The sequence below is a fragment of the Sphaerisporangium rubeum genome, from assembly GCF_014207705.1.
Classification (GTDB): domain Bacteria; phylum Actinomycetota; class Actinomycetes; order Streptosporangiales; family Streptosporangiaceae; genus Sphaerisporangium; species Sphaerisporangium rubeum.
In genome coordinates this window covers 2507247-2622589 of the sequence record NZ_JACHIU010000001.1, presented here as the reverse complement: position 1 = coordinate 2622589, position 115343 = coordinate 2507247, and the positions used below count along the sequence as shown (strand labels likewise).

Here is a 115343-nt window from a genome sequence, read left to right as displayed (position 1 = left end):
CGTACAGCACGGTGCAGACGACGAGGGAGCCGATGATGCCGATCGGCAGGTCGCGCTGCGGGTCGCGGGTCTCCTCGGCGGCGGTGGCCACGACGTCGAACCCGATGAACGCGAAGAAGACGATGGCGGCGCCGGCGAAGACGCCGAACACCCCGAAGGAGACGGGGGTGATGCCGAACAGGAGCTGGATCAGCGGCGCCTGGAGCCCGCCGACCTTGGGGGTGGCCTCGGCCGGGGGGACGAACGGCGTGTAGTTGGCCTTGCTCACGAAGAACAGCCCGGCGACGACGACCAGCAGGATCACCGCCACCTTGATCGTCACCACGATGAGGTTGACCCGCGCCGACAGCTTGATGCCGGCCACCAGCACCCAGGTGAGGATGAGCACGATGACGACCGCGGGGACGTTGAACACGGCGTTCTCCCCCGCGACGGCCTCGGGTAGCCGTATCCCCATGGTCGTGAGCAGCTCGGAGAAGTACCCCGACCAGCCCACGGCGACCACGGCCGCGCCGAGCGCCATCTCCAGCATGAGGTCCCACCCGACGATCCAGGCGGGGAACTCGCCGACCGTGGCGTAGGAGAACGTGTACGCCGACCCGGCGACCGGCACGGCGGAGGCGAACTCGGCGTAGCAGAGCGCCGCGAGCCCGCACACCACCCCGGCGACGATGAACGACAGCGCCACGGCGGGGCCAGCGGTCTCCTTGGCGACCTCGCCGGTCAGCACGAAGATGCCGGTCCCGACGATCACCCCCACCCCGAAAACGGTGAGGTCGAGCGCGCTGAGCCTGCGCCGCAGCCGATGCTCGGGAGCCTCGGTGTCCTCCAGCGAGTGCTCCACGGACTTGGTGCGGAAAATCGTCATCGTCACACCCCAATCACCACCGGCGACCCCTGGCGTCTGCCCGGGAAACCTCCCCTCATGCCGGTGAGGAGGGGAAGTGCTCTACAGGGAGATCTGGGGGGTCGACGGGTCCTTCAGGGCCTTGGTGAGGTCGGTGGCGAGGTGGTCGGGAGTGAGGCCGATCTCGGTGAGGATGGTGGGACGCTTGGCGTGGGAGAGGAACTGCTGGGGGATGCCGTAGGTGCGCACCGGGGTGAGCACGCCGGCGTCGCGCAGCAGGCGGGCCACGGCGTCACCGACGCCGCTCACCCGGCCGTTGTCCTCGGCGACGGCCACGAGGTCATGCTCGGCGGCGGCGGTCACCAGGGCCGCGTCGAGCGGCTTCACCCAGCGGGGGTCCACCACGGTCGCGGCGACGCCGTTGTCCGCGAGCAGCCGTGCCGCCTCGACGCAGATGTGGGCCATCGCGCCGGCGGCCACCAGCAGCACCCGGCCTCGCTCCTGCCGCTCCCCGGCCGCGGGCTGGTCGTCGGCGGCGGGGTGGAGCACGTCCATGCCGCCGAGCCGGCCGGCGGCCGGGATGTCGGCGGGGACGGCCCCCTTGGGGAAACGGACCACGGTCGGCGCGTCGGTGACCTGGACGGCCTCGCCGAGCAGCTCGCGCAGCCGGGTGGCGTCGCGCGGGGCCGCGATGGACAGGCCCGGCACGACCTGCAGGATGGACATGTCCCACATGCCGTTGTGGCTGGCGCCGTCGTCGCCGGTGACGCCGGCGCGGTCGAGGACCACCGTGACCGGCAGGCGGTGCAGCGCGACGTCCATCAGGAGCTGGTCGAAGGCGCGGTTGAGGAAGGTCGCGTACACGGCGACCACGGGGTGCAGGCCGCCGAGGGCCAGCCCGGCCGCGCTGGTCACCGCGTGCTGCTCGGCGATGCCGACGTCGTAGGTGCGGTCGGGGAACGCCTCGGCGAACGCGGCGAGCCCGGTGGGGTGCAGCATGGCGGCGGTGATCGCCACGATGTCGCGGCGCTCACCGCCGAGGCGCACCAGCTCGTCGCTGAAGACGTTGGTCCACCCGTGGGGCTTTGGCCGCTCCTCGCCGGTGGCGACGTCGAACGGCTGCGGCGAGTGGAAGCAGTCCTCGTCGTGGTCCTCGGCGGGCCGGTAGCCGCTGCCCTTGGTGGTGAGCACGTGCACGATGACCGGGCCGCGGAAGTCGCGCGCGCGGGTCAGCGCCGCCTCGACGGCCGGCTCGTCGTGGCCGTCGATGGGCCCGACGTACTTCAGGCCGAGGTCCTCGAACATCACCTGCGGCGCGAGGACGTCCTTGATGCCCTTCTTGACGCCGTGCAGCGTCTCGTAGAGCGGCGCGCCGACCACGGGGACGCGGCCGAGGTTGTGCTTGACGAACTCCAGCATGTGCTCGTAGTTCTGCGTCATGCGCAGCGAGGCCAGGTGGGAGGCGAGGCCGCCGATGGTCGGCGAGTAGGACCGGCCGTTGTCGTTGACCACGATCACCAGCGGCCGCTCGGGGTCCTTGGCGTGGCCGGCGATGTTGTTGAGCGCCTCCCAGGCCATGCCGCCGGTCAGCGCGCCGTCGCCGATCACGGCGACCACGGTGCGGTCGTGCTCGCCGCGCAGCTTGTACGCCTTGGCGAGCCCGTCGGCGTACGACAGGGCCGTGGAGGCGTGGGAGTTCTCGATGACGTCGTGGGGGGACTCGGCCTGGCTGGGGTAGCCGGACAGCCCGCCTTCCTGGCGCAGGGTCGCGAAGTCGTCGGCGCGGCCGGTGAGGATCTTGTGGACGTACGCCTGGTGGCCGGTGTCCCACAGGATGCGGTCGCGCGGCGAGTCGAAGACCCGGTGCATGGCGATGGTGAGCTCGACCACACCGAGGTTGGGCCCGAGGTGGCCGCCGGTGCGCGACGTGGTGGCGATCAGCAGCTCGCGGATCTCCTCGGCCAGCCGTGGCAGCTCGTCGGCCTCCAGGCGCTTGAGATCTCCCGGACCTTTCACCGTCTCCAGCAGACTGCCCGGATCGCCTGGTCGCCGGCTCCGCTCGCTCACGGAATCATCTCCTCCGCCGTTGGTCGAACCAGCCTGAGTCTATTTGCCTAAGCCTCGCACTCTCACAGGGCTCTTGCTGTGCTTTGCCGCACAGGTCTGTCCGGTTGTGGACCGATCCCGGCGCAAGCTGGGGTGACACGTGATGTTTTGTTGAGTTTTACGGCACTGGTCAGGTTCGCTACCCTCTCGGGACCATGGGCAAGTCCTCCGTGGTCCTCCTCCCCGCCGTCGTGGCGTCCCTCCTGGCAGGCGGCACCGCGCACGCCGCCGCGGCGCCGCCGGCCTCGTACCCCATCAAGAACGCGAGCGGCCTCACCAAGAACGCGCTGTACACCTCGGGCCGGCTCCCCGTGACGAACTGCCCCGAGCGTCCCGTGCGCGCCGGCTCGGCGGCGTCGGTGCGCACCTACCTGAACACGCTGGTCAAGTGCCTGGACGTGACCTGGAGCGCGCACTTCCTCCAGGCGCACATGCCGTTCTCCATGCCGAAGGTGCGCTACATCACCAAGCCGGAGAAGGTGTGCGGCGAGAAGTGGCGCAAGAACGTGCAGGGGCTCTACTGCACCTCCACCCGGCAGATCACCATCATCCTGGACCGCGACGTGGTGAACCACCCGCAGGACCTGTTCCTCATGGACGTCATCGCGCACGAGTACGGCCACCACATCCAGAACATCACCGGCATCTGGGGCGAGTACCTGCGCCTGCCGAGCCGCGGCAAGTCCGAGTACAACGAGCAGACCCGCAGGAACGAGCTCCAGGCCGAGTGCCTCGCCGGAGCGTTCATCGGCAGCGTCTACAAGTCCCTGGACCGCACCCCGGCGGACTGGCGTGACCTGCTGGACTCCACGCGCCGCAGCGGCGACGAGATCTACAAGATCCGCGACCACGGCAAGGGGAAGAACATCGCCAACTGGCTGAACCGCGGCTTCAAGGCCGCCGGCCCCTCCGCCTGCAACACCTGGATCGCGCGTCCGGAGATGGTGGCCTGACGGCGCCGTCAGCCCCCGCTCGCGGGTGACTCGCCGGCCCGCGACAGCGTGTCCAGCGGGTCGGCGAGCACCTGGTCGAAGGCCAGTTCGGCCGCGCCGACCAATGTGGTGTCGTCGCCGAGCAACGGGGTGCGCAGCCGCAGCGCCTCACGTGCGGCGCCGATCACGTCGGTGGTGATCCGGCTGCGCACCTGCGCCGCCGCGCCGAGGTAGATCTCACGAAGCGTGCCGCCGAAGATCACGATCTCGGGGTTGAAGATGTTGACGAGGTTGGCCACGCCGAGGCCGAGCCAGTCGCCGACCCGGTTGAGCGCCTCCTGCGCGAGCACGTCGCCGCGGTCGGCGGCGTCGACCACCGAGCGCACGGCGTCCCTGCCGGTCTGCGACCCGAACCGGCCCGCGGCCTCCAGCAGGGCCCGCTCCCCCACCTCCGACTCCAGGCAGCCGCGTGACCCGCAGCCACAGGAGCGTCCCCCGGCGTTGACCACCATGTGGCCGATCTCGCCGCCGTACCCGCCGTGGCCGCCGAGCAGCCGTCCCGACGCGATCACCCCGCCGCCGACGCCGACGTCGCCGTGCAGGTACACGAGGTCGCGGCAGTTCACCGCGACCCCCCTGGCCTGCTCGGCCAGCGCGCCGAGGTTGGCGTCGTTGCCGACCACCACCGGCACCCCGAGGGCCAGCCGCTCACCGAGCACCGCGCCGAGCGGCACGTCGGTGGCGCCGATGTTGGGGCTGTAGCGCACCATGCCGTCGGTGTTGCGCACACCGCCGGAGACCGCCACGCCGACGCCGACGCAGACCGCGCCGCGCCGCGCGCGGCCGAGCATCTGCCGCGAGTACGCCACGAGCGGCCCGACCAGGTCCTCAAGGACGAACGGCCCCCGCGGACGCACGGTCTCCCTGCGGTCCAGGACCACGCCGCCGAGTCCCACGCGGGCCGCGACCAGCCGGTCCACCCCGATGTCGAACGCCATGACGTACACCATCGAGGACTCGGGCCGCACCACCAGTGAGGGACGGCCCGCTCTGCGCTTCTCCCGCGGCAGTTCCTCGCGCACCAGGCCCGCCGCCGTCAGGTCGGCGGTGAGGGCCATGATGGTGCTGCGGTTGAGCCCCAGCAGGTTCGTGAGCTCGGCCCGTGAGGTCGGGCCGCCGAGGTGCACGTGCCGCAGGAGAGCACCGAGGTTCTGGCGCCGGATCTCGTCCTGCGAGGGGCCCGCGCGCATCATCTTCGTTGGTCCCGTCGGGTCGTGCGGTCGTCGTGAGGGGTCCGCCGATCACCGCAGGCCTGAGGCGGCGGCCCGCTTCCTGGACAGCGCGTCGACGCCGGCCGCCAGCAGCAGCACCAGCCCGGTGACGATGTACTTGACGCTCGCGCTGTACCCCATCAGGCCCATGCCGTTGTTGATCACGGCGACGACGGCGCCGCCGAGTATCGCGTCGAGCACGCGTCCCTTGCCGCCGAACAGGCTGGTGCCGCCGATGACGGCGGCTCCGACGGCGAACAGCAGCACGTCGCTGCCGCCGGTGTTGGGGTCGACCGAACTGGCCTGCGACGCCGCGATGACACCGCCGACGGCCGCCATGCCGGAACAGATCATGAAGGCGCTGATCCTGATGCGGTCCACGTTGATGCCGGCGCGGCGCGCCGCCTCGGCGTTGCCGCCGACGGCGTAGATGTGGCGGCCGAACGCGGTGCGGCGCAGGATGAACGTCCAGAAGATGAGCAGCGCCACGACGATCGGCACCACGATCGGCACACCCTTGAGCGACACGATCAGCGCGTTGCGGCTGCGCTCCAGGTTGAGGAAGTAGACCGCGAGCCCGCCGATCACCGCGAGCGCACCCACCCGTACCGCGATGAGCGTGATCGGGTCGGCCGCGAGCCCGCGACCGGCGCGGCGCCTGGCCCGCACGATCTGCACCAGCGCGTAGCCGAGCACGCAGACGGCGTACAGGGCCCAGCCGAGCGCCGGGGCCATGTTGTTGTTCTCGATCGCGATGATCACCGGGTCGCGGACCGCGACGTTGGTGCCCTCACGGACCAGGAGCAGCAGCAGGCCCTGGAAGCCGAGGAACGCGGCCAGCGTCACCACGAACGACGGGATGCCGACCTTGGCGACCAGCGTGCCGAGCAGCAGGCCGATCACCACGCCGGCGATCATCGCGGCGAGCACCGCCACGTACCACGGCAGGCCGTAGGTCGCGAGCGTGACCGCGAGCACCGCGGCGCAGACGCCGCTGGTGTAGCCGGCGGACAGGTCGATCTCGCCGAGGAGCAGGACGAAGACCAGGCCCATCGCGATGACGGCCACCGCCGCACCCTGGGTGAACAGGTTGGCGAAGTTGATCGCCGACAGGAACACCGGCCGCATGATGGCGAACGCCACGCACAGCACGATGAGACCGAAGATCGCCGGGAGGGCTCCCATGTCGCCGCCCCTGACGCGCTCAAGGTAACCGCGGACGTTGCCGCCGATGCTCGGTGTCTGCGCGACCGGCTTCTCGGGGATCGTCGTCGTACTCATGCCGTGGCTCCGTTGAGATTCTGCAGGCCGAGCTCTCCGCTGCGTCCCGAGGTGATGAGCTCGACCACCTGCGAGTGGGTCACGTCCGAGGTCTTGACCTGCGCGGCCATGCGACCCAGGTACAACGCGGCGATCCGGTCGGACACCGCGAAGACGTCGTTCAGGTTGTGGGAGATGAGCACCACCGCGAGGCCCTGGTCGGCCAGCCGGCGCACGAGCTCCAGCACCTGCGCGGTCTGCGCGACGCCGAGCGCGGCGGTGGGCTCGTCCAGGATGACGACCTTGCTGTTCCACAGCACGGCCTTGGCGATGGCCACGGTCTGCCGCTGGCCGCCGGACAGGCTGGAGACGAGCTGCCTGATGGACTTGACGGTGCGGACCGACAGGCTCTCCAGGGTCTTGGCCGCCATCTCCTCCATCGTGGCCTCGTCGAGGACCAGGCCGCTGCGGCGTTCCCTGCCGAGGAACATGTTCTGGACGATGTCCAGGTTGTCGCACAGCGCGAGGTCCTGGTAGACGATCTCGATGCCGAGCTCCGCCGCCTCGCGCGGGGAGTTCACATGGACCGGCTTGCCGGCGAAGAGGTACTCACCCGAGTCGATCGGATGGATGCCGCCGATGCACTTGACCAGGGTCGACTTGCCGGCGCCGTTGTCGCCGACCAGGGCGGTGACCTCTCCCGCGTTTGCGGAGAAGGCCACGTCGTGCAGCACCTGCACGGGGCCGAAGCTCTTGTCGAGCCCTCGGACCTCCAGAACGGGTTGGGTTGCCACGTTGCTCCTCAGACTGGGTGGAAACGGCCCGCGCGGTTCGCGCGCGGGCCGTACCACTCATCGCTACTGGACTCCGGCCTCGGTGCACTTGTCGGCGAAGTCGCCCTTGCACAGGTCTTCCTTGGCCACGTAGCCGTCCGCGACGACGTCCTTGACGCTGTCGAAGTAGATCGGCTGCGGGTCGAGCAGGACCGACGGGACGTCCCGGTTGCCCTCGGGGTCCTTCACCGAACCGCTGACGTTCGGCTTCTCACCCTTGGCCAGCGCGATGGCGAGCTCGGCGGTGGCGTCGGCTTCCTTCTTGATGGCCTTGTAGACCGTCATGCACTGGTCGCCGGCGAGGATGTTCTGCAGGCCTTCGACGGTGGCGTCCTGGCCGGTGACCGGGACCTTGCCGTTGAGCTTCTGCTTCTTGAGCACGGTGATGGCGGCGTTGCCGAGGCCGTCGTTCGCGGCGAGCACGCCGGCGATCTTGGGCTCGGAGGTCAGCATCTGCTCGAAGATCTGGCCACCCTTGGCGTTGTCCCAGTCCGGCACGGACTGGTCGGGGCCCTTGGTGTAGTCGCCGGAGTCGTACTTCGGCTGGAGCACACCGTCGTAGCCCTGCTTGAACAGGGTGGCGTTGTTGTCGGTCGGCGAGCCGTTCAGCTCGGCCACGATCGGCTTCTCGGCCTTCTTGTCGGTGAGGCACTTGACGAGGCCCTCACCCTGCAGGGTGCCGACCTTCACGTTGTCGAAGCTCACGTAGTAGGAGGCGCTGCCGCCGAGGGTGAGGCGGTCGTAGTCGATGGTGGCGACACCCTGCGACTTGGCCTTGTCGAGGACGGCCTTGCCGGTGCCGCTGTCCAGGTTCACGATCACCAGGACGGTCGCGCCGTTGGTGATCATCTGGTCGGCGATGGTCTGGAAGGCCGTCTTGTCGCCCTGCGCGTTCTGGATGTCGTACGCCACCCCGGCGGCCTCGAAGGCCTCCTGGAGGTACTTGCGGTCCGCGGTCTCCCAGCGGGCCGAGGACTTGCTGTCCGGCAGGATGACGCCGATCTTGCCCGGCTTGGCCTCGGCGGGGGCCGAGGCGCCACCGCTGGCAGAGGTGTCGCCGCCGGTGCCGCCGTCGCCCCCGCAGGCGGTGAGACCGAGAGAAAGCGCCGCCGCGGCGGCGGTCAGGCCGAGGATCCCCTTGCGCATAGGTGCACCGGGTCCTTTCTGCTTCGAAAGATGCCACGGCCGCGGTCGGCGGTGGCGTTGGGGGTCGGGATGGGGTGCCGGCCGAGCTCTGACCGGCGCGAACGGTCTCGGCCGGATCCCGGCTTAACCGTTTCTTTGTATGTTGTTTGCGGCAACGTATTCCTTGCCGGGGCGGCGCGCCAGACCTGCGAGGGTCAAAATTTGTTGTCGCCGGTAACAATCGGGAAACGCGCCATTTACCGGACGAGCTGCTGTGCGATCAGCACGAACGCCGACAAAGCGGCCACGACCAGGATCCCGGCGCGCACCCGTCCCCCGTCCAGGTACCTGCGCAGCGGCCCGGAGACGGCGAACCCGGCCACCATGAAGGGGATCAACAGCACCCCCGTGAGCACCGACCGGCCCGGCAGGTGATCCACCGCCGCGAGGATCACCAGCGACTGCCCCGCCGACAGGAAGAAGAACATCGCGAGTGTGGCCCGCACCTGCCGTCCCTTGGCGTGCTGGTACACCAGCGCCATCGGCGGCCCGCCGATCCCCGTGGCGGTCCCCGTCACCCCCGACACGAACCCCGCGGCCCCGAGCGTCGGCGCCGTACGCGGCACCGCCACCGCCGCCACCGTCACCCCCACCGCCACCAGCACCATCGTCCCCACGAACACCCCGAGCGCCTGCGTGCTGACCTGCGTGACGATCACCGCGCCGACCACGCTCCCCGGCAGCCTGCCGAGCAGCGCGAACCCGAGCCCCCGCCAGTCCACCCCCCGCCACTCGGCGGCCAGCGTGAACACCGGCAGGCTCATGTTGACGATCTGCACCGCCCCCGGCATCACCGACGGATCGAGCACCGTGATCACCGGCACCGCCATGAGCCCGAGCCCGAACCCCACCCCTCCCTGCACCACCGCACCCACAAAAACCGCAAAACCTGCTATAACCCACACAAACCACTCACCGGCCATGGACCACAACCGTAGGGCCCCGGCCCCCGCCACCCGCAACAGGTTTCCACGCCGGCACTCGGCGGAGGGCCGCGCCGGGTGAACCGGCGCGGCCCTCGCAGGTCAGGCGCGCGCCAGCAGCGAGCGCAGCACGTACTGCATGATGCCGCCGTGACGGTAGTAGTCGGCCTCACCCGGGGTGTCGATGCGGACGAGTGCCTGGAACTCGACGTCGCCGGCGCGGACGGTCACCGTGGCCGGGGTGGTGCCGGAGTTGAGCTCCTCGACACCGGTGATGTCGAAGACCTCCTCGCCGGTGAGGCCGAGCGACGCCGCCGACTCGCCGTCGGGGAACTGCAGCGGCAGGACCCCCATGCCGATCAGGTTGGAGCGGTGGATGCGCTCGTAGGACTCGGCGATGACGGCGCGCACCCCGAGCAGCGCCGTCCCCTTGGCGGCCCAGTCCCGGGAGGAACCCGAGCCGTACTCCTTGCCGGCGAGGACCACCAGCGGGGTGCCGGCGGCCTGGTAGCTCACCGAGGCGTCGTAGATGAACGACACCGGGCCGCCGTCCTTGGTGAAGTCGCGCGTGTAGCCGCCTTCGGTTCCCGGCGCGATCTGGTTGCGCAGGCGGATGTTGGCGAACGTGCCGCGGATCATGACCTCGTGGTTGCCGCGCCGCGAGCCGTAGGAGTTGAAGTCGCGCACCTCGACGCCGTTGGACCGCAGGTACTCGGCGGCCGGGGTGCCGGGCTTGATGGAGCCGGCCGGCGAGATGTGGTCGGTGGTCACCGAGTCCCCCACCTTGACCAGCACGCGGGCCCCGGCGATGTCGGTCACCGGCTCGGGCTTCTCCGGCATGCCGTCGAAGTACGGCGCCTTGCGCGCGTACGTCGAGGCCGGGTCCCACTCGAAGGTGTCGCCGGTCGGGATCGGCAGCGAACGCCACGTGTCGTCACCCTTGAACACGTCGGCGTAGTCGCGGGTGAACATCTCGCGGTCGATGGACGAGCCGACGAACTCGGCGACCTCGGCCGGCGCCGGCCAGATGTCGCGCAGGAACACCGGCTGACCGTCCGTCCCGGTGCCGAGCGGCTCGGTGTCAAGGTCGATGTCCATCGTGCCGGCCAGCGCGTAGGCGACCACCAGCGGCGGCGAGGCCAGGTAGTTCATCTTCACGTCGGGGTTGATGCGGCCCTCGAAGTTGCGGTTGCCGGACAGCACGGCGGTCACCGCGAGGTCGTTGGCCTGGACCGCCTCGGAGATCTCCTCCGGCAGCGGTCCTGAGTTGCCGATGCAGGTGGTGCAGCCGTACCCGACCAGGTTGAACCCGATCTTGTCGAGGTACGGCTGGAGACCCGACCGCTCGAAGTAACCGGTCACGACCTGCGAGCCGGGGGCCAGGGAGGTCTTCACCCACGGCTTGCGGGTGAGGCCCTTCTCCACGGCGTTCCTGGCGAGCAGCGCCGCGCCGAGCATGACGTACGGGTTGGAGGTGTTGGTGCACGAGGTGATGGCCGCGATCGTCACCACGCCGTGGTCCAGCTCGAACGACGTGCCGTCGGCCAGCGTGACCGGGACCTTCTTGTGCGGCCGTGTGCCGTTGGCGCGCGCGTTGGACGACGGCGGGTCGGAGGCGGGGAAGCTCTCGTCGATCTCCTCGTCGACGCCGTCGCCGGCGAAGTCGGGGACGTACTCGCGCACGTCGTGCCGCCAGGTCTCCTTGGCGGCCGACAGCGCGATGCGGTCCTGCGGTCGCTTCGGGCCCGCGATGGACGGCACCACGGTCGCGAGGTCCAGCTCCAGGTACTCGGAGAACACCGGCTCGGGGCCCGAGGGGTCCAGCCACAGGCCCTGCTCCTTGGCGTACGCCTCCACCAGAGCGATCTGCTCCTCGGGACGGCCGGTGAGCCGCAGGTAGTCGATGGTCTGGCCGTCGATCGGGAAGATGGCGCAGGTGGAGCCGAACTCGGGGCTCATGTTGCCGATGGTGGCCCGGTTGGCGAGCGGCACCGACGCGACGCCTTCGCCGTAGAACTCGACGAACTTGCCGACCACACCGTGCTTGCGCAGCATCTGGGTGACGGTCAGCACCAGGTCGGTGGCGGTGGCCCCGGCCGGCAGCTCGCCGGTCAGCTTGAAGCCGACGACGCGCGGGATCAGCATGGAGATCGGCTGGCCGAGCATCGCGGCCTCGGCCTCGATGCCGCCGACACCCCAGCCGAGCACGCCGATGCCGTTCTCCATCGTGGTGTGGGAGTCGGTGCCGACACACGTGTCGGGGTACGCGGCGAGCGTGCCGCCGGCCGCCGGCCGGGTCATCACGACGCGGGCCAGGTGCTCGATGTTGACCTGGTGCACGATGCCGGTTCCCGGCGGCACGACCTTGAACTCGTCGAAGGCGGTCTGGCCCCAGCGCAGGAACTGGTAGCGCTCGCGGTTGCGCTCGTACTCACGCTCGACGTTGCGCCGGAACGAGTCGGGGTGGCCGAAGTAGTCGACGATGACCGAGTGGTCGATGACCAGCTCGGCCGGGGCCAGCGGGTTGATCTTGGCCGGGTCTCCCCCGAGGTCGCGCACCGCCTCACGCATGGTGGCGAGGTCGACGACGCACGGCACGCCGGTGAAGTCCTGCATGATCACGCGGGCCGGGGTGAACTGGATCTCGACACTCGGCGCGGCCTGCGGGTCCCAGCCGCCGAGCGCGTTGATGTGCTCGGCCGTGATGTTGGCACCGTCCTCGGTGCGCAGCAGGTTCTCCAGCAGGATCTTCAAGCTGTACGGGAGGCGCGCCGACCCCTCGACGGCGTCCAGCCGGTAGATCTCGTAGGCCGCGTCACCGACGCGGAGTGTGTCACGGCTGCCGAAGCTGTTCGCGGACACGGAGACTCGCCTCCCTTGGATCACGCTCTCGTCCGTCTATGACGATCGGTCGCACTGTGCCGGTTTCTCGCCCCTAGATCCTGCCGCACCGGAGGGGTGCCGCAGCGAGTAAGGATGGCCTAACCCGCTTGTTCCTGTGGCAGGTCTCTCGATATCAAGATATCGGGTCGGATATCTCGACATCAAATCATCCGCCGGGCATGAGCGGGTTCCCGCGGCGATCCCACGCTCCTCAGGGTCGCGCGCGGTCCTTCCCCGCAGGTCGCGTCCCGTCCCTCGATCACATGACAGGAATCAGGCGCGCCGCGAGCAGTCCGACCACGACCACCGACAGCACCGGCCCGAGGATCTTCACCTCGAACCTGCGGCCCGTCTTCAGCCCCATGTTCCACGGCAGCAGCCACTTGTGCTTGAGCGGCCACAGCACCGGGCAGCCCCGCTCGGTCAGGCAGTCCCCGACGACATGCGCCAGGCACCCCACGGCGACCGCCAGCCCCAGCCACATGTAGCCGACACCACGGGAATGGAAGAAAAGGAACGTTCCCGCCGTGAGGCCGATGTTGACCATCGCCGACATGATGGTCCGCTGCGGCACCCCGATCCCGACGGCCCGCAACGCCAGCCCGATGAGCAGCACCACCATGATGTCGCGGCCGATCGGATAGTGGTCGGCCAGCAGATGCGCACCGACCCCCGCCGCGACCACGAAGAACAGCGAGTGCGTCATGTGCCGGTGACCACCGCTCAGCCAGTTGACGACCTTGCTGAGCACCCACGTGGCCGGGCCGAACGTCTGAGCGATCGTGGAATGCGGGTGGTCGAGATCAGGCAGCATGGCCGCCCCCGCGCAGACGACGGCCCCCGCCACCAGCTCCGCCGGCGACAACATGCCGTACACCACCGGCGCCAGCCCTGCCGCCGGTCCGCCGATCTCCGGCACGACCGCCAGCGCCGGCGCCGCCAGCAACCACAACCCGGCCCCGGTCAGAGCGTGCGAATGCCCCATCATTCGACCATCACGCTCGCGCACGTTACGGCAAAACCCCGGCAACGCACAGCAAGACCATGGGTAAACCCCCGGCGTGTCGCTCCCGCTCAGTGGCAGCGGACGCGGCACCCACCGGAAAGCGGAAGGGACCGTTCTACTCCAAGAGCACCCCCCAGCCCTCTCAGAGCAGAACGATCCCGTTCCAATGGAGACAACGGCCCGATCCCGGGATCTGTTCCCGTTCAGACGTGATGTGCGTCACGTATTTCCGCATGTCCCGGGCCCGAGGTGATCGATCAGAACACAGGGGTTGTTCTTCGTAGCATCGCGATATATCTTTGAAGCATCGAGAGTGGTCGACAGTCGATCGCCTCGCATATCCTTCAGGGGGATCCATGACACACGCGTTCGCGATGGGTGGCCCGCCGTGGGCCCACCACGCACTGCTCAAGAAGGCCGCCATGGCCGCGTTCGGCCCGATGGCCGGGTGGCACGAGGGTCATCAGCACGAGGCCCACGGGCATCACCACCACGACCACGGCGAGGAGGGACGCGAGCGGCGTCACCGGGGACGTGGGCCGCGTCCGCCGTTCCCGTGGGACTTCGGCCGTGAGTTCGGCCGGGGCTTCGGAGGGTTCGGGCCACGGGGGCCGTTCGGCCGCGGCGGGCCGCGCAAGGCCAAGCGGGGGGACGTCCGCGCGGCGATCCTGGCGCTGCTCGAAGAGGAGCCCCGAAACGGCTACCAGATCATCCAGGAGATCGCCGAGCGCAGCCAGGGGGGCTGGAAGCCGAGCCCCGGCGCGGTGTACCCGGCGCTCCAGCAGCTCACCGACGAGGGACTGGTCCGCGCCGACGAGACCGACGGCCGCAAGACGTTCCAGCTCACCGAGGCCGGTCGCGCCTACGTCACCGAGCACCCCGACGAGGTGCGCTCGCCGTGGGAGGACATGACGCCGAACGTCGACGAAGGCGTCTTCGAGCTGTTCGACCTGTCACGCCAGGCCGCCGCGGCGCTGTTCCAGATCGCGCAGACCGGAAGTGACGGCCAGATCAGGCAGGCCAAGCAGACACTCGCCGACACCCGCCGCAAGCTGTACCAGATCCTGGCGGACGGCGACGGCGACACCACCGAGGAGTGACGTCCATGACCTCGCGGGACGACGGGCTGCGCGTCGGCGACGCCGAGCGCGACGCGGTGATGACCGCTCTGCGCGAGCACTTCGCGCAGGGCCGTCTCACCCACGACGAACTCGACGAGCGGCTCGGCGCCACGCTGGCGGCACGCACGGCCGGTGAGCTGCGTCAGGTGCTGGCCGACCTGCCGGTGACGGCGCCGTCCCCGCAGGCACACGGGGGACGGCCCGCGCCGTCCCGCCATGGGCCGTTCGCGCCGCCGCCTCTCCCCCACGGGCCGTTCGCCGCACCGGCGCCGCCGGCCCCCGCGCACGCCGACCTCGCGACATGGGGGTACCACCTGGCGGGCCGGCCAGGCATGGACCACGAGTGGCGGCGCCGGCCCCGGCCGTACCGGCGGCACGGTCACCGTCCCCCGGTCGCCCTGTTCCTGATCGGCGCACTGCTGCTCACCGGGCTCGTCACCGGCTGGTCCTGGCCGCTGTTCGGACTCGTCAAAGTGCTGTTCCTCGCCTGGCTGGTGATCGCCTTTGTGAAGTTCGCGCACCGCCACCATCAGCACCCCGTCACGCACCGCCACCGCCACCCGCGGCACCGGCACGAGCGCTGACCTCGCAAGCGGCCCGCGGACGGCGCCGTCACCTGGCCGGGTGGTCCCGACGGACCACCCGGCCTCGTTCGTGCGCCGGCAAAACGGCCACATTGGGTCTTGACGCGCCTTGTCAGGCGTTTCATGATCGGCGTGTTCTGTATCGCCGCCATGCCCCGGCGCGACCTGGCGCGGGCATGGCGGCGTTCGTTGTGCCCCGGTCACGTGGCGTGATCGGACGGTAGCGCATCGGCGGACACCGCCGTCCCGACCCGAAGGAGGAGTCGCCGTGGTCTCACTGACCGGCCACCTCGATCATCACGTCTTCCAGCAGATACGGCAGGCGAGCGGCACATCGCTGCCGCGGGAGGCGTACAACAGGGAGTTCCAGGCCGCGTACGAAGGCGCGCGAGGCGTGGTGTGGAAGCTGGAACGCGCACAACACTTCCACGAGCCGTACGTGCCGAGCTGGGTGGCCATGGTGGAAGGCGAGTGGCAGCGTTCCCTGCGGCTGGTGGAGGAGATGCGCCGCGCGTTCCCGGCGGACTACGAGGGCTTCGCCGAGTTCCGGCGGATCCGGGTGGTCGATCCGCCGCTGACGCCGTACATGCAATGGGAGTTACACGTGCTCGCCGCACGGGCCGAGGCCGGGGAGCGGGCTCGTGTGGTGCCCGCCTTCGCCGTGCGCGACTACGAGCCCGACCGCCTGCTGCCCGAGCTGCTGATCCTCGGCGACGACCTCATGTACGAGGTGCTGTACGACCACGCCGGCCGCCACCTCGGCGGCCGGCGGCTGACCGACCCGCGAGTCATCGGCCCCTGCCGCGAGGCGCTGGCCGACCTGTACGACCAGGGCGAGGACCTGCTGGAGTACCACCGCCGCGAGGTCGTCCCGCTGCCGCCACCCGGCCGCGGGCACTGACCGTCCCCCGCGTCAGGCGCCGGCCCGTCCCCGGCCGTCCCTGACCGCTCCGGCGCCGGTGAACGGCCAGGCCGTCCCGGCACGATCCCGGCCGCACCCCGGGGTCCCCCCGCGCGTCCGTCACACGTGCGGCATGATCTCCGCGGCGATGAGCTCCAGGTGATCCAGGTCCGACAGGTCCAGCACCTGCAGGTACAGCCGCTCCGCACCGGCCTCCCCGAACGTGCCGATCTTGTCGAGTACCTCGGCCGGGGTCCCCGCCAGGCCGTTCTCGCGCAGCTCGTCCTTCTGCCGTCCGATCGCCGCGGCCCGCCGCTCGACCTCCGCCTCGTCCGCGCCGACGCACACGACCTGCGCCGCCGACATCAAGGTCGCCGAACGTCCCGCCGCCTCGCACGCGGCCCGCACCCGGCCGTACGCCGCCTCGGTGTCGGCCAGTGAGCTGAACGGCATGTTGAACTCGTCGGCGAACCGCGCCGCCAGCCGCGGGGTGCGCTTGGCGCCGCCGCCGCCGATGATGACCGGCGGACGCGGCTCCTGCGCGGGCTTCGGCAGCGCCGGGGAGTCGACCACGCGGTAGTAGGCCCCCTCGAAGGAGTAGTCGTCCCCCGGCTTGGTGGTCCACAGGCCCGTGATGATCTCCAGTTGCTCCTCGAACCGCGCGAAACGCTCACCGAGCGGCGGGAACGGGATGCCGTACGCCTTGTGCTCGGCGTCGAACCACCCGGTGCCGAACCCGAACTCGACCCGGCCGCCGCTCATCTGGTCGACCTGCGCGACGCTGATCGCGAGCGGCCCCGGCAGGCGGAACGTCGCCGCCGTCACCAGCGTGCCGAGCCGGATGGTCCTCGTCTCACGGGCCAGGGCCCCGAGCGTCACCCACGAGTCGGTGGGGCCCGGCCGGCCGTCGCCGCTCATGTGCAGATAGTGGTCGGAACGGAAGAACGCGTCGAACCCCAGGCGCTCGGCGGCCTGGGCCACGCGGAGCTGGTCCTCGTAGGAGGCACCCTGCTGGGGCTCGGTGAAGATCCTCAGTTTCATAAGGCCATTATCCCGGCAGTGCGGACATCCCCCCGGCGGGGACCTCGCCTGCGCCGACCTGCCGTGAGCCGGTCGCGTCCCTAGGGGACCCCTCACCACGAACCCTGCCGGAACCACCGACCATACGGATCTTCCGAGCGGGGTAGGAAGACCTTCATGGGGGGACTTCCCACGTACACCCCGATGCTGGCCCAGCTCGGCCCCGTGCCGCCGTCCGCGCAGGACGACGAATGGGGCCATGAGATGAAATGGGACGGCATCCGGGTCCTCGCCTACGTCGAAGGCGGCGCGCTGCGCCTGATCTCCCGCAACGGCAAGGACGTCACCGCCGCCTACCCCGAGTTGTACCCGCTCGCCGGCGCCGTCGGCGGCCGTGACGTCGTGCTGGACGGCGAGATCGTCGCCTTCGACGAAGCCGGCCGGCCGAGCTTCTCGGTGCTGCAGCACCGCATGCACCAGCGCCACGGCGAACGGATCCGCCACCTGGTCGCGACCGTCCCCGTGACCCTCATGCTGTTCGACGTCCTGCACACCGGCCCCGACCCCGTCGTCGGCCTCCCCTACACCGAGCGCCGCCGCCTCCTGGAGAACATCGTCACCCCCGGAGCGCGCTGGCAGGTCCCCGTGTGGTTCCGCGACGACGGCCCTCACGCCTTGGAACTGAGCCGCCGCCTCGGCATCGAAGGCATCGTCTCCAAACGCCTGCGCTCGCCGTACCGTCCCGGCCGCCGCACCCCCGACTGGATCAAGGTCAAGAACGTCCGCACCCAGGAAGTCGTCATCGGCGGCTGGTCCACCGGCCAGGGCCGCCGCGCCGCCACCATGGGAGCCCTCCTGGTCGGCGTCTACGACGCCGGCCGCCTCACCTACATAGGCAACGTCGGCACCGGCTTCACGGACGAGACCCTCCGCGAACTAGGAACCCTGCTGGCCCCGCTGGAACGCCGCACGTCCCCCTTCGACCCCCCCGTCCCCCGCGACCAGGCCAAAGCCGCGCACTGGGTGGCCCCCGTCCTGGTAGGCGAGGTCCAGTACGCCGAATGGACCCCCGAGTCCCGCCTCCGCCACCCCTCCTGGCGCGGCCTCCGTGACGACAAACCCGCCAAGACCGTCACCCGCGAACCCGAGCCTCCCCAACTGGCAGGCTGACCAGCTCCACCAGCTCCTCCAACGGCACATACCGCGTCACCTCGGCGATCGACCGGCAGTACGCCACCAGAAATCCATGCTGCCGCACCCGCAGCAACGTATGCCCGTCCAGCCGAATCGCCTCGACCTCGAACCCGTCGCCACCGACCCATCGTCCCATGCCGGCACATTACGAAATCCCAGGTCAAACCCCGGCAAAGCGAAGACGATCTTCGAGACCGGGTGAACCGTGCCGGCATGAACGGTCAGTCGAAGATGTCGCCTACCGCGTCCGCCGTGACGGCGCGCCGACCCCAGGTCTCCAATTGCTCCGGGTCGGTGCAGGCGAGAATGCGCGCCTTCGCCTCCTCCGGAACCTCGATCCCACGAGCGGCCAGCACGGTCATGAGCATCCTCGCCTCACCTTCAGCCCTGCCTTCAGCCCTGCCTTCAGCCCTGCCTTCAGCCCTGCCTTCAGCCCTGCCTTCCGTCATCGCCTCGCCGTAGCAGCGGCGCATGAAGTCGCTCTTGAACTCACGGGTCTCTAGGTTCTGCATCATCGACTCCAGGAGTAGCCGGGCGGTCGCGGGGAGCAACGCCATTACTTCGTCAATATAACCGGTGGCCCGCTCGACGGGCTTGATGCGCTCGACGGCCTCCAGCATGGCCGCAAAAACCTTCTCGCCTTCGGGAGCGGCACCGTGGGTCAGCGCCGACAGGACGGCGAGTTCGGGGTTCGCCTCGGCCTGACCAGGATCGGTGATCATAGGGACTTCGCCGGGGCCGAGGACGAGCGGTTGGAGGGTGAGGCCGGGGTGCCCCAGAGGGATCGGACGGCGGCACCAGTCGGCGACGGTGTGGGTGGGACTGATCACAAGCAGGACCACGGGACAGCGGAGGCGCGCGCGCAAAGTGCCGAGGTAGGCGGGCCAGCTCCAGGGTTTGCCGGGGTCCTTACGGCGCTGGACCTCGATGATGACCGACAGCACGGTCCGAGTGCCGGCCATCAGGTTCACCACGGTGTCGGCGCGGTATTCGGTGGGTTTGTGGTCGTTCAGATCTCCTGACTCGACGCGCGCGCGATGGTAGGCCGGGACGGCGTCGGGTCGCACACATCTCAGCAGGTCAGCAGCGAGAGAGGGACGTTCCCTGATGAATTCGAGCCAGATCTGGTGTTCCCTGGTGGGCATGACCGGAACACTATCGGTAGTTGACCGAACACTGACAGTGAATCGTGAAAGAGGCACGGGACAGTGCACCAGCGCTCAACGACACATCACACAAAACCGCCACTTCTCAGCCCACAACGCGCGCAACGGCGGCGCGGCGGTGACCTTGCGACGCTGCGGCGGCCGGCCGTCCCCGGCGTCGTGATCGGTCACCGAGCCCGCCGCAGGCAAGTGGCACTCACCGGTCACTTCTCCTCATAGGTACGGCCCTCTGCCAGGCCGGCCAACGGAAACGGACAGTCGGGACAAGTGCAGTTCGTCAGGCTGTCGCAGCCGGCGTTCACCACTGCGGTGAGCGCGGATCTGATCGTGGTCAGGTCGGCGATGCGTGCGTCCACCTCGGCGATCTTCGCCTGCGCGCGAGCACGCAGATCCGGGGTGCGATGCCGCCTTCGGCCGGTGTCGATCAGCCCGGCGACCTCGTCCAGCGTGAAACCGAGCCGCTGAGCCGCCTTGATCACCGTCACCAGGGTGACGGTCTCCGGCGGATACGCACGATGACCCCCGGGACTACGCGCCGGTTCCGCTATCAGCCCCCGCCGCTCGTAGTAACGCAACGTCTGAAGGTTCACCCCGGCTCGCTCCGCCACCTGTCCGCTACGTAGGTGTGGGACGTGCTTCATCACCGTTCTCCTTCAACGAGCCTCTGCCGACCGGCACCCACCGCTCAATCCTCTGACGCCTGTGCGGCGACGGCGCGTGCCTGGAGCGCGTCCAGCACCTCAACCTGTTGTGACGGAACCCCGACCGCCAGCCTCAGCGTCCCGCCACCGACGGTGAGCGTGAAGGTGAAGAAGGAACAGCAACCATTCTCCTTGGCCGCCAACTCCGCGGCCCGCACGGCGTACTCCGTTCCGGAAGCCAGCTCCAGGACCAGCCGATCCGGCTCCTCCCGCCGCACGTCCCGCACAGCCTCAGCGAAGAACGAGTCGAACTCACCCACCCGCAGCGGCCGCTCCGCGCTCGGCAAGGTGCACGCCGGGGGCACCCATCCCTGGTCAAGGACAACGTCTTGTGTCATGTCCCGACGGTAAGCCTGTACCCAGGTACCGGATGCAACCACTGACATGGAACCGAGCCGTCGCCGGCCGATTCCCAGCCGCCGGCGCGGCACCACGCTCGCATCGGCTGGAGAGGCCTTGACCGTCACATCCGCCAGTGGGACTACGGTCACAGCGTGAGCACGACGCGGATACCCCGACCGGTGGAAGTCACCGCCGTCACCGCCGCGATCAACCTCGCGCTGCCACCGGCCACGTCCATCACCACCCCGTAAGGAGCACGTAGGTTGCCGCAGCCACCCGGCCTGGTCGCCGCCATGGAACGCCACCAGGTCGCCGTCTACCTCGGCGCGCTGGCGGCCGGTGCGCTGATCGGCTGGGCCTCCCCCGCGGCGGGACCGATCCTGGAACACGCCATCAACCCGGTACTCGCCGCACTGCTATACGTGACCTTCCTCCAGGTACCGGCCGCGGAACTGCTCCGTTCCCTACGCTCAGGCCGCTTCCTCGCCGCCGCGCTCACGGTCAACTTCCTCGTGGTCCCCTTGGCGGTGGCCGCGATGTTCACGTTCCTCCCGCAAGACCAGGCCGTACGGCTAGGCGTGCTCCTGGTCCTCCTGACCCCCTGCGTCGACTACGTGATCGTCTTCAGCGGCCTGGCCGGCGGCGACAGCCGCCGCCTCCTCGCCGCGACCCCGCTGCTCCTGATCGCGCAGATGGCCCTGCTCCCCCTCTACCTGCTGCTGTTCATGGGCTCAGGCCTGGCCGACGTCGTGGAACCCGCCCCGTTCCTGGAAGCCTTCGCCATCCTGATCGTCGTCCCCCTGACCCTGGCCTGGCTCACCCAGGCCTGGGCCACCCACAGGCCGTCCGGCGAGAAGACCGCGAACGCGATGGGAACCACCATGGTCCCCCTGATGGCCGCCACCCTGCTCACCGTCGTCGCGTCCCAGATCCCCAAACTAGGCGGCAACCTCACCGACGTAGCCCGCGTGATCCCCTTCTACGTCTTCTTCTTGATCGTCATGCCCCTCGCCGCCTTGGCCCTCAGCCGACTTTTCAGGCTGGATCCCCCCTCCGGCCGCGCACTCATCTTCACCGGCGCCACCCGCAACTCCCTGGTGGTCCTCCCCCTGGCCCTGTCCCTCCCCGACCACCTGGCCATAGCCCCCCTGGTAGTAGTGACCCAAACCCTCATAGAGGTCCTAGGCATGGTCCTCTATGTCCGCCTCATCCCCCGCGTCATCCCCACCCTCTGACACTCCAGACCAGCCCCGGGCCGACAGGCTCCCTCGAATCATGGAACGTTCCATCTTCGTCGAGACAGGTACGGGCAGGCGCAGGTGGCGGCGAAGTCACGGGCCCACTGCGGTCGATAGGAATCCGCGGAACGCTCTTCACGAGTACCGTGACCCCATGAGCGCTCAGCCGGTTCACCGGGAGCTTCCCCCGGATCCCGAGGTCGTTGTCCGCGACCTCCTCCCACCGGTCACTGACAGGACGGCGGCCGCCAGGCGGGTCACCGCGCTTGACTGTATATACAACGGTCTATACGTTGGATGCGTGGAGAAGGAACAGATCAATGTCCGGCTGCCGAAGGCACTTGTGGAGGCGGCCCGGCGGGAGGCTCAGGCGTCCGGCACGACCGTGACGCGGCTCATCACCGAAGGTCTGGTGAACCGGCTGTACTGGGTGTCGGAGGAGCAGGCACAGGCCGATCGGGAGGCGGCGGAGCAGGCGGAGCGCAAGGCCTCGTGAGTCCTGGCGACGTCTGGATCGTCAAACATCCCGTCTACGGCAGTGAGCAGGTGGTGCTGCTGTCGGGTGCGCTGTACAACCGGCAGGCACGGGTGGTGTTCGCGGCGCCGGTACGCACGCTGGTCGACTCTCAGGGGTACAGCGTTCCGCTGTCACGTGGTGGATACGCGGCCATCGACAGCATGCGGATGCTGGCCCGTGAGGATCTGATCGAGCAGGCGGGACGGCTGGAGGAGATGGATGTGACCCAGATCAAGATCGTGCTGTCGGTGATCTTCGATCTGGACATCGACTGACATCTCCTATCGTGTGGAAATGATCGGGTTCGAGCGTTGCCCGGCCCGCGGCTATGCCGTGTCCTTGACCAGTAGGGCGACGATTTCGACGTGGTGGGTCATCGGGAAGGCGTCGAAGGCGCGGATGTCTACCGTGGGGTAGCCGAGGGGGGCGAACCAGGCGAGGTCGCGGGCCAGGGTGGCGGGGTCGCAGGAGACGTAGACGATTCTGGCCGGGTCGAGGGTGGTGACTCTGGTGACCACGTCTTTGCCGAGGCCGGTTCGAGGTGGGTCGGCGATGACGATGTCGGCGCGTTCTACGCCTAGGCGGTCGAGGGCCACTTCCACGCGGCCGCGTTCCACTCGGGCCTGGGGGAGGTCGCGGAGGTTGTGGCGAGCGTCCTGGACGGCCTGGGGGTCGGATTCTATGCCTAGGACGGCGCCTTGGGGGCCTACGGCTTCGGCGAGGGTGGCGGTGAAGAGGCCGGCGCCGCAGTAGAGGTCCAGAGCCCAGTTGCCGGGGGAGGCGGCGGCGTATTCGGTGACGGCGTCGAGGAGGACGGCGGGGGCTCCGGGATGGACCTGCCAGAAGCCGCTGCCGGTCACGCGGTAGTCGCGGGTGCCCACGTGTTCGGTGAGAGCGGTGCGGCCCCGTGCGGCGCGGACGTGGCCGTGGCCTTCGTCGACCAGGACGGAGGCTTCGGCTCCCAGGTCGGGGACGGCTACGCGGCGGCGGGGCTGGGGGGTGACCACCACGGCGCGGTCGCGCGTCGAGGTGACTATGGCCTCCACGGCGGTGGCGCCGGGCCAGTCGGCGCGTTCCACGCCGAGGCGTTCCACCTCGGGGTGCGCGATGAGGCAGGCGTCCACGGGCTCGATCTCGTGGGAGCGGTGGCGGCGCAGGCCGGGGACGCCGTCCTTGCCCACCGCGAACTGGACACGGGTGCGCCAGCCGAGGCCGTCGCGTGCGCCGGGGACCTCCTCGACCTCGATCTTCATGTCGAGGCCGGCGAGGCGCTGGAGCTGCTCGGCGAGGACCTCGGCCTTGAGGCGGCGCTGTGCGTCCAGGGTGGCGTGCTGCCAGTCGCAGCCGCCGCAGCGGCCGGGGCCGGCGAAGGGGCACGGCGGGGTGACGCGGTCGGGTGAGGCGCGGATGATCTCCACGGCGTCGGCCCGGAGGAACCTCGTGGTCTCGTCGGTGACCTCGGCGAGGACGCGTTCTCCCGGCAGCGCGTGGCGCACGAAGACCACCCGGCCCTCGTGCCTGGCGACACACCATCCGCCGTTGGCGACCCGTTCCACATCGAGCTCGATCGGCACGGCCACTCCCCCGTTCACCTCGCGGTCTGATCGTCCTTACCGGCCTCAGCGTAAGGCCGGCGCACCACTCCCGGTGCGAAGGACTCGGGGCGGCCCTTCAGCCGGTCGGACGAGTGGAGCTGCCAGGGCACGCTGGTGACCATGACGCCGGGCTGGAAGAGCAGCCGGCCCTTCAGGCGGAGCGCACTCTGGTTGTGCAGCAGATGTTCCCACCAGTGGCCGACGACATACTCGGGAATGAAGACCGTCACGACGTCGCGCGGCGAGCGGCGGCGCAGGTGCTTGACGTATTCGAGCACGGGACGGGTGATCTCGCGGTACGGCGAGTCGAGGATCTTCAGCGGTACCGGGATGCCGCGTTCCTCCCACTGGCGCTGCAGCTGCGCGGCCTCCTCGGCGTCCACGCTGACCGTGATGGCCTCCAGGGTGGACGGCCGGGTGGCGCGCGCGTACGCCAGCGCGCGCAGCGTCGGTTTGTGGATCTTGGAGAGGAGCACGATGGCGTGGTTGCGCGCCGGGAGCATCGACTCGTCGACCTCGGTGTCCTCCGGGACCCGCAGTTCGGTGGCCACGTTGTCGTAGTGGCGCCGGATGCCGCGCATCATCACGTACAGCACGGCCATGGCCGCGCAGGCGATCCACGCGCCGTGGGTGAACTTGGTGACGAGCACCACGACGAGGACGAGCCCGGTGATCAGCGCGCCGAAGGCGTTGATGGCCCGCGACCGGATCATGCCACCGCGCGCGCGGGGGTCGCCGGTGGCGCGCAGCAGGCGGTTCCAGTGGCGCACCATGCCGGTCTGGCTCACGGTGAACGACACGAACACGCCGACGATGTAGAGCTGCACGAGGCGCGTGGTCTCGGCGTTGAAGGCGTAGATCAGCACCCCGGCCATGGTGGCGAGGATGACGATGCCGTTGCTGAACGCCAGCCGGTCGCCTCGCGTGTGGAGCTGACGCGGCAGGTAGCGGTTCTGCGCGAGCACCGACCCGAGCACGGGGAAGCCGTTGAACGCGGTGTTGGCCGCGAGGACGAGGATCAGCGCGGTCATCGCGGCGATCAGGTAGAACGCGGGAGGGAAGTCGCTGAACACGGTCTGCGCCACCTGCGCGATCACCGGAGGGGGGTGCTCCACCCGGCGGCCGGCCTCGTCCAGCACGACGCTTCCCACCGAGGGGTCGGCGAACTTGGCGCCGGTGACGTACGCGAGCGCCGTGATGCCGCCGAACATGGTGGCGGCGAGCAGGCCGAGCGCCAGCAGCGTGGTGGCGGCGTTCTTCCCCTTCGGCTTGCGGAACGCGGGGACGCCGTTGCTGATCGCCTCCACGCCGGTGAGCGCGGCGCAGCCGGACGAGAAGGCGCGCAGCAGCAGGAAGATCAGCGCGAACCCCTCCACCCCCACGCTCTCGCCGGTGACCGAGAACCCGGCGGTGGGGGCACGCAGCTCCGTGCCGGACGCCAGCCGCACCCCGCCCCACAGGATGAGGCCGAGGATGCTGAACATGAAGGCGTACGTCGGGATCGCGAACGCGAGACCCGCCTCCTTGAGGCCGCGCAGGTTCAGCACGGTCAGCACGGCGACGATCACGAGGGCCGCCACGACCTTGCGGTCGGCGAGGAACGGCAGGGCCGCCGCGAGGTTCTCCACGCCGGACGACACCGAAACGGCCACGGTGAGCACGTAGTCGACCATCAGCGCGCTCGCCACGACCAGGCCGTAGTTGGAGCCGAGGTTGACGGTCGCGACCTCGAAGTCCCCGCCGCCACTGGTGTACGCGCGGACGTTCTGACGGTAGGAGGCGACGACGGTGAGCAGGATGACGACGACGCCGGCCGCGATCCACGGGGTGAAGTGGTAGGCCGCGAGGCCGGCGACGCCGAGGGTGATCAGGATCTCCTGCGGCGCGTACGCCACCGAGGACAGCGCGTCGCTGGCGAAGACAGGCAGAGCGATGCGCTTGGGCAGCAGTTGTTCGTGCGCCTGCGCGCTGCGCAGTGCCCGGCCCACGAGCACTCGCTTGACCATGTCGGCTACTTTGGCCACGACTGACGATGCTAGCCGTCATCGGTCCCGCGCATCACACGGCGCTCGCCCGAGCGGCCATACTTGGGCTGGTAGCTGTATAACGTCCTGAAAGCCGCCGCACCGGAGCGAACCGCGGGGGAACATGCACATCGTCATCATGGGATGCGGCCGGGTCGGCTCGACCCTGGCCCACATCCTCGAGGACAACGGCCATTCGGTCGCGATCATCGACCGCGACCCCCAGGCGTTCAGGCGCCTGCGGGCCGGGTTCCGGGGACGGCGGGTCACCGGCATCGGGTTCGACCGCGACGTCCTCGAGGAGGCCGGCATCGAGTCGGCGTCGGCGTACGTCGCGGTGAGCAGCGGCGACAACTCCAACATCATCTCCGCCAGGGTGGCACGCGAGACGTTCGGCGTGGACAACGTGGTGGCCCGCATCTACGACCCCCGGCGCGCGGAGGTCTACCAGCGGCTCGGCATCCCCACAGTGGCGACGGTGCGGTGGACGGCCGACCAGATCCTGCGGCGGGTGCTCCCCGAGGGTGCCGAGCCGCTGTGGCGTGACCCCACCGGCACGGTCACGCTGGCCGAGGTGGCGTACAACCCGGCCTGGATCGGCACCAGGACCACCGTCCTCGAGTCGCTCGCCGGCACGCGGGTGGCGTTCCTCAACCGCATGGGTGAGACGGTGCTGCCCCGCAAGGACACCGTGCTGCAGGAGGGTGACGTCCTGCACGTGATCGCCGCGGACAACGACATGGACCGGATCAACAAAGTGCTCGCGGCCCCGCCGGAAGAGGAGACAGGCTGATGCGCGTCACGATCGCCGGCGCGGGTGCGGTGGGCCGGTCCATCGCGGTCGAGCTGCTGGAGAACGGCCACGAGGTCCTGCTGATCGACATCGACCCCAAGGCCATCAAGATCGACAGTGTGCCGCGCGCCGAGTGGCTGCTGGCCGACGCGTGCGAGATCGCCTCGCTGGACGAGGCGGGGCTGAGCAACTGCCACGTGGTGATCGCCGCGAGCGGCGACGACAAGGTGAACCTCGTGGTGTCGCTGCTCGCCAAGACCGAGTACGGCGTGCCGCGTGTGGTGGCGCGGATCAACCACCCGAAGAACGAGTGGCTGTTCAACGAGTCGTGGGGTGTGGACGTCGCGGTCTCCACACCGCGTCTGCTGTCGGCGCTGGTCGAGGAGGCCGTGAGCGTGGGCGACCTGGTGCGGCTGATGACGTTCCGGCAGGGCCAGGCCAACCTGGTGGAGCTCACGCTGCCCGATGACGCGCCGGTGGTCGGCCAGCGCGCCGGTTCGGTGCCGTGGCCGCCGGACACGGCCCTGGTGGCGATCCTGCGCGAGGGCCGGGTGCTCGTGCCGTCCGGCGACGACCCGCTGGAGGCCGGCGACGAGCTGCTGTTCGTGGCCAGCCAGGAGGTCGAGCACGAACTGGCGCACCTGCTGTCCCCGCAGCACCACTGAGCACACCACTGAGCACACCACTGAGCACACGGACCCCGGCCGGGTGATCCGGCCGGGTCAGGTCCCCGTGGCCGGTGGCGGCGGGCCGATGGGGGTGCGGCCTCTGGCGAGGACCCAGACCATGGCGGCGAGGGCCGCCACCTGGAACGGCCAGCCGAGCACGATCTTGGCGATGCCGAGCACGGCCACCTGGTCGGCCCAGTAGAGCGGCAACTGGACCGCCACCCGCAGCAGGCACGGCAGGATCAGCAGCCAGGTGAGCCGCGAGCACAGCCGCACGATGCCGGGGTCGCTCCGCCAGCCGACCGGGTCGCCGGTCACCGAGCCGATGAGGAAGCCCACCACCGGCCACCGGACGGCGATGGAGAACATCATGACGACGGCGTAGCCGCCGTTGTACCAGATGCCCGGCAGGAACACGTCCTTGGCCTCGCCGGTACGTGAGGCGAGGAACGCGCCGATCCCGATGCCGATCAGGCTGTTCAGCACGAACTGCGGGGTGCTGCGCTGCACGACCCGCACGAGCAGCAGCAGCACGGCCGCGCCGATGCCGATGATCAGCGAGGTCTTGAGCTGCTCGGTGGTGATCCACGCCAGGGTGAACGCCACGGTCGGCACCGCGGCCTCGATGATGCCGCGCACACCGCCGAGCGCCTTGGCGAGCTGGGCCCTGATGGCCGACTCGACCGTGTCATGGGCCCTGACCTCCTCGGCGGTCATGTCCTGGTCGGCCACCGGCGCACCGGGGCCCGGCTCGGCCTGTCCACTCATCGCACGCTCCCCGCCACGTCGTCTCGCACCGGCCTTTTCCCGTCGTCCACGGCCCGCCCGGTCACTCGCCGCTCACGGGGCGCAGCTCGTAGCGGGGATTGAAGATCACTTTGCGTCCGTCCTGCATGCTGATCAGGCCCTCGGCGCGCACCATGCGGCCCGGCTCGATGCCGATGATCTTGCGGCGGCCGAGCCATACCAGGTCGACGACGTCGGACCCGTCGTACAGCTCGGCCTCCAGGGACGGCACCCCGCCTCTCGGCCGCAGGGTGACGGTACGCAGCGTGCCCGCGACGCAGAACCTGCGCCGCTGGCCGCACGACGCGATGGGTGTCGCGCCGTGGCGGTCCAGGTCCTCCTGGAGCTCCGCGGCCTCCAGCTCCGCCTGGCTGGTCGCCAGGCGCCGGAAGAACCCGCGCAGCCCGCGTCTGACGGGCTCCGCAGTACTCATCGTCGCTCACATCCTTGAAAGGCACGCCTTCTGCGGTTTACAGACCGCAGGATACGTCAGCGGGTCTCGGTGATCTCAGGCCCGCGGTGGAACGGATCGAGCGGCGGCCTGCCGTCCTTGGCGGCCTCCTGCTCGACGGCCTGCCGGGCCTCGGCCGGCAACCGCAACTCGATGGGTTCCTTCGGAGCCATCGGCTGGTCGCCGCGCACCACGACGATGTCGCGCACGACGTCCTCAAGGACCTTGGCGGCCTCGGGGTCGGCGATGGCGCGTCCGCTGATGACGCCGCGCAGGAACCAGCGCGGGCCATCCACGCCGACGAACCGCACCGGCTGCAGGTCGCCGTCCTGGTCGATCCGCGCGGCCAGCTCGGGGCCGAACGGGCCGTCCTGCTCCTCGCAGGAACCCCCGGCCGCGGTGAGCTCACGGGCCAGGTCGCCGCGGACCTCGCCCCAGATGCCGCTGCGCTTCGGCGCGGCGAACGCGTGGACCTGCAGCGCGCTCTCGTTGACCAGCACGACGGCGCCGACGATGCGGTCACCGGCGACGTTGAGCTGCACCTCGAACCCGGGGCCGATCGGCAGCCGCAGGCCGCCGAGGTCGACGCGCTCGGTCTCCGGGTGGGCCTCGTCGGCGTCCCACGGTCCCGACTCGCGAGCGGGGACCGGCGCCTCCTCGGCGGCCGGGGCCGTCACTTCTTCTTCCGCTGCGTGGCGGCGGCGTCGGAACACTGTCCTTCACACTCCCTCTATGGCCTTGTCGCCTTCATCGCCTCTGGCCGGCGGTGTCAGTCTGTCCGTATGGCGCCGTATGGCGCGTCTTGTGGTCGTCGGACGCGGCTCAGCGGCCCGTGGAGCCGAAGCCGCCGTCGCCGCGCGCCGAGCCCGGCAGGCGCTCCACCTCGTAGAACGCCGCCTTCTCCACGCGCTGCACCACGAGCTGCGCAATGCGGTCGCCGCGCCTGATCCGCAGGGAGTCCTTGCGGTCGGTGTTGAGCAGCGTGACCTTGATCTCGCCGCGGTAGCCGGCGTCGACCGTGCCAGGCGCGTTGACCAGGGTGACGCCGTGCCTGCTCGCGAGCCCCGACCGGGGGTGCACGAACGCCGCGTACCCGTCGGGGAGCGCGATGGCGATGCCGGTGCCGACCACCGCGCGCTCACCGGGGAGCAGCTCGACGTCCTGCGTGGCGTACAGATCGGCACCCGCGTCGCCGGGATGCGCGTACGACGGCAGCGGGAGCTCCGGGTCGAGCCGCCGGATCAGCACCTCGATCATCTGTTCACCTTGTCATGGCACAACGGGGTCACACGTCGAGACCTTACCCGCTGCGCTGCGCCGACACGTCCTCTCCGGCCCGCGCGGCGGGCTCCGACGGCTCCGGTGCGCCGGCGTCCGCCGGGGCCTGAGCGGCGGCGGAGGCGTCCGGCGGGGGTGGATCGGGCTCGTGCGGCGGCGCCGGTGGCAGTTCAGGCGGTGTGGCGCGCAGCGCCGGCAGCGCGCGGTAGATCACCGCGGTGACGGGGACGGCGATGGCGGCGCCGGCGATGCCGCCGAGGATGCCGCCGACCGCGAGCACCAGGATGATCGCCAGCGGGTGGAACTGCACGGCCCTGCCGACGATCAGCGGCTGGAGCACGTGGTTCTCCAACTGCTGCTCGATCACCAGGATGCCGACGAACACCAGCGCGTACACGACGCCTTTGGCGCCGAGCGTGACGAGAGCGGCGAGGCCGCCGGCGAAGAAGATGCCGACGATGGGGATGAAGCTCGCGAAGAAGATCAGCACGGCGAGCGGGGCCCACAGCGGCACCCCCATGCCGAACAGCACGATGCCGATGACCAGGCCGTGGATGGCCGCGACGACCACCGTGCCGTGGATGTACTGCGACAGTGTGACCCAGGCGGCCCGGCCGGCGCGGTCGACCCGGGTCGAGGCGGAGCCGAACGCGCGCAGGAACCACGACCAGATCTTGTCGCCGTCCTTGAGCATGAAGAACGTGACGAACAGCAGCAGCACGATGGCCGCGAGCGCCTCGACGACCCGCGCGGCGGTGGACAGCAGCGTGGTGGTGATCGCCGAGCGCTGCGCGTTCGCCTGCTTGGCCAGCTCGTCGACCATGCCGGTGATCTGGGCCTTCTGCAGGTGGAACGGTCCGGTGAGCAGCCAGGCCTCCACGTCGCGCGAGGTCTTCTGCACCTGGGTGACCAGGCCGGGGAACTCGTCGTTGGCGCGGGTGCCGATGATGACGCCGAGCCCGGCGATGACCGCGAAGGCGAGCAGCATGGTGCACCACGTGGCCCAGATGGGCCGCATGCCGAACCGCAGGAACTGCCGGGTGAGCGGGTAGAGCAGCGCCGTGAGCAGCAGGGCGATGGCCACCGGCAGGGCCACGAAGCTGAGGTGTTCGAGGATCTGCGCGGAGAAGTAGATCACCACGCCGATGACGATCAGGCGCCAGCTCCAGGACGCCACCGCCGCCAGCACGGCCGGCACCTGCCGGTCTTCCGTTCCGTCTCCCGTGATCACGCCTCCAGACTGGCACGCCGGGCCTCACGGCGCGCGCGGATTACACGCCGGTTCCCCCTACGATCCGGGGTCCTCTCCGCTGTGGCCAGGCACTACGTCCACATTAATCAGCATTTATGCCGCCATGTCAGGCAGCGGTGGCCTGGAGAACCGGCCTCATCCGGCCAAGGTCACCTCGACACGCGGTCCTGCGCCTTCGGTGTCGAGCAAGAACTCCTCGACCACCCCGGCGGCCCGCAGATCATCGCGGGCCGGGACGATCCGTGCGGCCTCCGGCCCGGTGACGGTCAGCACGGCCACCTCGGCCCGCATGGACACCTGAGCGGTGGACTTGGCCTTGCGGATCTCCCTGAGCACCTCCGACACCACAGGAAGCAGGCCGGGGTCGCCGCCGGGGACCACCTCCGTCGAGGCGGGCCACGGAGCGCGGTGCACGGTGCCGGGACGCCACCAGGACCAGACCTCCTCGGTGACGAACGGGAGGAACGGCGCGAACAGCCGCAGCAGCACGTCCAGGGCCTGCCGCAGCGCCGCCTGCGCCGAGCGGGCCCCCGAGCCGGAGCCGTAGGCCCTGGACTTCACCAGCTCCAGGTAGTCATCGCAGAACTCCCAGAAGAACCGCTCGGTCCCCTCCAGGGCCCGCGTGTAGTCGTAGGCCTCCAGCGCGGCCGTGGCGTCCTCGGTGACGGCGGCGAGACGGGCCAGCATCGACAGGTCCAGCGGCTCGGTGACCGTTCCGTCACCGTCCGCGAACCCGAGGACGAACCGCGAGGCATTGAGGATCTTGATGGCGAGGCGGCGGCCCACCTTGATCTGACCGGGGTCGAACGCGGTGTCGGTGCCGGGACGGCCGCCGGCGGCCCAGTAGCGGACCGCGTCCGAGCCGTACTCCTCCAGCAGCCCCATCGGCGTGGTGACGTTGCCCTTGGACTTGGACATCTTCTTGCGGTCGGGATCGAGGATCCAGCCGGAAATGGCCGCGTCCCGCCACGGCAGCACGCCGTTCTCCAGGTGCGAGCGCACCACGGACGCGAACAGCCACGTACGGATGATCTCGTGGGCCTGCGGCCGCAGGTCCATGGGGAACACCCGCGCGAACAGGTCGGGGTCGCGCTCCCAGCCGGACACGATGTGCGGCGTGAGCGAGGAGGTGGCCCAGGTGTCCATCACGTCGGGATCGGCGGCGAAGCCATGGGGCTCTCCACGCTGGTCCTCGGTGTACCCGGGTGGCGCGTCGCTGGAGGGGTCCACCGGCAGCGTGTCCTCCTGAGGCACGATCGGCGCGTCGTACCGGGGCTCCCCCGCCGCGTCCAGCGGGTACCACACGGGGATCGGCACGCCGAAGAACCGCTGGCGGGAGATCAGCCAGTCGCCGGCGAGACCGGCCACCCAGGTGTCGTAGCGGACCCGCATGGAGGAGGGGTGCCAGCTCAGCTCGGCCCCCCGCGCGAGCAGCGCCGCGCGCAGATCGGCGTCCCTGCCGCCGTTGCGTATGAACCACTGCCGCGTCGGGACGATCTCCAGCGGCCGGTCGCCCTTCTCGTAGAACTTCACCGGCCGGCTGACCGGCCGCGGCTCGCCGAGCAGCGCGCCGCCGTCGCGCAGCATCTCGACCACACGCTCGCGCGCGCCGTGCACGGTGCGGCCCGCCAGCTCCGCGTACGGCCCCTCCGGCACGCCGTGCGGCGGCGTGGCGAGGACGCGGCCGTCGAAGCCGATGACCGGACGGGTCGGCAGGCCGAGCTCACGCCACCACACGACGTCGGTGACGTCGCCGAAGGTGCAGATCATGGCGATGCCGGAGCCCTTGCCGGGCTCGGCCAGCGGGTGCGCCACGACGGGGACCTCGACGCCGAACACCGGCGTGGTCACCGTGGCGCCGACCAGCGGCCGGTAGCGCTCGTCGTCAGGGTGCGCGACCAGGGCCACGCAGGCCGGCAGCAGCTCGGGACGTGTGGTCTCGACGACCACGCCGTCGGCGTACGCCGTGCCGGGGACGCCGCCGAACCTGAGGCGGTGGAAGGCCCCCGGCCACTCGCGATCCTCCAGCTCGGCCTGCGCGACCGCGGTGCGGAACCCGACGTCCCACAGCGTCGGGCCCTCGGCGGCGTACGCCTCGCCGCGCGCCAGGTTGCGCAGGAAGGCCCGCTGCGACGCGGCACGGGAGTTCGCGTCGATCGTCGTGTAGGTCAGCGACCAGTCGACCGACAGGCCGAGCCGCCGCCACAGCGCCTCGAACGCCTTCTCGTCCTCGGCGGTGAGCCGCTCGCACAGCTCGATGAAGTTGCGCCGCGACACCGCGACGGGACGCTTGGCGTCGGGCCGCTCCGGCGGCGCGAGACCCGGGACGTACGGCAGCGCGGGGTCGCAGCGCACCCCGAAGTGGATCTGCACGCGGCGCTCGGTCGGCAGGCCGTTGTCGTCCCACCCCATGGGGTAGAAGACCTCTTGCCCGCGCATGCGCCGGAAGCGGGCCACGACGTCGGTGTGGGTGTAGGAGAACACGTGGCCGACGTGCAGGGACCCGGACACGGTGGGTGGCGGGGTGTCGATCGAGTAGATCCGCTCACGGGTGGCGGAGCGGTCGAACCGGTAGGTGCCGCCGGCCTCCCAGCGGCCGGCCCATACCTGCTCCAGCCCGTCGAGAGCGGGTTTCGCGGGGACGGTACGCGGTCGCTGTTCGGTCATGCCGCCTCATGGTATGGCGTCGACCCACGGCGCGTCGTGGGAGATTAGGGTTCTGCGTAGATCGCCGAAGACGAGGGGAGCCGACGTGCCGAGGACATCGGACGAGGAGAAGCAGGACATGGCCTGGCGCCTCATCGGCGCCGTGGTGGGGCTCGGCGTCGGGTTCGCCGCGCGCAAGGCCATCGAGTTCGGCTGGCAGAAGACCACCGGCAAGAAGCCGCCGGCCGACCCGAACTCGCTGGAGACCAGCCTGGCCGAGGCGGTCGGCTTCGCCGTGGTGCTCGGCGTCGGCATGGAGGTCGCGCGCATCGTGGCCACCCGCTCGGCCCACAAGCGGTACCAGGCGTGGAAGGCCATCCCCGCCAAGGCCGAGCGGATCGCCGACAAGGTCTAGCGGACGTCAGCGCTCCAGCGCCGCGAGGAAGTCACCGGCCCACCTGTCGACGTCGTACGTCGCCACGCGCCTGCGCATCGAGCGCATGCGGCGTGACAGCTCGTGGGGGGTGGCCCGCATCGCGGCGAGCATCTGGCGTTTCAGGCCGTCGGTGTCCCAGGGGTTGACCAGGTAGGCGTGCTTGAGCTCGTCGGCGGCCCCGGCGAACTCACTGAGCACCAGCGCGCCGCGCAGGTCGTGGCGGCAGGCCACGTACTCCTTGGCCACGAGGTTCATGCCGTCGCGCAGCGGCGTCACCACCATGACGTCGGCGGCGCAGTACAGCGCGGCGAGTTCGTCGCGGCCGTAGGACTGGTGGAAGTAGTTGATCGGCGGCACGCCGAGCATGCCGTGCTGGCCGTTGATGCGGCCGACCCGCAGCTCGATCTCGTCGCGCAGGTTGCGGTACTCCTCGACCCGCTCGCGGCTCGGCGTGGCGATCTGCACGAACACCGCCTCGCCGGGCCGCACGCTGCGGTCGGCGATCAGCTCGCCGAACGCCTTCAGCCGCTGGCCGATGCCCTTGGTGTAGTCGAGCCGGTCCACACCGAGCAGGACGTGCTCGGGTTCGCCGAGCTCCGAGCGGATCTCCTTGGCCCGGGCCAGGATGTGCGGTTCGCGCACCAGCGAGTCCAGCTCCCCGAAGTCGACGGAGATGGGGAACGCCTCGGCGCGCACGGTGCGGTCGCCGTAGGTGATCTCCTGGCGCTGGTTCTGCAGGCCGAGCTGGCGGCGGCACAGCCGGATGAAGTTGGACGCTCCACCTGGCCGCTGGAAGCCGACGAGGTCGGCGCCGAGCAGGCCCTCCAGGATCTCGCGCCGCCACGGGAGCTGCCAGAACAGCTCGGCCGGCGGGAACGGGATGTGCAGGAAGAAGCCGATCCTCAGGTCCGGCCGCAGCGCGCGCAGCATCGCGGGGACGAGCTGCAACTGGTAGTCCTGCACCCACACCACCGCGTTGTCCGCCGCGATGTCGGCGGCGGCGCGCGCGAAGCGCTCGTTGACGGCGCGGTAGGCGTCCCACAGCACACGCGAGTACACGGGGGTGGCGACCACGTCGTGGTAGAGCGGCCACAGGGTGGCGTTGGAGAATCCTTCGTAATAAAGCTCGACCTCGTTGGCCGACAGCGGGACCGGAATGAGGTTCATTCCGTCGTGCTCGAACGGCTTCAGTTCCTCGTTCGGGGCACCGTGCCAGCCCAGCCACGCGCCGTCCCGGCGCTGCATCACCGGCGCGATGGCGGTGACGAGACCTCCTGGACTGCGCCGCCAGGAGGCGGTGCCGTCCTCGGTGATCGTGCGGTCGACGGCCAGCCGGTTCGCGACGATCAGGAATGAGCTGCGCACGCGTCCTCCCTCGTGATCGGTTTGTGACTACCTTACGAAACCGGTCGCAGCTCTCTGTATGGGGGGCACCGGGATAGCAGGGGCTACATTCCCGGCTTACCTAACTTTCACCCCAGAGGCACATAAAGGCTGATTTACCGGATACAGAGCAGCCGACCGTAAAGGGAGAGACACACAACGGGCTTCCGTGAGGGCAGGCCGGAGGAAACGGCGACAGGGCCGCGGCGACGGAGAAAGGCGCGGGGGACGGGGAGATCGGCTGACGCGCGGGAGGCAAGGCGCGGGACGGGGAGATCGGCTGACGCGCGAGAGGCGGGGGTCAGGTCAACGTGCGGGAGGCAGAGCGCGCTGGCGGCGCAGATCGGCGCGGATGACCTCCGCGAGGCGCCGGGTGGCCATTCTGTTGAGGGCTCCTCCGGCGACGGCGCCGGTCAGGAAGGGTCCGAGTGTGGTGAGGTGACGACCGAGGGTGCGCAGCAGTCGTTTGCGTAACGCGGCCTTGGCCGCCGTGCCGAGCGCGAGCGTCACCGACGCCGGCGCCATCGGGTCCACGCCGCGCTGCTTGGACCACGCGCCGGTGAACGCCACGGCACGCTGGCTGCCGTTGCCCTGCACCCGCACGCCGTACACCTCGTGCAGCTCGGCGATGAGCTTCACCTCGATGGCGGCGACGACGAGCGTCTCCGCCACGAGTTGTGCCGGGGCCGACAGCAGCAACGGCGGCGCGGCGAACTCGGCGGCCGCGACGGCGCCACCGACCGCGCCGACGGCCATGGTGGCCTTGGTGGCCGTGCGCACCAGGTCGTCGGCCAGCTGTTCGCCGGTCAGGCCGTAGTGGTGCTCCTGGAGTGCCTCAAGATCGCGGATCGGCAACCGCGGCGCGATCGACGCGAACAGGTCGGCCAGCCAGCGGCCCCCCACCGCGCCGGACGTCTTCGCCTTGCGTGCGGCGTCGGCCAGCGCGAAGCCGAGCCGGCGCACCAGCCTGCGCCGTTCGGCGCCGTTCAGGTTCCCGGGCTCGGTGAGCTTGCCCACGAGCTCGGCGACCTCGGCCTCGGCCGCCTCATCGTGTTCCCGCCTCGCCGGTACCGGCGCCGCGGGACGCTCATCCTGCTCCGAGGACGTCTGCGGCGCCGACGGGTCTCCGGGCCGTTCCGGCTCGGCGGGCAGGTCCTTCGACGGTCCATCCGCTTCCGATGTCACGAGCCCTCCTTGCCGACGATCAGGCGGCGCACTCTCGGCAGATCTGCTGGCCGCCCTTGTCGGAGGCGAGCTGACTGCGATGATGCACCAGGAAACACCGCGCGCAGGTGAACTCGTCCGCCTGCCGCGGAATCACGCGGAGCGAAAGCTCCTCGTTCGACAGGTCCGCACCGGGAAGCTCGAGCGACTCGGCGAGATCGGTCTCGTCGATGTCTATGCTCCCCGAGGACTTGTCGGTACGCCGCGCCTGAAGCTCCTGGAGGCTGTCCTCATTCAGGTCGTCATCAGTCTTGCGCGGGCTGTCGTAGTCGGTGGCCATTTGCGTACTCCATCCCCCTCATCTATGGCATGCGCGTCATGCGTCGCGGGTCTGTAACGTCTGGGCGGTCCATCTTGTGCCCGATCTCCTCGGGGAATTTCGCTGTGGGTACCCCGTGGGAACGGTCGATGAACCTCCTAACACGTGAGTGCCTGACCGCCCGCGCCACTTGGTTAGCCAAATATGGCCAAAACCACAGCATTGGCGACAGGACCCATCCTGTTCGACGGCACATCCAACCACATGTCTGGCGCGAACGAGACGACCCCCGCCGTATCAGCCCGCCGGAAGTCGAACCGTCATCACCAGGCCGCCACCGTCCCGGGGCACGGCCTTGATCGTGCCCCGGTGCGCTCGCACGACCGCGCGCACGATGGACAGGCCCAGTCCGGCGCCGCGCGCCGACTCGATCCGGTCGGAGTTGAGCCGGCGGAACGGCTCGAACAGGTCGTCCACTTCGTACGCGGGAACGTGCTGTCCGGTGTTGGCCACCTGAACAACGGGAGCGCCGTCCACCATTCCCGTACGGAGCCAGAGCTGACCGCCGGCGGGGATGTTGTACTTGATCGCATTCTCCACCAGGTTCGCCACCAGGCGTTCCACCAGCACAGGGTCGCCGAGGGTCGGCGCGCTGCGCAGATCGGCCTGAATGGTCACCGAGCTCTCCTCGGCGAACGCGGCGTGCTGCTCCACCACCGTGCGGCCCACGTCGCGAAGATCGACCGGCTTGCGCACCGCGAGCTCGCGTTCGCTGCGGGCCAGCAGCAGCAGGCCCTCGATGAGGTGCTCGTTGCGCGCGTTGGTGCCGAGCAGGGTGCGGCCGAGCACCCGCAGGTCCTCCGAGGCGTGCGGGTCGGCGAGCGCGACCTCCAGCACGGTGCGGTTGATCGCGAGCGGGGTGCGCAGCTCGTGAGAGGCGTTGTCCACGAAACGCCGCTGCGCGTCGAAGGCGCGGTTGAGGCGGGTCAGCATCTCGTCGAAGGTGTCGGCGAGCTCCTTCAGCTCGTCGTCTGGGCCCTTGAGGTCGATGCGCTCGTGGGCCAGCGAGGTCTCCGACAGGCGGCGCGCGGTGGAGGTCATCTTCTGCACCGGCCGCAGCGCGCGGTCCGTCACGACGTACCCGAAGATCAGCGCGAGGATGCCGACGCCGCCGAGCGCCATCAGCGAGCGGGTGAGCAGGTGCGCGCGCGCGGTGGCGATGGTGTCGGCACGGAAGCTGGCCCAGCGTTCCTGCAGCGAGAGCGCGATCTCCGGCGGCACGTCGTCCAGCCGGAAGGGGAAGTCCGGCCAGGAGTCGTAGATCGCCTTGCCGACGAACGAGTAGATCACGAACAGCAGCAGCGCGCCTGCGGCGAAGAACAAGGCGCCGTAGGTGAGGGTGAGCCTGGCCCGGATGCTCATGCGGCCGGGGAGCTGCCTGAGCTGGGACAACAACTCGGGCCGCACCGGCCGCGGCGCGACCGGCGGCGGGCCGTCCCAGACCGGGAGCCCGCCGGGTGCCGGCGGGGCCGACCTCGGCCGCCGGCCGGCGTGCGGGCTCTCGACCGTCGGCTGCTCGCTGCGCCACCGGCCGGGGTCCTGCGGCGCGGGACGTTCCGGCCCGTTTGTCATCGGTGCCATCGGCAGGCCCCCGGCGGCGGCCGGACCCTGGATCCCGCGCGCGGGGTCGTCGCCACCGGGGGGACGGCTCACCGAGGCCGGCACCGGGTCCGGCGACCCGCCGACCGGCACCGGATCGCCGGGAGGGACGATCAGCGGCTGCGGCGCGGAGAAGCGCGGCCGCTCCGTACCCGGCGCCGCTCCCCCGTCACGTTCCTCGCTCACAGCTTGTAACCCACTCCCGGCACCGTCTCGATCACGGCCGGCTCGCCGAGCTTCTTGCGCAGGGTCATCATCGTGACCCGTACGACGTTGGTGAACGGGTCGATGTTCTCGTCCCACGCCTTGTCCAGCAGGTCCTCCTGGCTGACGACGGCACCCTCGGCCCGCATCAGCTCCTCAAGGACCGCGAACTCCTTCTTGGTGAGCGCGATCTCCTGGTCGTCCCTGGTCACCAGCCGCTTACCGGGGTCCAGGCGGATGCCGGCCCGTTCGAGCACCGGAGGCAGCGCCGGCGCGGAGCGGCGGCCGAGGGCCCGCACCCGTGCGACCAGCTCCATGAACGCGAACGGCTTGGCGAGATAGTCGTCCGCGCCGAGCTCAAGGCCCTCGACCTTGTCGTCCACCTCACCCGACGCGGTGAGCATCAGGATGCGCGAGGCGCTGCGCTCGGCCACCAGCCTGCGGCACACCTCGTCGCCGTGGACCTTCGGCAGGTCACGGTCCAGCACGATCACGTCGTAATCGATGTATCCGGTGCGCTCCAGCGCACCCGCCCCGTCGTACGCCACGTCGACCGCCATCGCCTCACGGCGCAGCCCGGTCGCGATCGCGTCGGCGAGCACCCGCTCGTCCTCCACCACAAGCACCCGCACGGCCCCTGGCACCTCCTGTAGGACCCGGCCCCGCCTCCCGGCGGACCGGCCTGTTCATTGTCGCCACAACGAGGCTAAGCGGACGGTAAGAGCGGCTGACCGCGCGGCGCTTCCGTGACATACCTCACACGGCACACTTCCCAAATTGTTGGTTTAAGCCGGACAAGCGCCTGGGTAAACCCTGGAGGCCCACGGTCACCTGCGGGGCAACGTCTGTGCCCACCCCTTGGTGACGCGTGATCCGACCGCTCGTGCCCCATCGAGAAAGAAGGTGAGATGGGCGAGTTCACCACCACGATCGAACACCGGCTCGACCAGGCCTACAAAGGCCTTCAGGAGGCGCGCACCAGTGGCGACGACTTCCTCGCCGAAGCTCTCACCGCCGACATCGAGGATCTTCGCAGGATCGCCACCGACAACGGTGTGCCGCTCCAGCACTGACCCGCATATATAGAGCTCGCGAACGGCCCGATCAGCCCCGACGATCTCCGCCGCTCTCGCAGGGAAGGGCCCGCCCGGTCACCCCGGGCGGGCCCTTCTCGGCGTACGGGCCGCCGGCCGACGGGCCGTGGTCAGGCGTCGCGGTCGGGGTGGAGCGGCACGAGCAGGTCGTGCAGGTCCTCGAACAGGCCGGGGGCCGCGCACACGACGAACTCGGTGGAATGCGGCGCGCCGCGCAGGCCGCCGATCCGCGCACCCGACTCCGACGCGATGAGGCCGCCCGCCGCGAGGTCCCACGGCATCAGGCCCCGCTCGTAGTAGGCGTCCACCTGGCCCGACGCCACCGAGCACAGGTCCACCGCGGCCGAGCCGCGCCGCCGGATGTCGCGCACCTGGCCGATCAGCCGGGACACCACCTGGCCCTGGACGACCCGCCGCTCCGGCAGGTAGCCGAAACCGGTGGCGATCATCGCCTGCGGCAGCGGCACCCCGGTGTTGCACGCCAGCCGCTCCGGCGGCGCGCCGGCGCGCGACAGGTCGGCGCCGCCGCCTCTGCTCGCGGTGAACAGCTCGCCGCGCGTCGGGACGTTGACGACCCCGGCCACGATCTCGCCGTCCACCTCGACGGCCACGCTGACGGCCCAGTCCGGCAGTCCGTACATGAAGTTGACCGTGCCGTCGATCGGGTCGACGAGCCAGCGGACCCGTCCCGCGCCGGTCTCGCCGCCTTCCTCACCGAGGATGGCGTCGTCCGGCCGCGCCGCGTGGATCCTGGCCCGGATCAGTTCCTCCGAGGCGCGGTCGAGCGCGGTCACCACGTCGGTCTGGCTGGACTTGGTCTCCACCGCCTCGGGCCGGGCCGGCCGCTTGGCCAGGAGCATGTCACCCGCCTCGCGCGCGATGTCCGCCGCGAGGCCGACGAAGTCGGTCATGACAGCGACTCCGGACGCTGCCAGTCCTTGCCGAGCACATGCTGAGCGAGGAAGGCGAACACGGTCTCGTACCAGGTCACGACGTTGCCGGGCTTGAGCACCCAGTGGTTCTCGTCGGGGAAGTACAGGAACTTCGACTCCACCGAGGACCTGCGCAGGTCCCACCACAGCCGCAGCGCCTCGCCGATCGGCACGCGGTAGTCGCGATCGCCGTGGATCACCAGCATGGGTGTCCTGATCTGGTCGAGCCAGTTGTGCGGCGACAGCTCCTGATACCGCGCGGCGCCGGGAGGGCCGAACTCGCGCTGCCAGTACGTCGCCGAGTCGGTCGTGCCGGCGAACTGGTCGAGGTTCCACAGCGAGGCGTGGGTGACGATGGCACGGAACCTGTCGGTGTGACCGGCCACCCAGTTGGCCATGTAGCCGCCGTACGAGCCACCCATGGCGGCGGTGCGGGTCTCGTCGATGTCGGGACGCGCCACGCAGGCGTCGGTGATCGCCATCAGGTCGGCGTGGGTGCGCGGGCCCCACTTGCCCCAGCCGCGCTGGAGCATCTCCTGGCCGTAACCGGTGGACAGGCACGGGTCCGGCAGCAGGACGGCGTAGCCCTGCTCCGCCATGATCCACGGGTTCCACCGCCAGGACCAGTCCGACCAGCTCGCCACCGGGCCGCCGTGGATCCACAGCAGCAGCGGCGCCGGGTCGGCGGCCGACGCGCCTTCGGGGAGCACCAGCCAGCCCCTGATCTCCACGCCGTCGTCGGCGACCGCCGTCACCTCGGTGAGCGTGCCGGGGACCTGCGGCACCGTGGCCGGGGACGGCAGTTCGGTGACCGCGCCGTCAGCCAGGGAGATCCGCACCGGGACGGCCGGGGAGGCGACGGAGCTGCGCAGCGTGTACAGGTGGCGGCCGTCGGCGGAGGGACACAGCTCGTAGTACGCGTTGTCGTCCGGGGTGAGCCGTTCCCGGCCCCCGTCGAGGCCCACCCGTACGACGGGCCGGCGGCCGTGGTCGTCGGCGGCGACCAGCAGGGACCGTGAGTCGGCCGTCCAGTCCACCGACATCGGGACGAGGTCGTCGCTGTGCGCGGACCCCTCGCCGCTCTCCAGGTCCACCACCCACAGCGCGAAATCGACCGCCAGGTCCTCGGAGGCGTGGCGCTCACGCAGGCACACCGCCTTGCGGCCGTCCGGCGAGATCGCCACAGGGCCGATGAAGTCGTGGTTCTCCGACGTCGCCAGCACCCGCCGCTCGCCGCTCGCCACGTCGATCGCCACGAGGTCCGACCTCGACTGCCCCGCGTCCAGGGCCTCCAGCCATGTGGTGACCACTGTGGCGCCGTCCGGCGTGACCGCGAACGCCGCCTCCACCAGCGAGCCCGCCGCGTCCGGCGTCAGCTCGCGCGGTTCCTCGAGCCCCGGAAGCGTGGCCGCGAACAGTCGCGGCAGCCCCGGCCCGAGATCGTGGTCCCAGAACCGGATCGGGTACCCCTCGTGCAGGATCGCGCCGACCCCCGCGTCCTTGCGGGCCTTGAGCCTTTCGGCCTCGGTGGCCGCGTCCCCCGGCAGCACCGACGCGACGAACACCACCGTGTCCCCGCCGGTCACGACCCCGGAGATGCCTCCCGGTCTCTCGGCGACCTTCCTCGCCTCGCCGCCGCCGGCCGGCAGCAGCCACAGCGCCGCCGTCTCGTCCCCCTGCTCCCGCGCCTCCGGATCGGGCCGCGCCGACACGAACAGCAGATCACCCCGCTCCGTGAACTCCGCCCCAGCCTCTCCCTTCCCCGACCGGGTGAGCCGCACCGCCTCCCCGCCGGCGTCGACCGGCACCTGCCAGACAGAGGTGCCGTAGGACTTGCCGTCCGGATTGAGGGACTGCACGACCGCCGCCAGCCGGGATCCATCCGGTGACAGCCGCAGCGACAACACCCGCGGCTGAGCGACGAACTCTCGAATGTCCTTAAAGAAACTCACTTCTCCGAACCTACCGGTAGCCTCCCTCACCAGCGAGCCCCCACACTTTCCGGCGGCCCGGCGGGCCTGGCGCCTTTCCCGATGGGGTTGGATGGGGGCATGGCGCAGTACGACGCGTTGCTGGTGGTGTCCTTCGGCGGTCCGGAGAAGCCGGAGGACGTGATGCCGTTCCTGGAGAACGTCGTGCGGGGGCGGGGGGTGCCGCGGGAGCGGTTGCTGGAGGTCGAGGCGCACTATCAGGGGGTCGGGGGGGTCAGCCCGATCAACAGGCAGTGCCGTGAGCTGATCGCGGCGCTGGAGCCTGTGGTGGGCCTGCCGATCTACTGGGGGAACCGCAACTGGCATCCGTTCCTCGCCGACACGATGCGGCGGATGGCGGCGGACGGGGTGCGGCGCGCGGCGGCGTTCGTCACGGCCGCGTACAGCTCCTATTCCAGTTGCCGGCAGTATCTCGACGACATCGCGGCGGCGCAGGCGCAGGTTCCCGGAGCGCCGCGGGTCGTGCGGCTGCGGCACTACTACGACCACCCGGGGTTCCTCGCGGCGATGACCGAGCACACCCAGGCGGCCCTGGAACGGCTGCCTGAGGCGCACCGGGGTGACGCGCGGCTGGTGTTCACGGCGCACAGCATCCCCGTGAGCATGGCCGCGACCGCGGGGCCGTCCGGCGGCGCGTACGAGGCGCAGTTGCGGACCGCGGCGGCGCGGGTGGCGGGTGAGCGGCCGTTCGACCTGGTGTGGCAGAGCCGCAGCGGGCCGCCGCAGGTGCCGTGGCTGGAGCCGGACGTGTGCGACCACCTCACGGCGCTCGCGAGCGAGGGGGTCAAGGCGGTCGTGCTGGTGCCGATCGGCTTCGTGTCCGACCACATGGAGGTCGTGTACGACCTGGACACCGAGGCCGCCGCCGCGGCGCGCGAGCTCGGCATCCACCTGACCCGCGCGGCCACGGCGGGGACCCATCCTCGCTTCGTCTCGATGGTGCGCGAGCTGCTGGACGAGCCGGAGCCCGCCGCCTGCCCCGCCACGTGCTGTCCGGCGCCACGCCGGCCCGGGGCCCCGGCGTCCCGGAGCTGAACCCGCCTACGAGGACCTCCGGGACCCGGCCCTGAAGGTCAGGTGTACGCGCGTGCGTACGCCTGGGAGAGGCCGAGGACCTTGTCCACGTACGACCACGAGTGGTTGTACCGGTACACGGCCGAACGGAGCTTGTCCCCGCCGTTCCCCGCGCCGTTGGCGCACAGGTAACGCGCGGCGCCGGGGACGGCGTCGTAGGGGCTCCAGATGTCGGGCTTGCCGTCGCCGTCGCCGTCCACGCCGTACGCGCGCCAGGTGGCCGGCATGAACTGCATCGGGCCGAGCGCGCCGGCGGACGACGGGCCGTTGTTGCGGCCGTGACCGCTCTCCACCTGGCCGATCGCGGCGAGCACGGTCCACGACAGGCCGGGACACACCCCGGCGGCGATCTTGTACAGCTCCAGGTAGCTGCCGGGCCGGCCGACGTAGTACGGGTTCCCGCCTTTGGCGAGCACGGGCCGCCGCGCGGCGGGCCCATTCGCGGGATCGGGGGACTTCACCGCGGTGACGCCGACGGTCATGACCTGAGCGCCGGCGCCGAGCAGCCGCCTGATCTTCGGCACGAGGGCCGCGGCCTGCGCCACCGGTGTGTGCACGAGCAGCGCGACACCGGGTGACAGGCCGAGCGTGCGGCCCGCCTCCTTGCCGACCAGGCCGTCCACACCGGGGAGTCCGAACGGCGCGGACGCGGCCACCCGCAGCCGGGAGGCGCCCTGCGTGGCGTACGAGCCGCCGAGGGCCAGCCGGTAGCGCGCCGCGGTGCGGGACTCGGCGACGAACTCGCCGCGGGCCAGCGCGTTCCACACCTCTTGCTCCTCGGCGACGGCCTTCGGCGCGAACGCGCGGAACTCCACGGGGTCGACGGCCAGCAGGTTCAGCGTCGCCGTGGAGAACCTGACGGCGCCGCCGTCGGCGACCGCGACCCGTGTGACGTGCTTGAACGCCTCGATCCTGCGCACCACGTCCTGCGCCACCGTCCCCGGCGCCACGGCGATCACCCGAGGCGGCGTGGCGGTCACCCGTCCGTGCGCCGCCGGCTCGCCGCCGGGAACGGATGGCGGCACGGACGGCGTCACAGCCGAAGGCATCGATGACGGCGCCGACGACGGGACGGCGGGAGGGCTCAGCGTGGGGAGCGGCGAGAGCGTGGCGGCGAGCTCGCGGATCTGCGGGCTTCGCGCGGCCTGCGCGGGGGAGCCGGCACCGGCGTCACCCAGCAGGTACACGCCGCCGCTCACCACCGCGAGCAGCAGGAGAACCGCCACTCCGGCCGCGACGGCAGGGGAAGGCATGAGTCCGGGGCGAGACACTCGACCCACGTTAATACCGGATGTCGCGAATCATGTAGGTTGCCGGAAAATCGCTTGCCGGGGCCGCGCACGATGCGTCAGGGTCGTCCGGGACCAGACGCTCCGCGGGGGCGAGTGAGAGGGGCGGGAACGTGGTAGGGCCGTACCGGGAGCTTTTCGGCATGCCCGGTGTCAGGGGATTCGTCGTCGCGGGGTTCGTCGGCCGCATGCCGATGTCGATGCTCGGCATCGGCGTCGTGCTCCTCGTCTCGGCGCTGACCGGCTCGTACGCCACCGCCGGCGCGGTGTCGGCGGCCGTCTCGGTCGCGTTCGCGGTCGGCGCTCCGCTGACGGGGCGGCTGGTGGACAAGTACGGCCAGGCCAGGATACTCATACCGTTCGCGCTGCTGCACGGCGCCGCGCTGAGCGGCCTGATCCTGTGCGCGCACCATCAGGCGCCGCAGTGGACGCTGTTCGCGACCGGCGTGGTGGCGGGTGGCTCGGCCATCTCGCTCGGCTCGATGGTGCGGGCCCGCTGGACCAACCTGCTCGGCGGGTCGTCCCGGCTGCACACCGCGTTCTCGTTCGAGTCGGTGGCCGACGAGGTGATCTTCGTGAGCGGCCCGACCGTGGTGACCGCGCTCGCCACGCTGGTCAGCCCGTACGCGGGACTGGCCCTCTCCATCGCGCTCAGCGTCACCGGCACGGTCGCGTTCGCGCTGCAACGCGGCACCGAGCCGCCGGTCCGCGCGACCGGGACCGCGTCCGGCACCCCGATCACGATCCCGGGGATCGCGCTGCTGTCGTGCGTGTTCCTCGCGATGGGTGCGGTGTTCGGCTCGGTGGACCTGATCACGGTGGCGTTCGCCGAGGAGCACGGCGCCAAGGCGGCGGCCGGGCTGCTGCTCGGCGCGTTCTCCGGCGGCAGCCTGGTGTCGGGCCTGTGGTTCGGCGCGCGCCGCTGGCGCATCTCGCTGCGCCGCCGCTTCACCCGCGGCCTCGGCGTGTTCGCCGCCGGGCTGAGCCCGATCCTGCTCATCGGGGACACCCGGGTGATGGCCGTCGCGTTGTTCTTCGCGGGCCTCGCCATCTCGCCGACCATCATCACCGGTTACGCGCTGGTCGAGCGGCTGGTCCCGACGCACCTGCTGACCGAGGGGATGGCGTGGATCTCCACGTCCGTCGGTTTCGGGGTCGCGATCGGCGCCTGGGCCGGCGGCCGGCTCACCGACACGTTCGGCTCGTCCAACGCGTACGCGTTCTCGCTCACCTGCGCGCTCGCGGCCGTCCTGATCGGCGTCGGCGGCAACACGTGGCTGCGTACCCCGGAGGCCGGTCACGCGTCCGCCTGACCCCGGGACCAGTGAACGTGAGTACGCCTCGGGTCCGCTGGTCATCCGCCGCCGACCTGGTTATCGTGCTCGTGCATGAAAGCGGTCTTCCGCAACTGGTCACGCAACCAGTACGCGACACCTGCCGAGGTCCGCACGCCGGCCTCCACCGATGACGTCGCCGCCGCCGTGCGGGACGCCGCGGCCCGCGGGCTGCGTGTGCGGATGACCGGCACCGGCCACTCGTTCACCGGGGTCGCGCTCACCGACGGCCTCATGCTGCGGCCCGAGGCGCTGACCGGCGTCGAGGAGGCCGGGGACGGGCTGGTGCGGGTCGCGGCCGGCACGCGGCTGCGCGCGCTGAACGAGGAACTGGCCCGGCGCGGGCTGGCGCTCGCCAACATGGGGGACATCACCGAGCAGACCGTCGCGGGTGCCGTCCAGACCGGCACCCACGGCACGGGACGCGACGCGGGAGGGCTCGCCGACCAGGTGGCCGCGCTGGAGATGGTGCTCGCCGACGGGTCCCTCGTCACCGTCACAGAAGGCGACCTGTTCGACGCCGCGCGCGTCGGGCTCGGCGCGCTCGGGATCGTCACCGCGCTGACGTTCCGGGTGGAACCCGCGTTCCTGTTGCGCAGCGAACGGCGGCCCATGCCGCTCAGCGAGATCCTGTTCTCCCTCGACGAGCTGACCTCGGCCAACGAGCACCTGGACTTCTTCTGGCTGCCGCACACCGACACCTGCCTGACCAAGCGCAACAACCGCTCCCCCGGCCCGGCGCGGCCCCCCGGCGCGTTCCGGCACTGGCTGGACGACCGCTTCCTGGAGAACACCGTGTTCGGCGCGCTGTGCGCCGCCGGCCACCGCCTCCCCGCGGCCATCCCCGCGATCAACGGCCTGTCCGCACGCGCGCTCAGCACGTCCACCTGCGTGGACGCGTCCTACAAGGTGTTCACCAGCGTGCGCGACGTGCGGTTCCTTGAGATGGAGTACGCCGTCCCGCGCGAGCACCTGGCCCAGGCGCTGCGCGAGACCCGTGACCTGGTGGAACTGCGGGACTGGCGCATCACCTTCCCCGTCGAGGTGCGCGTCTCGCCGCCGAGCGACGCCTGGCTGTCCACCGCGTACGGCCGCGAGAGCGCGTACATCGCCTGTCACGTCTACCGGCCCACCCCGAACCCCGAGTACTTCGCCGAGGTGGAGAAGATCATGACCCGCCTCGGCGGCCGTCCCCACTGGGGCAAGCTGCACACGCGTGACGCCGGCTACCTGGCCACCGTCTATCCGCGTTTCGCGGACTTCGTCCGCCTTCGCGACGAGCTCGATCCGGGACGGCTCTTCACCAATCCCTACCTGGACACGGTCCTCGGCTGAGGAGGCCTCACTGCCCGCTCGGCCGCACCACACCCGGTTCGTCCCGCGGCGGCTCGGTGCCGGCGCCGGTGCCGTCGGAGGAGTCCGGCGCGGCGGGGACAGCGGTGTCGGCCGGCGCGGGCTCGGTCTCCTGCCGGTCGGCGGGTCCGGTGGCCGCGTCCGACGGCTCGGTGGACGATCCGTTCTCCTTGGTGCTCCCCTCGGTGCTCTCCCCGGTCGTCGTCCCGGGGGACGGGACGGGTGAGGCGGGATCGCTCACCGTGCCGCCGAACGTGGTTCCCGTGCCGTCCCTGCCGTGCACCGTGGCGGAGAGAGGCTTGCCGCTGAGCAGCTCGAACGCGAGTATCCCCCCCATGCTCAGGGAGAAGATCGCCACCGTGGCCACGGCCATCGCGGTCCACGTCCTGCGCCGCGACGGCGTGCGCGTCAGCCGCGGCACCTCGGCGGTGTGCGAGTCGAGCGGCACGGCTTCGTCCAGCGTGCGCGGCCGGTCCGCGGGTGCGTGCTCACGTAACGTCGCGTGCGCCGCGCGGGCCAGGCCCTCCTCGTCCCGCGTGGTCACCGGCTCGTCGTCGCCGGCCCCCGCGATCAGGCCGTGCTCCCTCAGCCGCCGGTGGCCGCGCTCGATGTAGTGCGTGTAGACGGCGTTGCCTACGGTCGTCCCCACGCTCGCCAGCGCCGCGCCGATGACCGTCCCCGTCACCCCCAGGAACGACGCCGCCACCGCCGCCGTCCCCGCCGCGAGCGCACCCCCCACCACCTGCGTGGCCCTGATCTCCAGCCGGTCCTCGCCGCCCATCTGCCCTCTCCCTGGTGCCGACGCCGGCATCTCCTCTATCCCGGAGACGGCAAGACGAACCTGTCGCGGCGGTCTTGACGGAAGCCGGGACGGGAAGGGGTGGGAGCGGCGAGAATCCGAGCTAGACGCACCCTGCCTGTTTGCTGCGCAACGAGCGGCCGCTGGATAGGGTGAATGAGATGAAATGCCCGACTCTCCTGGCTTCCGTGCCCCCTGCGGAAGGCGATGTTCGGACATGCCGGGTACGGTGCTGGAAGGCAACCGCCTCCCGCGAGAGACTCATGGGTCCGGGGGAAGAAAGAGCATGACGATGAAGGGACCCGCATGCAGGAGCTCCGACTCGTCGCGGTAAGCGAGGACGGAACATACCTCGTACTGGCCACGGCCGGTCGGGGGACGCGGTTCACGCTTCCGGTCGACGAACGGCTCCGTGCGGCGGTCCGCGGCAACTTCTCCCGTCTCGGCCAGTACGAGATCGAAGTGGAGAGTCCGTTGCGCCCCAAGGAGATCCAGGCCCGCATCCGCGCGGGGGAGACCGCGGAGGAGATCGCCGCCACCGCGGGAATCCCGGTGGAGCGTGTCCGCTGGTTCGAGGGACCTGTGCTGCAGGAACGTGAGTACACCGCTCAGCAGGCACAGCGCGTGGCCGTCCGGGTGCCGGGTGAGACCACACCGGGTCCCACGCTCGGCGAGCTCGTCACCGAGCGGCTGAGCCGCCGCGGCGTACCCGCCGACGAGATCGACTGGGACTCCTGCAAGCGCGACGACGGCCTGTGGCGCATCAAGCTCGGCTTCGTGTGGAACGGTCACACGCGCAACGCCGAGTGGCTCTACGACATGCGCCGCCGCCACGTCACCCCCCACGACGACGAGGCCATGCGCCTGTCCGCCATCGAGTACGTCGAGCCGTCCGAACAGGCCACCATCACCCCCTTCGCCCCCCGCCTCGCCGCCAAACTCATCCCCGTCCCCACCCACCCGGACCCCGGCACCCGCTACACCGACCCCGGCTCCCGCTCCGGCCAAGCGGACCCCGGCACCCGTTCCGGCTACGCCGAATCCTCACGCTCCGGGTACGCCGACTCCGGCACACGACCGAGGTACGCCGACTCCGGCACCCATTCCGAGCACGCCGACTCCGGCCAACGCTCCGGGTACGCCGACTCCGGCTCACGCTCCGGACAGTCCGACTCGGGCTCACGGACCGGACACTCCGACTCCGGCTCACGGACCGGACACGCCGACTCCTCACGCTCGGGGTACGCGGACTCCGGCTCACGCTCCGGGTACTCCGACTCGGGTCAACGCTCCGGGTACTCCGACTCCGGCTCACGGACCGGACGCGCCGACGTCACGTCTCGATCAGAAGAGACCGAGGCCGCGCCGCGCCAGGTGGACGACGAGCCCGCACGCCGGTCCACGAACGGCCCCACTTTCCTCCCCGCCGCGCACCAGGACCACACCCCGGCGACCGCGTACGCCGACCCGGCGCAGCGTCCCACACGCCACACCTCTCCCCCGAGTCACTGGGCCGGCCCAGCCGCGCCTCCGATCACCTTCACCCCGTCCTCCCCGCCGGAGGCCCCGCACGAGGAGGAGACCCCCGGCCGCCGCACGACGGCCCGTGACGACGAGTCCCCCTCGGCGGAGTCCGCCTCCCCGCAGGAGGCCTCCCGGCCCCGGCAGCAGGCCTCCTCGCCGGCCGGCCGCGCCATCCCTTCCGACCCGGCGGACGACCACTCCCGGCACCGTCCGGAACCGGCCGCCGCGTCCGCGAGCACCGCGGCCTCCCGTCCCGAACCGGCACCCGCCGCACCCGGATCCGCGCCTTCCGCCGCCACCGCACCGGCTCCGGAGGAGCCGGAGCCGGTGACCGCGCAGGCACAGGCCACCACACCCTCTGCCGCGACCGCACCACAGCCGGCGCACGCGACCGGGACCTCCCCCGCCACGCCGTCCGAACCGGCACACGAGCCTGAGCGCTCCCCCAGGACCACGCCTCCTGCGAGCGCGGCACCGGCCCCCGGCAAGCGGCCGGCACACGTCCCGGCCGAGACGGCACACGTCCCGGCCGAGACGGCACACGTCCCGGCCGAGACGGCTGACGAAGCCGAGCCGGCCGCGCCGTCCCGGCCGGCCACCGCTCCAAAGCCGGAGACGACCGCACAACCCGCCGCGACCACCCACGTACAACCGGCCGCCGTGCCGGCCGCCGCGCAAGCCGGCCCCGCACCCGCCTCCTCCGGCCGTGCCACGTCCCCGGCCGCGGAGCACCCGGTAAGGCCCGCCGCCTCCGCGACACCGGCCACCCCCGGCACGACCCCTCGTCCCGCGGAACCCGGCAGCACGTCCCAGGTGACCGAGCCCGCCGCCACGGCCGCACCCGCAGGCACGCAGGCCCCCGCCGTACCCACAGGCACGCAGACCCCTGCCGCCACGGCCGCACCCGCAGGCACGCAGACACCCGCCCCCGCCACAGCCGCACCGGCAGGCACGCAGACCCCTGCCGCCGCGGCGACCCCGGCACCGGCACCGGCACCGGCGGCAGCCTCATCTGCCCCGAGTCCCGCGACCACACCCGCCGCAAAGGCCGGACCTGCCACATCCGCCACATCGACCGCACCGGCCACGCCGGCCGTGGCGCCGAAGGCGCGTGCCGAGGCCGCCAAGCCTGAGCCGCCGGCCGTCCCCACCCCGCCGAGCGGACGCTCACGCCAGCGGCACGGCGCGCCGGGTTCCCGCCAGCCTCTGCCGCCCTCGGTCCGGAGGGCACCCACTCACGCCGCTCCTGCCGTTCCCACGGCACCCGCGGCCACCGCACCGGCGGCGCCGGCGGCGGCATCCGCCGCTCATGGCGCCTCCCCCGCCGCCGTCGACGAGCCCGCGGACGGCGGCATCGCCGTACCCGCGGCCCGCCTGAGCGGTGAGGCGGCCGACAAGGCCGCCGCGTCCACCGAACCCACCGAGGTGGAGAAGCCGGACAAGCCGGAGAAGGACCCCAAGGCCGCCGAGCCGACCGTGCCGCCGCAGGCCCCCAAGCCGGCCCGTCCCGCTCGCAAGGGCTCCCGTGGCCGCCGCGCGTCCGTCCCCACCTGGGACGAGATCATGTTCGGCGCGCGCCGCCAGGAATAGCACACTTCATGCGACCACTCCCGGACGGAACGGGTCGCGACGGCCCACGCACCGGAACCCAGCAGTCGCGGCCCCGCGCCGGACAATCCGGATGTCTGGGCCACGATCGTGACAGAGCCTCGACGGTCCGCGAGGCACGGTGGTGCTATGAGTTGTCCGACGGCGCCGCGGGGGGTGCGGTGGTGACGAAGGGGGCCAGCCAGTCCGGGGTGACCGTGGCGGCGAAGTGGACCCCCTGGTGTTCGCCGGTGTCGACGGCCGGGTAGCCGCCGCTGCCGGCGCCGACGCCGGCGATCACGGTGAGGACCTTGGCCTGGCGCTGGAACATGGTCTGCCGGATGGTCCACCCCACGACGGCGCGGCGTTCGATCACGGCCTGGGAGCGCGGGAGGGTTCCCGAGCGGACGGACAGGCGGCTGCCGTCGTAGGCGTGGCCCAGGGAGCGGTACCGGTCCAGCCCCAGCGGGACGCAGAGGACCGCGAGGACCAGCCCGGCGAGGCCCAGCCAGGTCAGGCCGAACGCGAAGGCCACCGCCGCGAGCACGAGCGGGAGGGCCACGGCGCGGAACAGGCGGCGACGGCGGGCCGCCGGCGGGTGCGGCGCGAGCGTGGCCGTGAACGGCGCCACGGCTTCGGCGGCCACACCGAGCACGAAGTCCTTGGGGCCGGTGGGGAGGAGCTGGCCTCGGGTACGGGAGTCGCCGAGCCCGGTGACGACGGCCCACAGACGGCCGACGTTCGCGATGCGTTCCAGCAGGCCCTCGGCGAACTCGTAGCCCCTGATCCTGGCGTGCTCCAGGGACACGCTGCGGCGGTTGATCAGCCCCCGCTCCGCGACGAGCGAGGCGTCACGGCGCAGCAAGGTGAAGTCCCAGTTGAACACCGCGTACATGACGCAGGCCGCCAGCGGGCTGATCAGCACCAGCACCACAGCGATCACCGCGAGCAGGACGGGCCGGTGCCACAGCCACTCGGCGACGTTCCACGCCGCGCGCTCGTTGACCCCGAGGTTCTCCCCCCACTGGAAGACCAGCCCGATGGCGCCACCGAGCAGGACGAACGGCGTGAGCAGGTAGGTGGCGGAGAACGGCCCGTACCGGGCCCACGACTTCGGCACCCGTGCGTACACGTGATCCGGCACGTGGTCCAGCCCGTAATCCGGCACGTGGCCGGCCAAGTGGTCCGGCGGGTGATCCTGCACGTGTCCCGGCACAGGACCCGTGAGGTGGTCCTGCGCATGACCCGGTGCGTGACCCGGCACCGGTCCCGTGAGGTGATCCTGCGCATGACCCGATGGGTGATCCGGCGCCTGTCCCGGCCCGGCACCGGGTCGCGCGGTGCGCGTCTCGGTCGTGAACGCTCCTCGTGCGGCCGAGTGCGCGCCGGCGCCTGAGCGGACGGCGCGGCTGCGGCGGAGCAGGACCGCGCGCAGGCGCTCGGCCTCGGCGACCGAGACGCCGTTCAGCTCGCCTTCCTGCTTGTCGCCGCCTGCGCCGGTGTCCACCTTGACGACGGCGAGCCCGAGGAGGCGGTGCAGCGGCGGAGTGGACACGTCGACCCCGCGGACGCGGTCCAGCGGGATGCTGCGCACCGACCGGCTGATCAGCGAGCGGGTGATCTCCAGCCGGTCCGCCACGACCTGGTAGGTGGTGGTGGCCCATCGCAACGCCGCGAAACCGATGGACGCGGCGACCGCCACCAGGGCCCACATGAACGACGACGGCGCGAACCCCCCGACGAACAGCACCCCGGCCAGCGGCAGCAGCAGCGACGGCGCCATGCGCACCGGATCGATCAGCAAGGTCAGCGGGCTCAGCCGCGACGGCCGTACCTCGGCCTCACCACCGCTCCATCCCTGCGGCGGCCCCCCTGGCGCTCCCTGCGGCCCCGCTCCGGGACCGTACGCGGGGCCGGCGTGCCCCGTGAGGTCAGGTGGCGGCGTGCCACCGGAGGCCGGCCCGGGACCGCCGGGAGGGGCCGTGGGGCCGCCGTACGGTGGCGTGTGGTCCCCGGGAGGCGGAGGTGAGGAGGCGGGGGGGTCGGCGGTCACGTCGCGTCGTCCCTCAGTTCGTGAGCGCGGTTGGCGAGGTCCTCGGCGAGGCGGGAGGCGACCTGGACGTCGAGGCCCTGGATGGAGGAGGAACCGGCGTAGGAGGCGGTGCGGATCTCCAGGGTCGCGAGGCCGAGGAGCCGCTCGAACCAGCCCTGCTGCTTGTCCACCGTCTGGATGCGGCTCACCGGGACGAAGACCCACTCGCGGCTGACCCATCCCGAGCGCGCGTACACCACGTCCCCCGACAGCTCCCACCGGTGGACGGCGTACCGCCACAACGGCTCGCTGATCAGGAAGGGCAGGGTCAGGACGCCGACCACCACAGGCAGCCACCAGGCGTTGTCGGCGGCCCATCGCGGCACCCAGCCCCAGTCGGTCCCCGAGAAGACGGAGGCGATCAAGGCGGACGCACCCACGAGGAACAGGAACCCGAACAGAGCCTGCAGCAGCCAGAGTGTGATGGCGCGGCGGGACACCCGGTTGGCGGGGTCGCGCAGGGGAGCTGTCACTCCTCCAGCCTAGCCAGACCGGCCCGCGCCGGTGGCCCCGGTTCGCCGCCGCGGGGACGCCGCGGAGGACGCTTCGGGGGACGCGTGGCCGCGGATTCAAGGGCAGGTCGAAAAGGCGTCGCCGGGGAGCCGGAATTGTCGGTGGGGTTGGACAGACTGGGGGTCAGTCGGTCCCGGACCGCGAGCCGGGTTGGACGTCCCCACTGTTCGTTGAGGAGTTGAGACAGATGCGATACGCGGTCCATGCGGAAGGTCTGGTCAAACGGTACGGCGAGACGCGAGCGCTCGACGGGATCGATCTGCGGGTTCCCGAAGGCCGGTTGCTCGGGGTCCTCGGGCCCAACGGCGCCGGGAAGACGACCGCGGTGCGCATTCTCGCCACGTTGCTGAGGCCCGACGAGGGCCGGGCCACGGTCGGCGGGTTCGACGTGGTCAAGGAGGCCCACAAGGTGCGTTCCCTGATCGGCCTGACGGGGCAGTACGCCGCGGTCGACGAGGCGCTGACCGGTGTGGAGAACCTTGTCATGATCGGCCGCCTGCTGGGACTGACGCGCATGGATTCCCGGCGCCGGGCCGCCGAGTTGCTCGATCGCTTCGACCTCACCGGCGCGGCCAGCCGGGCCGCCAAGACCTATTCCGGGGGCATGCGCCGCCGGCTCGACCTCGCGGCGAGCCTGGTGGGACGGCCCCAGGTGCTGTTCCTCGACGAGCCGACCACCGGGCTCGACCCGCGCAGCCGCACCGAGCTGTGGGATGTCGTGCGGGGCCTGATGGCCGAGGGTGTCACGGTGCTGCTCACCACGCAGTACCTCCAGGAGGCCGACGAGCTGGCCGACGACATCGTGGTCTTCGACCACGGCCGTGTCATCGCCTCCGGCACCTCCGACGAGCTGAAGGCCACCACCGGGGCCCAGGTGCTCCAGGTGCGGCCGCTGGCCGAGGGCCACCTCGGCCTGGTCGGCGACGTCATCACCGAGATCCTCGGCACGTCCCCCGAGCTCGCGGGGGGCCAGGCCACCGTCAACATCATGGATCCCACGCTGGTCCCGCGCATCGTCCGCCGCCTGGACGACCTCGGTGTGGTCGCGGCCGAGCTGAGCCTGCGCAAGTCGAGCCTCGACGAGGTCTTCCTCGCTCTCACCGGTCACCGCGCCGAGCCCTCCGCCGACGAGTCGCTCCCCGCCGAGAAGCAGGAGGTGCCGGCGTGACCACTTTGACCGGGACGACGGCGGTGCACACGTCCCACAACCGGGTCGGCCCGGCCGCCGGGTTCCGGCACACCATGACGCTGGCCTGGCGGAGCCTGGTGCAGATCAAGCACAACCCGATGGAGCTGCTCGACCTCTCGGTGCAGCCGATCATGTTCCTGCTGCTGTTCACGTACGTCTTCGGCGGCGCCATCGCGGGGTCGACGACCGACTATCTCCAGTTCTCGCTGCCGGGGCTGGTGGTGCAGAACATGCTGTTCGCCACCTTGACCACGGCGATCGGGCTGAGCACGGACATCAACAAGGGGGTGTTCGACCGGCTGCGCAGTCTGCCGATCGCGCGCTCGGCGCCGCTGGCGGGGCGGATCGTGGCGGACACGCTCAAGCAGGTGTGGGCTTTCGCGCTGTTCCTCGGTCTCGGCACGGTGCTCGGGTTCCGGGTGCAGACGGGGCCGGTCGGGGTGGCCGGCGCGCTGGCGCTGCTGCTGGGGTTCGCGCTGGCCATGTCGTGGCTGTCGGTGCTGATCGGCCTGGTCGCGGCCGATCCCGAGAAGGTCCAGATCATGGCGTTCTCGATCATGATGCCGATCACCTTCACGTCAAACGCTTTCGTGCCGACCAAGACGCTGCCCGAGTGGCTGCAGCGCTGGACCGAGGTCAACCCGGTGACCCACCTGGCCGACGGGGTGCGCGGCCTGCTCACCGGCGGCCCGGTCGCGAGCCATGTGCTCGTCTCGGCGATCTGGGGCCTCGCCATCGTGCTGATCTTCGTTCCGCTGTCGCTGCGCGCGTTCCGCGCACGCGGCTGACCGGGCACCGGTCTCCTCCGAAGATGTAACCCGCCGGTAATACGGTCCCCCGCGAGGGGCGGGGACCGGTGCCGGCGGGCCCGGTGGGGACACGCGCCGACCGATGACGGGTGGCCCGCCTGACCGGCGGGTCACCCGTCCCGCGTGTGAGGCGGAACGCACCACCTATGGCCTGAGCTGCGGCGATGAGACGGGCCGCGCGGCGGAGCGCGCACGGGGGCCACGGCGAGGGGTCCGTGGCAGCGGTGGCCGGCGGGCCCACGGGCCGGCGAGCGGCGTCCGGTACGTGCCGCGATCGCGCGGAAATCGGGTCTGTGCCGTACAGGTTCATTCGGGCAACGGGGTCAGGGCACCCGTCAGATCCGCGTAGCATCAGCGGGCATGGGGCAGCGGAGAAAGTCCGGGCTCGCTGGACGGACGGGACGCGAGAGACGCGCCGCCGCGAACGCCGCGGTGGCGGCGTTCGCCGTACTCGCCACCATGTCGGCAGGCTGCGGCATCGTCGGCGTCGGCTCGCCCACCGATCGCCCGCTCGACACGTTGAGCGTGTCGAGCCCCCGCTTCCGTGACGAGGCGCCGCTGCCGGCCGACTACTCCTGCTCGGGACAGGAAGGCAACCCTCCGCTACGGTGGTCGGGAGTGCCGCAGAAGCAAACCAAGTCGATCGCCCTGGTGGTCGACGCCTACGGGCCGCAGGGAGCGGCCGAGGTGCACTGGGTGTTGTTCAACATCGACCCCCGCACGACCGAACTGGCGCAGGACAGTGTGCCGCGCGGCGCGTTCCAGGGGCAGACCTCGGCGGGAAAGGTGGGCTACTTTCCCCCATGCCGCCGCGACGACACCTATCGTTTCAGTGTCTACGCGCTCGACTCCATGCTCGATCTGAAAGAAGGCGCCGAGCTCCGCCCCACTATGGAGCGCATCGCCTCAAGCACCATCGCCAGAGGACGGCTCTCGGCGGCTCACATCGAGTGAGCCACCGGACACGCCACGTGGTGATGGATACCAAATCTTCTCGTAGGGTGTGACAACGGTCATAGTGGTCGGACAGAATCTGATGCAATCTCGGAGCGCAGGTGATCAGGGGGGGAGGGTCGCGTCGATGGCCGCGCGACCTCACCAGCGCCACTGGCAGGCCATGGCCATGAGGGTGGTGCAATGATCGCGGTCATTTTCGGCCTCGTTGCCGTCGTGCTGCTCGTGCTGGTGGTCGTGGCGATCGGCATGCGTTCGATGAACCGCCGGGAGAGCAACCTTCCACCCGAACGACTCAAGAAGATGGCCGAGCAGGCCGAGGACCCCAACGCCAAGCGTCCGGGCCGTCCTGCCGAGGAGACGTTCTTCGCGAGTTTCCCCGAAGGTTTCGACGCCTTCCAGGAGCCTGAGCGCGCCACCGCACGACTGCGTCCCGGCGGCGGCAAAGCCGGTCCACGGCCCGCGGGCCGTCCCGGCGGACGTTCCGCGCCGCGCGGCAAAGCGTCCCATTCGGCACGCGGCCGCCGCGGTGTCGACGAGTGGGGCGACGCCGACGACTACGACGACGACTACTGGACCAGGGTCCGCGCCGACGACGGCGCCTTCGGCGGCACCATCGCGGCCCGCGTGGCCGCCAGCCGTCCGGACCTGCCCACCGGCTCCCCCGACGACTTTCCCGCACCGGTGAAACCGGCGGCCAAGGAGAAGAAGGAGCAGGTGGACGCCGAGGCGACCACTGTGCAGGCCCCGTTGCCGAGCCGGCAGCGCGGCGACAAGTCGCCCCGTCCGGGCCGTGGCGGCGCCGAGCCCGCGCCGTCCCGTCCCTCCGGTCTCGCCGACCAGCCACCCGTGCCGGCCCGTGGCCTCGCCGATCCGGTGGAGCGGCCCGGGTCGTCCGCGTCCGAGCACACGGTGACGTTCCCCGCGCCTGTGGCGCAGCAGCCTCCGGCGGCCTCGGCCGCCGACCTGCTCGGTGCCATCGGCTCCGCGCAGTCACCGCCGCACTCGCCGGCCGCGCCGGCACAGCCGTCCGGCCGCACCCGCCGCGCGTCCCGTCCCGACCCCGCCGACCCGCTCGGCCTGGCCGACGGCCGCGCCAAGGCGCGGCGGCGCGGCGAGGCCGAGCCCGCACGCGGCGCGTCCCGTTCCGGCGACTCCCGGCGTTCCGAGGCCCGCCGCACCCCGGCAGGCGCCACCCCGCCGCGCGGTGTCGCCGCGGCGCGGGCCGCCGACACCGGCCGCACGGCCCTCGGCCGCGGCCAGGCCGACCCGCAGGGCACGCGGCCCGCCACCCCGCAGGAGGACCCACTGTCCAGCGGTTCCTTCCCGAGCGGCGCGGTCAACCGCGGCATCTCGCCGAAGAACCCGCTGGCCACCGGCCCCGTGAGCGGCGACCCGCTGGACGTCACCCGTGTCACCGGCCCGTTCGCCGCGTCCCCGGGCCAGAACGGTTCGCACAGGCCTCAGGACGGCCCGGCAGGGCCGCGCAGAGGCCGCGGCGGCGAGCCCCCGTCCCGCCAGTCGTGGCCGGCTCAGCCCGCCTATCCGGCGGCCGGGTCGTACGACATCCTGGACGGCCCTGAGCCCGCGGCGTCCGGCTCCAACGAGACGTGGCGGGCCGCCGACTACCAGATGCCGTCCCACGACGGCGGCGCCTACCCCGCGCGTGACGCCTACCCCGGCGAGACCACCTACCCGGGGCCCGCCTCGTCCTACGAGGTGCGTCCGGGCTGGGCCACCATCGACGACGCCGACACCACGGTCAGCGCGCCGACCCCCTCGCTCGGCATGCCGTCCGCCCCGGCGCGCCGGGGTCCTGAGACCCCTGAGCCGCGTCAGGACCAGAGCCACGGCCGGCAGCAGGGTGCCGCCCCCGGCACCACCTCCGGGTCGTGGCCGCGTCCGCCGCACAGCCCCGACTGGCCGTCGTACTCCGAGCTGTACGGCAACGGCGCGGACGAGCCGTCCCGTGCCACCCCGTCGTCGCGCGGGGGGCACCACCGTGTCGGCGACCCCGAATATCCCGACTATTACCGCTGATCCCTAGTCGTTCCTCCGGCTTCGGCAAAACGCGTCGGCCAAAGCCTTAATCGACCGGCGGCCGCGTCGTAGGGTCGCCTCATGATGGCCGACACGCACCGTAGCCGGACGAGGACGCAGAGTCTCCTGGCGGTGGTCCGGCACGACCTGCCGGCCTCACTTGTCGTCTTCCTGGTCGCCGTACCCCTGTCACTCGGCATCGCCGTGACGTCCGGGGCCCCGCTGGTCGCGGGCCTGGTCGCCGCGGTGGTCGGCGGCCTGGTCGCGGGGCCGCTCGGCGGCTCGGTGGTGCAGGTCAGCGGGCCGGCGGCGGGTCTGGCCCTGGTGGTCGCCGAGCTGGTCCGCACGTACGGGTGGCGTGCCACCTGCATGATCACCTTGGCCGCCGGCGCGCTGCAGCTGGTGCTCGGCGCGATGAAGGTCGCGCGTACCGCGCTCGCCGTCTCCCCCGCCGTCGTGCACGGCATGCTGGCCGGGGTCGGCGTCGTCATCGCCTTGGCGCAGCTCCACGTCGTGCTCGGCGGCAAACCGCAGCGCTCGGCCGTCGAGAACCTTCTTGAGCTGCCGAACCAGCTCGTGAACAACCACAGCCACGCCGTTGCGGTGGGGGTCTTGACCATCGGCCTGCTGGTGCTGTGGCCGCGGCTGCCCCGCGTGAACGCCGTGCCGGCGCCGCTCGCCGCGCTCGCCGCCGCGTCGCTCGCCGCGGGGCTCCTCGGGTGGGACGTGGCGCGGGCCGACCTCACCGAGGGGTTCGCCGCGTGGGTCACCCCCGAGGTGCCGCGAGGCGACTGGCACGGCATCGCGGGGGCCGTGCTGCTGGTGGCCCTGCTCGCCGGTGTGGAGTCGCTGCTGTGCTCGGTGGCGGCCGACCGCATGCACGACGGGCCGCGCGCCGACCTGGACCGGGAGCTCACCGGCCAGGGGGTCGCCAACATCGTGTCCGGCGGCCTCGGCGGGCTGCCGGTGGCCGGTGTGATCGTCCGCACCACGGCGAACGTCAGAGCCGGTGCACGGAGCCGCTGGTCGACCACGTTGCACGGCCTGTGGGTGCTGCTGTTCGCGGCGGGCCTGAGCTGGACGGTCACCCTGATCCCGATGGAGGCGCTGGCCGCGCTGCTGGTGTTCATCGGGGCCCGCATGGTCAACCTCGGCACCATGCGGGGGCTGCACGGCCACGGTGAGCTTCCGGTGTACGTGCTGACCATGGGAGCGGTCGTACTGGTCGGCCTGGCGGAGGGGGTGCTGATCGGTCTCGGTCTCGCCGCGCTGCTCGCGTTGCGCCGCCTGACCCGCGTGTCGGTACACGTGCGGCTGGAGCCGGACGACCGGTGGCACGTCGTGGTGACCGGGTCGCTCACCTTCGTCGGTGTGCCGGTGCTCAGCGAGAATCTCCGGGCCATCCCGGCGCGAGCGGCGGTGGACCTTGAGCTGAACGTCGATTTCATGGACAACGCGGCGTTCGAGGCGCTGCACGGCTGGCGGCTGGAGCACGAACGCGCCGGCGGCACCGTCAGCATCGACGAGATGCACGCCGAGTGGTACACCTCGGCGGCCCGCGGCACCCGCGTCTCGGCGGCCAAGACGCCGCCGCAGGCACCGGAGCGGTGGTGGCTGCCGCGTGCGTACCGGCGCGGCGGGCCGCTGTCCCGCCTGCCGGTGCGTCACGCCGGCGTGTGGGTCCCCCCGGAGGGTGGCGAGTCAGGCGCCGTACCCGACCTGGTGGCCGGCGCGGCCGACTTCGAGCGGCGCACGGCTCCGCTGGTACGGCCGTTCCTCACCCGCATGGCGCGCACGCAGGATCCGTCCCACCTGTTCATCACGTGCGCCGACTCCCGTGTGGTGCCGAACCTGATCACCGCGAGCGGGCCCGGCGACCTGTTCACCGTGCGCAACGTCGGCAACTTCGTGCCGCGGCACGGCGCGGCCCTCGGTGACGACTCGGTGGTGGCCGCCATCGAGTACGCCACCAACGCGCTGAACATCCGCACCATCACCGTGTGCGGCCACTCCGGGTGCGGGGCGATGGCCGCGGTGCTCAGCGCGGGGGTGAAGACCGAGGGCCTGCCTGGTCTGGACCGGTGGCTGCGGCACGGCGACCACACCCTGGCCCGGTACATCGGAGCCACCCCGTCGGACGCCGGCGAGGGCCCGCTGGACCACCTGTGCCGGGTCAACGTGGCCCAGCAGCTCGACAACCTGCGCACCTACCCCGAGGTCGCGGCCCGTGAGCTGTCCGGCAGGCTGGAGCTGGTCGGCCTGTACTTCGACATCGCCTCGGCCCGCGTCCACATCCTCGACGAGGAGGGCTTCAGCCCGGTCGGCGCCGGCTCGCACTGAGCCGATGACACGCGTTTCGCCGGGATGCCGGTAAATGTCGGGACCCGATGTTACGGTCACGGGGTGGCACGCTCTCCCGAACCCAGCGGTCCCGGCGAACCTCGTACCGCCCCCATGGCGCCGGACATGTCGACGGTGCGGACCCTGCGTCCCCGCGACTACAACGAGGTGCTGTACGTCGGGCATTTCTACCGTAAGGGCCAGCCGGTGGTCATGGACCTGACCGGCATGTCCGACAACGACGCTCGGCCTTTGGTGGACTTCGCGGCGGGTCTCGTCTTCGGCCGGTGCGGCGACATGGACCGCATCGCCAACAAGGTCTTCCTGCTCGTCCCGCCTGGCATGGTCATCAACGGCTGACAAGCCCGCGTGCCGCACCCGGATCCCCGGATGCGGCGCGGTGGCGCGGTGCGGCGGCCTACAGCGGCGGCGTGATCGAAGTGAAGGCGGTGCAGTTGGTGGGCCACGCCGGGTTCACGGTGAGTATGCAGGAGGTCTGCGCGACCACACCGGTGATGGAGCGCACCGTGACGTCCAGCACGTTCGGCGCGATCGGCGAGACGGCCAGCGCGACACCGGTCACGCTGCCGGGATAGCCGGTCAGCGTGGAGATGTCGTGCCACGGCAGGTTCGGCGTGATCGACGACGGGTCGCGGATCAGTGTGGTGCCGTTGCCCTGCACGTCGGCGAGGTACTCGCCGGTCACCCCACCCGTCGGGGTGGCGTAGGCGCCGCTCACGCCGTCCAGACGGCCACGCGGCCCCGGCGGGCCGGGAGGACCCGGCGGGCAGTCGTCGGCGCCGCGGGGATCGCCTCCGCGCGCCGACACGGCGCGCACCGCATGGTCACCACTCGGCGTGGCCTGCGTGCCGGCATGCGTCACCTGCGCGCCGGCGGGCCCAGGGACATGGCCGGCGTCGGCCGTGGCGGGGGCGGCCAGGGCGACGAAGCCGCCGGTGATCGCCGTCGCCACCGCGAGCGTCAGCGCGGGCCTGCCTCCGAAAGGAGCTGTTTCCCGAGGAATCACTCGGTTCCCCCATATCGTTGAAATCCAATGAATTGGTCGGTAATTCCGTGCCACCGCGACAGCACCCGAACGGCGAACACCTTATCCGTACGGCCGCGGCGCGACGCCGGAGCAGCGAAAGGAATACCGGCCGCACGGTCTGGAAAAGTGCCGGCGGCGGATCCGGTTCCGCGAACCGTCCGTCTCAATCGTTGCATTTCGTGAAACCGCCGCCACCGGCTCCCGGCGGCGCCGCATCCGGACGTCATCCGGATGCGGCGCCGCCGCGACCGCGGATCAGAGCGGCGGCGTGAAGTCCGCGAAGGCGCCGCAGTTGCCCGGCCAGGTGACGTTCAGGCTCAGCAGGCAGGTGGCCTGGGCGACCTTGCCGGTGATGCTGCGCACCGTGATGTGCAGCTGGTTGGGTGTGACAGGTGGGACGGTCAGCGAGACGTCCGTCACTCCGCCGGGGTACCCGGGCAAGGTGGAGACGTCGTGCCAGAACGGGTTCGACGCCACCGACGTGGGGTCCCGGACCAGTGTGGTGCCGTTGCCCTGGGCCAGCCCGAGGTACTTGGCCGGGACGCCGCCGGTGGGGGTGGCGTAGACCGAGGAGATGCCGTCGGCGCGGCCCCGCGGTCCCGGGGGTCCCTGAGGTCCGGGAGGACCGGTGCGGCAGTGCCGGCACCGGCCGTCGGGGTCACCGGCCCCGACCGCCGCGACACCCTGGTGGGTGGGGACGTTCCGTGCGTCGGCCGCGTCGGCGCTCACGGGGGACGACACCGCGAGGAGCCCGCCGGTGATCGCCGCCGCCACCGCCAATGTCTTACCTACCAAATAACCATTTTCCCGAGGAATCAATTGGCTCCCCCATATCCCTTGAATTCCGATTGATTCGGACTTTCCGCGATGCCATCTCAGTGACATCGCGCACAGGGAATACCCGCCAGGAACCGCCGCGACCCGGCACATGAAGTAGCGATAGGCAAAACAGAGGCACAACAAACAAAGAGGCCCCGCACCCATTTTCCCGCATTCCCCTGAGCGGGAGCCCTCTCCGCCGTCACTCCTATTGCACGGTTTTTCCGCACAAGAACGACCAGGAACAGGGGTTCAGCGAGCGCCGTCGAAAGCCAGCGTGCCGCCGATCTGCACGACGAGCTCGAGCTGGTCGTAGAAGACGCGGTGGCTGGAGATCAGGCCGTCGTCCTCCACGACCGTCCAGCAACACGCGCGCACCGCGATGGGACGGCCGGTCGCCTCGGCCACCTCTCCCCCCGCCGCGAGGTACGGCCCCTTGTGGGTGCCGCTGATCGTGTACTCGGACACCAGGGTGTCGCCGCACACCGCCAGCGACAGCGGCGTCACCATCGAGTCGGGGAACGCCTCCAGGAACTGCGCGTAGTAGGACGCGATCTCCTCACGGTCCTGCCCGATGCCGTCCGGCGCCACCAGGACCGCCATACTGGAGAAGCAGCCGGCCAACGCGTCGAGATCATGACGGTTGAAGGCGTTCTTCAGCCGGACGACCGCGTTATCACTACTGAGCATCCAGGCCCTTCCCCCTCGCAGCGAGGACAGCACCTGTCGTGGGTCCACCCTCCTGCCCCCTAGCTCCTCACGATAGCGCAGGTCAAAGCACCGACCCCTCCGCACTTCCGTGGTGTTGCCCCTCCACCCCCCGCACCCTCCCCACCTCCGCATCCCCGCGTATCCTCCCCCGCCGTACCCTCGCACCCTCCCCGCCTCCGCACCTCCCCCCGCTCTCCCACCTCCGGCCCCACGCGAAACGGCCCGCCGCGCGTGCGCGGCGGGCCGTGGTGGCGTCACCGAGTGATCAGGACGCGGTGCAGCTCAGCGCCGGAGTGGGGCTGGTCCCGTTGCCGAGCAGCCCGAACGTCGTCCCGGCACCCGCGCCGAGTGAGCCGTTGTAGTTCGCGTTCCTGGCGGTGACCGTGGATCCGCTCGTCGTCACGGTGGCGTTCCACGAACTGCTGATCGTGGAGCCGCCGGACGACCAGCTCACGGCCCAGCCGCGGATGGCCGACGATCCCGCGACCACGCTCACCTCGGCCTGGTAGCCACCGGACCACTGCGAGACCACCCGGTAGGTCGCCGAGCACCACTGGCCGCCGCCGGTCGGCGTCGGGGTCGGCGTCGGGGTGGGGGTGGGGGTGGGGGTCGGCGTCGGCGTCGGGGTCGGCGTCGGGGTCGGCGTCGGGGTCGGGGTGGGAGTCGGCGTCGGGCTGGGGCCGCCACCGGTGAAGTTGACGTCGCTGCAGAAGTAGTACGACTGGTCCAGGTGGCTGGCCTGCCACAGCGTGAAGATGATGTGCCGCCCCGTACGTCCCGGCGCGTACACGTCGATCGGCGTCGTGGCCCCGGTCGGCATCCTGCCGGTCGTGTTCACGAGCTCCAGGTCGCTCCAGCGCAACCGCTGCGTGGTGGAGTCGAACCCCTGCTTGGTCACGTAGACCCTGATGAAGTCCGCACCGTGCGACGACCCGTCGAGCAGGTTCATCGTGAACCGGTTCGGCTTGTCCACCGTCTTCCACGGCCCCGGCACGTCGAGCGCCGCGTACCGGCCGTTGGAGGTCAGCCCCCCACTGCAGAGCGTCCCGTCCGGCACCGCCGTCTGGTAGTTGCCGCCGACCCCGTCCCGGAGCAACCCGTTCCAGTTCCACATGGCGTTCGGGTCGGCCTTCCAGGCCTGGTCGCACATCGGGTCCTCGGTCGCCATCCGCGGCGACTGCCAGTCGTTGGCCCACCGCGTGTAGCAGCTGTAGGCCCGAGCCGGCGGATCACTGATGGCCCCGTGCGCCGACGCCGGCGCCGTCATGAACGGCGTGAGCATCAGTGCCGACACCACCGCCAGCACCACCCGCCGCCCCACCCGCAGGCGCCGCCGCCTCTCGTACGTCTCCCCGCCGTCCCCCTGCGCCGGGAACACACGCAACCTCATCCGCACTTCTCTCCTCGATGTCAGGACGGAGGCCCAGGGACACTCCCACCGGAAACCCCGGCTCCCCCGCGTCGTCGACCCCCCACGCTCCAACACCCCCCGACCCGACACCAACACCTCACCCCAGCCCACACAGCCCACCACCCCTCGAACAGGGTGAACACTCAGGAGCAGCCCGAAACGTTCATAAGTACACCGAGGCCGCTCGGCTGAGAACCGGGGAACCCCCGACGACGAGGAGGTGAAGGCGGGCGAGCCGGCCTGTAGGCGGGGTTCCGATCCGGCCTGCGCGTGACCTGCACGCCGACCGGCGATCTACCCTCTGAACTGCGTTGACGCTCCCATCCTTTGACATTGTCCTCCGCCGCCTCCCAACGCCGTGCCACCGGCCCACGACCGGCGTGCACGGCGTCTCGACACCGCCGGGCCGCTCACCGGGGAGCACCATGAAACGCCATGAAAACGATCAATGGGCAGTGATCCGCCTGACCAGGCCGACATGATCGGACCAGCGCTGCCGGCTTGACACGGCCTGCGCGCCAGATGATCGTCAGGGCCCGGCCTCCCCCCGGTCGCTCGCGAACCAGCCTTCACGGCAGCAAGACCCCTACCCGTACGAAAGTCCCCCGACCGGCGGACGTGCCCATGAAGGATGGAGAGTGACGACATGACGGACACCACAGGCGACTCCCCAGACGGCGCTCGCCTGCCCCGGGTGACACGGCTCTCGGACCACGCGGCCCAGGCCTCCGGACGCCTCGTCCGTGCCGTGACGGCCGCCACGCTCGCACCGGTCGCCGCCCTGGCCCTGGCCGCCCCCGCGGCCGCCACACCCGGTACCGCCACCGGCGGCAAGGGACTGCGCTGGGAGGCGTGCGCGGGGGTGAGCACGCCGGACCTGCGATGCGCACGGGTAACCGTCCCCCTCGACCACCGCCGCCCGCGCGGCCGCACCATCTCCGTCGTCATCTCCCGGCTGCCCGCCACCGACCCGGCACGGCGCCGGGGTGTTCTGCTCACCACCGGCGGCGGCCCCGGCGGGCCCGGTGTCCCGCTGCCCGTGAGCCTCGCCCCGGCGCTGTCCCCCGAGGTCCGCGCGCGGTATGACCTGGTCGGGTTTGACATGAGATTCATCGAGCGCAGCTCGCCCATCGGCTGCGGGCAGCCCGAGGAGGAGCCCAGCGGGTTCTGGGTACGCCCCGCGGCCCCCGGACGCTTCCCCGCCGAAGCCGCCGAGGCCCGGCGGTACGCCGAGGACTGCGTACGGGCCTCCGGCTGGGCCCTGCCGCACGCCACCACCGCGAACGCCGCCCGCGACATGGACCTCATCCGCGCGGCCCTCGGCGAGGAGAAGATCTCCTACCTGGGCGGCTCGTACGCCGGGCTGCTCGGCAGCGTCTACGGCACGCTGTTCCCGCGCCGCGTGGACCGGTTCGTACTGGACAGCCCGGTGAACGCCGACACGATCTGGCGGCCCTACGAGATGGGCCGCACCCCTGCGTTCGAGAAGGGAACGATGGCCCTCGCCGCCTGGGCCGCCGGGCGGCACCCCGAGTACGGCCTGGGGGAGACCACCGCACAGGTGCACGCCACCCTCACCGGGATCCTCGACCGGGCCACCCGAGCCCCCATCGTCATCGGCGGTCACCCCTGGACCGTCGGCGAGCTGGGTGCCGTGCTGGTGGCCGGGATCTACGACGAGCGCGCCTTCGGCATCGCCGCCGCGGCCTTCGCCGCCGTCGCGTCCGGACGGGAGCCGTCCCTGCCCTTCCCCATCCGCCCTCCGCGGCCCGAGGGTGTGCCCGGCGTGCCCGCCGGCCACTACACCGCCACCAACATCGCCTACCGCTGCGCCGACGCCCCCTGGCCGCGCGACCCGCGCGTCTACCTGCGCGACATCGTCTCCCAGCGGGACCGCCACCCGCTGTTCGGCCCGGTCAACGCCAACATCAACCCATGCGCGTTCTGGCCTTCCGCCAAGGACGAACCGGTGCGGCTCGACGGCAACCGCGCGCCGGCCGCCCTTGTCGTCGCGGCCCTGCGGGACGTGGCGGTGCCGCCGTCCGTGAGCAGAGCCGTGGCCACCCGCATCCGCGGATCACGCCTCGTCACGATCGACGCTCACACCCACGCCCCGTTCCCGCACTACGGGAACGCCTGCCTCAACGCCACAGTCACCCACTACCTCACCACCGGTGAACTGCCGGCCACCGACACCGCCTGCTGACCCCTCGCCTTGGTGCTCGGACGGCGCTGGTCAGAGGGGTTGTGGCGGGCGAGCCGGCCTGTAGGCCGGGTTCTGTTCTTCGCTGGTGCGAAGAGGCGGCCATCCATCTAGGGTCGTCGTTGCCGACGGCCTCAAGCGGTCTACCCGCGCGACTCGGACGGGTCGCCCTCAAGTGCCGCGCGCGGGGCTCTCTTGCGAGAGTCCCTTCTTGACCTTGCTCCAGGTGGGGTTTACCTAGCCGCTCACGTCACCGTGAGCGCTGGTGGTCTCTTACACCACCGTTTCACCCTTACCTTCCCCGAAGGGGGAGGCGGTTTGTTTTCTGTGGCACTGTCCCGCGGGTCGCCCCGGGTCGGTGTTACCGACCACCTTGCCCTGTGGAGCCCGGACCTTCCTCGGCGGGGCCTGGCCCCGACGCGGCCGCCCGGCCGGCTCGCCTGCCGTACCTGTCAGCCTAACGGATCTCGGGGGTGTTCCCTTGCCGTCAGGGGAGGTGGGACGTGTCGTTGAGTTTGGTGACGAGGTCGGGGCCGTCGGGGAAGTGGTCGACGGCGGACAGGGAGGCGACGTCGAGGTGCATGCGGTAGAGGGCTTCCGGGGGGGCCAGGAGGGCCAGGCGGAGGAGGATCTTGATGGGGGTGACGTGGGAGACGATCAGGATCGTCTTGCCGTTGTGGTCGAGGAGAAGTCTGTCCCTGGCGGCTGAGACGCGCTCGGTGGCCTCGGCGAAGCTCTCGCCGCCGGGTGGGGGGACGGCGGGGTCGGCGAGCCAGGACTTCAGCTCGCCGGGCCAGTGGCGCTGGATCTCGGTGAAGGTGTGGCCTTCCCAGTCGCCGAAGTCGACCTCGCGCAGGGGCTCCTCTACGAGGATCGGTGCGCCGGTGCGGGCCGCCACGGCTTCGGCGGTGGCGCGGGCTCTGCGGAGGGGAGAGCTGACGATCACGTCGATGGCGTACGGCGGTGCGCTGAGGCGGGTGGCGGCGGCCTCGGCCTGGGCCTGGCCGGTGGGGGTGAGCTCGGGGTCGCCGGTGCCGGAGAATCGGCGGTCCACGGAGAACGGGGTCTCGCCGTGCCTGAGGAGGAGGAAGGACGTGGCGGTGGTGGACGGCCCGCGCCAGCCGCCTCCGGTGGTGCGCCGGCTCGTGCTCTCGGTGATCGAGGGGGACGGTTCGGCCGCGGCGGAGGAGGCGGGTTCCGGGGTGAGGTCGAACAGGGGCTCGGCGGTCGAGGACGAGGGATGCGCCGTGGTGGGGAAGGAACGGCCGAAGGGTGAGCCGGGTGGCGGGGAGGCGCGTTCGGTGGTCGCCGGCGGGGTGGCGGCGCCTCGTGGGGAAGTGGTGCCGCTCTGAGTGGTCGGGGGGGTTCCGGAGCGCCAGGTGGTGCCTTTGGCGGCGGCGTCCATGGCTTCGTTGGCGAGGCGGTCGGCGTCGCGGTTGCGTTCCCTCGGGATCCACTTCCAGGTGACGCGGAGGCGGCGGGCCAGGGTGCCGGCTTCGAGGGCCAGGGGGCGGAGGCGTTCATTCTTGATCTTCCAGCGGCCGGCCATCTGCTCGATGACCAGCTTGGAGTCCATGCGGACCTCGACCGTGGCGCCGTCGCCGCCGACGGCGAGTGCGGAGCGCAGGCCCGCGATGAGGCCCTGGTACTCGGCGATGTTGTTGGTGGCCACGCCGATGGCGTCGGCCGTCTCGGCGAGGATCTCGCCGTCGGCGGCCTTGACGACCGCGCCGTAGCCGGCGGGGCCGGGGTTGCCGCGTGAGCCGCCGTCGGCTTCGACGACGAGGTTCACAGGCCCGACTCGGGGGTGCGGACGAGGATGCGGCGGCATTCCTCGCAGCGGACGACCTCGTCGGGGGCCGAGGCGCGGATGCGGTTGAGGTCGGCGATGGACAGGGACACCTTGCAGCCCTGGCAGCGGCCGTGCTGCAGCATGGCGGCCCCGATGCCGTACTGGTCGCGCAGCTTCTCGTACAGGGCCAGCAGGTCGGCGGGAATGTCGGCGGTGATGCCGCCGCGGCGGCCCTTGGTCTCGCCGTCCTCGCCGTCGATGGCCGACAGCGCGGCGTCGCGCTTCTCCTCAAGGGTGGCGAGGCCGGCGGAGACCTCGGCGCGCTCGCCGGTCAGGCGGGTGACCTCGGCGTCGGCGGCCTCACGGCGCTCCATGATCTCAAGCACGACGTCCTCGAGGTCGCTCTGCCTGCGGTGCAGCGACGCGATCTCGGACTGGAGGTTGGACAGGTCCTTGGCGGACGACACCTGGCCGGAGTCGAGCCGCTTCTGGTCGCGGTCGGCGCGCACCCGGACGGCCTCGACGTCGGACTCGGCCTTGGCCTGCTCCCTGGCGAGGTCACCGGCCTCGGTCTCCGCCGCGATCACCTCGGTGGCGAGGCGCGCGAGCCGCGCGGACCGTTCGGCGATCTCGGCCAGTTCTGGCAGCGTGCGGCGCCGATGGGCCAGCCTGTCGAGGACGGAGTCGAGCTCGGCCAGCTGGAGCAGGCGCTTCTGGGCTTCCGGGGCTGCTTTCACTTATTCCTCGCACTGTGCTGTTGTCGTCCAGGCATCGGTGACCGTCGCGGAGACGCGAGTCTCAACATTAATCCCCCTGGCCGCCAAGCCGGACGACACGAGCCGCGCGGCATCGGCCAGCCAGGGCCATTCGGTGGCCCAGTGCGCCGCGTCGATCAGCGCGGGCCCGCCGCAGAACGCGCCGGCCTCGGCGAACTCGCTGGCCGGGTGGTGCCTGAGATCGGCGGTGAGGAACACGTCGGCGCCGCGTGCGTCGCCGAGCAGCGAGTCCCCCGCGCCGCCGCTCACCGCGACCGTGTGGACGACGCGCGCGGGGTCGCCCGCGACGCGCGGCTCCCACGCCGTACGCGGCAGCCCGCGCGCGGCCTGAGCGGCGAAGGCACCCAGCGTCATGGGGGCCGGCAGCGCGCCGACCCGGCCGAGACCGCGGCGGGGATCGTCCGGCGCGGGACGCAGCGGCCGCAGCTCGCCGGTGAGGCCGACGGCGCGGGCCAGCGCGTCGGAGACGCCGGGTGCGGCGACGTCGGCGTTGGTGTGGGCCGTGTACAGCGCGACGTCGTGCCTGATCAGACGGTGGATCAGCGCGCCTTTGGGGGTGGTGGCGGCCACGGAGGTGGTGCCGCGCAGGTACAGCGGGTGGTGCGTGACGATCAGGTCGGCCCCCCAGTCGATCGCCTCCTGCGCGACGGCCGCCACCGGGTCGACCGCGAACAGGATCTTGCGCACCGGATGGGCCGGGTCGCCGCAGACCAGGCCGACGGCGTCCCAGGACTCGGCCCACGCGGGGTCGTACAGGGACTCGAGCTCCGCGACGACCGCGGACAGCGCTGACGGGGACACGTGCGCAGACTACCGGGATGATCACGCCGGTGGTGACCACCACCGGCCCCCGGCGGGGGTGGCGTCGCGGGGAACGCGCCGTAGGCTGAGCCGGGAAGGGAGTGCAACGTGTACCTTGACCTGCATCGGGACGCCGTCGTCGCCGATACGCACAATGACCTGCTGATGGCGGTGTCCGCCAGGCCTCCCGGCCGGTGGTCGTCGTACTTCCGTGACCGCTGGCTGCCGCAGCTCCGGGACGGCGGGGTCGACGTGCAGGTCCTGCCGGTGTTCATCGACGACCAGTTCCGGCCGGAGGGGTCGTTGCGGCAGACGCTGCGCATGATCGAGTGCGCGCACGTGCTGGCCGAGGGCAGCGCGGACGAGGTGAGCGTGTGCCTGGACGGGGACCAGGTGGACGCGGCGCTGGCGCAGGGGAAGATCGCGCTGATCATCGCCATGGAGAGCATGCCGGGGCTGGACGCGAGCGTCGAACTGATCCCGACGGTGTTCCGGCTCGGGGTGCGGGTGGCGTCCATCGCGCACTGGGGCCGTACGGCGCTCGCCGACGGCAGCGGGGAGGACGCGACGGGGAGCCGGCTCACCGCGGCCGGGGTGGAGGCGCTGCGGGAGATGGAACGGCTAGGGATGATCTTCGACGTGTCGCACCTCGGGGCCTCCGGGGTGGCACACGTGCTGGAGATCGCGGCCCGTCCGGTGCTCGCGACCCACTCGTCGGCGCGGGCCCTGCGTGACCACCACCGCAACCTGACCGACGAGCAGATGCGTGCCGTCGCGGCGGGAGGCGGGGTGATCTGCACCAACTTCTACCCTCCGTTCGTGGCGGACTCTCCTGAGGGGTACACGGTGGAGCGGCTCGTCGACCACATCCTGCACACCGAGCAGGTCGCCGGGGAGGGTCACGTGGGGCTCGGGCCCGACTTCCTGGAGGAGGTCATGGCGGATCTGACCCCGCCGTGGTGTGAGCCGTCCGAGGAGGGTCCGGTGTTCCCTGTGGTTCCCGGCCTGCAGGGCCCGCAGGGGTTGCCGTTGGTGACCGAGGAGCTGGTACGGCGGGGAGTGTCCGAGGAGCGGATCAGAGGGATTCTCGGGGGGAACGTGCTGCGGTTGTTCCGCGCGGAGCTCGGACGGCCGGCGGCGGAGCGTCCGGTCGCGGTGGCGGCGGGGTGACCGAGCAGACCGGGCCGTCGTTGCCGTCGGGGAAGTCGGGACCGGCGGGGAAGTCGGGACCGGCGGGGAAGTCGGGACCGGCGGCCCTCGCGGCACTCGCGGCGTTCGAGGCGGAGGGTGCGGCGCGACGGGCCGGGGTCGTGGTGCGGGAGCTGGAGCGGATCTCGGAGTTCCAGACGGTGTTCGCGCTGTTCGACCGGATCTGGCGGGCCGATCCCGGCAGCGCGCCGGTCAGTGTGGAGCTGATGCGGGCCCTGTCGCACAGCGGGAACTACGTCGCCGGCGCCTTCGAAGGGGACACGATGGTGGGGGCCTGCGTGGCGTTCCTCGCCGGTCCGCCTGGCGGAGGGTTGCACTCGCATGTGACCGGGGCCGTGGTGGGGCGGGGGGTGGGGTTCGCGTTGAAGCTGCACCAGCGGGCCTGGGCCGTGGAGCGAGGGCTTGAGCGGGTCAGTTGGACGTTCGACCCGCTGGTGCGGCGGAACGCGTACTTCAATCTGACGAAGCTCGGGGGACGGCCGGTGGAGTACCTGCCGTCGTTCTACGGGGAGATGACGGACGTCATCAACGCCGGGGACGAGTCGGACCGGTTGCTGTTGGTATGGCGGCTCGGGGAGCCGTACGTCCTGGAGGCCTGCGCCGGGAGGCCCCGGGACGCTGCGGCGCCTGAGCACGCCGTGGCCCGGGTGCGGGGGGAGGGTGACCGGCCGGTGGTGTCGCCGGCCGGGGGTGGTGCGGTGTCGCTGGTGGCGACCCCTGCGGACATCGAGGGGTTACGCGCCACGGATCCGGGGGCCGCCAGGGCTTGGCGGTGGGCCGTGCGGGAGGTTCTCGGCGGGTTGATGGAGAGTGGGGGTCGGGTCACCGGGTTCACCAAGGCGGGTGAGTACGTGGTGGAGCTTCCCTGATCCTTTTCTGTTCCGCTGTCCGTGATCCTGGACGGATCACCAGGTGATTCCTGGGGATGTGAGCTAAATGTCCAGGCAGGGTTGCGTGGCGGGTGCGGGTCGGCAGCATGCGGGGGGTGAGTGACGTGAATCTGCTTGATGGACGCGAGTTCGTGATGGTGAGCTCCACGGCGAGTGTCGTGGATCCGTCGGGTCCCACCCGGTTCGTCTACGAGGAGGCGGACGGGGTCGTGTGGGGACGGTACGACGGGGACACCGTGGCGCACGGGAGGTTCGTGGGGACACGGGACGGGGATCTCGTCGAGTTGACGTACGTGCATGTCCTGAAGAGCGGGGAGCGTACCGGGGGGAGGAGCAGTTCCCGGGTCGAGTCGCTGGGGGACGGACGGTTGCGGCTGGTGGAGGAGTTCCTGTTCGAGGGGGACGACGATCCGCAGGTGAGCGTGTGCGAGGAGATCCGCTGATCCGGCGCGTGCGCCGCACCTCTCCTGCGCGGCCCGGTGTGCGTCGGACAGGACGCGGCGTGCCGCCGTGCCTCTCTTGTGCGGCGCGCTGTGCGCCGGACGGGACGCGGTGAGGGTTTTGGGTGGGTGGCCGAGTTGGAGTGGGCCGGCTCTGATGGGTGGGCTGAGACCACAGCGACCCAGATGGGGGTTTTTAATCGAAAAGGCGAAGATTACGACGTCGGCGGTGACCTACCCTCCTTGCGCCACCGGTTGACGTATGTACGAAGGCGCCGAATTCGCCGTACCACGTCCCGCCGCGTCGGCGCCGAACAGAATCGCGTGCGTCAGTGGAGGGTGACGGCGCGGGACCGCGGGGGTGACGGCGCGGGACCACCGGGTGACAGGGCCGGACCGCGGGGGGCGGCGCGGGACCACGGGGGTGACAGAGCCGGACCGCGGGGGTGGCGGCGCGGGATCGCGAGGTGGCGGCGCGGGACCGTGGGGGTGACAGGGCCGGACCGCGGGGGTGACAGGGCCGGACCGCGGGGGTGGCGGCGCGGGATCGCGAGGTGGCGGCGCGGGACCGTGGGGGGACGTGGGTTGTCAGGTGTCGCCGCGTAGGTCGGTTCGGCCTTCTGCGGCGCCTACGAAGCGCATTTTGCCGAGGGGGATGGGGGTGGAGGTTTCGGTGGGGGGTGGGGTGGGGGTCGGGGGGTGGCGGCGGGGGGTGCGGTCGGAGGGGAGGACGTAGGGGCGTTTCAGGACTTCGTCGAGGATGAAGACGGTTTCTGTGGCCTTGACGGCGGGGATGCCGGCCAGGCGTTCGGTGACCAGGGTGTGGACGCTGGCGACGTCCGGCATGCGGATCTGGATCATGGCGTCGTGCTGGCCGGTGGTGATGGCGCAGTACTCGACCTCCGGCATCTGGGCCAGTTGAGCGCGGAACTGTTTCCACATCTGCTGGCGGACGGTGACGAACACCAGGGCCGTGATGCCGAGGCCGGCGCGGACGTGGTCGACCTCGGCGGTGAAGCGTTTGATGACACCGTCGGCGCGCAGGGCCTCGAAACGGGTGTAGGCGCTGGCCCGGGAGATGCCGACGCGTTCGGCGAGGGCCGCGACGGAGATGCGGCCGTTCTCGCGGAGCACCTGAAGGATCTTCATGTGGACGGCGTCGAGCTGGAGACCGATGCCGATACGTCCAGCGAGCCCGCCGCCACGTGATGACCCGCCTGACATTTCGGTCATACCTGAACCCCATCCACTCGATCCGTCTCGCTGCGCTGCCGCGAACCGGACGTTTCGCCGCACAATCCTCGACGACACGCCAACAACCGTCCAGACAGCACAATTCCGGAGGACCAAAAATGGCGACCCCTTCGCGGCGCCGCGCGGCGTGGCAGGTGAGGGCGGCTCTGCTGCCGGTCCTGCTCGCCGGCGCCCTCACTCTCGCCGCGTGCGGTGGCGGCGGCACCCCGGCACAGAGCGGTCAGAGCGGCCAGAGCGGTACGGCGGCCAAGACGCTGGTCGTCGACGCCTCCTTCACCCTCAAGACCGCCGACCCGGGCCGCAACTACGAGCCCACCGGCCTGATCATCGGCAAGGCCCTCTACGACACGCTGCTGACCTTCGAGGGCTCGGACGTGACCAAGCCGGTCCCCTCCCTCGCCGAGTCCTACGAGCAGTCCGAGGACGGCAAGGTCCTGACGCTGAAGCTGCGCCGCGGCGCGACGTTCTCCGACGGTTCCCCGGTGACCGCGGACGACGTGGTGTTCTCGCTGAACCGCGTGCGGGACATGAAGGGCAACCCGTCGTTCCTGCTGGACGGCGTGCAGGTCGCCACGACCGACGAGACGACGGTCACGCTCACCTCCAAGATCGCCAACCCGGCGCTGCCGTTCATCCTGCCGAACCCCGCGCTCGGCATCCTCAACTCCAAGGTCGTCAAGGCCAACGGCGGCACCGGTGACGAGTCCGACAAGGCCGAGACCTACCTCAACGGCGCGTCGGCCGGCTCCGGGCCGTACACGCTGGAGTCGTTCAACGCGCAGTCGCAGGTCGTGCTGACCGCCAACCCCAAGTACTGGGGCCCGGACAAGCCGACGTACACCAAGGTCGTGCTGCGCAACGTCGAGTCGGCCACCCAGAAGCTCAACGTGCAGCGCGGCGACAGCCAGGTGGCCCTCGACCTGTCCGGCGACCAGATCAAGACGGTCGGCGGGGACTACACCAAGGTGCAGACCGCCTCGGCGAACGTGCTGTTCCTGCTCGCCAACCAGGACACGGCGGTCAGCAAGGTCACCACCAACCCCAAGATCGTCGAAGCGATCCGCAAGGGGATCGACTACCAGGGCCTGCTTGAACTGGCCGGCGAGGGCTCGGTGCAGGCCCCCGGCGTGATCCCGACGATGCTGCTCGGCGCGCTCACCCCCGATCAGGCCGTCACGCGTGACGTCGAAGGCGCCAAGGCCGCGGTCGCCGCGTCCGGTGTGAGCAGCCCGTCGGTGACGCTGGAGTACCCGAGCGACCTGACCCTGCAGGGCCTGTCGTTCCAGCCGATCGCCGAGCGCATCCAGGCCAACCTCAAGGAGGTCGGCATCACAGTCGACCTGGCCCCCGCGCCGGTGGCGACCGCGCTGGACAACTACCGCAACGGCAAGGAGGAGCTCGGCCTGTGGTACTGGGGTCCCGACTACCCCGACCCGACCGACTACCTGGTGTTCCTGCCGGGTAAGACCGTGGGCCTGCGTGCCGGGTGGAAGGCCGGCGCCGACAAGGAGCTTGAGGCGCTCGGCGACAAGGCGGCCACCACCATCGGCGACGACGCGCGCAAGCCGCTGTACGGCGAGATCCAGACCAGGCTGAACGCCACCGGGCCGTTCGTGCCGCTGATCCAGCCGGGCCAGAACATCGTGACCGTCCCGTCGGTCACGGGCCTTGAGTTCCACCCCGTGTGGACGGTCGATGTCGCCGCTCTCGGCGCCAAGTGACCCGTCCCCCGGCGGTACGGCGGCGCAGCGCCGCACCGCCGGGGCACGGCATCCGCTGGCGCGGTTCCTGCTGCGCAGGGTCGCGGTGGCGCTGCTGCTCGGCCTCGGGATCACGCTGGTCACGTTCGTTCTGACCAACCTGGTCCCCGGCGACCCCGTGACGGCCAACCTCGGCCAGCGCGCGCTGTCGGACCCGGCGATCGTGGCGCAGTTCCGCGCCGAGCACGGCCTGGACAAGCCGCTGCCGCAGCAGTACCTCACCTACCTCGGCGGGCTGCTGCGCGGCGACCTCGGCATGAGTCAGCAGAGCCACCGTCCCGTGCTGACCGATCTCGCCGAGCTCGTGCCGTCCACCATCGAGCTGGCCGGCGCGGCGATCACGGTGTCGCTGGTCGCCGGGGTGGCGTTCGGCCTGGTGGCGGCGCTGCGCCGGGACCGGCTGCCGGATCACCTGCTGCGGCTGGTGGCGCTGGTCGGCATCTCGGTGCCGACGTTCTGGCTGGCGCTGCTGGCCTTCTACCTGTTCTTCTTCCGGCTGCGCATCGCGCCGGGAAGCGGCCGCATCGCACCGGACATGAGCGCGCCGCCGCAGGTCACCGGCCTGTTCACGGTGGACTCGGCGCTGGCGGGCCAGTGGGACGTGTTCGCGTCGGCCGTGGGTCACCTGATGACACCGGCGCTGGTGCTGGCGGCGTACACCATCGGGCTGCTCATGCGGTTCACCCGCTCGGCGGTTCTGGAGGTGCTCGGCCAGGACCATGTGCGCGCCGCGCGGGCCAAGGGCCTGCCGGGCCGCACGGTGCTGACGCGGTACGTGTTGCGGTCGGCGCTCGTGCCGATCATCACGGTCGCGGGCCTGGCGTTCGGCAGCCTGCTGTCCGGCACGGTGCTGGTGGAGTCGGTGTTCGCGCGGCCCGGCATCGGCCAGTACGCGTACAAGAGCGCCACCACGCTCGACCTGCCGGCCGTGATGGGGGTCGGCCTGGTGGTCGGCGCGGTGTACGTGCTGATCAACCTGGTGGTGGACGTGCTGTACGGCGTGATCGACCCGAGAGTGAGGCTGTCGTGAGGCTCTGGGGCCGCCTGCCTGACGCGTGGCGCCGTCCGCTGGCCGTCGCCGGGGCCCTCGCCGCGCTGGCGTGGCTGGTGGTGGCGCTCGCGGCGCCGCTGATCGCGCCGCACGACCCGCTGGCGCAGGACCTGCCGCGCCTCGCCTCCCCCGGCCCGGGCCACTGGTTCGGCACCGACCAGCTCGGCCGCGACATCCTGTCGCGGGTCATGTACGGGGCCAGGGTGTCGATCCCGCTGACGCTGCTGCTGGTGGTGCTGTCCATGCTGATCGGCGGCGTGCTCGGCGCGTGCGCCGGGTACTTCGGCCGGTGGTTCGGCGAGGTCGTGATGCGCCTCGCGGACCTGGTGTTCGCGTTCCCCACGGTGATCCTCGCCATGGTGGTGGCCGCCGCGCTCGGCGCGAGCCTCACCAACGCGGTCCTCGCCGTGCTGGTGGTGGCGTGGCCCGCGTACGCGAGGGTCACCCGTGGCCTGGTGCTCGGTGTGCGGGAACGTGAGTTCGTGCTGAGCGGCCGGCTGCTCGGGTTCTCGGCGTGGCGGTCGCTGCGGGTGGACGTCCTGCCGAACATCACCGGCCCTGTGCTGGTGCTCGCCACGCTGGACATCGGCACGGCGCTGCTGCTGCTGTCGGGCCTGTCGTTCCTCGGGCTCGGCGCCAAGCCGCCGTCCCCGGAGTGGGGGGCCATGGTGGCGTCCGGCGTCGAGGTGTTCGACAGCTGGTGGGTGGCGACGTTCCCCGGTCTCGCCATCCTCACGGTGGTGCTGGCCTTCAACTTCCTCGGCGACACGCTGCGGGACGCGCTGGACCCGCGGACCGCGCGCGCCATCAAGGAGCGTGCGCTGTGAGCACCCTGAGCATCGAGGGCCTGAAGGTGTCCATCGGGGGCCACGGCATCCTGCGCGGCGTGGACCTGGCCCTGGCCCCCGGCCGGGTGCACGGGCTGGCCGGTGAGAGCGGCTCAGGCAAGACCATGACGGGCCTCGCCACCTTGGGCCTGCTCCCCCACGGCGCTCGCGCGTCGGGACGGATCGCGCTCGGCGACCGTGACCTGCTCGGCCTGCCGCCGCGTGAGCTGAACCAGGTGCGCGGCCGGGAGATCGCCATGGTGTTCCAGGACCCGGCGACCAGCCTGCATCCCATGCTGACCGCCGGCCGGCAGATCACCGAGCACATGCGCCACCACCTGCGTCTCGGCAAGGCGGAGGCGCAGGCGCGCGCCGTCGACCTGCTGGCCCAGGTGCGCATCCCCTCCCCCGCGACGGCGGCGGGCCGGTACCCGCACCAGTTCTCCGGCGGCATGCGGCAACGCGTCGCCATCGCCGTCGCGCTGGCCTGCGGCCCCAAGGTGCTGATCGCCGACGAGCCGACCACCGCGCTCGACGTGACCGTGCAGGCCGGGGTGCTGCGGCTGCTGCGGCGGCTGTGCGACGACCTCGGGCTCGCGGTGCTGCTCGTCACGCACGACCTCGGCGTCATGTCTGCCGTGGCCGACGACGTGAGCGTCATGCGCGGCGGCCTGGTCGTGGAGACCGGGCCGCGTTCCCGCGTGCTGCGTGAACCCGAGCATCCCTACACCCGTGCCCTGCTCGACGCGCTGCCCCGTGAGGCAGGCACCCCGTCCCCGGAGGAGGGCTCGTGACCTCATCGACGACGGCGCCGCTGCTGGAGGTGCGCGACCTGGTCGTGGACCACCGCGCACCGGGACGACCCGCCGTACGCGCCGTGGCCGGGGCCAGCCTCGGTGTGGCGGCCGGCGAGGTCGTGGGGCTGGTCGGCGAGTCCGGGTGCGGCAAGTCGACGCTCGCGCGCGCCGTGTGCGGCCTCACCCCGGCGACCGGCGGCAGCGTCACGTTCGGCGGCACCCCGGTGAGCCGCCTCGGCCTGCGTCGCAGGGACGCCGCGCTGACCGGCGTGCAGATGGTGTTCCAGGACCCGTACGCCTCGCTCAACCCGCGGCGCCGGGTCGGGACGCAGATCGCCGACGGCCTCGCCGTGGCACGCGACCGGACCACGACCCCGGAGGAGATGCTGGAACGTGTGGGACTGCCGGCCGCGATGGCCGCGCGGTACCCGCACGAGTTCTCCGGCGGCCAGCGGCAGCGCGTCGCCATCGCGCGTGCGCTCGCGGCCCGGCCGTCCCTGCTGATCGGCGACGAGCCGATCTCGGCGCTCGACGCGTCCGCGCAGGCCACGGTGGCGACGCTGATGCGCACCCTCGCGGTCGAGTCAGGCGCCGGGCTGCTGTTCATCAGCCACGACCTGTCGGTGGTGCGCATCATCGCCGACCGGATCGCGGTGATGTACCTCGGCAAGATCGTGGAGACCGGTCCGACCGCCGAGGTGTGGGCCCGGCCGAGACACCCGTACACCGAGGCGCTGCTGCGGGCCGTCCCCGCGGCCGACGGCCTCGGCCGGCTCCCCGAGGAGCTCCCCGGCGACGTACCGGACCCGGCCGACCCGCCGCCTGGCTGCCGGTTCCACCCGCGCTGCCCCAAGGCGATGGACGTGTGCTCGCGCGAGGAACCCGCGTCCGGCCCGGTGTCCTGCTGGCTGTACCCGCCGTCATGACCGCCGAGGTCATGGCCGCCGTCCTCGCGCGCATGGCGGAGGCCGGTCTGGACGCCATGGTGCTGCGGCCGTCGATCGACCAGCGATACGTCACCGGATGGCAGCCGGAGGGGTTCCTCGTGCTGGTCCCCGGCCGTGAACCGGTGCTGGCGGCCGGCCCCGAGGAGGCGGCGGAGCTGCTGCCGGCCGGTGCGGCGCGGGTCGCGGTGGACGGCGAGATGCGGGCCCGTGAACTGTTCGCGCTGCGCGTGCAGGCCGACCTGGTGCTGGCGTCGGCGGTGCTCGGGCCGCTGCGCGCACGCAAACGGCCGTCCGAGGTCGCCGCCGTCGGCCGTGCCGCCGAGGCCGCGGACCGGGTGCTCGCCGTGGCGCGGGAACTGCCGTGGTACGGCGCCACCGAGGAAGGCATGGCGCGGCGGCTCACCGGGGAGTCCGGCGCTCCGGGGGTGGTCGCGGTGACGGTGGCCGCCGGGGAGAACACCGCGCGGTCCTGCCACACCTCGACGAGCCGGGTCATCAACCCCGGCGACGCCGTGCAGATCCACGTCACCGCCAGGTACGGCGGCTACCACGCCGTGGCGAGCCGCGGTTTCGTCGTCGCCGAGCCGCCTGAGGACTTCGACGCGCTGCACGCGGTGCTGCTCACCGCCAGGGACGCCGCGCTCGCGGCCGTACGGCCCGGTGCGACGGCCGCCGACGTGCACACCGCGGCGTGGACCGTGCTGGACGACAGCGGCTACGGCCCGTACACGGCCACCGGCACCGGTCACGGCATCGGGCTCGATCCGCGCGAGACGCCGCGGCTGGCGCCTGGGGACGGCACGCCGCTGGAGCCGGGGATGACCCTGGTCGTGGCGCCAGGTGTGCATGTGCCCGATCTGTACGGGGCACGGGTGGGGGACGTGGTGGAGTGCACGCTTTCGGGAGTGCGGCCGATGAACCTGGCCGCTCCGGCCCTGCATGTCCTTGATCCATAGTTTCCGGCAACTTGCCGGTTCGCTCCGGTGACCGCGAATGATGCGCATTTAAGGTGATCACGAGGCGGACACGGGGGGCGGCGGTGATGCCATGGCGCAACTGGTCCCTCCGGACGCAGGTTGCGATCATCGCCGGCGTCCTGACGGCACTGGCGTGTGTGGGGGCGAGCGCGCTCGTCATCCACGGCGTGCGCGGGCCCGCGATCGCCGACCTGCGGCACAAGGTCGCAGACAGGACGCTGGTCGTGGGGTACGGCGCCGAGCAGGGCATGCTGCCGCCTGTCCTGCCGATCCAGCCCATCCCGGCCGTCCAGGTGGTGGACGAGCAGACCGGCCGCATCCTCTCGTCCACTCCGGCCCTGGTGGGCCGGCCACGGCTGAGCCGCCTGTCCCCGGGGCTGGGGCACGCGATGGCGTCCGCCGAGGAGTGTGCCTCGGCCACTCTGCAGGACGGCTGCGCGCTCGTGGTCGCGACACGCGTCCCGAGCCCCCGAGGCGCGGTGCTCGTCTACGGATTCGACCACTCCGTGCCGTGGTACGTCACCCCATGGCTGCTCGTCGTGCTCCTCATGGGGTCTCTCGCCGTGACCGGCGCCGCGGCCTATCTGGCGCGGAGGTTCGTCGAGCACCTCCTGCGGCCGGTGCGTGCCGTCCGTGACAAGCTGGCCGAGGTCACCGCCGACGAGCCGTCCTGGAGCTCCGCCGCGACACCGAGCCAAGAGATCGGCGACCTCGCCACCAGCGTGAACGTCACCTTGGACAAGCTACGCCAGTCGGTGGAACGCCAGCGCCGCTTCGCCTCCGACGCCTCCCACGATCTGCGCAGTCCCATCACCGCCATGCGCGCGCAGATCGAGGAAGGCCTGCTGCACCCCGCCGACACCAACTGGGTGAAAACCGGCGAAGCCCTGATGACCAGTCTGGACCGCCTGCAGGCCATCGTCACCGACCTGCTCCTGATAGCCCGCCTGGACGCCGGCGAACGCATCGTCCGCGGCTACCTGGACCTCTCCGAACTGGTCCGCACCGAACTGAACCACCGCACCCGACGCCGCCGCGTGGTCCTCGGCCTGGAACCCGGCGTCGTCGTCAGCGGCGACCGCCTCCAGCTTGCCCGCCTCCTCACCAACCTCCTCGACAACGCCGAACGCCACGCCACCTCCACCGTGACCGTCCTCGTCCGCCACAGGAACGGCAAAGCCGTCCTCGAAGTCGTGGACGACGGCGACGGCATCCCCGCCGACCAACGCGAAGTCGTCTTCCAACGCTTCACCCGCCTCCCCGCCGGACGAGCCAAAGACCAGCAAGGCACCGGCCTCGGCCTCGCCATAGCCCGCGAAATAGCCCACCGCCACAACGGCACCCTCCGCCTGGAGGACAGCCCCGCCGGCGCACGCTTCGTCCTGACCGTCCCCCTCCTCACCATCCACCCCCCGGACGGCCAACCACCTCACTGAAAACCGGAACAGCCCTCCGAACACGGAGTCCGGACATCCTCAAGGAATGTCCGGACTCCGCGACCTGCTAAACGAGCTCCGCCGCGTGAACCGCCATGTTCACCGCGGTGATCTCCTCGGCCCCCATGACCCGCGCCATCCTGCGGTACTTCTCCGCCTCGTCCCCACGGTTCCGCCGGTCCAGCGTCCGTGCCAGCGCCTGGTAGGCCCACCCGTTACAGGGATCGATCTCCACCAGCCGCCGGAACGCCTCCTCGGCCCTCCCGAGCTGCGCGCTGTGGAAGTAGGCCCTCCCCAGCAACTCCACGACGGCCCTGTTCCCCGGCTCCTCCGCCACGATCGGCACAAGGATCCGCGCCGCCTCCTGGTAGTCCTGCGCGTCGAAGTACATCACCGCGCGCTGGAACTCCTCGTAGCTCACCGTGAGCCCTTTCTTCCGGACGTCACCCGATGGACAACGGGTTCGACGTCCGTGGAACACCTGGCCCTCACCGGCTGTTCCCCGCTGCTCAGGGACCGGTCTTGAGATCCTGAACGAACAACGTCCACTCGGCCGCCGCGAACCGCAGCACCGGGCCGCCGGGCCGCTTGGAGTCACGCACGGCATAGCCGCCGTCCGGCAGATTGGCGACTTCGACGCAACTGCCGCCGTTTCCCCCGCTGTAGCTGCTCTTGCGCCAGTTCATGAACTTCCTTCCGAGCTAGGCGAAGGTATCCGCCGTCCGCCTGATCAAGTCCAACGATCCACGGGGATCCAGTGCCGACGCGCGCAAGTCGTCGAAGGCACGGGTGTAGTTGCGCACAGCATCACGCTTCTCAAGGTAAAGACTTCCGGCGGCGTACTCCAGATAGGTGACGTCGTCCGCACCGTCCTCGTTGAAGGTCACTATGGTGAAAGGTCCCATCATCGCCGCGTGCGCGCCTACTCCGTAGGGCAGGATCTGCACCGTGACGTTCGGAAGCTCGGCCACATCGGCGAGCCGTCGAAGCTGTTCTCTCATGACCGCCGGTCCTCCGACACACCGTCTGATGGCCGCCTCATTGAGTACGGTCCAGAACTCAAGTGGGTCCTCGGTTCGCGTGACGGTCTCCTGACGAGCCATGCGCAAGCGGTGCCGGAATGGGCCGGGGAACTCGGGACGGTGGCGTGCGGGGGGAGAGGGTTGCGACTGGTGGACGCGGTGAGTGCGTGCTGGGGGGTGACGGTGGGGCATCGGCGGACGGTGACGTGGGTGGAGGTGGCGGCGAATTCGAGTGGGGTACAGTCATAGCGTCCTGTTGTCTCTGATCGAGGTGGACGTTGTACATCTGAGGTTCGCGATCGCCGCGCGGTACGGCTCCAGCCGTACGGGACGTCACTTTGTGGCGGTGCGTGGATGCGACCTCGGTGTATGAGCCGGGAATCCCTCGATGCCAGGACTGTTTCCTGTCGGCTCGGCTGCCGCGTGGCGCTCGCATACGGAGTTCCTGTACGGACGCGACGATGCGGGTGAGCGATGAACGACATCAGTACGGCCGGGGCTTCGGTCAGTTGCTCGGGGCTGTCTTTCCGGTGGCCGGACGGGACGGCCGTGTTCGACGGGTTGTCCCTGACGATCGGACGGGGACGTAACGGGCTCGTGGGGAGCAACGGGACGGGGAAGTCCACGCTGTTGCGGCTGATCGCGGGACGGTTGACGCCGTCGGCGGGGTCGGTGACGGTGAGCGGGAGCCTCGCGTATCTGCCGCAGAACGTGACGCTGGACACGGGGATGCGGGTGGAGGAAGCCCTTGGGATCGCCGAGAGGCGTGCGGCGCTGCGGGCCATCGAGGCGGGGGACGTTCGTGAGGAGCACTTCACGGTTCTCGGGGACGACTGGGACGTGGAGGAGCGTGCGCTCGCGACGCTCGGCGGGCTGGGGCTGGACGGGGTGGCGCTGGACCGGACGGTCGGTGCGCTGTCGGGGGGACAGACGGTGCTGCTGCGGCTCGCGGCGGCGCTGCTGGAGCGGCCGGATGTGCTGTTGCTGGACGAGCCGACCAACGATCTCGATCTGTTCGCGCGGCGGCGGCTGTACGACGCGGTGGAGTCGTGGCGGTCCGGAGTCCTCGTGGTGGTGAGTCACGACCGGGATCTGCTGGAGCGGGTCGACCGGATCGGGGAGCTGCGTGGTGGCGCGGTGAGCTGGTACGGCGGGGGGTGGTCGGCGTACGAGGACGCGGTGGCGGCGCAGCGGGAGACGGCGGAGCGGGTGCTGCGTACGGCGGAGGCCGATGTGCGGCGGCAGAAGAAGGAGCTGGAGGACGCGCAGATCAAGATCGCGCGCAGGCAGCGGCAGAGCAGGAAGGCGGACGCGCAGCGGCGGGCCTCGCGCATCGTCGCCGGGGAGAAGAAGCGCTCGGCGCAGGAGTCGGGTGACAAGCTGCGGCTGCTGCACGAGGACCGGCTGAACGAGGCACGTGAGCGGCGCGAGGAGGCGGCCGGCGCCGTCAGGCCGGACGCCGAGATCCGGGTCGACCTGCCGCACACCGCCGTACCCACGGGACGTTCGGTGCTGAGCCTGGACGGGCTGGGCCTGCCGTACGGCCGGCTGCGGGAAGCGAACCTGCGGGTGCACGGGCCCGAGCGGGTCGCGCTGGTGGGCCGCAACGGGGCCGGGAAGACCACGTTGCTGCGGGTCCTCGCCGGGGAGCTGGCGCCGGCGGCCGGGGAGGCCCGGGTGCACGTGCCGCTGCGGTTCCTGCCGCAGCGGCTGGACGTGCTGGACGACGCGCTGAGCGTCGCGGGGAACGTCGCACGGCTCGCGCCGGGGGTGACGGACAACCACATCCGGTCCCAGCTCGCACGTTTCCTGTTCCGGGGTGAGCGCGCCGGTCAGCTCGCCGGCACCCTCTCCGGCGGTGAGCGGTTCCGCGCCGCGCTCGCCGCGACGATGCTGGCCGAGCCCGCTCCACAGTTGCTTCTGCTCGACGAGCCGACCAACAACCTCGACGTGGCGAGCGTCCGCCGCCTCACGACCGCGCTGGAGTCCTACCAAGGGGCCCTGGTGGTCGCCAGCCACGATCTGGCCTTCCTCGCGTCGGCGGGGATGACCCGTTGGCTCCTCCTCGGCGAGGAGCTGACCGAGACCACCGCCGAGGAGGTACACGAGCTGCTGGCGGCCTCAGCGAGCGGCTGAGTCCCCCGGCTTGGTCGTGCCGTCCTCGGCCGCCGGAGCGTCCTCCTGGCCGTCTCCCTGGCCGTCCGGTGCCGCGTCGTCCTCCTCCTTGTCGGGGGTGGGTGGCGCGGGGCGGCAGGACGAGGCGCAGCCGCCGAACCTCGCGGTGTTCAGCTCGGTGAAGGGGGTGGCGGGGGTGCCTTTCAGCGCGGCGAGCATGGTGTCGCGCCAGATGGGGCCGGGGATGGTGGCGCCGAAGACCGCGCCGTAGTAGCGGCCGCCGATGGTGACGCCGTTCAGTTTGTGCGCGATGGCGCCTCGGGGGTCGCCGATGCTGACGGCGCCGGCGAGGTCGGGGGTGAAGCCGGCGAACCACGCGCTGGCCTGGTCGTCGTTGGTGCCGGTCTTGCCGGCGGCGTCGCGGCCGATGCCGCCGACGGCCCGCATGGTGCCCTTGGTGAACACCCCGGACAGCACGTGCGCCGTGGCGTCGGCCACCTCGGGGTCGAGGGCCTCGCGGCACCGGGGCCGCAGGTCGGTGGCCTTGCCGTCCCGGTCGAGGACCTTGGTGATGGACATCGGCGCGCAGTACCGGCCTCTGGCGGCGATGGCGGCGTACGCGTTGGCGACGGTCACGGGGTCCATCTCGTTGATGCCGAGGGTGAACGTCTCGTACTGCCGCAGCGGCCGGCCGTCGGCGCGCCTGATGCCGAGGGACCGCGCGGTCTGCACGGTGTCGCACAGCCCGACGCGGCGTTCCAGCTCCATGAAGAACGTGTTGACCGACTCCCAGGTGCCGGTGCTGAGCGACTTGAAGCCGGGTGAGCCCTCGTCGTTGGTGACGGTGTGCGTGGGGTCGCCGACCCGGCCGCCTGAGCAGTCGACGAAGTCGCCGTACCCGGAGGCGCGGAAGCCGTTGCCGACGGTGAAGCCGTCGTTGACCTTCATGCCTTTCTTCAGCGCCGTGATCAGGGTGAAGGTCTTGAACGTCGAGCCGGCCTGGAAGCCGCCGATGCCGCCGTGCGCCTCGTCGGCCACGATGTTGTACGACACCTCGCGGTCCCGCGCCGACGTGCCGTACCTGCGGCTGGCCGACATCGCCTTGATCATGCCGGTGCCGGGCTGGACGAGCGCCTCGGCGGCCACCGCCTGGTCGGACGCGTGGACGTACCGCCTGATCGCGCGGTCGGCCGCGGCCTGCGCACGCCGGTCCAGCGTCGTGTGGATGGTCAGGCCGCCACGTGACAGCAGCAGCGCGCGGTCCCGCTGGGTGGCGCCGAACGCGCGGTCCCGCAGGAACTCCTCGCGCACGTACACGCAGAAGTACGGGTACGGGCTGGCGACGCAGCCACCGGGAAGCGGCGTCCCCTTGTAGCCGAGCTTCTGCGCCTTAGCCGCCGCGGCCTGCTCGGCGGTGATCTTCTTGAGCTGCACCATGCGGTCGAGCACGACGTCGCGCCGCGCCAGCAGCCGCTTACGGTTGGCCGCACCCCCCTCGGGGTCGGTGGCCGTGGGGAGCTGTACCGCGCCGGCCAGCGTGGCCGCCTGCGCGAGCGTGAGCCGCGAGGCGTGCACCCCGAAGAACCGCTTGGCCGCCGCCTCGATGCCGTTGGCCCCCGCGCCGAAGTACGCGATGTTGAGGTACTTCTCCAGGATCTGGTCCTTGGTGTACTTCTGCTCCACCCCCATCGCGTACCGCAACTCGGTGAGCTTGCGCGCGTAGCTCGACTCCAGAGCCTTGGCCTTCTCGTCGTCGGTGACCGCCGTGTTCAGCAGCACCTGCTTGACGTACTGCTGCGTGAGCCCCGACCCCCCTTGGCTCACTCCCCCGGCCTGGAGGTTCTTCGCCAGTGCACGCACCGTGCCTTCGACGTCGATGGCCCCGTGCTGGTAGAACCGGTAGTCCTCGATCGCGACGATGGCCGTCCGCATGACCTCCGCGACCTTGCCGAGCGGCACGATCTCCCGGTAGGTGTCCCAGAACTGCGCGATCGGCCTCCCCCCGGCGTCCACGACCGTGGTCTTCTCCGCCAGCGGCGGCTCCGACAACGCGAGCGGCGTGAGATCCTCCGCCGCCCCCGCGATCACCGACCCCGCTCCCCCGACCGCCGGCAACGCCAGCCCCGCGGCCAGCAACCCCGCCATGGCCCCGACCATCACCAGATGCGCGATCTTGGCCCCCGTCCCCTGCGGCACCTCGGCCAGTGACGCGACCGCGGACTTCGCTTCGCGCCGCATCAGTGCCCCCCGGGAACGGGACCGAGCTCCAGGACGGCCAGCGCCGTGAACGTGGCGCGCCGGAGGAACCGCATGTGTCGTGCCTTCCGTCGATGGACGTGAGTACGACGGGCAGTCTGTCGCCACCATCCGATGCCGTCAAAGACAGATAAGCACCGGTTCGTACCTGAAAGGCGTGATTTTGCCACTCGCGCTTCCCCCGTTCGTGCTCACTCACTTCGGCGGCCCAACCGATTCCCCCTATCCGCGCAAGTTGTGTCGGACATAATATGGGTATGAGGAAGTTGCGCTTCTACCGCTCGGCACGGAAGCACCGCATCGGGCGAGCGCATGCCCTTCACGTAGTGAGATCAGGCCCCCCGGTCATCGTCCCGGCGGGCGACCCCGGCCTGGAGGATCGGTGGGTGTGGATCGGGGAAGACGATCGGGGCATCGAGTTGGAGGTGATCGGCATTCTCACCGAGAAGTCCCTGGTGATCCTGCACGTGATGCCGACCGCTTTTAGGAGGACAAAGCCATGACCGAGCATGAGGCAGGCTGGCCACCTGAGGACATCGAACTTGCCTTGGACGACGACTCTGAGATCGACGGCGATTCTGAAGAGATCTACGACACCAAGGGGAACCGGATCACCGACCAGTACGTGGACGCGGCCGTCGCCGATGTTCATCGTGCCATCGCCGAAGGTCGAGTGCCGGTGCCGACCGGCCGCGGGGGACGTCCGTCCCTTACCGGCGACGCCGCGCACTCCCCCCGGGTCTCTTTCCGGGTTCCCGAGGAGTTGAGGGAACGAGCTAAGACGCGGGCCGCTCAGGAAGGCAAGACGATCTCGGCGCTGGCCCGGGAGGCCTTCGAGCAGTTCCTCAGAGCGGGATGAGCAGGGCCGGTCCCCGCCGGGGTGGCGGGGACCGGGGGCCGGGTTATTTGGTGAGTTCGAGTACTCCCCAGTGGGAGGTGTCGAGGTAGGAGCGGCCGGTGGGGTCGTTCCAGGTGACGGCGGAGGTTCTGGCGGGGCCGGTGGCGTCGTTGACCTGGAGGTCGAAGCCCAGGTAGGTGCCCTTCTTCGGGGTGATGGTGGGGAGGGCTATCGACGCCTCCACCACGTAGCCGCCGGGGATGATCTTGACGGCGCTCGTGAGGTTGTCCTTCACGGCGAAGGCGTCGAAGGTGCCGCCTATGGTCTGCTTGCCGGTGTAGGAGACGCGGTACTGGCCGTCGTCGTCGTCGTAGCCCTTGGTCTTGTTGTCGGCCGGGTCGACGAAGATCTCCACCGAGTCCTGCTGGTAGGCGTCGGGGGACTCCTCGCTGAGGGACGGGTCGGTGACCTTCGCCAGGACGTAGAGGTTCTTGTCGTCCCACAACGTGCGGATCCTGGCGGTGGCGCCGGTGGTGCCCTGGATCCAGGTGGCGGTGCGGAACTCGGGGGACCTGGACCACACGGGGTCGGCCACGCCGTCCAGGACGGGGGTGCCCTTGGCGGCCTGGGTGCGCTGGACCTGGGGGGTGAGGGTCAGTTCGCCGGACCAGGTGGCGCTCTTACCGGTCTTGCCGTCCAGGGCCGTCAGCTCGAACGGGACGGTGGCGCCTTGGGTGGCGGTCGCGGGGAGGGTCGCCTCGACGCGGTAGCCGCCGGGGGTGGCCGTCGCGCGGTACCAGGTGGCGGTGCCGTCGCGCTTGGAGGTGCGGGTGGTGGTGCCGGCCCTGAGGGTGAGGGTGTCGGTCCTGTCGCAGGTGGGGTCGGTGACCTCGGTGAGAACGCTCAGGCCGGACGGGGACCAGCGGGCCTGGAAGGCGGCGGACACGGTGCCGATCCGCGCGACCGGGGTGTCCGGCAGGATGTCCCACTCGGGCTCGCGGGATCCGTCCAGCTTCACGGTGCCGCGCGGGGCCTCGCCGCGGCGGACGAGCGCGGGCAGGCGTGCGGGGTCGACGACACCCCAGTACGCCGGCTTGGCCTGCAGTTCGTCGTCGAACAGCAGCGGCGGGTTGAGCCGGGTGATGGGGAACGTCGACAGCCACGTGCCGTCGTCGGCGAGGCCCCACACGGTGACGGACGACAGCGACGAGGCCTGGCGGCGGAACACGTCGAACAGTTCCTTGTACCGGTACCCCTGCAGGGCCAGCACCTCGGCGGGGACGGTGGTGTAGGACGACACGAAGTCGGTGTACACGCTGACGTCCAGCTCGGTGACCTGCTGGTCCAGGCCGAGCGGCTTGAAGTACTCGATGGTCTTCTCGACCTCGGCCGCCGGCGGCTGCTCGATGTTCAGGTGCAGCTGGTGGCCCACCCCCTGCACCGGCACGCCTTCGCGCTTGAGCTTCTTGACCAGGTTGAACAGCGCCTCACGCTTGCGCGGGAACTCGGTGTTGTAGTCGTTGATGACGAGCTCGGCCGCCGGGTCCACCTCGTGCGCGACGCGGAACGCCGTGCGGATGAAGTCGTAGCCGGTGATGGTGAACCACTTGCTGCGGCGCATGCCGTCCGGCTGGTACTCGTCCACGACCTCGTTGACGACGTCCCACACCTTGATCTTGCCTTTGTACCGGCCGACGACGGTCCTGACGTGGTTCTCCAGCCGGGACAGCAGCAGCGCCTTGTCGGCGGCCGAGGCGGTGAGGTCGCGGTCGCCGTCCTTGAAGACCCAGTCCGGCGTCTGGCTGTGCCAGGCCAGGGTGTGGCCGCGGAACTGCATGCCGTGCCGCTGCGCGTAGTCCACCAGGTAGTCGGGGTCGGTGAAGACGAACTGGCCCTCGGCGGGCTCGGTGGCGTCCCACTTGAGCGCGTTGCCGGGGGTGAGGCTGCCGAAGTGCTTGGCGAGCAGCTCGCCGTGCACCCCGAGGGTCGACTCGCGCGCCACCGCGGCGCCGAAGGTGAACGGCACGGTGTCCTTCACCGACGGGATGCCGGTCTGGATGGGCTTCGGCTCGACGTACGTGAGCGCGAAGTCGTCGATGTAGAACGGGAACGTGCCGGAGGACGACTCGATGTACACGCTGAGGAAGTCCACGTCGTACGCCAGGGTGTAGGTGCCTCTGAGCCGCACCCACTGGCCCTGCGGTATCGCCTGCGGCGCCGCCACGCGCTCGTAGCTCGGCGTGCCGCCGGTGCGCCGCTCGACGGACATGCCGAGCTCGCCGGCGGTGACGTCCGGCCCGAGCCGCACCCACACCGACAGGTCGTACTTGGAGCCCTTGGTCATCTTGCCGAGGACGCCGAGCGACGGCCCGTCCCAGAAGTCCTGCCGCGCGGTGGACAGCAGGCTGCGGGTGCCGCCGTGCGCCTGGTCGGTGGTCACCGTCAGCTGCGCGGCGGCGCGCGGGGACCAGCCCTGCGTGGTGCCGCTCTCGAAGTCGCTGGCCGCGCCGGACGTGCCGGGGTCGGTGTCGGAGGTGACGGTGACGTCGTCCAGGTAGTACCGGCCGGTCGGGTCGGAGCTCTCGGCGTACAGCTCCAGGGTGGACTCGGCGGAGAAGGTGTAGGTGCCGGAGATCTCCACCCAGCCGGCGTCGGTGACGGTGGCCGCGCCGACGCGTTCGTAGGTGGTGGCGCCGTCGGTGGTGCGCTGCATGGTGAGCGCGACGGTGGCGGACGGCTGGCCGGCGGTGAGGCGCGCGTACGCGGTGATGTCGTACCGCACGCCTGCTTCGAGCGGCGGGGTGACCGAGGCGCCGTTCCAGGTGTCGGTCCTGCCGGTGACGAGCAGGGAACGTTCTCCGGTGCGGGCCGCCTCGGTGGTCGCGGCGACCGTGACGCCGCCGCCACGCGCGTACCAGCCCTGCGGGGTACCGTCCTCGAAGCCGTACGCGGCGATCGTGGTGGCGGCCGCGAGGACGGCCGTGGCGAAGGTCAGGGGCAGGGCCAGGCAGAGCAGGACGGCCGCCACCCGGGAACGGGGGAAGGTCACGCGAGTCTCCTCAAGGATCGCGAACGAGGGCCACCGGCCGTCCCCTCGGCCGGTGACCCTTTCTCGGACGGACTCAGGTCAGGTTGCCGGTGAGCAGCTCGATGAGCCGTTCGCGGCGCACGCAGCCGTCCAGCGTGAACGAGTCGGCGAGCGCGGTGAGCTCGCCGTCGTCCAGGCCGGCGAACAGCGCGGCGTACTCAGGCAGCAGGGCCTGCGCGATCAGGATGTGCCTGATCAGGTCGTCGGTCTGGTACCTGGCACCCCACGGGTAGGGGTTCCAGTCGGGGAACTCGTCCTCCACCAGGCGGTGCACCGGCGTCAGCACGTCGCCGGACTCCTCCATGGTGGAGCCCCACCGGTCGGCGCCGAGCCGCTTCTTCTTGGCGATGAAGTCGCCGAACCGGCTCAGGTACGGCCCGGCGGGGTCGGCGTGCACCAGCCCCTGGAGCCCGACGTCCTTGTACGTCCACAGCGACCAGCCGGCCTCGTGCGCGTCGAAGATCTCCAGCTGGTCCGACAGGACCTGGTACCGCATCTCGTCGACGACCGGGTCGCCGGTGTAGACGGGGCCGAACTCGCCGACCCACAGCGGTGTGCCGGTCTCCCGCTGGAACGCGGTGCGCCGCTCGAAGGCCAGCTCGAGCTGCTCGCGGTCCACCCACTCGCCGCGGGTGTACCCCGGGTACGGCCCGCCGTGCGCGAAGCCGGCGAGCGCGTAGTCGTGGCAGACGAACACTGTGTTCTCGTAGACCTCACGGAAGATCGAGAAGTCCGTGGAGTAGGTGTTGCCGTCCAGGAAGAGCACGTGGCCGGGGTCCACGGCCCGCAGCGCCTTGACCAGGCGGTCGTAGAACGGGCCGATCACCCGGCCGGAGACGTCACCCGGCTCGTTGACCGGGTTGTACCCGGCGACCCACGGGTTGTCCTTGTACCGGTCGGCCATGAACTCCCACAGGTGGACCACACGGTCCTGGAAGTGCCGGTGCAGCCAGAAGGACGCGACGTGGGTCGGGTTGTCCGAGTGCCAGTGCTGGTTCTGCGAGCCCGGCAGCGCGTGCAGGTCGATGACGCTGTAGATGCCGTGCTCGCCGAGCAGTCCGATGACCCGGTCGAGGTGCCGGAACCCGGACTCGATGATCTCCATCGGACGTTCGTCGGACTCGAAGTGCCGGTAGTTCACCGGGATGCGCACGCAGTTCATGCCGATCCGCGCGAGCAGCGCGGCGTCCTCGGGTCCGAAGAACGACGTGATCAGCCGGTCGAAGAACGCCTCGGCCCGGTCGTCGCCGAGCACGGCGCGCACGGCGCCGCGCATCGACGACTCGTTGGCCGGGTAGCCGGTGATGAAGTTCTCCATGTTCATCCAGCCCCCGAGGCCCACTCCACGCAGCCGTACCGGGGTACCGTCGGCCGCGACGAGGCGGGATCCGGACACACGCAGGTTCATCAATGCTCCTTGGGAAAGCGTCAGGGGCCGCCGGGGCTCACGCGCGGCGAGGAAGGGGCCGCAAGGGTCATCCCTTGGTGGCTCCCGCCGTCAGGCCGCCGATGAGCTGGCGTTCGGCCACGGAGTAGAACGCGAGCGCGGGTACCATCGCGAGCACCACGTAGGCGAGCACGCGAGCGGTGTCCGAGGAGTACTGGCCGTTGAACTGCTGGACGCCGAGCGGCAGCGTCCACAGACCGGGGTCGTTCAGGATGACCAGCGGCAGGAAGAAGTTGTTCCAGCTGCCGACGATGGCGAGCACCGACACCGTGGCGAGCGCGGGCCTCGCCATCGGGAGCAGGATCCTCCAGAAGAACCCGAAGCTGCTGCACCCGTCGATGGTGGCGGCCTCCTCCACCTCGCGCGGGATGGTGCGGAAGAACGACCGCAGCACGATGATGGTGACCGGCAGGCCGAACGCCGCCTGCGGCAGGATCACGCCGAGCGGGTTGTCCAGCAGCCCCATGTAGCGCAGCAGGACGAACAGCGGCAAGGTGGCCACCGCGAACGGGAACATCAGCCCGACGGTGAACAGCAGGAACCAGAACTCCCTGCCGCGGAAGGCGAATCTGGCGAACACGAACGACGCCATGGCCGCGAGCCCGACGACGATGACGGTGGTGGCCATCGCGATGAAGACGCTGTTCCACACCTGCTGCCAGAACGACCCCGAGAAGATGACCTCGGTGTAGTTCCCCGGCTGCCACGGGTCCGGCAGGCCGAAGGGGTTGGTGGACAGCTGCGCGGTGGTCTTGAACCCGCCGATGAGGCCGAACAGCAGCGGGATGACGACGATCGCGCCGATCACGATGGCGATCGTGTGCAGGGAGACCGCCTTGACGACCTTCCGCCGGCTCGTCCTGGCGGGCCGCGCGTGGCGGCGGCCGTCGAGGGTGGCCGTCATCGCTGGTCTCGCATGGTGGTGATGGCTCCTTCTGTGTCACGGCGCATGACGAAGCGCTGGTAGCCGAGCGCGAAGACCAGGCTGATGAGGAACATGGCGACGCTGATGGCGCTGGCGTAGCCGATCTGCGTGCGTTTGAAGCCGAACTGGAACATCGTGATGGCCATCGTCTCGGAGGAGTGGATCGGCCCTCCGGAGGTGAGCACCCAGACCAGGTCGAAGAGCTGGATCGTGCCGATGATCGACAGGAAGACGCTGATCCTGATGGTCGGCCCGAGCAGCGGCAGCGTGACGTAGCGGAACTGCTTCCAGCTCCCCGCGCCGTCGATGGCGGCGGCCTCGGTCAGCTCCTTGGGGATGCTCTGCCGGCCGGCCAAGTAGAGGATCATGTGGAAGCCGAAGTACTTCCACGTCATCACGATGAAGATCGAGTACATCACCGTGGACGGCTCGGCGAGCCAGGTGGACTGCAGCGAACCGAGACCGATGGCGTCGAGGATCTGGTTGGCCAGGCCCCCGTCCGGCGACAGGATCATGGTGAACAGCACGCCGGTGATGACCTCGGACAGGACGTACGGCGCGAAGAACAGCAGCCGGTAGAACGCTCGTCCCCGCATGCGCTGGTTGAGCAGCATGGCGAGGCCGAGGGACAGCGGCAACTGGATGAGCAGGGACATGACCAGCAGGAACAGGCCGCGTCCGAGGTCTCCCTTGAAGACGGGGTCCTCAAGGAGCCTGGTGTAGTTGTCCAGGCCGATGAACTGTGTCGGCAGGCCGCCGAGGCCGTTCCACTTGAAGAAGCTGGTGTAGCTCGCCAGCAGGATGGGAGCCAGCACCAGCAGGCAGAACAGCACCAGGGCCGGCAGCATGAACAACGTGATGGTGAGCAGGCCTTTGGTCTTGCGGCGGCGCGCCGTCGGCGCGGCCGGCGGGCTTCCCCTGCCCGGCGGGTTCGCCACGATCCCCCGTCGATCATCCGTCAGCGCCGGACGTGTCATCTCGCTCCTTCACGCGCGGGCCGCTCGCACCGGCCCGCGCGTCTCGTACGGCGTCACGGCCCCCGACGCGCACCCCGTGTGGCGGGGACGCGCCGGGAACCGCGCCGGCGCTGCTACTCGGACTTGGCGACCTGCGTGATGGAATCGGCGACCTGCTCAGGCGTCTTCTGGCCCGCGATGAGGGCCGCGACGCTGTCGTTGACCTCCTGGCCGACGGCCGGCGGGTACGCCTGGTCCAGGTAGAGCTGGAAGCCGGTCGCGGCGGCGAGCTGGTTGGCGACGATCGACAGGTTCGGGTCCTTGACCACGGACTCCTCACCCTTCAGGACCGGCAGTACCGCACCGGTCTCGACCTCCTGGCGGTGCTGCTCGGCGGAGGAGATGAACTTCAGGAAGTCGACGGCCGCCGGCGGCGCGTTGACGCCGACCGCGTAGCCGCCGCCACCGCCGAAGGCGTCACCGATGTTGCCCTTGCCGCCCTCGACGGCCGGGAACGGGAAGAAGCCGAGGTCCTCGCCGAGGCCCTTGCCGGAGTCCTTCTGCACGGTCGGGGCCCACTGGCCCATCAGCTCCATGGCGGCCTTGCCGTTGGACACCTGCGCGGCCTGGCCGTCCGTCGAGCCGTAGCCGGCGCCGAGGAAGCCCTTCTGGAACGGCTGGAGGTCGGCGAGCTCCTTGAGCTTGACCCCGGCCTGGATGAACTCGGGCTTGTTGAAGTCGTCGTCGACCGCGGCCTGCTGGAGCGCCGGGAGGCCCGCGATGCGCATCGCGAGGTAGGCCCAGTAGTAGTGGCCGGGCCACTTCTCCTTGCCGGCGAGCGCGATCGGGGTGGTGCCGGAGCCCTTGAGCTTCTTCACGGCGTCGATGAACGCGGTCCAGGTGGCCGGCGGCTCGGTGATGCCGGCCTTGTTGAAGAGCTTCTTGTTGTACCAGAAGCCGACCATGCCGATGTCGTGCGGCACGGCGTAGGTCTTGCTGTCGAACTGGTACGCCGACAGCGCCGCCGGGGTGAAGTCGGCGAGCCAGGTCGCGGCCTCGGAGGAGAGGTCCTTGACCAGGCCGGCGTCCACCTGCTGCTTCAGGACGCCGCCACCCCACGTCGTGAAGAGGTCCGGAGTCTTGCCGGACTGGGTAACCGTAGCGATTTTGGCCTTGAATGCCTCGTTCTCGATGGGTACGTTCTTAATCGTGACGTTGGGGTGTGCGGCCTGGTACTCCTTGACCTTCTTCACCCAGAACGACTTGAGCGGCTCGGTGGTGGAGATGTTCCACCACTCGACGGTGACCTTGGCGTCGGACGACGACGCAGGCGCGGCGCCGGTGTCGCCTCCTCCACCGCCACAGCCCGCCATGAACAGCGCGCTCGCGGCCAGTAAAACCACACCTCGCCGGCTCAACGACATCGCAGTGGTTCCCTTCTTGATCAACGGGAGGGGACCGCAGAAGAACTCCCGGCCACTCCCGCGAGTTTCTGAAACTTTCTTTGGCAACCCCGAATGTTTCGTGACCCGGAGAGTACGTAAACCGCGTGTAACGCGTCAATAGCCTGGCCGGAACCGTTACAGGAACCTGAACCCTCGTGGCTCGGGACTTGCGAAGTTGCACATGGTGCCCTACGCAGCCGCAACCGAAAGCTTTCGGATAAACTCCCTGGCATGTCAGTGAAGAGGCGGGTCACCATCGCCCTGATCGCCGAGCAGGCCGGGGTCTCGGTCCCGACCGTCTCAAAAGTCGTCAACGGGCGGCCCGAGGTCGCCCCCGATACCCGCCGGCGGGTGGAGCGCCTGCTTCACGAGCACGGCTACCGGCGCAGAACCGGTCAGGGCGACGGACCGGTCGGCCTGGTCGACCTGGTGTTCGCCGAGATTGAGAGCCCCTGGGCCATGGAGATCATCAGGGGTGCCGAGACGGCGGCGCGCGAGGCCGAGGCCGCCGTGGTCGTCTCGGTGCTGCACACCCACTCAGGACCCGGACGCGACTGGCTCGACCGCATCGCCGCGCGCCGCACCGACGGGGTGGTGCTCGTCGCCTCCCGGCTGACCCGGCGCCAGCACGGCCAGCTCCTCGCGCGCTCCATACCGTTCGTCATCGTGGACCCCGAAGGCGAGCCGGCCCCCGACGTCGCCTCCGTCGGCGCCACCAACTGGCACGGCGGGCTGGCCGCCACCCGGCACCTGCTGGAGCTCGGCCACCGCAGGATCGGCATGATCGGCGGCCCGCCGGAGATGCTGTGCAGCCGCGCGCGCATCGACGGCTACCGCGCGGCCCTGGAGACCGCGGGGGTGCCGGTCGACCCCGGGCTGATCCGGTACGGCGACTTCCTCGTCAACTCCGGCCACCTGTACGGCAAGGAGTTCCTGGAGCTGCCGGACCCGCCGACCGCCATCTTCGCCGGGAGCGACCTGCAGGCGTTCGGCGTGTTCGAGGCGGCCAGGCGCGCCGGGCTGCGGGTGCCGGACGATCTGAGCGTGGTCGGGTTCGACGACCTCCCCCTCGCGCGCTCGGCGTGGCCGCCGCTGACCACGGTGCGCCAGCCGCTGGAGGAGATGGCGGCGCTCGCCACCCGCATGGCGCTCGACATCTCGCGCGGCGAGACGCCGGAGACGCGGCGCGTGGAGCTGGCCACCGACCTCCTGATCAGAGACAGCACCACCGCACCGCGCCGGTGAGCAGCCGAAAGTTTCTGGACCCGCACCCGTAAGAGTGCGGGTCTTGACGCATGCCGCGATCCGTTCTAGGTTTCGGACGCGAAAACTCTCGTAATTCTGGAGAAAGTTTCGGGAGCGCGATGATCCGCGTCGCCATCGCCGGCACCGGGAGCGTCGCCGCCGCCTGTCACATGCCGGCGCTGGCTGCCGAGCGGCACCGCGTCCAGGTGGTGGCCGCCGTGGACGTCGACTCCGTGCGGGTGAAGGCGTTCTGCGGCGAACACGGCATCCCGCAGGCGTACTCCGGCCTCAACGAGATGCTCGCGCGCGAACGACCCGACATCGTCCACATCTGCACCCCTCCGCACGCGCACGCACGCCAGGTGGTCGACTGCCTGAAAGCCGGAGCGTGGGTGTGGTGCGAGAAGCCGCCGTGCCTGTCACTGGCGGAACACGACCGGATCACGGCGGCGGAGCGCGGCACCTTCGCCGCCGTGGTCTTCCAGCACCGCTTCGGCTCCGGCGCGCGCCACCTGCGCCGCCTGGTGGAGACCGGCGAGCTCGGCCGTCCCATGGTGGCGTTGTGCGTCACCGCCTGGCACCGAGACCGTTCCTACTACGCCGCGCCGTGGCGGGGACGCTGGGACACCGAAGGCGGCGGGCCGACCATGGGGCACGGCATCCACCAGATGGACCTCATGTTGTCGATGTTCGGCGACTGGGAGGAGATCAGGGCCATGGCCCGGCGGGTGGACCGGCCCGTCGAGACCGAGGACGTCTCGGTGGCCTCGGTGCGGTTCGCCAACGGCGCGATGGGCTCGGTGCTCAACAGCGTGCTCTCCCCGCGTGAGGAGAGCTACCTGCGGTTCGACTTCGACCGCGCCACCGTCGAGCTGCGGCACGTCAACGGGTACCACAACGACGACTGGACGTGCTCGCGGCCCGACCTGTGGCAGCCCCCCGACGACGTGGCGGGCTCGCACGCCGCGCAGCTCGCCGCGCTGCTCGACTCCTACGAACGCCGCGAACGGCCCGCGATGAGCGGCAAGGACAGCCGTGCCACGCTGGAGTTCGTCACCGGGCTGTACGCCGCCGCCTTCACCGGACGGCCGGTCCGCAGGTCGGACCTGACGATGGACAACCCGTTCTACCACCGGCTCGACGGCGGCACCACCCCGCTGACGGTCCGGCGACGGCCCGGCGTCCCGCTCAGGCGACCAGGCGGATGCGCCAGACCAGCAGGCCGCCGACGACCGACACCACGGCGGCGGTGAGGTACAGCACCGGGTAGCCGCCGAAGCCCGCCACGATCGGCCCGGCGATGACGGGGCTGATCACCTGCGGCCCCGTGCTCGCGATGTTGATCACACCGAGGTCCTTGGCCCGGCCCGCGGCGGCGGGGAGCACCTCGGTGACCAGCGCGCTGTCCACCGACAGGTAGATCCCGTACCCGACCCCCAGCAGCCCCGCGCCGACCATGATCACCGGCCATTCCGGCCAGAACGCCATAAGGGCCATCGGCATCGCGCTGACCACACCGGACACACAGACCAGGGCCCGGCGGCGGCCGAGCCGGTCGGACACCACGCCGGCGACCACCGTGGTGGCCACCACCGCGGCGGTGTAGATCAGGATGAGCACCAGCAGGCCGTCCTCGGCGCGGCTGCCGGGGTAGCGCCGCTCGTACCCCACGGCGTCGACGAGGAAGTACAGCAAGTACAGCAACGCCAGCGCGTTGCCGAGCATCATCAGAAAACGCGTCACCCAGGCCCACGCGAAGTCGGGGTGAGCGCGCGGGCTGATCCAGAAACCGCGCAGGAACTCCTTCACCTCGAACGGCGGCCGGTGCTCACGCGGCAGCCGCGGGTCGGAGGTGCTCAGCACGAACGGCAACGTGATCAGAGGGATCAGCACGGCGATCGCGAGGTACCCCGACCGCACGGTGGTGAACAGAACCGTGACCAGCACCACCGCGGTCACCACCCCGAGGACCTGCGGCACCCCGATCCACCCCGACACCGCGCCACGCTGGCTCACCGGCACGTGGTCCGGCACCCCCGCCGTGACCGACGCCTGCAGCGCGTTCAACCCCGCCTGCGTGACGCACCAGCCGACCGCCACCCCCCACACCGACCCCTGGAACGCCAGGAACGCCAGCCCCGCGGCCCCCGCGAACGCGCCGGCGAGCGTCCACGGATGCCTGCGACCGAACCTGCCGGTCGTCCGGTCCGACAACGCACCCGCCACCGGGTTGAACACCATGGCCACCGCCGCGCCGACCCCGGTGACCCACGCGAGCACCGCCTCCTTTCCCACCGGCGCCGCCGCCTCGATCTGCCGCGGCAGCAGGACCTGCAAGGGGCCGATGTACCCCATCCACAAGGCGAGGTTGACCAGCGAGATCAAGGTGACCCATCGCGCGCCGACCCGTTTGAACGGCTCGGCGAGCGCCTCGGGTAACTCGCGTGGCGGCGGCGGAACCGGGGGGGTGGTGGTCACCGGCGTGTCTCCCTCAGTGACGGCGGGAAATGCTGGCGATCGTAACGGCCCCGATCACGGCGAGGAACCCCCTGATCCCGGGGGTGACGATCTCCCCGGCGGCCGGCACGGGCTCCCCGGTCCGCGCGTCCGACAGGGACTGGTCGTCCACAGGCCGGGGTCACGGCGGGTGGTTTTCCACAGGCGGGGCCGCGGCGGGTCCGGGTGCGCGTCATCGGTGGCAGCATGGCAGCGTCACATGCAGTCGAAGGAAAGGTCGTACAACCGGTGAGGCGACTTCTCACTGTCCTGCTCGTCGCGTGCGCGGCGCTCGCCACAGTGGTCACCCCCGCCGTGGCGCACAACGTGCTGACCGGGAGCGACCCCAAGAACGGCGCCATGCTGAAGGAGCTTCCCGAGCGCGCGACGCTGACCTTCGACCAGCCGGTGCGTGCCGAGTTCGCCAAGCTGGCCCTGACCCTTCCCGGTGGCGCGGCCCTCCCGGTGACCGGCGTCGAGGTCCGCGGCAGCAAGGTGATCGCTCCGCTCCCCCCCGGCGGTCCCGCCGGCGCGTACGCCATCGGCTACCAGATCGTCTCCAACGACGGCCACCCGGTCACCGGCACCATCCGCTTCACCGTCGCCGGCCCCTCGTCCGCCACCGGCGCCACCTCTCCCCCGGACCGCACGGCGAGCCCGGCACCGGAGGTCGCGCCGGAGACGGCTTCCCCGGGCCCAGGTGACCCGGTGACCGGAGCCGCCGCGTCAGGCGTGCCGCAGAGCGGAGGCGGGTCGTGGGTCTGGGGGCTGCTGGTGGTGGCCCTCCTGGTGTCCGGCCTCGGCATCGCCGTCGTGGCGCGGCGGCCGCCGGCGAGTGGGGGACACGGCGCATGAGCATGGTGAGTGACAGTCCTCAGGTCGAGACCCCGCAGAGGCGACGCGTGAGCATGGTGAGGCACAGGTCCCAGGTCGAGCCCTCCCAGAGGCGACGCGTGAGCATGGTGAGGCACAGGTCCCAGGTCGAGCCCTCCCAGAGGCGACGCGTGAGCATGGTGCGGGACAGGTTCCAGGTCGAGACCACGGCCGGCGGGAGGCGATGCGCGTGAGCACGGTGGGGCAGGAGCTCGGTGTGGAGGCCGCGGCGGAGCCGGAAGTGGTGCGTGGCCGGCGGGGGCCGGTGGGGGCTCTGGCGGGTGGGGCCTTGCTGGCCGTGCTCGGGGCCACCTGGTGGACGTCGCCGGAGGCGGTGCCGGGGATCGCGGTGCCTCCGCCGCTGGTGGAGTACGGGTTGCCGGTGGCGCGGCTGGTGCTCGTGTTGTGCGCGCTGGCGGCGGTGGGGCTCAGTCTGCTGCCGAAGCTCGTGGGGTTCGACGAGCCCGAGCGGACCGAGAGGGTGCTGGGCCGGGCCAGGGAGTGGGCCGTGGTCGCGGCGTTCGGGTGGGCCGTCGCGGCGCTGGCCGCGATGGTGTTCGGCGCGGCGGAGGTCATGCCGGGTCAGGTTCCGGACCCCGGTGCGTACGTCGAGCTGATCGGGTCGGGTCAGGGGCTGGTGATCAGCGCGGCGTGCGCGCTGGTGTTCACGTTCTTCGCGCTGCTCGCGGTGCGTTTCGGCGAGAAGGTGCCGGCCGAGCTGCGCGTGCTGGTGGCCGGGTTCGGCCTGCTGCCGCTGCCGGTGAGCGGCCACGCGAGCAACTGGTACTGGCACGACCTGAGCATGGTCTCGATGGAGCTGCACGTCATCGGCGCGTCGGCGTGGACCGGCGGCCTCCTGGCGCTCGCCGTGCTGCTGGCGGGCCGGCGCGACCTGCTGGCCCGCGCGCTGCCGAGGTTCTCCCGGCTCGCCACGGCGGCCCTGGTCGTCGTCACCCTCTCCGGCCTGTTCAACGCGCTCGTGGAGCTCGCGCTCTCCCCCACCACGACCCTGCCGGGCTCGCTGCTCACCACGCACTACGGCCGGCTGGTGGTCCTCAAGACCCTCCTGGCCGCCGTCGTCGCCGTGGCAGGCGCGCACATCCGCTGGCGCCTGCTCCCCGCCGTCCGCTCCGGCCGCCCGGCCGCCTTCGCGGCGTGGGCCACCGTGGAACTCACCGTGATGGGCCTCGCCTACGGCGTCGCCGTGGCCCTCACCCGGGCCCCGGTCGCCTGACCCCGGCCCGGTCCACCTCGTCGTGAGACCGGGGACCGTACGGCCGGTGTCGGCCGGTCGCGGAGCCGGGGGTCATGGGCCGGTCACCAGGGCTTGTGCGGAGCCGGGGTCACGGGGTGACGGGGCCGGTCGCGGGGGCCGGTGCGGGGTCGGGGGCCGGGTCAGGGGCCGGGGTGCGCCTGCGGGTGGTTCTGGAGTGCCACCATTCGAAGGCGAGCCAGGCTGCGGCGACCGCGGCGGCGGTGGCCGGGGCCGAGGCCATCAGGAACGGGGGGGCCTCCAGGACGCGGTCCTGGAGGGTGAGGCCGCCGTAGACGCCGGCGGTGGTGAGTGCGGCGCCGAGCACCGGACGCAGGTACGTCCAGGGGATCAGGAAGGCCACGTCCACGCAGACGCCGGCGATCACCAGGAAGAACGGGACGGCCGACGGGGGGAAGCCGCCGAGCACCAGGAGCGGCCAGATGACGGCGCGGTAGGCGACGTACACGACGGCGACGGAGGTCGCGGTCCAGCGCAGGCCGACCAGCTTGCGCGCCGCGACGAGCACGAGAACGGCCGCGACGCCGTACCACACGGGGTACACCCAGTCGGGGACCGGCAGGGAGAACTTCTCCACCATGCCGCGGTCGACGGCGCGGCCCATCTGCTGCGCCGCGAAGTTGATGAGGCTCGGCTCGGCGTACGGCGACCCGCGGTCCCACGAGGCCAGCTCCAGGACGCCGTACTCCTGGTGCTCGCTCGGGAACAGCACGTTCTCCAGGAAGAACAGGAAGAACGCGCCGAGGACGACCGGACGGCTCCGGGTGCGCGGCGCGCTGACGTACCAGCCGCGGGCCACTCCGGCGATCATGAAGGCGGTCCCGACGTACAGCAGCATGTGGGACGGGCTCCACGAGGTGATGTCGAGCCCGTTCACCCGGTGGTTGATCAGGTCGAGCGGCACCGCGATGAGGAAGACCCCCGTGCCCCACTGGATCAGCCGCTGCGCGACCCGGTCCACGCCGTACCCGGTGTACCAGTGCACGATCGTGAGCACGACCACGATGGCCGTCCCCGCGCTGTTCAGCAGGTGCGGCGGCGCCAGATCGTCCCGCAGCCACTTGAAGTGCCACGACACGTCCCACGACGCGCCGAGCACCTTGAGCCCGAACGCGACGATCCACGCGGTGTACATCACCCGCACCAGGTCGGCGGGGGTCTCCCGGCCCGCCTCCCCCCGCGTCCAGTACGGAGTGGCCCACTCCACCGCCCTCGCGACCCTGCCCTTGCCGGACCCCGCCGCGGTCTCGAAACGCGTGCCTTCGCTCACGCGAAGAAATGATGCCGCTCCTGGCGCATGCTCCGCAATCAGGGACTTCCCTGATAACGGACCGTTCCCGTGCCACCGGTCCGGCGGTGTGGCGGCTCAGCGATCTCTCAGGTGGCGTCAGTAGGCTCGCGGCATGAAGCTCGTGGGGCGGTGGACGGCGGCGCTGGTCGTCGTGGTGGTGCTGGGGGTGGGGGGCTGGGCTCTGTGGCCGTCCGGCGGCGCCGGGGGTGGTCTGGAGGAGCGGATCGCGGTCGTCGACGGGCCGGGGGACGACCAGCGGGTCACGCTCGACGCGACGTTCTTCCCGCCGGCGGGTGGGGGGAAGGCCCCGGCGGTGCTGCTGGCGCACGGGTTCGGCGGCAGCAAGCGCAGTGTCCGCACCGAGGCCGAGTCGCTCGCCGCGCGCGGGTACGCGGTGCTCACCTGGTCGGCGCGGGGGTTCGGCGCCTCCACCGGCGAGATCGCGCTCAACTCCCCCGACTACGAGGTCAAGGACGTGCGCCAGCTCGTCGACTGGCTGGCGAAGCGGCCCGAGGTGCTGCTCGACGCGCCTGGCGACCCTCGTGTCGGCGCGGCCGGCGGCTCGTACGGCGGCGCGATATCCCTGATGGCGGCGGCGTACGACGCGCGGATCGACGCGCTCGTGCCGCAGATCACGTGGTACGACCTCGCCGACGCGCTGTTCCCCGACGCCTCGGGTCGCGGCCCGGAGAACGGCGTGTTCAAGCGCATGTGGGCCGCGCTGTTCTTCAGCCGCGCGAGCGACTCCCCTCTGGCCTCCGGCGGCGGCGGCCTGCTCGCGCCACCGGCCGGCGGCTCCTCGGACACGCGGCCCACGCCTGAGACCCCGGCGGAGGCGCCGGGAGGAGCCGGCGCGACCCCGGCGGCCTCCCCCGGTACCGGTTCCCCCGCCTCGCCTGGCGGGGACGCGGGACGGGAGGTTCAGTGCGGACGGTTCCTGCCGGCGATCTGTGACATCTATCTGCAGGTGGCGAGGACGGGACGGGCCACGCCTGAGGCGGTGCGGCTGCTGCGGGCCTCCAGCCCGGTGTCCGTGCCGGGCCGGATCCGGGTGCCGACCCTGCTCATCCAGGGGAAGCGGGACTCGTTGTTCCCCATCGCGCACGCGGACGCCAACGCACGGGCCATCGCGGCGACGGGTGCGCCGGTGGAGGTGGCGTGGTTCGACGGAGGTCACGACGGCGGGGACGGAGAGCCTGACTGGCTCGGTGAGCGGACGGCGGCGTGGTTCGACCGGTGGCTGAAGAAGGACGGCGGGGCCGCCGGGGAGGCGTTCACGGTGACGCGGGACGGCGGCCGGGATCCGGGGACGCGGCGGCCGGTCCTGGAGCACGCGACGGCCGCGACGTATCCGGGGCTCGCGGGGACCGCGGCGGTCCCGGTGCGGCTCGGCGGGGGTGAGCAGGCGGTGGCGACGCCGCCAGGCGGGTCGCCTGCCGCGCTGTCGTCGGTGCCGGGGCTCGGCGCGCTGCTGAGCGGCGCGACCGGCGCGGGGGCATCGCTGGACATGCCGGGCCAGGTCGCGGTGTTCGACTCGGCGCCGCTCGGCGGGTCGCTCCAGGTGACGGGGTCGCCGGTGGTGCGGCTGCGGGTGCGCGGCACCGGCGAGGTCTCGTTGTTCGCCAAGGTGTACGACGTCGGCGGGCCCCGGCCGCTGCTCCCGCAGGGGCTCGTGGCGCCGTTCCGGGTGACGGCCACCGAGGACGGCACGCCGGTCACGGTCGCACTGCCGGCGATCGACCATCGCCTGGCCCCCGGTCACCGGCTGCGGGTCGCGGTGAGCACCACCGACATGGGGTTCACCGCGGCCACCGACCCGGCGGTCCACCGCGTGTCGCTGGCGGACCCGGTGGTGACGGTCCCCACCGACCCGTCGCTGCGTCTCGCCAGAGGCGGCGTGAGCTGGACGGTCTGGGCCCTTCCCCTGGCCGCCGCCGTGGTGGCGGCGATCGTCGCGCTCACCGGCCGCCGCCGCGCGGCGAAGGGCCGTCCCGGCGACCCCGACGTGCCGCTGGAGATCACCGGGCTGACCAAGCGGTACCGGGACGGCGAGCTCGCCGTGGACGGCCTGTCGTTCCGGGTGGAGCGCGGCCAGGTGCTCGGCCTGCTCGGGCCGAACGGCGCGGGGAAGACGACCACGATGCGCATGCTGATGGGCCTCATCCACCCCGACGCCGGCGAGATCAAGGTGTTCGGCCACCCGGTCGCCCCGGGGGCCCCGGTGCTGTCCCGGCTCGGCTGTTTCGTCGAGGGGCCGGGTTTCCTGCCGCACCTGTCCGGCCGGGAGAACCTGCGCCTGTACTGGCGGGCCACCGGCCGTCCCGAGGCGGACGCGCACATGGAGGAGGCCCTGGAGATCGCCGGGCTCGGCGACGCGCTGGAGCGGGCCGTGCGCACGTACTCGCAGGGCATGCGGCAGCGGCTCGCCATCGCGCAGGCCATGCTGGGCCTGCCGGACCTGCTGGTGCTCGACGAGCCGACCAACGGGCTCGACCCGCCGCAGATCGCCGAGATGCGGCGGGTGCTGATCCGGTACGCGCGCGACGGCCGTACCGTGATCGTCTCCAGCCACCTGCTCGCCGAGGTGGAGCAGGTGTGCGACCACGTGGTGGTGATGCACCGCGGCCGGCTGGTCACCGCGGGCCGGGTGTCGGACCTGCTGGTGGGGGCCGCTCCGGCCAACGGCCACAAGGCACGCCTGGAAGAGGTCTTCCTCGACCTGATCCAGGAACGATCATGACACGCGCGGGAGAGACGATGACCGGGACGAGCGAGGTGAGCCCGGGGTACTCCCCCGGCCGCACGCTGCCGCTGCGGGTCGAGGTGGTGCGGCAGTTCAGGCGCCGCCGCACCATGGTGATGTTCGGCCTGCTGCTGGCGTTGCCGTGGATCCTCGTGGTGGCGTTCGCGCTCGGCCCCGCGCCGGCCAGGCCCGGCGGGTTCCGCCTGTCGGACCTCGCGACGCAGGGTGGCCTGAACTTCGCCGCGTTCGTGCTGTCGGTGTCGGCGTCCCTGCTGCTGGTCGTCGCGGTCGCGTTGTTCTGCGGCGACACCGTGGCGAGCGAGGCCAACTGGTCGTCGCTGCGTTACCTGCTGGCCGCGCCGGTGCCGCGCGGCAGGCTGCTGCGGCACAAACTGATCGTCGCGCTCGGCTACTCGGCGGTGGCGGTGATCGCGCTGCCGTTGATGGCGCTGCTGGCCGGCACGGTCGCCTTCGGGTGGAACGACGTCCAGCTCCCCGGCACCGGCGACGTGATCCCGGCCGCCGCCGTGCTGCCGCGGTTCGGCATCGTCATCGGGTACTCCCTGGTCAGCCAGCTCGTCGTGGCGGCGCTGGCGTTCCTGCTGTCGGTGAGCACCGACTCGCCGCTCGGCGCGGTCGGCGGCGCGGTGGGGCTGGTCATCGTCAGCAACATCCTGCAGGCGGTGGAGGCGCTCGGCGGGCTGCGCGAGTTCCTGCCGACGTTCTGGAACACCGCCTGGCTGGACGCTCTCGTGCCGGAGCTCGACTGGAGCGGCATGGTCAGGGGTGCGGCGCTCTCGGTGACGTACGCCGTGGTGCTCCTGGCCCTGGCGTTCCGCCGTTTCCGCAGCAAGGACGTCGTGTCCTGATCCCGTGATGCCTGCGGGACGGGAGTGATCCGATACTTTCTGTGAGATCCACGGGGGTTCACGGAACATCGGGGCCGATGTTCTGCAATGATCCTCTCGGTAAATCCTGTCGGATATCGAGCATGACGGACAGTGACTGATGCCCCCCATTGATCAGATAACCACTTTCGCGTCGAACAATCCGGTCGGAACGGCCGTCATCTGTGTCTTCGCCCTGATCCTGCTGGTCCTCGCGTTCCTCGCGCTCCGGGCCACGTACCGCGCCGGGTCCACCACCTTCCGCCGGTTCGCGGCCAACCGGCCGGCCGAGGACATCCTCACCATCGTCGCCGCCTCCATCGCCACGGGGGTGTCCGCGCAGGGCATGTGGCGATTCTCCGGTGACGTGCTCGGCTTCGACGGGCCGCTGCGCCTGCTGCTCTTCGCCTTCATCGAGGTCGCGGTCATCACCAGCGCGGTCCGCGCGCGGCGCAACATGCGTGAGAACTATTCGGCCGGCATCGACGGCATCGCCGTGTGGGTGCTCACCGGCCTGTCGGCCGTGCTGTCCAGCCTCGACGCGCGCAGCCTGGCCGAGGCGATCTTCCGCCTGGCGGCGCCGCTCGTCGCGGCGTGGCTGTGGGAGCGCGGCATGGCCATCGAGCGGCACCGCATCACCGGCCGTTCGCGCATCAAGTGGCGGTTCACCACCGAGCGCGCGATGGTGCGTCTCGGCCTCGCCGAGGTGAGCGACCGCACGGTGACCGAGGTCGACGCGCACCGCAGGCTGACCCGGGTGGCGCTGGCCGCCAAGCGGGCCCGCGCGCTGCGCGAGGCCGGCGCGTCCGACCGCCGCATGCGGGTGGCGCTCGCCAAGCTGGACCGCGTGATGGACCAGGCCGTGGAGCACACCGGTCTCGCGGTCGACCCGGCGCGGCAGGAGGCCCTGCTGTCCCAGATCGGCGCTCTGTACAACACCAGCGCGCTGATCGACCTGCGTCCGCCGGTGCCGTGGGAGCCCGAGCAGGAGGAGCAGCAGCGGCCCGGTCCGCACGCGCTGCCTCCGGTGGGTGCCGCGGCCGGCGGGTCGCACGTGGACGACGACGAGGAGGAGCCGGAGATGACGCACCAGTCCGCTCCGGTGGTCGAGCCCGCGCAGCGTGCCGCGCTGCAGCGTGCCGCCAGAGCGTACTGGGACAAGCAGATCGAGCGCCGTTTCGTGCCGCGTGCGGCCGACATCGCCAAGGAGACGGGGGTGTCGCTCGCGACCGCGCGTGAGTACCGCGCGCTGTGGAAGCTCGAACCCCGCGCGCACGCCATCTTGGAGGCGGCCTACCGGGAGCACGGCATCGTGGACACCGGCACCTTCCCCGCCATCGTGGTCCCCGACGGCACCGACACCGACACCCACACCGGCAACCACACCGACCGTGCCGAGCAGCCCGAGGCTCCGGTGCTGTCGATGAACGGCGCGTCCCCCGGAGTCTGATCCGGTGAGGTGACCCCGGCGTCTCGCACGGCCCGGGAGGCGGCGCCTCCCGGGCCGCGTCATGCCCGGATCAGTCCCAGTGCGGCGGACGTTCCTCGAGGAAACGTGACACGTCGTCGGTGGAGCGCCACTCGCCCCACCCTGAGTCGGTGTCGTCGTTCGTCTGGTCGGGCAGCACCGGCAGTCCCTCGTCGAAGAGGTCCACCGGACGGAGGTCATCCGGCTCGTGCACAGTCACGCCACCATGCTACGCGGACCGGGCCACGCCTGATCGTCTCCCTGGGAAAACCTCCGCAAATGCCTACGAATCAGCTGGTCGGTGTGTGTCACGCACCGTACCGGTGACGGCGCGCGACCGGGACAGCGTGGACGCGGCACGGGTACGATGCGGGGGCAGGACAGCACGCCGGGACGAGACCCGTGAGGCGGCCATGGACACCCCCGCAGGATGGCGCAGAGAGGGCAACTTACCGGCGGAGCTGACAAGCTTCGTCGGTCGTGACCGGCTGCTCGCCACCATCAGGCAGCGTCTCCAGGACTCTCGCCTCGTCACCATCACCGGCATCGGCGGCGTCGGCAAGACCCGCACGGCCCTCCGCGTCGCGCACCAGGTCAGCGGACAGTTCCCCGACGGCGTCTGGTACGTCGACCTGTCCCGTCTCCAGGACGCCACCATGGTCCGGCACGCGGTCAACAGCTCCCTCGGCATCCCCGACCAGTCGGCGAGGCCGGAGGCCGAGACGCTCTCCGAATGGCTGATCCCCCGTGACCTGCTGCTGGTGATCGACTCGTGCGAGCACCTCGTCGACGCCTGCGCCGAGCTGATCGACCGGGTGCTGCGCGACGCGCCGCGGGTGCGCGTGCTCGCCACGAGCAGGCAGGCGCTCGGGGTGCCGGGTGAGCAGTCCTTCCCCATCAGCCCGCTGCGGGTGCCGGGTGAGGACGCCGCCGAGAGCCCGTTCGTCAACGAGTCCGTGCGGCTGTTCACCGAGCGCGCCACCTCCGTGGTGCCCGACTTCACGGTGGACGAGGACAACGTCACCGCCGTCTCCGAGCTGTGCCGGCGGCTGGACGGCATCCCGCTCGCCATCGAGCTGGCCTCGGTACGGCTGCGCGCGCTGTCGGTCGAGCAGATCCTCGCCTTGCTCACCGACCGGTTCAGCCTGCTCGCCGGCGCCAGCCGTACCGCGCTGCCGCGCCACCAGACGCTGCGGGCCGCCATCGGGTGGAGCCACGAGCTGTGCGAGCCGGCGGAGCGGCTGCTGTGGGCCCGGCTGTCGATCTTCTCCAGCGACTTCGAGCTGGAGGCCGTCCGGTACATCTGCGCCAGCGAGGACCTGCCGGCCGAGCGCATCGTGGACCTCGTCGCGGGCCTGGTCGAGAAGTCGATCCTGCTCAGCGGCAACGAGCCGGTCGGCGTGCGGTACCGGCTGCTCGACACGCTGCGCCACTACGGCAAGGAGTGGCTGGACAAGCTCGGTGAGAGCGACTGGGTGCGGCGGCGCCACCGCGACTACTACCTGCAGGTGGCCCAGCGCGGCGAGCACGCCTGGTCGGGTCCGCGCCAGGTGTACTGGTTCAGCCGCATGCGCCAGGAGCACGACAACATCCGGGCCGCGCTCGACTACTGCCTGCGTGACGCCGAGGAGGCCCGCACCGGCCTCGAACTGCTGTCCTCCCTGTGGTTCATGTGGGTCGCGTGCGGGTTCGCGCGCGAGGGCCGCCTGTACCTGGAGCGCGCGCTGCAGGCCTGCACCGAGCCGAGCAAGGAACGTTGCAAGGCTCTGTGGGTCCTCGCGTACGTGCGCAACGCGCAGGGGGACACCGGCGCGGCTCTGGAGGCCGCCGAGCAGTGTTCCGCCGAGGCCGTGCGGGTCGGCGACTCGATCGCGGTGATCCTCGCCACCAAGATGCAGGGGACGGTGGCGTTCCTGCAGGGCGACCTGCACAAGGCGACGGCGTTGCTCGGCGTCGCGATCGAGTTCCACCGCAGCGGCCGAGAGCTCAACCCCGGCCTGCTGCCGGCCATCGCCGAGCTCGCCGTGGTGCTCACCCAGCAGAACGAGCTGGCCGAGGCCGAGGCGTTGCTGCGCGACTGCCGCCAGTTGTGCACCGAGCGCGGCGAGCTGTGGCTGCGTTCGTACGCCATCTGGGCCACGGCGACCATCGAGCGCATCACCGGCCGCACCGAGCAGGCGGTGCTCGACGCGCAGGAGGCGCTGCGCATCAAGCGGAGCTTCCACGACGTGCTCGGCGCTGTGCTCGCGATGGAGACGCTGTCGGGCCTCGCGGCCGACCAGGGTGACGGGGTGCGCGCGGCGCGCATCCTCGGTGCGGCGCAGGCCAACTGGAAGCTGTTCGGGCTGCCGCTGTTCGGCTCGCCGTTCTTCGGCACCGAGCACGAGGCGTGCGTCAAGGAGTGCAAGCGGATCCTCGGCGAGGAGGCGTTCCTCGCGGCGTACCAGGAGGGTGGCGAGATGAGCTTCGAAGAGGCCGTCGGCTACGCCATGGGGGAGATCGGCGGCGCCGCCGCCGGGGACTTCCAGGCACGGGTGTAGCGGGTGCTGGTGAGCGAGTAGTCGATGCTGCCGCTGATCCAGTGTTCGAGACCGCGGACGTAGGCGTCCACCGCCGGGGACCCGAGCTTCTCCAGCCGCGCGCGCAGCTCCTGCATGGCGCCGATCGCCTCGTCCCGCATGCGTCCGATGTGGTCCATCGCCTCCTGCACCGACCGGTGCCGGTCCTGCGACAGCACGCTGACCAGGTTGTTGCGGCTGTTGACCCCGCCGCGCTCCTTGGCGTACGACAGCAGGTCGTTGTCCCAGACGACGACGTCGTTGGCCTGCTGGGTGATGGCCTGTGTGTCGGGATGGCGCCACTCGGCGGGGGTGAGCGGCTCGCCGGTGGCCACGTCGATCAGCGCGAACACCGTGAGCATGGCGCCGGTCCTGCGGCGCATGAAGATGTAGTCGCCGTACGTCGGCACGATCTCGTCCTCGCGGTTGGCCGCCTCCCACACCTGAGCGAACAGGTAGTCCTTGGTGACCCAGCGCCAGCGGTCGAGCTGGTCGGGGGTTCCCGCGGCGGCCACGCGCAGGGTGATGTCGAGCAAGGCGCGGGTGAACGGGTCGTGCGGCTCGTCGCCGGCGCCGGGATCGTCCAGCACGGCGAGCAGTCGCGGCAGCGCACGCGCGATCTCCGCGGCCCGCCGGTCGGACTCGCAGAAGGCGTCGTCGAAGGCGAACAGCCACACGCACCAGTCGGTGACCAGGCGCAGTTCCTCCGGACCGGCGTAGGGGTAGGTGCGGGCCCCGAGCCAGCCGTAGGCCGCCTCGCGGTAGCGGTCCAGCTCGACGGCGTCGCTGATCATGCGGCTCGCCACCAGCCACGAGAAGGTCTCCCGATTCACCTCGGCCACGTGCGGGTTGACGAGACTGGGGAACGGGCACGACAAACGCGGGAGAACAAGCTCGGACGGCGCTATTTCAGCCATCTCCATATCATGGCAATAAAAATGCACAGCAACTACAACGTGTCGCCGCCTATCTCACCCCCGAACCGTCCCCACCTTCGCGACCAGGAGTTTCCCCCGGTGAGCCGAGTGAAGGGCGAACTCACCCACGTCCCGCGCCAGGCGTTTTCCGCGGTGGACCATTCCCGATATCCGCCAGGCCCTAACCCTCCGGCCGCCGCCACGACGCCTCCCGGCCCCTTCGCGCGGGACGGGCCCCGGCGGGCCCTGCCGCCGTGGACGGCCGCCTCCGGCCACGCGCACCTGCGGACTCGCCCGGCGGAATCGACGGCGCATCCCATAGGTTCTCTCTTCAGAGACGATAGAAAGGCTGGGACCAAGGTGTTCGACCCGACGGATCTTTACCGGCTCAGCGGCGATGTGCCCGAGCTGAGCGATCCGGTGCTGCTGTACCACTTCGAGGGCTTCGTGGACGCGGGAGGAGCCGGACGGCTCGCAGTCGGGCACCTGCTCGCCGAACTGGAGAACCGGGTGGTGGCGACGTTCGACGTCGACCGCCTCCTCGACTACCGGTCACGGCGCCCGATCATGACGTTCGACACCGACCGGTGGGTCGACTGCGAGTCCCCCGAGCTCGTGGTGCGCCTGGCCCACGACACCACGGGGACGCCGTTCCTCGTGATGAGCGGCCCGGAGCCCGACCGCGAGTGGGAGCTTTTCACCGAGGCGGTGGGCACGCTCGCCACCCGGCTCAAGGTCGGCAAGCTGGTCACCGTGCACGGCATCCCCATGGCCGCCCCGCACACCCGGCCGCTCGGCGTGACCGCGCACGGCACCAAGCCGGAGCTGGTCAGCGGTCCGGGAAGCCCGTTCGGCAAGATCCAGGTGCCGGGGAGCGCCGCCGCGCTGATCGAGCTGCGCCTCGGCGCGCGGGGCCACGACGCGCTCGGGTACGCCGTGCACGTCCCCCACTACCTGGCGCAGGCGGAGTACCCACGGGCCGCGGTGACCGCTCTGGAGGCCGTCACCCGCAGCACGGGGCTGGTGTTCCCGATGGAGAACCTCCGGGACGCGGCCGACAAGACCACCGCCGAGATAGAGGAGCAGATCGTCGCCTCCGAGGAGCTGTCCACCGCGATCAAGGGCCTGGAGCAGCAGTACGACGCGTTCACCGCAGGCGCCGAGCACGAGAACCTCATGGCCGAGCCCACGCCGATGCCGACCGGCGACGAGCTGGCCGCGCAGTTCGAGCGGTTCCTCGCCGAGCGCGACGAGAGCGACTCCTGACCGGCGGCCGTTCCGGAGCGTTCCGGACCGGCGAGCGGCCGAGCAGGCCGGCGCCTTCTCGACCGGCGGTCAGCCGAGCAGGCGTGCGCGCAGCGCCGCCTCGTCGGCGGCGGTCCAGCCGTTGCGTGCGAGCCAGCCGAGCGGGCCGTCGTGGCGCTCGTCCAGGGACCGCAGGAAGAAGTCCATGTACTCCGGCCGTGGCACGTGGCTGTCGGGGGGCCGCGAGTCGAGGTCGTCGCGGTAGGTCGCGCTGCTCCGCAGGCGGCCGAGGATGGGCTCGATGCGGTCACCGGTCGCGACGTAGTCGGCCACGATGGCCTCACGGGTGACCCCCGCGACCGACAGCGCGAGCGCCGACACCACGCCGGTGCGGTCCTTGCCGGCGGCGCAGTGCACGAGCGCCGCGCCGTCGCCGTACGCGAGCACGCGCAGGGCCGCGAGCACCGAGTCCGGCCGGTCGCGCAGGTAGGCGCTGTAGAAGCCGACGACCCTGGCCTCGGCGACCTTGTCCTCGTGGCGGCCCTGCCACGGCAGCACGCGCTCGGCGTCGATCTGGGCCGCCGCCGCGCCGGCCTCGGCCGCGGCGGTGCCGGTGATCGGCACGCCGGAGGTGTCGGCCTCGACGTCGGTGTAGGTGCCGCCTTCGGCGAACAGCGTCAGATGGTGGATGGTCACGTCAGGCACCCGTGTGAGGGGTCCCGGCCCTTCGAGGTCCACCTCGGCGTGGGACCGCAGGTCGATCACGTCGCGGAGCTTGAACCGGCTGAGCAGCCGTTCGACGTCCGACGCGCTGAGGTCTTGGAGGTTGTCGCCGCGCAGGACGCGGCCGAACCTCGTCGTGCCGCCGTCCTCGGTGGGGAGACCGCCGAGGTCCCGCACGTTGACGGCGCCGTCCAGCTCTATCCACCTCGTGAGTTCGTTCATCGCTCCTCAGCGTATATGGGTTGTATGTCCACACACCGAATGTGGTAGGGCCACTGTGGCGACGGGGAGCCGACGGGGACGTGTCCGGCCGGCCGCACGGGGCCGTGCGCCGTCAGGCGCGGCGGGCCGGCGCGGCCGGATCTGTGAGGGAAAATCACGGTCCTCCCGGCGGGTACGGCGGTGTCGTCCGACATGTGTCCGAAACCCTGGCGTCATCATTTAACCGTTCCTGTCTCAATGACCGGTTATTGTGCGCGCCGAAAACCGATAATCGGTCACTCCGACCGGCGATTGTCATATCCTTCCTGCTCATTGCACTAGGTGATGATCTCCCCTTTAATCTCCTACGGACATTGACCCTGCACGCGAGGGGAGGGGATCGGTGTCATGACCGCGCTCATCGAGGTCCGTGACGCCGGGGTCCGCTACCGCTCGACCGGCAGGGCCGTGCTCGGCCCGTTGAGCCTCACCGTGCGGCCCGGCGATCTGGTCCTGGTCACCGGGCCCTCAGGCTGCGGCAAGAGCACCCTGTTGCGGCTGGTCAACGGCCTGATCCCGC

General features: G+C 71.1%; 101 protein-coding genes and 1 other RNA gene (2 of these 102 cut by a window edge). 46 read left to right on the top strand and 56 right to left on the bottom strand.

Annotated features, from left to right (window positions below; genetic code table 11):
* Together BJ992_RS11190 and dxs are read right to left on the bottom strand one after the other, a co-directional pair.
* On the bottom strand, positions 1–868 hold the 5' portion of the coding sequence (locus tag BJ992_RS11190) for an amino acid permease (protein ID WP_221474765.1). It extends 611 nt beyond the left edge of the window; 868 of the gene's 1479 nt are visible here — the first part of the coding sequence; the start codon lies at positions 866–868; its stop codon lies off the left edge, out of view.
* An 81-nt stretch (positions 869–949) separates the two neighbouring features.
* Positions 950–2914 (bottom strand): 1-deoxy-D-xylulose-5-phosphate synthase, encoded by a 1965-nt coding sequence (gene dxs, locus BJ992_RS11185; protein ID WP_343072610.1) that lies wholly within the window; start codon positions 2912–2914, stop codon positions 950–952.
* A 194-nt stretch (positions 2915–3108) separates the two neighbouring features.
* On the opposite strand from dxs, the gene BJ992_RS11180 reads away from it, so the two are divergent.
* On the top strand, positions 3109–3906 hold the full coding sequence (locus BJ992_RS11180) for a neutral zinc metallopeptidase (RefSeq protein ID WP_184980156.1): 798 nt from the start codon (positions 3109–3111) through the stop codon (positions 3904–3906).
* Between the two features lie 8 nt (positions 3907–3914).
* On the opposite strand, the gene BJ992_RS11175 is transcribed toward BJ992_RS11180, so the two are convergent.
* The 7 genes from BJ992_RS11175 to BJ992_RS11145 form a co-directional block, all read right to left on the bottom strand.
* Positions 3915–5135 carry an ROK family transcriptional regulator gene (locus tag BJ992_RS11175; protein ID WP_184987894.1) on the bottom strand — a complete coding sequence of 407 codons (1221 nt, stop codon included), beginning with the start codon at positions 5133–5135 and terminating at the stop codon, positions 3915–3917.
* Positions 5136–5186: 51 nt separating this feature from the next.
* The gene (locus tag BJ992_RS11170; RefSeq protein WP_184980154.1) at positions 5187–6437 is read right to left on the bottom strand and encodes a sugar ABC transporter permease; all 1251 of its coding nucleotides are present in this window, start codon (positions 6435–6437) and stop codon (positions 5187–5189) included.
* Positions 6434–7210: an ATP-binding cassette domain-containing protein gene (locus BJ992_RS11165; RefSeq protein ID WP_184980152.1), complete on the bottom strand. Its 777-nt coding sequence runs from the start codon at positions 7208–7210 to the stop codon at positions 6434–6436. The genes BJ992_RS11170 and BJ992_RS11165 overlap by 4 nt, the downstream gene beginning before the upstream one ends.
* A gap of 63 nt (positions 7211–7273) precedes the next feature.
* Positions 7274–8395, bottom strand: coding sequence for a sugar ABC transporter substrate-binding protein (locus tag BJ992_RS11160; RefSeq protein WP_184980150.1), 1122 nt, complete (start codon positions 8393–8395; stop codon positions 7274–7276).
* A 236-nt stretch (positions 8396–8631) separates the two neighbouring features.
* Positions 8632–9357, bottom strand: coding sequence for a sulfite exporter TauE/SafE family protein (locus BJ992_RS11155; RefSeq protein ID WP_184980148.1), 726 nt, complete (start codon positions 9355–9357; stop codon positions 8632–8634).
* Between the two features lie 102 nt (positions 9358–9459).
* A complete protein-coding gene (acnA, locus tag BJ992_RS11150) occupies positions 9460–12219 on the bottom strand; it encodes an aconitate hydratase AcnA (RefSeq protein WP_184980146.1) in 2760 nt (919 codons plus the stop codon).
* A 280-nt stretch (positions 12220–12499) separates the two neighbouring features.
* On the bottom strand, positions 12500–13225 hold the full coding sequence (locus tag BJ992_RS11145) for a metal-dependent hydrolase (protein WP_246496603.1): 726 nt from the start codon (positions 13223–13225) through the stop codon (positions 12500–12502).
* Between the two features lie 377 nt (positions 13226–13602).
* Between BJ992_RS11145 and BJ992_RS11140 the strand changes: the two genes are divergently transcribed.
* The 3 genes from BJ992_RS11140 (at position 13603) to BJ992_RS11130 (ending at position 15852) form a co-directional block, all read left to right on the top strand.
* Entirely contained in the window at positions 13603–14346 is a 744-nt protein-coding gene (locus BJ992_RS11140) for a PadR family transcriptional regulator (RefSeq protein ID WP_246496602.1), read from the top strand.
* A 5-nt stretch (positions 14347–14351) separates the two neighbouring features.
* On the top strand, positions 14352–14951 hold the full coding sequence (locus tag BJ992_RS11135) for a DUF1707 SHOCT-like domain-containing protein (protein ID WP_184980143.1): 600 nt from the start codon (positions 14352–14354) through the stop codon (positions 14949–14951).
* Between the two features lie 268 nt (positions 14952–15219).
* Positions 15220–15852, top strand: a complete 633-nt coding sequence (locus tag BJ992_RS11130; RefSeq protein ID WP_184980141.1) for a DUF6879 family protein — start codon at positions 15220–15222, stop codon at positions 15850–15852.
* Positions 15853–15972: 120 nt separating this feature from the next.
* On the opposite strand, the gene BJ992_RS11125 is transcribed toward BJ992_RS11130, so the two are convergent.
* Positions 15973–16893 carry an LLM class F420-dependent oxidoreductase gene (locus BJ992_RS11125; RefSeq protein WP_184980139.1) on the bottom strand — a complete coding sequence of 307 codons (921 nt, stop codon included), beginning with the start codon at positions 16891–16893 and terminating at the stop codon, positions 15973–15975.
* A gap of 156 nt (positions 16894–17049) precedes the next feature.
* On the opposite strand from BJ992_RS11125, the gene ligD reads away from it, so the two are divergent.
* Positions 17050–18042, top strand: a complete 993-nt coding sequence (gene ligD / locus BJ992_RS11120) for a non-homologous end-joining DNA ligase (RefSeq protein ID WP_184980137.1) — start codon at positions 17050–17052, stop codon at positions 18040–18042.
* Here the strand turns inward: ligD and BJ992_RS11115 are convergent.
* The 4 genes from BJ992_RS11115 to BJ992_RS11100 form a co-directional block, all read right to left on the bottom strand.
* Entirely contained in the window at positions 18005–18202 is a 198-nt protein-coding gene (locus tag BJ992_RS11115) for a transposase (RefSeq protein ID WP_184980135.1), read from the bottom strand. The two genes, ligD and BJ992_RS11115, sit on opposite strands and share 38 nt — an antisense overlap.
* Before the next feature lie 85 nt (positions 18203–18287).
* The gene (locus BJ992_RS11110) at positions 18288–19211 is read right to left on the bottom strand and encodes an RpnC/YadD family protein (RefSeq protein ID WP_184980133.1); all 924 of its coding nucleotides are present in this window, start codon (positions 19209–19211) and stop codon (positions 18288–18290) included.
* Between the two features lie 224 nt (positions 19212–19435).
* Complete coding sequence (locus BJ992_RS11105) at positions 19436–19873, bottom strand: MerR family transcriptional regulator (RefSeq protein WP_184980131.1); 438 nt, start codon at positions 19871–19873, stop codon at positions 19436–19438.
* A gap of 44 nt (positions 19874–19917) precedes the next feature.
* Complete coding sequence (locus tag BJ992_RS11100) at positions 19918–20271, bottom strand: hypothetical protein (protein WP_184980129.1); 354 nt, start codon at positions 20269–20271, stop codon at positions 19918–19920.
* A 267-nt stretch (positions 20272–20538) separates the two neighbouring features.
* On the opposite strand from BJ992_RS11100, the gene BJ992_RS11095 reads away from it, so the two are divergent.
* From BJ992_RS11095 to BJ992_RS11085, 3 genes are all read left to right on the top strand, one after another.
* A complete protein-coding gene (locus BJ992_RS11095) occupies positions 20539–21510 on the top strand; it encodes an arsenic resistance protein (protein WP_246496601.1) in 972 nt (323 codons plus the stop codon).
* 157 nt (positions 21511–21667) lie between these two features.
* Entirely contained in the window at positions 21668–22009 is a 342-nt protein-coding gene (locus BJ992_RS11090; protein WP_184980127.1) for a hypothetical protein, read from the top strand.
* Entirely contained in the window at positions 22006–22305 is a 300-nt protein-coding gene (locus BJ992_RS11085; RefSeq protein ID WP_184980126.1) for a type II toxin-antitoxin system PemK/MazF family toxin, read from the top strand. Before BJ992_RS11090 ends, BJ992_RS11085 begins: the two co-directional genes overlap by 4 nt.
* 51 nt (positions 22306–22356) lie before the next feature.
* Here the strand turns inward: BJ992_RS11085 and BJ992_RS11080 are convergent, their stop codons facing one another.
* Together BJ992_RS11080 and BJ992_RS11075 are read right to left on the bottom strand one after the other, a co-directional pair.
* The gene (locus BJ992_RS11080) at positions 22357–23604 is read right to left on the bottom strand and encodes a TRAM domain-containing protein (RefSeq protein ID WP_184980124.1); all 1248 of its coding nucleotides are present in this window, start codon (positions 23602–23604) and stop codon (positions 22357–22359) included.
* Positions 23605–23618: 14 nt separating this feature from the next.
* Positions 23619–25649, bottom strand: a complete 2031-nt coding sequence (locus BJ992_RS11075; protein ID WP_184980122.1) for an APC family permease — start codon at positions 25647–25649, stop codon at positions 23619–23621.
* Between the two features lie 124 nt (positions 25650–25773).
* Between BJ992_RS11075 and BJ992_RS11070 the strand changes: the two genes are divergently transcribed.
* Both BJ992_RS11070 and BJ992_RS11065 read left to right on the top strand, forming a co-directional pair.
* A complete protein-coding gene (locus BJ992_RS11070; RefSeq protein ID WP_184980120.1) occupies positions 25774–26442 on the top strand; it encodes a potassium channel family protein in 669 nt (222 codons plus the stop codon).
* Positions 26442–27107, top strand: a complete 666-nt coding sequence (locus tag BJ992_RS11065; protein ID WP_184980118.1) for a potassium channel family protein — start codon at positions 26442–26444, stop codon at positions 27105–27107. The genes BJ992_RS11070 and BJ992_RS11065 overlap by 1 nt, the downstream gene beginning before the upstream one ends.
* Before the next feature lie 57 nt (positions 27108–27164).
* On the opposite strand, the gene BJ992_RS11060 is transcribed toward BJ992_RS11065, so the two are convergent.
* From BJ992_RS11060 to valS, 6 genes are all read right to left on the bottom strand, one after another.
* On the bottom strand, positions 27165–27878 hold the full coding sequence (locus tag BJ992_RS11060) for a DUF3159 domain-containing protein (protein ID WP_184980116.1): 714 nt from the start codon (positions 27876–27878) through the stop codon (positions 27165–27167).
* Positions 27879–27939: 61 nt separating this feature from the next.
* The gene (locus BJ992_RS11055) at positions 27940–28329 is read right to left on the bottom strand and encodes an OB-fold nucleic acid binding domain-containing protein (RefSeq protein WP_184980114.1); all 390 of its coding nucleotides are present in this window, start codon (positions 28327–28329) and stop codon (positions 27940–27942) included.
* Positions 28330–28385: 56 nt separating this feature from the next.
* On the bottom strand, positions 28386–29024 hold the full coding sequence (locus BJ992_RS11050) for a DUF3710 domain-containing protein (RefSeq protein WP_343072609.1): 639 nt from the start codon (positions 29022–29024) through the stop codon (positions 28386–28388).
* 145 nt (positions 29025–29169) lie between these two features.
* Positions 29170–29604, bottom strand: a complete 435-nt coding sequence (dut, locus tag BJ992_RS11045; RefSeq protein WP_184980110.1) for a dUTP diphosphatase — start codon at positions 29602–29604, stop codon at positions 29170–29172.
* A 43-nt stretch (positions 29605–29647) separates the two neighbouring features.
* Entirely contained in the window at positions 29648–30856 is a 1209-nt protein-coding gene (locus BJ992_RS11040) for an AI-2E family transporter (RefSeq protein ID WP_343072608.1), read from the bottom strand.
* Positions 30857–31012: 156 nt separating this feature from the next.
* Entirely contained in the window at positions 31013–33544 is a 2532-nt protein-coding gene (valS, locus tag BJ992_RS11035) for a valine--tRNA ligase (RefSeq protein WP_184980108.1), read from the bottom strand.
* A gap of 85 nt (positions 33545–33629) precedes the next feature.
* Here valS and BJ992_RS11030 point away from each other — a divergent pair, with 85 nt between their 5' ends.
* Positions 33630–33938 (top strand): DUF4235 domain-containing protein, encoded by a 309-nt coding sequence (locus BJ992_RS11030; protein ID WP_343072607.1) that lies wholly within the window; start codon positions 33630–33632, stop codon positions 33936–33938.
* A gap of 6 nt (positions 33939–33944) precedes the next feature.
* Here BJ992_RS11030 and BJ992_RS11025 read toward each other — a convergent pair whose 3' ends face one another.
* From BJ992_RS11025 to BJ992_RS11005, 5 genes are all read right to left on the bottom strand, one after another.
* Complete coding sequence (locus BJ992_RS11025; protein ID WP_184980106.1) at positions 33945–35324, bottom strand: trehalose-6-phosphate synthase; 1380 nt, start codon at positions 35322–35324, stop codon at positions 33945–33947.
* Between the two features lie 324 nt (positions 35325–35648).
* The gene (locus tag BJ992_RS11020; RefSeq protein WP_343072606.1) at positions 35649–36527 is read right to left on the bottom strand and encodes a hypothetical protein; all 879 of its coding nucleotides are present in this window, start codon (positions 36525–36527) and stop codon (positions 35649–35651) included.
* Between the two features lie 19 nt (positions 36528–36546).
* Positions 36547–36846 carry a DUF4193 domain-containing protein gene (locus tag BJ992_RS11015; RefSeq protein ID WP_184980104.1) on the bottom strand — a complete coding sequence of 100 codons (300 nt, stop codon included), beginning with the start codon at positions 36844–36846 and terminating at the stop codon, positions 36547–36549.
* Between the two features lie 276 nt (positions 36847–37122).
* Positions 37123–38466 (bottom strand): sensor histidine kinase, encoded by a 1344-nt coding sequence (locus BJ992_RS11010; protein ID WP_425503725.1) that lies wholly within the window; start codon positions 38464–38466, stop codon positions 37123–37125.
* A gap of 200 nt (positions 38467–38666) precedes the next feature.
* Entirely contained in the window at positions 38667–39320 is a 654-nt protein-coding gene (locus BJ992_RS11005; RefSeq protein ID WP_184980102.1) for a response regulator, read from the bottom strand.
* 276 nt (positions 39321–39596) lie between these two features.
* On the opposite strand from BJ992_RS11005, the gene BJ992_RS11000 reads away from it, so the two are divergent.
* Positions 39597–39761 carry a hypothetical protein gene (locus tag BJ992_RS11000; protein ID WP_184980100.1) on the top strand — a complete coding sequence of 55 codons (165 nt, stop codon included), beginning with the start codon at positions 39597–39599 and terminating at the stop codon, positions 39759–39761.
* A gap of 131 nt (positions 39762–39892) precedes the next feature.
* Here BJ992_RS11000 and BJ992_RS10995 read toward each other — a convergent pair whose 3' ends face one another.
* Both BJ992_RS10995 and BJ992_RS10990 read right to left on the bottom strand, forming a co-directional pair.
* Complete coding sequence (locus BJ992_RS10995) at positions 39893–40693, bottom strand: inositol monophosphatase family protein (protein WP_184980098.1); 801 nt, start codon at positions 40691–40693, stop codon at positions 39893–39895.
* Positions 40690–42666: a prolyl oligopeptidase family serine peptidase gene (locus BJ992_RS10990; protein ID WP_184980096.1), complete on the bottom strand. Its 1977-nt coding sequence runs from the start codon at positions 42664–42666 to the stop codon at positions 40690–40692. Before BJ992_RS10990 ends, BJ992_RS10995 begins: the two co-directional genes overlap by 4 nt.
* Positions 42667–42765: 99 nt before the next feature.
* Between BJ992_RS10990 and BJ992_RS10985 the strand changes: the two genes are divergently transcribed.
* Positions 42766–43740, top strand: coding sequence for a ferrochelatase (locus BJ992_RS10985; protein ID WP_184980094.1), 975 nt, complete (start codon positions 42766–42768; stop codon positions 43738–43740).
* A gap of 38 nt (positions 43741–43778) precedes the next feature.
* Here the strand turns inward: BJ992_RS10985 and BJ992_RS10980 are convergent, their stop codons facing one another.
* A complete protein-coding gene (locus BJ992_RS10980) occupies positions 43779–45032 on the bottom strand; it encodes a lytic transglycosylase domain-containing protein (protein ID WP_184980092.1) in 1254 nt (417 codons plus the stop codon).
* Between the two features lie 179 nt (positions 45033–45211).
* Between BJ992_RS10980 and BJ992_RS10975 the strand changes: the two genes are divergently transcribed.
* Both BJ992_RS10975 and BJ992_RS10970 read left to right on the top strand, forming a co-directional pair.
* The gene (locus BJ992_RS10975; RefSeq protein ID WP_221474764.1) at positions 45212–46381 is read left to right on the top strand and encodes an MFS transporter; all 1170 of its coding nucleotides are present in this window, start codon (positions 45212–45214) and stop codon (positions 46379–46381) included.
* A gap of 75 nt (positions 46382–46456) precedes the next feature.
* Entirely contained in the window at positions 46457–47737 is a 1281-nt protein-coding gene (locus tag BJ992_RS10970; RefSeq protein ID WP_184980088.1) for a D-arabinono-1,4-lactone oxidase, read from the top strand.
* A gap of 7 nt (positions 47738–47744) precedes the next feature.
* Here BJ992_RS10970 and BJ992_RS10965 read toward each other — a convergent pair whose 3' ends face one another.
* Positions 47745–48536 carry a hypothetical protein gene (locus BJ992_RS10965; protein WP_184980086.1) on the bottom strand — a complete coding sequence of 264 codons (792 nt, stop codon included), beginning with the start codon at positions 48534–48536 and terminating at the stop codon, positions 47745–47747.
* 324 nt (positions 48537–48860) lie between these two features.
* On the opposite strand from BJ992_RS10965, the gene sepH reads away from it, so the two are divergent.
* Positions 48861–51668: a septation protein SepH gene (gene sepH / locus BJ992_RS32770; protein ID WP_246496600.1), complete on the top strand. Its 2808-nt coding sequence runs from the start codon at positions 48861–48863 to the stop codon at positions 51666–51668.
* Positions 51669–51813: 145 nt separating this feature from the next.
* Here sepH and BJ992_RS32765 read toward each other — a convergent pair whose 3' ends face one another.
* Complete coding sequence (locus tag BJ992_RS32765) at positions 51814–53718, bottom strand: PH domain-containing protein (protein ID WP_343072605.1); 1905 nt, start codon at positions 53716–53718, stop codon at positions 51814–51816.
* A complete protein-coding gene (locus tag BJ992_RS10945) occupies positions 53715–54230 on the bottom strand; it encodes a PH domain-containing protein (RefSeq protein WP_343072604.1) in 516 nt (171 codons plus the stop codon). Before BJ992_RS10945 ends, BJ992_RS32765 begins: the two co-directional genes overlap by 4 nt.
* A 227-nt stretch (positions 54231–54457) precedes the next feature.
* On the opposite strand from BJ992_RS10945, the gene BJ992_RS10940 reads away from it, so the two are divergent.
* From BJ992_RS10940 to BJ992_RS10915, 6 genes are all read left to right on the top strand, one after another.
* Entirely contained in the window at positions 54458–55438 is a 981-nt protein-coding gene (locus BJ992_RS10940; RefSeq protein ID WP_184980082.1) for an ATP-binding cassette domain-containing protein, read from the top strand.
* Positions 55435–56247 carry an ABC transporter permease gene (locus BJ992_RS10935; RefSeq protein ID WP_343072603.1) on the top strand — a complete coding sequence of 271 codons (813 nt, stop codon included), beginning with the start codon at positions 55435–55437 and terminating at the stop codon, positions 56245–56247. Before BJ992_RS10940 ends, BJ992_RS10935 begins: the two co-directional genes overlap by 4 nt.
* A 381-nt stretch (positions 56248–56628) precedes the next feature.
* Positions 56629–57222, top strand: coding sequence for a YbhB/YbcL family Raf kinase inhibitor-like protein (locus BJ992_RS10930; protein ID WP_221474763.1), 594 nt, complete (start codon positions 56629–56631; stop codon positions 57220–57222).
* Between the two features lie 183 nt (positions 57223–57405).
* Entirely contained in the window at positions 57406–59262 is a 1857-nt protein-coding gene (locus BJ992_RS10925) for a hypothetical protein (protein WP_184980080.1), read from the top strand.
* An 84-nt stretch (positions 59263–59346) separates the two neighbouring features.
* The gene (locus tag BJ992_RS10920) at positions 59347–61602 is read left to right on the top strand and encodes a SulP family inorganic anion transporter (protein ID WP_184987874.1); all 2256 of its coding nucleotides are present in this window, start codon (positions 59347–59349) and stop codon (positions 61600–61602) included.
* Between the two features lie 126 nt (positions 61603–61728).
* The gene (locus tag BJ992_RS10915) at positions 61729–61962 is read left to right on the top strand and encodes a cell division protein SepF (RefSeq protein ID WP_184980078.1); all 234 of its coding nucleotides are present in this window, start codon (positions 61729–61731) and stop codon (positions 61960–61962) included.
* Between the two features lie 58 nt (positions 61963–62020).
* On the opposite strand, the gene BJ992_RS10910 is transcribed toward BJ992_RS10915, so the two are convergent.
* The 4 genes from BJ992_RS10910 to BJ992_RS10895 all read right to left on the bottom strand — a co-directional run bounded on the left by BJ992_RS10910 (position 62021) and on the right by BJ992_RS10895 (position 65570).
* A complete protein-coding gene (locus BJ992_RS10910; protein ID WP_184980076.1) occupies positions 62021–62629 on the bottom strand; it encodes a hypothetical protein in 609 nt (202 codons plus the stop codon).
* A 276-nt stretch (positions 62630–62905) separates the two neighbouring features.
* Positions 62906–63445 (bottom strand): hypothetical protein, encoded by a 540-nt coding sequence (locus tag BJ992_RS10905; protein ID WP_184980074.1) that lies wholly within the window; start codon positions 63443–63445, stop codon positions 62906–62908.
* Between the two features lie 276 nt (positions 63446–63721).
* Positions 63722–64159 (bottom strand): ester cyclase, encoded by a 438-nt coding sequence (locus BJ992_RS10900; RefSeq protein ID WP_184980072.1) that lies wholly within the window; start codon positions 64157–64159, stop codon positions 63722–63724.
* Positions 64160–64445: 286 nt separating this feature from the next.
* Positions 64446–65570: a lytic polysaccharide monooxygenase gene (locus BJ992_RS10895; protein ID WP_221474762.1), complete on the bottom strand. Its 1125-nt coding sequence runs from the start codon at positions 65568–65570 to the stop codon at positions 64446–64448.
* 667 nt (positions 65571–66237) lie between these two features.
* Between BJ992_RS10895 and BJ992_RS10890 the strand changes: the two genes are divergently transcribed.
* On the top strand, positions 66238–67797 hold the full coding sequence (locus tag BJ992_RS10890) for an alpha/beta fold hydrolase (protein WP_184980069.1): 1560 nt from the start codon (positions 66238–66240) through the stop codon (positions 67795–67797).
* Positions 67798–67842: 45 nt separating this feature from the next.
* On the opposite strand, the gene rnpB is transcribed toward BJ992_RS10890, so the two are convergent.
* From rnpB to BJ992_RS10870, 4 genes are all read right to left on the bottom strand, one after another.
* Positions 67843–68233: RNase P RNA component class A (rnpB, locus tag BJ992_RS10885), an RNA gene on the bottom strand.
* Between the two features lie 48 nt (positions 68234–68281).
* Positions 68282–69586: a bifunctional RNase H/acid phosphatase gene (locus tag BJ992_RS10880; protein ID WP_343072601.1), complete on the bottom strand. Its 1305-nt coding sequence runs from the start codon at positions 69584–69586 to the stop codon at positions 68282–68284.
* A complete protein-coding gene (locus tag BJ992_RS10875; RefSeq protein WP_184980064.1) occupies positions 69583–70323 on the bottom strand; it encodes a CT398-like coiled coil hairpin domain-containing protein in 741 nt (246 codons plus the stop codon). The genes BJ992_RS10880 and BJ992_RS10875 overlap by 4 nt, the downstream gene beginning before the upstream one ends.
* A complete protein-coding gene (locus BJ992_RS10870) occupies positions 70324–71163 on the bottom strand; it encodes a Nif3-like dinuclear metal center hexameric protein (RefSeq protein ID WP_343072600.1) in 840 nt (279 codons plus the stop codon).
* A 108-nt stretch (positions 71164–71271) separates the two neighbouring features.
* On the opposite strand from BJ992_RS10870, the gene BJ992_RS10865 reads away from it, so the two are divergent.
* From BJ992_RS10865 to BJ992_RS10855, 3 genes are all read left to right on the top strand, one after another.
* The gene (locus tag BJ992_RS10865) at positions 71272–72333 is read left to right on the top strand and encodes a membrane dipeptidase (protein WP_184980062.1); all 1062 of its coding nucleotides are present in this window, start codon (positions 71272–71274) and stop codon (positions 72331–72333) included.
* A 143-nt stretch (positions 72334–72476) separates the two neighbouring features.
* The gene (locus BJ992_RS10860) at positions 72477–73241 is read left to right on the top strand and encodes a GNAT family N-acetyltransferase (RefSeq protein WP_425503724.1); all 765 of its coding nucleotides are present in this window, start codon (positions 72477–72479) and stop codon (positions 73239–73241) included.
* Positions 73242–73366: 125 nt separating this feature from the next.
* A complete protein-coding gene (locus BJ992_RS10855) occupies positions 73367–73705 on the top strand; it encodes an avidin-fold protein (protein ID WP_343072598.1) in 339 nt (112 codons plus the stop codon).
* A 585-nt stretch (positions 73706–74290) separates the two neighbouring features.
* Here BJ992_RS10855 and BJ992_RS10850 read toward each other — a convergent pair.
* On the bottom strand, positions 74291–74935 hold the full coding sequence (locus BJ992_RS10850) for an Lrp/AsnC family transcriptional regulator (protein ID WP_184980060.1): 645 nt from the start codon (positions 74933–74935) through the stop codon (positions 74291–74293).
* Between the two features lie 119 nt (positions 74936–75054).
* Between BJ992_RS10850 and BJ992_RS10845 the strand changes: the two genes are divergently transcribed.
* The 7 genes from BJ992_RS10845 (at position 75055) to BJ992_RS10815 (ending at position 82751) form a co-directional block, all read left to right on the top strand.
* A complete protein-coding gene (locus BJ992_RS10845) occupies positions 75055–76677 on the top strand; it encodes an ABC transporter substrate-binding protein (protein WP_184980058.1) in 1623 nt (540 codons plus the stop codon).
* Positions 76652–77746, top strand: coding sequence for an ABC transporter permease (locus BJ992_RS10840; protein ID WP_184980056.1), 1095 nt, complete (start codon positions 76652–76654; stop codon positions 77744–77746). The genes BJ992_RS10845 and BJ992_RS10840 overlap by 26 nt, the downstream gene beginning before the upstream one ends.
* Positions 77743–78594, top strand: coding sequence for an ABC transporter permease subunit (locus tag BJ992_RS10835; protein ID WP_184980054.1), 852 nt, complete (start codon positions 77743–77745; stop codon positions 78592–78594). Before BJ992_RS10840 ends, BJ992_RS10835 begins: the two co-directional genes overlap by 4 nt.
* Positions 78591–79388, top strand: coding sequence for an ATP-binding cassette domain-containing protein (locus BJ992_RS10830; protein WP_184980052.1), 798 nt, complete (start codon positions 78591–78593; stop codon positions 79386–79388). The genes BJ992_RS10835 and BJ992_RS10830 overlap by 4 nt, the downstream gene beginning before the upstream one ends.
* A complete protein-coding gene (locus tag BJ992_RS10825) occupies positions 79385–80317 on the top strand; it encodes an oligopeptide/dipeptide ABC transporter ATP-binding protein (protein ID WP_343072597.1) in 933 nt (310 codons plus the stop codon). Before BJ992_RS10830 ends, BJ992_RS10825 begins: the two co-directional genes overlap by 4 nt.
* Positions 80257–81294 (top strand): M24 family metallopeptidase, encoded by a 1038-nt coding sequence (locus BJ992_RS10820; protein WP_343072596.1) that lies wholly within the window; start codon positions 80257–80259, stop codon positions 81292–81294. Before BJ992_RS10825 ends, BJ992_RS10820 begins: the two co-directional genes overlap by 61 nt.
* A gap of 86 nt (positions 81295–81380) precedes the next feature.
* Positions 81381–82751, top strand: a complete 1371-nt coding sequence (locus tag BJ992_RS10815; protein ID WP_184980050.1) for a sensor histidine kinase — start codon at positions 81381–81383, stop codon at positions 82749–82751.
* 67 nt (positions 82752–82818) lie between these two features.
* Here the strand turns inward: BJ992_RS10815 and BJ992_RS10810 are convergent, their stop codons facing one another.
* From BJ992_RS10810 to BJ992_RS10800, 3 genes are all read right to left on the bottom strand, one after another.
* Positions 82819–83142: a tetratricopeptide repeat protein gene (locus BJ992_RS10810; RefSeq protein WP_184987860.1), complete on the bottom strand. Its 324-nt coding sequence runs from the start codon at positions 83140–83142 to the stop codon at positions 82819–82821.
* 118 nt (positions 83143–83260) lie between these two features.
* Entirely contained in the window at positions 83261–83437 is a 177-nt protein-coding gene (locus BJ992_RS10805) for a DUF397 domain-containing protein (RefSeq protein WP_184980048.1), read from the bottom strand.
* 15 nt (positions 83438–83452) lie between these two features.
* Positions 83453–83965 (bottom strand): DUF5753 domain-containing protein, encoded by a 513-nt coding sequence (locus BJ992_RS10800; protein ID WP_281390333.1) that lies wholly within the window; start codon positions 83963–83965, stop codon positions 83453–83455.
* A gap of 282 nt (positions 83966–84247) precedes the next feature.
* On the opposite strand from BJ992_RS10800, the gene BJ992_RS10795 reads away from it, so the two are divergent.
* A complete protein-coding gene (locus tag BJ992_RS10795) occupies positions 84248–85909 on the top strand; it encodes an ABC-F family ATP-binding cassette domain-containing protein (protein ID WP_184980044.1) in 1662 nt (553 codons plus the stop codon).
* Here BJ992_RS10795 and BJ992_RS10790 read toward each other — a convergent pair.
* Positions 85895–88126 (bottom strand): transglycosylase domain-containing protein, encoded by a 2232-nt coding sequence (locus tag BJ992_RS10790; RefSeq protein WP_343072595.1) that lies wholly within the window; start codon positions 88124–88126, stop codon positions 85895–85897. The genes BJ992_RS10795 and BJ992_RS10790 overlap by 15 nt on opposite strands.
* Before the next feature lie 275 nt (positions 88127–88401).
* Between BJ992_RS10790 and BJ992_RS10785 the strand changes: the two genes are divergently transcribed.
* Positions 88402–88647 (top strand): hypothetical protein, encoded by a 246-nt coding sequence (locus tag BJ992_RS10785; protein WP_184980042.1) that lies wholly within the window; start codon positions 88402–88404, stop codon positions 88645–88647.
* A complete protein-coding gene (locus BJ992_RS10780; RefSeq protein ID WP_184980040.1) occupies positions 88644–89003 on the top strand; it encodes a ribbon-helix-helix protein, CopG family in 360 nt (119 codons plus the stop codon). The genes BJ992_RS10785 and BJ992_RS10780 overlap by 4 nt, the downstream gene beginning before the upstream one ends.
* A 43-nt stretch (positions 89004–89046) precedes the next feature.
* Here the strand turns inward: BJ992_RS10780 and BJ992_RS10775 are convergent, their stop codons facing one another.
* From BJ992_RS10775 to BJ992_RS10755, 5 genes are all read right to left on the bottom strand, one after another.
* The gene (locus BJ992_RS10775) at positions 89047–92031 is read right to left on the bottom strand and encodes an endo-1,4-beta-xylanase (protein ID WP_184980038.1); all 2985 of its coding nucleotides are present in this window, start codon (positions 92029–92031) and stop codon (positions 89047–89049) included.
* 73 nt (positions 92032–92104) lie between these two features.
* Positions 92105–93478 (bottom strand): glycoside hydrolase family 5 protein, encoded by a 1374-nt coding sequence (locus BJ992_RS10770; RefSeq protein ID WP_184980036.1) that lies wholly within the window; start codon positions 93476–93478, stop codon positions 92105–92107.
* 67 nt (positions 93479–93545) lie between these two features.
* Complete coding sequence (locus BJ992_RS10765) at positions 93546–94421, bottom strand: carbohydrate ABC transporter permease (protein ID WP_184980034.1); 876 nt, start codon at positions 94419–94421, stop codon at positions 93546–93548.
* Positions 94418–95419 (bottom strand): carbohydrate ABC transporter permease, encoded by a 1002-nt coding sequence (locus BJ992_RS10760; RefSeq protein ID WP_184980032.1) that lies wholly within the window; start codon positions 95417–95419, stop codon positions 94418–94420. Before BJ992_RS10760 ends, BJ992_RS10765 begins: the two co-directional genes overlap by 4 nt.
* A 113-nt stretch (positions 95420–95532) precedes the next feature.
* Positions 95533–96801, bottom strand: a complete 1269-nt coding sequence (locus BJ992_RS10755) for an extracellular solute-binding protein (protein ID WP_343072594.1) — start codon at positions 96799–96801, stop codon at positions 95533–95535.
* A 273-nt stretch (positions 96802–97074) separates the two neighbouring features.
* Between BJ992_RS10755 and BJ992_RS10750 the strand changes: the two genes are divergently transcribed.
* Both BJ992_RS10750 and BJ992_RS10745 read left to right on the top strand, forming a co-directional pair.
* Positions 97075–98088, top strand: coding sequence for a LacI family DNA-binding transcriptional regulator (locus BJ992_RS10750; protein WP_184980030.1), 1014 nt, complete (start codon positions 97075–97077; stop codon positions 98086–98088).
* Between the two features lie 119 nt (positions 98089–98207).
* On the top strand, positions 98208–99341 hold the full coding sequence (locus tag BJ992_RS10745; RefSeq protein ID WP_184980028.1) for a Gfo/Idh/MocA family protein: 1134 nt from the start codon (positions 98208–98210) through the stop codon (positions 99339–99341).
* On the opposite strand, the gene BJ992_RS10740 is transcribed toward BJ992_RS10745, so the two are convergent.
* Positions 99277–100566 (bottom strand): MFS transporter, encoded by a 1290-nt coding sequence (locus BJ992_RS10740; protein ID WP_343072593.1) that lies wholly within the window; start codon positions 100564–100566, stop codon positions 99277–99279. The genes BJ992_RS10745 and BJ992_RS10740 overlap by 65 nt on opposite strands.
* Positions 100567–100833: 267 nt before the next feature.
* Between BJ992_RS10740 and BJ992_RS10735 the strand changes: the two genes are divergently transcribed.
* Both BJ992_RS10735 and BJ992_RS34230 read left to right on the top strand, forming a co-directional pair.
* Positions 100834–101439, top strand: a complete 606-nt coding sequence (locus BJ992_RS10735; RefSeq protein ID WP_184980026.1) for a copper resistance protein CopC — start codon at positions 100834–100836, stop codon at positions 101437–101439.
* A gap of 208 nt (positions 101440–101647) precedes the next feature.
* A complete protein-coding gene (locus BJ992_RS34230; protein WP_343072592.1) occupies positions 101648–102691 on the top strand; it encodes a copper resistance D family protein in 1044 nt (347 codons plus the stop codon).
* A gap of 109 nt (positions 102692–102800) precedes the next feature.
* Here the strand turns inward: BJ992_RS34230 and BJ992_RS10725 are convergent, their stop codons facing one another.
* Positions 102801–104000: a hypothetical protein gene (locus tag BJ992_RS10725; RefSeq protein ID WP_184980022.1), complete on the bottom strand. Its 1200-nt coding sequence runs from the start codon at positions 103998–104000 to the stop codon at positions 102801–102803.
* 133 nt (positions 104001–104133) lie between these two features.
* Between BJ992_RS10725 and BJ992_RS10720 the strand changes: the two genes are divergently transcribed.
* The 3 genes from BJ992_RS10720 to BJ992_RS10710 all read left to right on the top strand — a co-directional run bounded on the left by BJ992_RS10720 (position 104134) and on the right by BJ992_RS10710 (position 109101).
* Positions 104134–106761: an alpha/beta fold hydrolase gene (locus BJ992_RS10720; RefSeq protein ID WP_184980020.1), complete on the top strand. Its 2628-nt coding sequence runs from the start codon at positions 104134–104136 to the stop codon at positions 106759–106761.
* Positions 106758–107633, top strand: a complete 876-nt coding sequence (locus BJ992_RS10715; protein ID WP_246496597.1) for an ABC transporter permease — start codon at positions 106758–106760, stop codon at positions 107631–107633. Before BJ992_RS10720 ends, BJ992_RS10715 begins: the two co-directional genes overlap by 4 nt.
* A 139-nt stretch (positions 107634–107772) precedes the next feature.
* Positions 107773–109101, top strand: a complete 1329-nt coding sequence (locus BJ992_RS10710) for a hypothetical protein (RefSeq protein ID WP_246496596.1) — start codon at positions 107773–107775, stop codon at positions 109099–109101.
* Positions 109102–109171: 70 nt separating this feature from the next.
* Here BJ992_RS10710 and BJ992_RS10705 read toward each other — a convergent pair whose 3' ends face one another.
* Positions 109172–109339, bottom strand: a complete 168-nt coding sequence (locus BJ992_RS10705; protein WP_184989471.1) for a hypothetical protein — start codon at positions 109337–109339, stop codon at positions 109172–109174.
* A 193-nt stretch (positions 109340–109532) separates the two neighbouring features.
* Here BJ992_RS10705 and BJ992_RS10700 point away from each other — a divergent pair, with 193 nt between their 5' ends.
* Entirely contained in the window at positions 109533–111659 is a 2127-nt protein-coding gene (locus BJ992_RS10700) for an ATP-binding protein (protein WP_184980018.1), read from the top strand.
* Here the strand turns inward: BJ992_RS10700 and BJ992_RS10695 are convergent.
* Positions 111602–112594, bottom strand: a complete 993-nt coding sequence (locus tag BJ992_RS10695; RefSeq protein WP_184980016.1) for a 4-epi-cubebol synthase — start codon at positions 112592–112594, stop codon at positions 111602–111604. The genes BJ992_RS10700 and BJ992_RS10695 overlap by 58 nt on opposite strands.
* A gap of 360 nt (positions 112595–112954) precedes the next feature.
* Between BJ992_RS10695 and BJ992_RS10690 the strand changes: the two genes are divergently transcribed.
* A complete protein-coding gene (locus BJ992_RS10690) occupies positions 112955–113860 on the top strand; it encodes a PAC2 family protein (protein ID WP_184980014.1) in 906 nt (301 codons plus the stop codon).
* A gap of 69 nt (positions 113861–113929) precedes the next feature.
* Here the strand turns inward: BJ992_RS10690 and BJ992_RS10685 are convergent, their stop codons facing one another.
* A complete protein-coding gene (locus tag BJ992_RS10685) occupies positions 113930–114784 on the bottom strand; it encodes a tyrosine-protein phosphatase (protein ID WP_184980012.1) in 855 nt (284 codons plus the stop codon).
* Between the two features lie 387 nt (positions 114785–115171).
* On the opposite strand from BJ992_RS10685, the gene BJ992_RS10680 reads away from it, so the two are divergent.
* Positions 115172–115343: the beginning of an ABC transporter ATP-binding protein gene (locus tag BJ992_RS10680; protein WP_184980010.1), read on the top strand. The gene runs 1487 nt beyond the window's last position; 172 of the gene's 1659 nt are visible here — the first part of the coding sequence; it begins with the start codon at positions 115172–115174; the stop codon falls past the right edge of the window.

Excerpts from the sequence above, each read along its gene's own strand:
- BJ992_RS11090 (WP_184980127.1), top strand. The coding sequence starts at position 21,668 with ATGAGCGCTCAGCCGGTTCACCGGGAGCTTCCCCCGGATCCCGAGGTC.
- BJ992_RS11065 (WP_184980118.1), top strand. The coding sequence starts at position 26,442 with ATGCGCGTCACGATCGCCGGCGCGGGTGCGGTGGGCCGGTCCATCGCG.
- BJ992_RS10965 (WP_184980086.1), bottom strand. The coding sequence starts at position 48,536 with ATGGGCGGCGAGGACCGGCTGGAGATCAGGGCCACGCAGGTGGTGGGG.
- BJ992_RS10805 (WP_184980048.1), bottom strand. The coding sequence starts at position 83,437 with ATGAACTGGCGCAAGAGCAGCTACAGCGGGGGAAACGGCGGCAGTTGC.
- BJ992_RS10840 (WP_184980056.1), top strand. The coding sequence starts at position 76,652 with ATGTCGCCGCTCTCGGCGCCAAGTGACCCGTCCCCCGGCGGTACGGCG.
- BJ992_RS10930 (WP_221474763.1), top strand. The coding sequence starts at position 56,629 with ATGGGGCAGCGGAGAAAGTCCGGGCTCGCTGGACGGACGGGACGCGAG.
- BJ992_RS10915 (WP_184980078.1), top strand. The coding sequence starts at position 61,729 with ATGTCGACGGTGCGGACCCTGCGTCCCCGCGACTACAACGAGGTGCTG.
- BJ992_RS11055 (WP_184980114.1), bottom strand. The coding sequence starts at position 28,329 with ATGAGTACTGCGGAGCCCGTCAGACGCGGGCTGCGCGGGTTCTTCCGG.
- BJ992_RS11135 (WP_184980143.1), top strand. The coding sequence starts at position 14,352 with ATGACCTCGCGGGACGACGGGCTGCGCGTCGGCGACGCCGAGCGCGAC.
- BJ992_RS10940 (WP_184980082.1), top strand. The coding sequence starts at position 54,458 with ATGCGATACGCGGTCCATGCGGAAGGTCTGGTCAAACGGTACGGCGAG.
- BJ992_RS10850 (WP_184980060.1), bottom strand. The coding sequence starts at position 74,935 with ATGACCGAAATGTCAGGCGGGTCATCACGTGGCGGCGGGCTCGCTGGA.
- BJ992_RS10765 (WP_184980034.1), bottom strand. The coding sequence starts at position 94,421 with ATGACGGCCACCCTCGACGGCCGCCGCCACGCGCGGCCCGCCAGGACG.
- BJ992_RS10700 (WP_184980018.1), top strand. The coding sequence starts at position 109,533 with ATGGACACCCCCGCAGGATGGCGCAGAGAGGGCAACTTACCGGCGGAG.
- ligD (WP_184980137.1), top strand. The coding sequence starts at position 17,050 with ATGGGGGGACTTCCCACGTACACCCCGATGCTGGCCCAGCTCGGCCCC.
- BJ992_RS11070 (WP_184980120.1), top strand. The coding sequence starts at position 25,774 with ATGCACATCGTCATCATGGGATGCGGCCGGGTCGGCTCGACCCTGGCC.
- BJ992_RS10695 (WP_184980016.1), bottom strand. The coding sequence starts at position 112,594 with ATGGCTGAAATAGCGCCGTCCGAGCTTGTTCTCCCGCGTTTGTCGTGC.
- BJ992_RS10895 (WP_221474762.1), bottom strand. The coding sequence starts at position 65,570 with ATGAGGTTGCGTGTGTTCCCGGCGCAGGGGGACGGCGGGGAGACGTAC.
- BJ992_RS10750 (WP_184980030.1), top strand. The coding sequence starts at position 97,075 with ATGTCAGTGAAGAGGCGGGTCACCATCGCCCTGATCGCCGAGCAGGCC.
- BJ992_RS10785 (WP_184980042.1), top strand. The coding sequence starts at position 88,402 with ATGAGGAAGTTGCGCTTCTACCGCTCGGCACGGAAGCACCGCATCGGG.
- BJ992_RS11125 (WP_184980139.1), bottom strand. The coding sequence starts at position 16,893 with ATGAAACTGAGGATCTTCACCGAGCCCCAGCAGGGTGCCTCCTACGAG.
- sepH (WP_246496600.1), top strand. The coding sequence starts at position 48,861 with ATGCAGGAGCTCCGACTCGTCGCGGTAAGCGAGGACGGAACATACCTC.
- BJ992_RS10985 (WP_184980094.1), top strand. The coding sequence starts at position 42,766 with ATGGCGCAGTACGACGCGTTGCTGGTGGTGTCCTTCGGCGGTCCGGAG.
- BJ992_RS10890 (WP_184980069.1), top strand. The coding sequence starts at position 66,238 with ATGACGGACACCACAGGCGACTCCCCAGACGGCGCTCGCCTGCCCCGG.
- BJ992_RS11145 (WP_246496603.1), bottom strand. The coding sequence starts at position 13,225 with ATGGGGCATTCGCACGCTCTGACCGGGGCCGGGTTGTGGTTGCTGGCG.
- BJ992_RS10900 (WP_184980072.1), bottom strand. The coding sequence starts at position 64,159 with ATGCTCAGTAGTGATAACGCGGTCGTCCGGCTGAAGAACGCCTTCAAC.
- BJ992_RS10815 (WP_184980050.1), top strand. The coding sequence starts at position 81,381 with ATGCCATGGCGCAACTGGTCCCTCCGGACGCAGGTTGCGATCATCGCC.
- BJ992_RS10745 (WP_184980028.1), top strand. The coding sequence starts at position 98,208 with ATGATCCGCGTCGCCATCGCCGGCACCGGGAGCGTCGCCGCCGCCTGT.
- BJ992_RS10970 (WP_184980088.1), top strand. The coding sequence starts at position 46,457 with ATGAAAGCGGTCTTCCGCAACTGGTCACGCAACCAGTACGCGACACCT.
- BJ992_RS11000 (WP_184980100.1), top strand. The coding sequence starts at position 39,597 with ATGGGCGAGTTCACCACCACGATCGAACACCGGCTCGACCAGGCCTAC.
- BJ992_RS10845 (WP_184980058.1), top strand. The coding sequence starts at position 75,055 with ATGGCGACCCCTTCGCGGCGCCGCGCGGCGTGGCAGGTGAGGGCGGCT.
- BJ992_RS11105 (WP_184980131.1), bottom strand. The coding sequence starts at position 19,873 with ATGAAGCACGTCCCACACCTACGTAGCGGACAGGTGGCGGAGCGAGCC.
- BJ992_RS10980 (WP_184980092.1), bottom strand. The coding sequence starts at position 45,032 with ATGCCTTCCCCTGCCGTCGCGGCCGGAGTGGCGGTTCTCCTGCTGCTC.
- BJ992_RS11180 (WP_184980156.1), top strand. The coding sequence starts at position 3,109 with ATGGGCAAGTCCTCCGTGGTCCTCCTCCCCGCCGTCGTGGCGTCCCTC.
- dut (WP_184980110.1), bottom strand. The coding sequence starts at position 29,604 with ATGATCGAGGTGCTGATCCGGCGGCTCGACCCGGAGCTCCCGCTGCCG.
- BJ992_RS11110 (WP_184980133.1), bottom strand. The coding sequence starts at position 19,211 with ATGCCCACCAGGGAACACCAGATCTGGCTCGAATTCATCAGGGAACGT.
- BJ992_RS11170 (WP_184980154.1), bottom strand. The coding sequence starts at position 6,437 with ATGAGTACGACGACGATCCCCGAGAAGCCGGTCGCGCAGACACCGAGC.
- BJ992_RS10720 (WP_184980020.1), top strand. The coding sequence starts at position 104,134 with ATGAAGCTCGTGGGGCGGTGGACGGCGGCGCTGGTCGTCGTGGTGGTG.
- BJ992_RS10715 (WP_246496597.1), top strand. The coding sequence starts at position 106,758 with ATGACACGCGCGGGAGAGACGATGACCGGGACGAGCGAGGTGAGCCCG.
- BJ992_RS10995 (WP_184980098.1), bottom strand. The coding sequence starts at position 40,693 with ATGACCGACTTCGTCGGCCTCGCGGCGGACATCGCGCGCGAGGCGGGT.
- BJ992_RS10790 (WP_343072595.1), bottom strand. The coding sequence starts at position 88,126 with ATGCGGCGCGAAGCGAAGTCCGCGGTCGCGTCACTGGCCGAGGTGCCG.
- BJ992_RS10770 (WP_184980036.1), bottom strand. The coding sequence starts at position 93,478 with ATGAACCTGCGTGTGTCCGGATCCCGCCTCGTCGCGGCCGACGGTACC.
- BJ992_RS10800 (WP_281390333.1), bottom strand. The coding sequence starts at position 83,965 with ATGCCCCACCGTCACCCCCCAGCACGCACTCACCGCGTCCACCAGTCG.
- BJ992_RS10795 (WP_184980044.1), top strand. The coding sequence starts at position 84,248 with ATGAACGACATCAGTACGGCCGGGGCTTCGGTCAGTTGCTCGGGGCTG.
- BJ992_RS11015 (WP_184980104.1), bottom strand. The coding sequence starts at position 36,846 with ATGGCCACCGACTACGACAGCCCGCGCAAGACTGATGACGACCTGAAT.
- BJ992_RS10760 (WP_184980032.1), bottom strand. The coding sequence starts at position 95,419 with ATGACACGTCCGGCGCTGACGGATGATCGACGGGGGATCGTGGCGAAC.
- BJ992_RS11100 (WP_184980129.1), bottom strand. The coding sequence starts at position 20,271 with ATGACACAAGACGTTGTCCTTGACCAGGGATGGGTGCCCCCGGCGTGC.
- BJ992_RS10810 (WP_184987860.1), bottom strand. The coding sequence starts at position 83,142 with ATGTACTTCGACGCGCAGGACTACCAGGAGGCGGCGCGGATCCTTGTG.
- valS (WP_184980108.1), bottom strand. The coding sequence starts at position 33,544 with ATGACCGAACAGCGACCGCGTACCGTCCCCGCGAAACCCGCTCTCGAC.
- BJ992_RS10685 (WP_184980012.1), bottom strand. The coding sequence starts at position 114,784 with ATGAACGAACTCACGAGGTGGATAGAGCTGGACGGCGCCGTCAACGTG.
- BJ992_RS11160 (WP_184980150.1), bottom strand. The coding sequence starts at position 8,395 with ATGCGCAAGGGGATCCTCGGCCTGACCGCCGCCGCGGCGGCGCTTTCT.
- BJ992_RS11155 (WP_184980148.1), bottom strand. The coding sequence starts at position 9,357 with ATGGCCGGTGAGTGGTTTGTGTGGGTTATAGCAGGTTTTGCGGTTTTT.
- BJ992_RS11010 (WP_425503725.1), bottom strand. The coding sequence starts at position 38,466 with ATGGCACCGATGACAAACGGGCCGGAACGTCCCGCGCCGCAGGACCCC.
- BJ992_RS10975 (WP_221474764.1), top strand. The coding sequence starts at position 45,212 with ATGCCCGGTGTCAGGGGATTCGTCGTCGCGGGGTTCGTCGGCCGCATG.
- BJ992_RS11140 (WP_246496602.1), top strand. The coding sequence starts at position 13,603 with ATGACACACGCGTTCGCGATGGGTGGCCCGCCGTGGGCCCACCACGCA.
- BJ992_RS10925 (WP_184980080.1), top strand. The coding sequence starts at position 57,406 with ATGATCGCGGTCATTTTCGGCCTCGTTGCCGTCGTGCTGCTCGTGCTG.
- BJ992_RS11115 (WP_184980135.1), bottom strand. The coding sequence starts at position 18,202 with ATGGGACGATGGGTCGGTGGCGACGGGTTCGAGGTCGAGGCGATTCGG.
- BJ992_RS10780 (WP_184980040.1), top strand. The coding sequence starts at position 88,644 with ATGACCGAGCATGAGGCAGGCTGGCCACCTGAGGACATCGAACTTGCC.
- BJ992_RS11175 (WP_184987894.1), bottom strand. The coding sequence starts at position 5,135 with ATGCGCGCGGGCCCCTCGCAGGACGAGATCCGGCGCCAGAACCTCGGT.
- BJ992_RS11060 (WP_184980116.1), bottom strand. The coding sequence starts at position 27,878 with ATGAGTGGACAGGCCGAGCCGGGCCCCGGTGCGCCGGTGGCCGACCAG.
- BJ992_RS10920 (WP_184987874.1), top strand. The coding sequence starts at position 59,347 with ATGGCCGACACGCACCGTAGCCGGACGAGGACGCAGAGTCTCCTGGCG.
- BJ992_RS10710 (WP_246496596.1), top strand. The coding sequence starts at position 107,773 with ATGCCCCCCATTGATCAGATAACCACTTTCGCGTCGAACAATCCGGTC.